The 111,977-nt window shown below is 63.1% G+C and carries 105 protein-coding genes, 4 tRNA genes and 3 pseudogenes (2 of these 112 cut by a window edge); 62 read left to right on the top strand and 50 right to left on the bottom strand.

Going from position 1 to position 111,977, the window contains the following annotated elements:
* The 3 genes from hrcA to V1283_RS37745 all read left to right on the top strand — a co-directional run.
* Positions 1–716: the 3' portion of a heat-inducible transcriptional repressor HrcA gene (gene hrcA / locus V1283_RS37755; protein WP_334391659.1), read on the top strand. The gene continues 373 nt to the left of window position 1, outside the view; only the last 716 of its 1,089 coding nucleotides appear in the window; its start codon lies beyond the left edge, outside the window; it ends in the stop codon at positions 714–716.
* Positions 717–957: 241 nt separating this feature from the next.
* A complete protein-coding gene (gene grpE, locus V1283_RS37750; RefSeq protein ID WP_334391658.1) occupies positions 958–1,557 on the top strand; it encodes a nucleotide exchange factor GrpE in 600 nt (199 codons plus the stop codon).
* Between the two features lie 271 nt (positions 1,558–1,828).
* Positions 1,829–2,944 (top strand): acyltransferase family protein, encoded by a 1,116-nt coding sequence (locus V1283_RS37745; RefSeq protein WP_334391656.1) that lies wholly within the window; start codon positions 1,829–1,831, stop codon positions 2,942–2,944.
* Positions 2,945–3,192: 248 nt separating this feature from the next.
* On the opposite strand, the gene V1283_RS37740 is transcribed toward V1283_RS37745, so the two are convergent.
* Positions 3,193–4,143, bottom strand: a complete 951-nt coding sequence (locus tag V1283_RS37740) for a hypothetical protein (protein ID WP_334391655.1) — start codon at positions 4,141–4,143, stop codon at positions 3,193–3,195.
* A gap of 589 nt (positions 4,144–4,732) precedes the next feature.
* Between V1283_RS37740 and dnaK the strand changes: the two genes are divergently transcribed.
* From dnaK to V1283_RS37700, 8 genes are all read left to right on the top strand, one after another.
* The gene (gene dnaK / locus V1283_RS37735; protein WP_247782275.1) at positions 4,733–6,634 is read left to right on the top strand and encodes a molecular chaperone DnaK; all 1,902 of its coding nucleotides are present in this window, start codon (positions 4,733–4,735) and stop codon (positions 6,632–6,634) included.
* Between the two features lie 142 nt (positions 6,635–6,776).
* Positions 6,777–7,907, top strand: coding sequence for a molecular chaperone DnaJ (gene dnaJ, locus V1283_RS37730; protein WP_334391654.1), 1,131 nt, complete (start codon positions 6,777–6,779; stop codon positions 7,905–7,907).
* Between the two features lie 211 nt (positions 7,908–8,118).
* Positions 8,119–8,718 carry a class I SAM-dependent methyltransferase gene (locus V1283_RS37725; protein WP_334391653.1) on the top strand — a complete coding sequence of 200 codons (600 nt, stop codon included), beginning with the start codon at positions 8,119–8,121 and terminating at the stop codon, positions 8,716–8,718.
* Positions 8,719–8,770: 52 nt separating this feature from the next.
* The gene (locus tag V1283_RS37720) at positions 8,771–9,349 is read left to right on the top strand and encodes an NADPH-dependent FMN reductase (protein ID WP_334391652.1); all 579 of its coding nucleotides are present in this window, start codon (positions 8,771–8,773) and stop codon (positions 9,347–9,349) included.
* Positions 9,350–9,355: 6 nt separating this feature from the next.
* Positions 9,356–10,069: an orotidine-5'-phosphate decarboxylase gene (gene pyrF / locus V1283_RS37715; RefSeq protein ID WP_334391651.1), complete on the top strand. Its 714-nt coding sequence runs from the start codon at positions 9,356–9,358 to the stop codon at positions 10,067–10,069.
* 24 nt (positions 10,070–10,093) lie between these two features.
* On the top strand, positions 10,094–10,396 hold the full coding sequence (locus V1283_RS37710) for a DUF1330 domain-containing protein (protein WP_334391650.1): 303 nt from the start codon (positions 10,094–10,096) through the stop codon (positions 10,394–10,396).
* Positions 10,397–10,484: 88 nt separating this feature from the next.
* Positions 10,485–11,300 carry a 4-hydroxy-tetrahydrodipicolinate reductase gene (gene dapB / locus V1283_RS37705; RefSeq protein ID WP_334391649.1) on the top strand — a complete coding sequence of 272 codons (816 nt, stop codon included), beginning with the start codon at positions 10,485–10,487 and terminating at the stop codon, positions 11,298–11,300.
* A gap of 33 nt (positions 11,301–11,333) precedes the next feature.
* Positions 11,334–11,957: a 2,3-bisphosphoglycerate-dependent phosphoglycerate mutase gene (locus tag V1283_RS37700; RefSeq protein WP_334391648.1), complete on the top strand. Its 624-nt coding sequence runs from the start codon at positions 11,334–11,336 to the stop codon at positions 11,955–11,957.
* A 145-nt stretch (positions 11,958–12,102) separates the two neighbouring features.
* Here V1283_RS37700 and V1283_RS37695 read toward each other — a convergent pair whose 3' ends face one another.
* Both V1283_RS37695 and V1283_RS37690 read right to left on the bottom strand, forming a co-directional pair.
* On the bottom strand, positions 12,103–13,002 hold the full coding sequence (locus tag V1283_RS37695) for a bifunctional helix-turn-helix domain-containing protein/methylated-DNA--[protein]-cysteine S-methyltransferase (RefSeq protein WP_334393323.1): 900 nt from the start codon (positions 13,000–13,002) through the stop codon (positions 12,103–12,105).
* A 55-nt stretch (positions 13,003–13,057) separates the two neighbouring features.
* Positions 13,058–13,579: a DUF2244 domain-containing protein gene (locus V1283_RS37690; RefSeq protein ID WP_334391647.1), complete on the bottom strand. Its 522-nt coding sequence runs from the start codon at positions 13,577–13,579 to the stop codon at positions 13,058–13,060.
* 22 nt (positions 13,580–13,601) lie between these two features.
* Between V1283_RS37690 and nth the strand changes: the two genes are divergently transcribed.
* The 6 genes from nth to V1283_RS37660 all read left to right on the top strand — a co-directional run bounded on the left by nth (position 13,602) and on the right by V1283_RS37660 (position 20,510).
* A complete protein-coding gene (gene nth / locus V1283_RS37685; protein ID WP_334393322.1) occupies positions 13,602–14,378 on the top strand; it encodes an endonuclease III in 777 nt (258 codons plus the stop codon).
* 65 nt (positions 14,379–14,443) lie between these two features.
* The gene (locus V1283_RS37680; RefSeq protein ID WP_334391646.1) at positions 14,444–15,595 is read left to right on the top strand and encodes an HlyD family secretion protein; all 1,152 of its coding nucleotides are present in this window, start codon (positions 14,444–14,446) and stop codon (positions 15,593–15,595) included.
* On the top strand, positions 15,582–17,207 hold the full coding sequence (locus V1283_RS37675; RefSeq protein ID WP_334391645.1) for an MFS transporter: 1,626 nt from the start codon (positions 15,582–15,584) through the stop codon (positions 17,205–17,207). The genes V1283_RS37680 and V1283_RS37675 overlap by 14 nt, the downstream gene beginning before the upstream one ends.
* 179 nt (positions 17,208–17,386) lie before the next feature.
* Complete coding sequence (locus tag V1283_RS37670; RefSeq protein ID WP_334391644.1) at positions 17,387–18,439, top strand: type III polyketide synthase; 1,053 nt, start codon at positions 17,387–17,389, stop codon at positions 18,437–18,439.
* Positions 18,436–18,951, top strand: coding sequence for an isoprenylcysteine carboxyl methyltransferase family protein (locus V1283_RS37665; RefSeq protein WP_334391643.1), 516 nt, complete (start codon positions 18,436–18,438; stop codon positions 18,949–18,951). The genes V1283_RS37670 and V1283_RS37665 overlap by 4 nt, the downstream gene beginning before the upstream one ends.
* Positions 18,948–20,510: a DHA2 family efflux MFS transporter permease subunit gene (locus V1283_RS37660; protein WP_334391642.1), complete on the top strand. Its 1,563-nt coding sequence runs from the start codon at positions 18,948–18,950 to the stop codon at positions 20,508–20,510. The genes V1283_RS37665 and V1283_RS37660 overlap by 4 nt, the downstream gene beginning before the upstream one ends.
* Here the strand turns inward: V1283_RS37660 and V1283_RS37655 are convergent.
* Complete coding sequence (locus tag V1283_RS37655; protein ID WP_334391641.1) at positions 20,507–21,259, bottom strand: sulfate transporter family protein; 753 nt, start codon at positions 21,257–21,259, stop codon at positions 20,507–20,509. The two genes, V1283_RS37660 and V1283_RS37655, sit on opposite strands and share 4 nt — an antisense overlap.
* A gap of 238 nt (positions 21,260–21,497) precedes the next feature.
* Between V1283_RS37655 and V1283_RS37650 the strand changes: the two genes are divergently transcribed.
* Positions 21,498–22,667: a CaiB/BaiF CoA transferase family protein gene (locus V1283_RS37650; RefSeq protein WP_334391640.1), complete on the top strand. Its 1,170-nt coding sequence runs from the start codon at positions 21,498–21,500 to the stop codon at positions 22,665–22,667.
* A 7-nt stretch (positions 22,668–22,674) separates the two neighbouring features.
* Positions 22,675–23,619 (top strand): hydroxymethylglutaryl-CoA lyase, encoded by a 945-nt coding sequence (locus V1283_RS37645; protein WP_334391639.1) that lies wholly within the window; start codon positions 22,675–22,677, stop codon positions 23,617–23,619.
* An 84-nt stretch (positions 23,620–23,703) separates the two neighbouring features.
* On the opposite strand, the gene V1283_RS37640 is transcribed toward V1283_RS37645, so the two are convergent.
* On the bottom strand, positions 23,704–26,076 hold the full coding sequence (locus tag V1283_RS37640; protein WP_334391638.1) for a heavy metal translocating P-type ATPase: 2,373 nt from the start codon (positions 26,074–26,076) through the stop codon (positions 23,704–23,706).
* Positions 26,077–26,126: 50 nt separating this feature from the next.
* On the opposite strand from V1283_RS37640, the gene V1283_RS37635 reads away from it, so the two are divergent.
* A complete protein-coding gene (locus V1283_RS37635) occupies positions 26,127–26,402 on the top strand; it encodes a metal-sensitive transcriptional regulator (RefSeq protein ID WP_334391637.1) in 276 nt (91 codons plus the stop codon).
* A gap of 14 nt (positions 26,403–26,416) precedes the next feature.
* Here the strand turns inward: V1283_RS37635 and nikR are convergent, their stop codons facing one another.
* Complete coding sequence (gene nikR / locus V1283_RS37630) at positions 26,417–26,863, bottom strand: nickel-responsive transcriptional regulator NikR (RefSeq protein WP_334391636.1); 447 nt, start codon at positions 26,861–26,863, stop codon at positions 26,417–26,419.
* Between the two features lie 178 nt (positions 26,864–27,041).
* Between nikR and V1283_RS37625 the strand changes: the two genes are divergently transcribed.
* Entirely contained in the window at positions 27,042–29,201 is a 2,160-nt protein-coding gene (locus V1283_RS37625; RefSeq protein ID WP_334391635.1) for a TonB-dependent receptor, read from the top strand.
* Positions 29,202–29,310: 109 nt separating this feature from the next.
* Here V1283_RS37625 and V1283_RS37620 read toward each other — a convergent pair whose 3' ends face one another.
* A complete protein-coding gene (locus tag V1283_RS37620; RefSeq protein ID WP_334391634.1) occupies positions 29,311–30,297 on the bottom strand; it encodes a YiiX/YebB-like N1pC/P60 family cysteine hydrolase in 987 nt (328 codons plus the stop codon).
* Between the two features lie 189 nt (positions 30,298–30,486).
* Here V1283_RS37620 and V1283_RS37615 point away from each other — a divergent pair, with 189 nt between their 5' ends.
* The 3 genes from V1283_RS37615 to V1283_RS37605 are packed head-to-tail and all read left to right on the top strand — an operon-like array spanning position 30,487 to position 32,548.
* The gene (locus V1283_RS37615; RefSeq protein WP_334391633.1) at positions 30,487–31,869 is read left to right on the top strand and encodes a flavin monoamine oxidase family protein; all 1,383 of its coding nucleotides are present in this window, start codon (positions 30,487–30,489) and stop codon (positions 31,867–31,869) included.
* Positions 31,870–31,880: 11 nt separating this feature from the next.
* Positions 31,881–32,300 carry a hypothetical protein gene (locus V1283_RS37610; protein ID WP_334391632.1) on the top strand — a complete coding sequence of 140 codons (420 nt, stop codon included), beginning with the start codon at positions 31,881–31,883 and terminating at the stop codon, positions 32,298–32,300.
* Positions 32,297–32,548, top strand: coding sequence for a hypothetical protein (locus V1283_RS37605; protein ID WP_334391631.1), 252 nt, complete (start codon positions 32,297–32,299; stop codon positions 32,546–32,548). The genes V1283_RS37610 and V1283_RS37605 overlap by 4 nt, the downstream gene beginning before the upstream one ends.
* 107 nt (positions 32,549–32,655) lie before the next feature.
* Here V1283_RS37605 and V1283_RS37600 read toward each other — a convergent pair whose 3' ends face one another.
* The 5 genes from V1283_RS37600 to rpmI form a co-directional block, all read right to left on the bottom strand.
* Entirely contained in the window at positions 32,656–33,426 is a 771-nt protein-coding gene (locus tag V1283_RS37600) for a sulfite exporter TauE/SafE family protein (protein WP_334391630.1), read from the bottom strand.
* A gap of 6 nt (positions 33,427–33,432) precedes the next feature.
* Positions 33,433–35,841 carry a phenylalanine--tRNA ligase subunit beta gene (gene pheT / locus V1283_RS37595; RefSeq protein WP_334391629.1) on the bottom strand — a complete coding sequence of 803 codons (2,409 nt, stop codon included), beginning with the start codon at positions 35,839–35,841 and terminating at the stop codon, positions 33,433–33,435.
* A 109-nt stretch (positions 35,842–35,950) separates the two neighbouring features.
* Positions 35,951–37,033, bottom strand: coding sequence for a phenylalanine--tRNA ligase subunit alpha (gene pheS / locus V1283_RS37590; RefSeq protein ID WP_334391628.1), 1,083 nt, complete (start codon positions 37,031–37,033; stop codon positions 35,951–35,953).
* A 174-nt stretch (positions 37,034–37,207) separates the two neighbouring features.
* Positions 37,208–37,567: a 50S ribosomal protein L20 gene (gene rplT, locus V1283_RS37585; RefSeq protein WP_108512729.1), complete on the bottom strand. Its 360-nt coding sequence runs from the start codon at positions 37,565–37,567 to the stop codon at positions 37,208–37,210.
* 79 nt (positions 37,568–37,646) lie between these two features.
* On the bottom strand, positions 37,647–37,847 hold the full coding sequence (rpmI, locus tag V1283_RS37580; RefSeq protein ID WP_008539890.1) for a 50S ribosomal protein L35: 201 nt from the start codon (positions 37,845–37,847) through the stop codon (positions 37,647–37,649).
* A 263-nt stretch (positions 37,848–38,110) separates the two neighbouring features.
* Here rpmI and V1283_RS37575 point away from each other — a divergent pair, with 263 nt between their 5' ends.
* Positions 38,111–38,536, top strand: a complete 426-nt coding sequence (locus tag V1283_RS37575; RefSeq protein ID WP_442895809.1) for a hypothetical protein — start codon at positions 38,111–38,113, stop codon at positions 38,534–38,536.
* 81 nt (positions 38,537–38,617) lie between these two features.
* Here the strand turns inward: V1283_RS37575 and V1283_RS37570 are convergent, their stop codons facing one another.
* Positions 38,618–38,815 (bottom strand): Trm112 family protein, encoded by a 198-nt coding sequence (locus tag V1283_RS37570; protein WP_334391627.1) that lies wholly within the window; start codon positions 38,813–38,815, stop codon positions 38,618–38,620.
* 49 nt (positions 38,816–38,864) lie between these two features.
* Positions 38,865–39,401, bottom strand: coding sequence for a TetR/AcrR family transcriptional regulator (locus V1283_RS37565; RefSeq protein ID WP_334391626.1), 537 nt, complete (start codon positions 39,399–39,401; stop codon positions 38,865–38,867).
* A gap of 92 nt (positions 39,402–39,493) precedes the next feature.
* On the opposite strand from V1283_RS37565, the gene V1283_RS37560 reads away from it, so the two are divergent.
* Positions 39,494–39,844: a hypothetical protein gene (locus V1283_RS37560; RefSeq protein WP_334391625.1), complete on the top strand. Its 351-nt coding sequence runs from the start codon at positions 39,494–39,496 to the stop codon at positions 39,842–39,844.
* Positions 39,845–39,848: 4 nt separating this feature from the next.
* Here V1283_RS37560 and V1283_RS37555 read toward each other — a convergent pair whose 3' ends face one another.
* Together V1283_RS37555 and trxA are read right to left on the bottom strand one after the other, a co-directional pair.
* Entirely contained in the window at positions 39,849–40,523 is a 675-nt protein-coding gene (locus V1283_RS37555) for an LON peptidase substrate-binding domain-containing protein (protein ID WP_334391624.1), read from the bottom strand.
* A 41-nt stretch (positions 40,524–40,564) separates the two neighbouring features.
* The gene (gene trxA / locus V1283_RS37550; protein ID WP_334391623.1) at positions 40,565–41,488 is read right to left on the bottom strand and encodes a thioredoxin; all 924 of its coding nucleotides are present in this window, start codon (positions 41,486–41,488) and stop codon (positions 40,565–40,567) included.
* 494 nt (positions 41,489–41,982) lie between these two features.
* Between trxA and V1283_RS37545 the strand changes: the two genes are divergently transcribed.
* Positions 41,983–42,057, top strand: a tRNA-Gly gene (locus V1283_RS37545).
* Between the two features lie 309 nt (positions 42,058–42,366).
* Positions 42,367–43,866: an AAA family ATPase gene (locus tag V1283_RS37540; RefSeq protein ID WP_334391622.1), complete on the top strand. Its 1,500-nt coding sequence runs from the start codon at positions 42,367–42,369 to the stop codon at positions 43,864–43,866.
* Here V1283_RS37540 and V1283_RS37535 read toward each other — a convergent pair.
* The 6 genes from V1283_RS37535 to V1283_RS37510 all read right to left on the bottom strand — a co-directional run bounded on the left by V1283_RS37535 (position 43,832) and on the right by V1283_RS37510 (position 47,576).
* Positions 43,832–44,269: a head maturation protease, ClpP-related gene (locus V1283_RS37535; RefSeq protein ID WP_334391621.1), complete on the bottom strand. Its 438-nt coding sequence runs from the start codon at positions 44,267–44,269 to the stop codon at positions 43,832–43,834. The two genes, V1283_RS37540 and V1283_RS37535, sit on opposite strands and share 35 nt — an antisense overlap.
* A gap of 118 nt (positions 44,270–44,387) precedes the next feature.
* On the bottom strand, positions 44,388–45,368 hold the full coding sequence (locus V1283_RS37530) for a hypothetical protein (RefSeq protein WP_334391620.1): 981 nt from the start codon (positions 45,366–45,368) through the stop codon (positions 44,388–44,390).
* Between the two features lie 65 nt (positions 45,369–45,433).
* Positions 45,434–45,799 (bottom strand): hypothetical protein, encoded by a 366-nt coding sequence (locus tag V1283_RS37525; RefSeq protein WP_334391619.1) that lies wholly within the window; start codon positions 45,797–45,799, stop codon positions 45,434–45,436.
* Between the two features lie 4 nt (positions 45,800–45,803).
* Complete coding sequence (locus V1283_RS37520) at positions 45,804–46,058, bottom strand: helix-turn-helix transcriptional regulator (RefSeq protein WP_334391618.1); 255 nt, start codon at positions 46,056–46,058, stop codon at positions 45,804–45,806.
* A 239-nt stretch (positions 46,059–46,297) separates the two neighbouring features.
* The gene (locus tag V1283_RS37515) at positions 46,298–46,771 is read right to left on the bottom strand and encodes a hypothetical protein (protein ID WP_334391617.1); all 474 of its coding nucleotides are present in this window, start codon (positions 46,769–46,771) and stop codon (positions 46,298–46,300) included.
* Positions 46,764–47,576 (bottom strand): Arm DNA-binding domain-containing protein, encoded by an 813-nt coding sequence (locus tag V1283_RS37510; RefSeq protein ID WP_334391616.1) that lies wholly within the window; start codon positions 47,574–47,576, stop codon positions 46,764–46,766. The genes V1283_RS37515 and V1283_RS37510 overlap by 8 nt, the downstream gene beginning before the upstream one ends.
* 116 nt (positions 47,577–47,692) lie before the next feature.
* Here V1283_RS37510 and V1283_RS37505 point away from each other — a divergent pair.
* The 4 genes from V1283_RS37505 to V1283_RS37490 all read left to right on the top strand — a co-directional run bounded on the left by V1283_RS37505 (position 47,693) and on the right by V1283_RS37490 (position 52,612).
* Positions 47,693–47,789 (top strand) — tRNA-Ser (locus V1283_RS37505).
* 169 nt (positions 47,790–47,958) lie between these two features.
* Positions 47,959–50,274, top strand: coding sequence for a DUF2235 domain-containing protein (locus V1283_RS37500; RefSeq protein ID WP_334391615.1), 2,316 nt, complete (start codon positions 47,959–47,961; stop codon positions 50,272–50,274).
* 409 nt (positions 50,275–50,683) lie between these two features.
* Positions 50,684–51,943 carry a PQQ-dependent sugar dehydrogenase gene (locus tag V1283_RS37495; protein WP_334391614.1) on the top strand — a complete coding sequence of 420 codons (1,260 nt, stop codon included), beginning with the start codon at positions 50,684–50,686 and terminating at the stop codon, positions 51,941–51,943.
* A gap of 84 nt (positions 51,944–52,027) precedes the next feature.
* On the top strand, positions 52,028–52,612 hold the full coding sequence (locus V1283_RS37490) for a c-type cytochrome (RefSeq protein WP_334391613.1): 585 nt from the start codon (positions 52,028–52,030) through the stop codon (positions 52,610–52,612).
* Positions 52,613–52,745: 133 nt separating this feature from the next.
* Here the strand turns inward: V1283_RS37490 and panE are convergent, their stop codons facing one another.
* The 4 genes and pseudogenes from panE to V1283_RS37470 all read right to left on the bottom strand — a co-directional run bounded on the left by panE (position 52,746) and on the right by V1283_RS37470 (position 56,649).
* The gene (panE, locus tag V1283_RS37485) at positions 52,746–53,669 is read right to left on the bottom strand and encodes a 2-dehydropantoate 2-reductase (protein ID WP_334391612.1); all 924 of its coding nucleotides are present in this window, start codon (positions 53,667–53,669) and stop codon (positions 52,746–52,748) included.
* 173 nt (positions 53,670–53,842) lie between these two features.
* Positions 53,843–54,448: pseudogene (locus tag V1283_RS37480) on the bottom strand (2-hydroxychromene-2-carboxylate isomerase).
* A gap of 109 nt (positions 54,449–54,557) precedes the next feature.
* Positions 54,558–55,856 carry an MATE family efflux transporter gene (locus V1283_RS37475; RefSeq protein WP_334393320.1) on the bottom strand — a complete coding sequence of 433 codons (1,299 nt, stop codon included), beginning with the start codon at positions 55,854–55,856 and terminating at the stop codon, positions 54,558–54,560.
* A gap of 187 nt (positions 55,857–56,043) precedes the next feature.
* Complete coding sequence (locus V1283_RS37470) at positions 56,044–56,649, bottom strand: DUF2239 family protein (protein ID WP_334391611.1); 606 nt, start codon at positions 56,647–56,649, stop codon at positions 56,044–56,046.
* Positions 56,650–56,801: 152 nt separating this feature from the next.
* Between V1283_RS37470 and V1283_RS37465 the strand changes: the two genes are divergently transcribed.
* Positions 56,802–57,467 (top strand): glutathione S-transferase family protein, encoded by a 666-nt coding sequence (locus V1283_RS37465; RefSeq protein ID WP_334391610.1) that lies wholly within the window; start codon positions 56,802–56,804, stop codon positions 57,465–57,467.
* Positions 57,468–57,623: 156 nt separating this feature from the next.
* Here the strand turns inward: V1283_RS37465 and V1283_RS37460 are convergent, their stop codons facing one another.
* The 3 genes from V1283_RS37460 to ggt all read right to left on the bottom strand — a co-directional run bounded on the left by V1283_RS37460 (position 57,624) and on the right by ggt (position 61,671).
* The gene (locus V1283_RS37460; protein ID WP_334391609.1) at positions 57,624–58,931 is read right to left on the bottom strand and encodes a serine hydrolase domain-containing protein; all 1,308 of its coding nucleotides are present in this window, start codon (positions 58,929–58,931) and stop codon (positions 57,624–57,626) included.
* 39 nt (positions 58,932–58,970) lie between these two features.
* Positions 58,971–59,867, bottom strand: a complete 897-nt coding sequence (locus V1283_RS37455; protein ID WP_334391608.1) for an SDR family oxidoreductase — start codon at positions 59,865–59,867, stop codon at positions 58,971–58,973.
* 61 nt (positions 59,868–59,928) lie between these two features.
* Positions 59,929–61,671: a gamma-glutamyltransferase gene (gene ggt / locus V1283_RS37450; RefSeq protein WP_334391607.1), complete on the bottom strand. Its 1,743-nt coding sequence runs from the start codon at positions 61,669–61,671 to the stop codon at positions 59,929–59,931.
* A gap of 127 nt (positions 61,672–61,798) precedes the next feature.
* Between ggt and V1283_RS37445 the strand changes: the two genes are divergently transcribed.
* A complete protein-coding gene (locus tag V1283_RS37445; RefSeq protein ID WP_334391606.1) occupies positions 61,799–63,190 on the top strand; it encodes an MFS transporter in 1,392 nt (463 codons plus the stop codon).
* A 232-nt stretch (positions 63,191–63,422) separates the two neighbouring features.
* On the opposite strand, the gene purH is transcribed toward V1283_RS37445, so the two are convergent.
* The 3 genes from purH to V1283_RS37430 all read right to left on the bottom strand — a co-directional run bounded on the left by purH (position 63,423) and on the right by V1283_RS37430 (position 68,349).
* Positions 63,423–65,015, bottom strand: coding sequence for a bifunctional phosphoribosylaminoimidazolecarboxamide formyltransferase/IMP cyclohydrolase (gene purH, locus V1283_RS37440; protein WP_334391605.1), 1,593 nt, complete (start codon positions 65,013–65,015; stop codon positions 63,423–63,425).
* Positions 65,016–65,123: 108 nt separating this feature from the next.
* Positions 65,124–66,839 (bottom strand): heparinase II/III family protein, encoded by a 1,716-nt coding sequence (locus V1283_RS37435; protein ID WP_334391604.1) that lies wholly within the window; start codon positions 66,837–66,839, stop codon positions 65,124–65,126.
* A 160-nt stretch (positions 66,840–66,999) separates the two neighbouring features.
* Complete coding sequence (locus V1283_RS37430; protein WP_334391603.1) at positions 67,000–68,349, bottom strand: RsmB/NOP family class I SAM-dependent RNA methyltransferase; 1,350 nt, start codon at positions 68,347–68,349, stop codon at positions 67,000–67,002.
* A 160-nt stretch (positions 68,350–68,509) separates the two neighbouring features.
* On the opposite strand from V1283_RS37430, the gene V1283_RS37425 reads away from it, so the two are divergent.
* Together V1283_RS37425 and V1283_RS37420 are read left to right on the top strand one after the other, a co-directional pair.
* Positions 68,510–68,719, top strand: coding sequence for a DUF1674 domain-containing protein (locus V1283_RS37425; protein WP_334391602.1), 210 nt, complete (start codon positions 68,510–68,512; stop codon positions 68,717–68,719).
* An 88-nt stretch (positions 68,720–68,807) separates the two neighbouring features.
* Positions 68,808–69,407 (top strand): thermonuclease family protein, encoded by a 600-nt coding sequence (locus tag V1283_RS37420; protein ID WP_334391601.1) that lies wholly within the window; start codon positions 68,808–68,810, stop codon positions 69,405–69,407.
* A gap of 45 nt (positions 69,408–69,452) precedes the next feature.
* On the opposite strand, the gene V1283_RS37415 is transcribed toward V1283_RS37420, so the two are convergent.
* On the bottom strand, positions 69,453–69,965 hold the full coding sequence (locus tag V1283_RS37415; protein WP_334391600.1) for a L,D-transpeptidase: 513 nt from the start codon (positions 69,963–69,965) through the stop codon (positions 69,453–69,455).
* Positions 69,966–70,303: 338 nt separating this feature from the next.
* A complete protein-coding gene (gene acs / locus V1283_RS37410; RefSeq protein WP_334391599.1) occupies positions 70,304–72,256 on the bottom strand; it encodes an acetate--CoA ligase in 1,953 nt (650 codons plus the stop codon).
* Positions 72,257–72,640: 384 nt separating this feature from the next.
* Here acs and V1283_RS37405 point away from each other — a divergent pair, with 384 nt between their 5' ends.
* Complete coding sequence (locus tag V1283_RS37405) at positions 72,641–73,789, top strand: DNA topoisomerase IB (protein WP_334391598.1); 1,149 nt, start codon at positions 72,641–72,643, stop codon at positions 73,787–73,789.
* Positions 73,790–73,998: 209 nt separating this feature from the next.
* On the opposite strand, the gene V1283_RS37400 is transcribed toward V1283_RS37405, so the two are convergent.
* The 3 genes from V1283_RS37400 to tsaD are packed head-to-tail and all read right to left on the bottom strand — an operon-like array spanning position 73,999 to position 76,470.
* On the bottom strand, positions 73,999–74,412 hold the full coding sequence (locus tag V1283_RS37400; protein ID WP_334391597.1) for an EVE domain-containing protein: 414 nt from the start codon (positions 74,410–74,412) through the stop codon (positions 73,999–74,001).
* A gap of 2 nt (positions 74,413–74,414) precedes the next feature.
* Positions 74,415–75,395 (bottom strand): NAD(P)H-dependent glycerol-3-phosphate dehydrogenase, encoded by a 981-nt coding sequence (locus V1283_RS37395; protein ID WP_334391596.1) that lies wholly within the window; start codon positions 75,393–75,395, stop codon positions 74,415–74,417.
* Position 75,396: 1 nt separating this feature from the next.
* On the bottom strand, positions 75,397–76,470 hold the full coding sequence (tsaD, locus tag V1283_RS37390) for a tRNA (adenosine(37)-N6)-threonylcarbamoyltransferase complex transferase subunit TsaD (protein WP_334393319.1): 1,074 nt from the start codon (positions 76,468–76,470) through the stop codon (positions 75,397–75,399).
* Between the two features lie 143 nt (positions 76,471–76,613).
* Between tsaD and V1283_RS37385 the strand changes: the two genes are divergently transcribed.
* From V1283_RS37385 to V1283_RS37365, 5 genes are all read left to right on the top strand, one after another.
* Positions 76,614–77,363 (top strand): uroporphyrinogen-III synthase, encoded by a 750-nt coding sequence (locus tag V1283_RS37385; protein ID WP_334391595.1) that lies wholly within the window; start codon positions 76,614–76,616, stop codon positions 77,361–77,363.
* 117 nt (positions 77,364–77,480) lie between these two features.
* Complete coding sequence (locus tag V1283_RS37380; protein ID WP_334391594.1) at positions 77,481–78,698, top strand: COG4223 family protein; 1,218 nt, start codon at positions 77,481–77,483, stop codon at positions 78,696–78,698.
* Positions 78,699–78,706: 8 nt separating this feature from the next.
* A complete protein-coding gene (locus tag V1283_RS37375) occupies positions 78,707–80,467 on the top strand; it encodes a heme biosynthesis protein HemY (RefSeq protein ID WP_334391593.1) in 1,761 nt (586 codons plus the stop codon).
* Positions 80,468–80,550: 83 nt separating this feature from the next.
* A tRNA-Thr gene (locus V1283_RS37370) sits at positions 80,551–80,626 on the top strand.
* A 350-nt stretch (positions 80,627–80,976) separates the two neighbouring features.
* On the top strand, positions 80,977–81,270 hold the full coding sequence (locus V1283_RS37365) for a hypothetical protein (RefSeq protein WP_334391592.1): 294 nt from the start codon (positions 80,977–80,979) through the stop codon (positions 81,268–81,270).
* Positions 81,271–81,321: 51 nt separating this feature from the next.
* Here V1283_RS37365 and V1283_RS37360 read toward each other — a convergent pair whose 3' ends face one another.
* Positions 81,322–81,501 (bottom strand): hypothetical protein, encoded by a 180-nt coding sequence (locus V1283_RS37360; RefSeq protein WP_334391591.1) that lies wholly within the window; start codon positions 81,499–81,501, stop codon positions 81,322–81,324.
* Between the two features lie 1,256 nt (positions 81,502–82,757).
* Here V1283_RS37360 and V1283_RS37355 point away from each other — a divergent pair.
* Positions 82,758–82,928, top strand: a complete 171-nt coding sequence (locus tag V1283_RS37355) for a hypothetical protein (protein WP_334391590.1) — start codon at positions 82,758–82,760, stop codon at positions 82,926–82,928.
* An 88-nt stretch (positions 82,929–83,016) separates the two neighbouring features.
* Here V1283_RS37355 and V1283_RS37350 read toward each other — a convergent pair.
* Positions 83,017–83,235, bottom strand: a pseudogene (locus tag V1283_RS37350) (PilZ domain-containing protein); the annotation flags it as partial.
* Positions 83,236–83,832: 597 nt separating this feature from the next.
* On the bottom strand, positions 83,833–84,441 hold the full coding sequence (locus V1283_RS37345; RefSeq protein ID WP_334391589.1) for a right-handed parallel beta-helix repeat-containing protein: 609 nt from the start codon (positions 84,439–84,441) through the stop codon (positions 83,833–83,835).
* Positions 84,442–85,173: 732 nt separating this feature from the next.
* On the opposite strand from V1283_RS37345, the gene V1283_RS37340 reads away from it, so the two are divergent.
* Complete coding sequence (locus V1283_RS37340; RefSeq protein ID WP_334391588.1) at positions 85,174–85,626, top strand: hypothetical protein; 453 nt, start codon at positions 85,174–85,176, stop codon at positions 85,624–85,626.
* Positions 85,627–85,776: 150 nt separating this feature from the next.
* Here the strand turns inward: V1283_RS37340 and V1283_RS37335 are convergent, their stop codons facing one another.
* Complete coding sequence (locus V1283_RS37335; RefSeq protein WP_334391587.1) at positions 85,777–86,811, bottom strand: polysaccharide deacetylase family protein; 1,035 nt, start codon at positions 86,809–86,811, stop codon at positions 85,777–85,779.
* A 210-nt stretch (positions 86,812–87,021) separates the two neighbouring features.
* Here V1283_RS37335 and V1283_RS37330 point away from each other — a divergent pair, with 210 nt between their 5' ends.
* Positions 87,022–87,303 (top strand): hypothetical protein, encoded by a 282-nt coding sequence (locus V1283_RS37330; protein WP_334391586.1) that lies wholly within the window; start codon positions 87,022–87,024, stop codon positions 87,301–87,303.
* A gap of 240 nt (positions 87,304–87,543) precedes the next feature.
* Positions 87,544–87,759: a hypothetical protein gene (locus V1283_RS37325; protein ID WP_334391585.1), complete on the top strand. Its 216-nt coding sequence runs from the start codon at positions 87,544–87,546 to the stop codon at positions 87,757–87,759.
* A gap of 16 nt (positions 87,760–87,775) precedes the next feature.
* Here the strand turns inward: V1283_RS37325 and V1283_RS37320 are convergent, their stop codons facing one another.
* The 4 genes from V1283_RS37320 to V1283_RS37305 form a co-directional block, all read right to left on the bottom strand.
* Positions 87,776–89,524, bottom strand: coding sequence for a TRAP transporter large permease (locus V1283_RS37320; RefSeq protein ID WP_334391584.1), 1,749 nt, complete (start codon positions 89,522–89,524; stop codon positions 87,776–87,778).
* On the bottom strand, positions 89,521–90,189 hold the full coding sequence (locus V1283_RS37315) for a TRAP transporter small permease subunit (RefSeq protein WP_334391583.1): 669 nt from the start codon (positions 90,187–90,189) through the stop codon (positions 89,521–89,523). The genes V1283_RS37320 and V1283_RS37315 overlap by 4 nt, the downstream gene beginning before the upstream one ends.
* A gap of 101 nt (positions 90,190–90,290) precedes the next feature.
* The gene (locus tag V1283_RS37310; RefSeq protein WP_334391582.1) at positions 90,291–91,430 is read right to left on the bottom strand and encodes a TRAP transporter substrate-binding protein; all 1,140 of its coding nucleotides are present in this window, start codon (positions 91,428–91,430) and stop codon (positions 90,291–90,293) included.
* A gap of 221 nt (positions 91,431–91,651) precedes the next feature.
* The gene (locus tag V1283_RS37305) at positions 91,652–93,343 is read right to left on the bottom strand and encodes an MFS transporter (RefSeq protein ID WP_334391581.1); all 1,692 of its coding nucleotides are present in this window, start codon (positions 93,341–93,343) and stop codon (positions 91,652–91,654) included.
* A gap of 149 nt (positions 93,344–93,492) precedes the next feature.
* On the opposite strand from V1283_RS37305, the gene V1283_RS37300 reads away from it, so the two are divergent.
* The 3 genes from V1283_RS37300 (at position 93,493) to V1283_RS37290 (ending at position 97,976) form a co-directional block, all read left to right on the top strand.
* A complete protein-coding gene (locus tag V1283_RS37300) occupies positions 93,493–94,917 on the top strand; it encodes a hydrolase (protein ID WP_334391580.1) in 1,425 nt (474 codons plus the stop codon).
* 150 nt (positions 94,918–95,067) lie between these two features.
* Positions 95,068–96,453 carry a cytochrome P450 gene (locus V1283_RS37295; protein WP_334391579.1) on the top strand — a complete coding sequence of 462 codons (1,386 nt, stop codon included), beginning with the start codon at positions 95,068–95,070 and terminating at the stop codon, positions 96,451–96,453.
* 113 nt (positions 96,454–96,566) lie between these two features.
* On the top strand, positions 96,567–97,976 hold the full coding sequence (locus V1283_RS37290) for an adenylate/guanylate cyclase domain-containing protein (RefSeq protein WP_334391578.1): 1,410 nt from the start codon (positions 96,567–96,569) through the stop codon (positions 97,974–97,976).
* 106 nt (positions 97,977–98,082) lie between these two features.
* On the opposite strand, the gene V1283_RS37285 is transcribed toward V1283_RS37290, so the two are convergent.
* Positions 98,083–98,559, bottom strand: a complete 477-nt coding sequence (locus V1283_RS37285; protein WP_334391577.1) for a hypothetical protein — start codon at positions 98,557–98,559, stop codon at positions 98,083–98,085.
* Between the two features lie 376 nt (positions 98,560–98,935).
* Between V1283_RS37285 and V1283_RS37280 the strand changes: the two genes are divergently transcribed.
* The 5 genes from V1283_RS37280 (at position 98,936) to V1283_RS37260 (ending at position 102,871) form a co-directional block, all read left to right on the top strand.
* Positions 98,936–99,442, top strand: a complete 507-nt coding sequence (locus V1283_RS37280; RefSeq protein WP_334391576.1) for a tellurite resistance TerB family protein — start codon at positions 98,936–98,938, stop codon at positions 99,440–99,442.
* Positions 99,443–99,675: 233 nt separating this feature from the next.
* Entirely contained in the window at positions 99,676–100,455 is a 780-nt protein-coding gene (locus V1283_RS37275; RefSeq protein WP_334391575.1) for an SDR family NAD(P)-dependent oxidoreductase, read from the top strand.
* A gap of 166 nt (positions 100,456–100,621) precedes the next feature.
* Positions 100,622–101,422, top strand: coding sequence for a glutamine amidotransferase (locus V1283_RS37270; RefSeq protein ID WP_334391574.1), 801 nt, complete (start codon positions 100,622–100,624; stop codon positions 101,420–101,422).
* A 107-nt stretch (positions 101,423–101,529) separates the two neighbouring features.
* Positions 101,530–102,036: a nuclear transport factor 2 family protein gene (locus V1283_RS37265; RefSeq protein ID WP_334391573.1), complete on the top strand. Its 507-nt coding sequence runs from the start codon at positions 101,530–101,532 to the stop codon at positions 102,034–102,036.
* 22 nt (positions 102,037–102,058) lie between these two features.
* Positions 102,059–102,871, top strand: coding sequence for an enoyl-CoA hydratase (locus V1283_RS37260; RefSeq protein WP_334391572.1), 813 nt, complete (start codon positions 102,059–102,061; stop codon positions 102,869–102,871).
* 116 nt (positions 102,872–102,987) lie between these two features.
* On the opposite strand, the gene V1283_RS37255 is transcribed toward V1283_RS37260, so the two are convergent.
* Positions 102,988–103,063: transfer RNA gene (locus V1283_RS37255), tRNA-Ala, on the bottom strand.
* Positions 103,064–103,257: 194 nt separating this feature from the next.
* Here V1283_RS37255 and V1283_RS37250 point away from each other — a divergent pair.
* The 3 genes and pseudogenes from V1283_RS37250 to folD all read left to right on the top strand — a co-directional run bounded on the left by V1283_RS37250 (position 103,258) and on the right by folD (position 104,831).
* Positions 103,258–103,548: a YggT family protein gene (locus tag V1283_RS37250; protein WP_334391571.1), complete on the top strand. Its 291-nt coding sequence runs from the start codon at positions 103,258–103,260 to the stop codon at positions 103,546–103,548.
* A 6-nt stretch (positions 103,549–103,554) separates the two neighbouring features.
* A pseudogene (locus V1283_RS37245) lies at positions 103,555–103,882 on the top strand (DUF167 domain-containing protein).
* A 64-nt stretch (positions 103,883–103,946) separates the two neighbouring features.
* Positions 103,947–104,831: a bifunctional methylenetetrahydrofolate dehydrogenase/methenyltetrahydrofolate cyclohydrolase FolD gene (folD, locus tag V1283_RS37240; protein WP_334391570.1), complete on the top strand. Its 885-nt coding sequence runs from the start codon at positions 103,947–103,949 to the stop codon at positions 104,829–104,831.
* Positions 104,832–104,976: 145 nt separating this feature from the next.
* On the opposite strand, the gene V1283_RS37235 is transcribed toward folD, so the two are convergent.
* From V1283_RS37235 to V1283_RS37225, 3 genes are all read right to left on the bottom strand, one after another.
* Positions 104,977–106,458, bottom strand: a complete 1,482-nt coding sequence (locus tag V1283_RS37235) for a M20 family peptidase (protein WP_334391569.1) — start codon at positions 106,456–106,458, stop codon at positions 104,977–104,979.
* 176 nt (positions 106,459–106,634) lie between these two features.
* Entirely contained in the window at positions 106,635–107,162 is a 528-nt protein-coding gene (ppa, locus tag V1283_RS37230) for an inorganic diphosphatase (RefSeq protein ID WP_334391568.1), read from the bottom strand.
* Positions 107,163–107,322: 160 nt separating this feature from the next.
* Complete coding sequence (locus V1283_RS37225) at positions 107,323–107,832, bottom strand: GNAT family N-acetyltransferase (RefSeq protein WP_108520852.1); 510 nt, start codon at positions 107,830–107,832, stop codon at positions 107,323–107,325.
* 254 nt (positions 107,833–108,086) lie between these two features.
* Between V1283_RS37225 and V1283_RS37220 the strand changes: the two genes are divergently transcribed.
* From V1283_RS37220 to V1283_RS37200, 5 genes are all read left to right on the top strand, one after another.
* Entirely contained in the window at positions 108,087–109,019 is a 933-nt protein-coding gene (locus V1283_RS37220) for an alpha/beta hydrolase family protein (RefSeq protein WP_442895808.1), read from the top strand.
* Positions 109,016–109,483: a DUF2269 family protein gene (locus V1283_RS37215; protein ID WP_334391567.1), complete on the top strand. Its 468-nt coding sequence runs from the start codon at positions 109,016–109,018 to the stop codon at positions 109,481–109,483. Before V1283_RS37220 ends, V1283_RS37215 begins: the two co-directional genes overlap by 4 nt.
* Positions 109,484–109,489: 6 nt before the next feature.
* Entirely contained in the window at positions 109,490–110,809 is a 1,320-nt protein-coding gene (locus V1283_RS37210) for an SDR family oxidoreductase (protein ID WP_334391566.1), read from the top strand.
* A 62-nt stretch (positions 110,810–110,871) separates the two neighbouring features.
* The gene (locus tag V1283_RS37205; RefSeq protein ID WP_334391565.1) at positions 110,872–111,279 is read left to right on the top strand and encodes a thiol-disulfide oxidoreductase DCC family protein; all 408 of its coding nucleotides are present in this window, start codon (positions 110,872–110,874) and stop codon (positions 111,277–111,279) included.
* 73 nt (positions 111,280–111,352) lie between these two features.
* A protein-coding gene (locus V1283_RS37200; protein WP_334391564.1) for an HNH endonuclease crosses the window boundary here: on the top strand, positions 111,353–111,977 show its 5' portion. 278 nt of this gene lie beyond the right edge of the window; only the first 625 of its 903 coding nucleotides appear in the window; its start codon is at positions 111,353–111,355; the stop codon falls past the right edge of the window.

Genomic DNA, 111,977 nt, shown 5'->3' with positions numbered 1-111,977 from the left:
CGCTCGGCGAAGCGCTGACGCGGCTCTCCGGCCTCACCCGGGCCGCCGCCGTGGTGCTGACCGCCAAATCGAATTCGCGGCTGAAGCATATCGAATTCGTGCGGCTGGAGCCGGAACGCGCGCTGGTGGTGCTGGTCGGCGAAGACGGCCAGGTCGAAAACCGCGTGCTTGCGCTGCCGCCCGGCGTTCCCTCGTCGGCGCTGACGGAAGCGACCAATTTCCTCAATGCGCGGATTCGCGGCCGCACGCTGGCCGAAGCGCGGTTGGAGCTCGAAACCGCGCTGACGCAGAGCCGCGTCGAACTCGATCTGTTGACGCAGAAGGTGATCGCGGCCGGTATCGCGAGCTGGTCCGGCGGCGACAACGACGACCGGCAATTGATCGTGCGCGGCCACGCCAATCTGCTCGAAGACCTGCATGCGCTGGAGGATCTCGAACGCGTCAAGTCGCTGTTCGACGATCTCGAGACCAAGCGCGGCGTGATCGACCTGTTGGGCCGGGCCGAGCGCGCCGAAGGGGTGCGGATTTTCATCGGATCGGAGAACAAGCTGTTTTCGCTGTCCGGCTCCTCCACCATCATCGCCCCCTATAGCGACGCCGCGGGTCGCATTGTCGGCGTTCTCGGCGTGATCGGGCCGACGCGGCTGAACTATGCAAGGGTGATTCCGACCGTGGATTACGCCGCCCGGATCGTCAGCCGGATGCTGGGCGGCTAATCAGCCCCAAATTGACCCCAATCCGGACTTTTCTGTTTTGACGCGTTTTCTACCGCAGATAAGTCTACGCAATCTGCGTAAACTTGATTGCTATGCGAACCGGTGCGCACCCCCGGATCGAGCCCGAGGGCATGCTTCGCTCGAAAACGCCATGGAACGCTTGATTTTCGGCCACTAAAGCACGATATCCCGCCCAGCAAATCCCCATCGAACCAGATACGTTTTTTGAGAAGGCAGCCTTATGACCGATCCCAACCGGCCGAGTGACGATACGGTGAAACCGGCCCAGACCGGCGAGCCCGTGGTCTCAAAACCCTACATCATGCCCGACGATCCCGAGGAAGGATCGGTGGAGCTGTTGGTCAAGGAAGCGACCGAGGCCCGCGACAAGATGCTGCGCACGCTGGCGGAGATGGAGAACCTGCGCAAGCGTACCGCCAAGGAAGTCGCCGATGCGCGTGCCTATGGCATCACTGGTTTTGCGCGTGACATTCTCGACATCGCCGACAATCTGCAGCGCGCGCTCGACGCGATTCCGGCCGAGGCCAAGGAGACCGCCGATCCCGGCATCAAGGCCTTCATCGAGGGCGTGGAGTTGACCGAGCGCTCGCTGCTCAACACGCTGGAGAAGAACGGCGTCAAGAAGTTCGATCCGTCCGGCGAGAAGTTCGATCCGAATTTCCAGCAGGCGATGTACGAAGTGCCCGACCCGTCCGTCCCGTCCGGGACCGTAGTTCAGGTCGTGCAGGCCGGCTTCATGATCGGCGAACGCATCCTGCGCCCGGCGCTGGTCGCCGTCTCCAAGGGCGGCGCGAAAACGGCGCCGGCCGAGCAAAGCTAGGTTCTGAATTCAACTCAGCTGAGTCAGAACCTGTCACATGTCTGACAGGGCCTTCCGTGCTGGGTGCGCGGAGGCCTTCGACGGGCGGCGAAGTGGCGGTGCGTTCGATCGCCTTCTCAACATTCGTATCCGAACGGCGATGACAGGCTCGAAGCGCGAGCACGTGGCGTCTTCCCACTGGTCGAAGTTTTGTCCGGAATTTGCTGATTGAGTTGCTTCGGGGTTTACGCGGTCTGGTTGGAGAACTAGGTTCCGCCAATCAGGGGCGGGGATGTTTACGTTAGCGAGCACCAGGAACGACACGTCGATCACGCTGGATGCTTGCCGCGCTCTGGCCGCGCAAATGGTCTGTTGCGGGCATGCCCTGGCATTTTTCGGGGTCGGCGCAGCGGCCAGGCCGCCGGATGTCCCGCACATGCAGGTCATCGGCGTTCTCTTGTTCTTCATCATGTCGGGATTCTTGATTGCCGCGACCCTGTTCCGGAAATCTGCCGCTCCCGAATACGGCTTTAAGCAATACTTCATCGACAGGTTCGCCCGAATCTATTCAGGGCTCTTGCCTGCACTCGCCTTCATCGTGGTGGTGGATGGCCTGGTCATCCTGCAAACCGGCGATCCGACGATTTCCCGCAACTACGATCTAAAGACCCTGATCGCAAACCTGCTGATGAACGAAGGGTACCGCGGGATATTTCCCCATTTCATGCCGCGAGAAGCGTTCGGATCGGCCAGCCCGCTTTGGACGCTTGCAATCGAATGGCACATCTACCTGTTCGTCGGCGCGGCGTTCTTCATTTTCGTCCGCCGTGGCAGCCTCTACCTCTTGATCCCGTTGCTGCTGTTTTTCGGTCAAACACCCTTTCGCTACATACTTGGATCGACGTACGGGAATGACGTGGGAACGGGACTGTTCGCGCTCTGGCTCGGCGGCGCTGCAATCTATTTCGTTCTATCGCGATGGATCCCGCCATTATGGGCCAGCGCCACGCTGTTGGCGGCGTCGACGGCGCTTTACGCGTTTGAGGTCGTGCCCGACCACGAATATGACCTCGCGACCTATCCGGCACTTGTTGTTGCCGTTGGCTCGCTCATCGCTATCACGCAACGTACGAAAATCATTGGCAGAGCAGCGGTCATCCGGACCGCGGCAGACTACTCCTTTACGCTGTATCTGATCCACCACACCATAATGATGGCTGTCATCGCGTTGGTGCCGGGGGCGCAGGGTTGGCTGTGGTTCTTTGCTGTCGTCGCCGCGTCGAATGCTGCCGCCTATGCGATCGCCTGCCTGTGCGAAATGAGGCACAAGAAGTTCGCGGCCTGGATCGCCAGTTTGTGGTCGCGGGAAAAGCCGGAAATGGCGATAGCGCCAAAGCAACCCCGATGAGGGTTTGAGAGAAGCGCGTGTCCCTGGCCCACGCTACGCTGCGATATCGTCCGACTTGATGCGCTTGACGCCGGTGCGGCCCAGAGCGCTCGATGGGGCGAGGGACGTTGCGGCGAGATCTGTCAGAACCAGCCTGCGTGTGAACATGGTGCGTCTCCCCGATCATGAACCCGATGGGAGAAAAGCTAAGTTCCATAGGTGTGCGAACGAAAGCCCGAAATTTTGGCGGGCTTTGCGAATTTTTAAGATCAGCCGCGCGGATGAATGCCGTCGCGCACCGCGCGGAAGCGCGGAAAGGCCTTGGTCCAGTCGTCGCGCGGCGAAGAGCCGATGATGCGCATCGAGGTCTGGGCGCCAAACCGCAACCACTGCACGATGGTGACAGGCGTATTGTCCTTGCCGCTGGTGGCGTCGATCCGCGTCTCGTAGCCGGGCTGGCCATCGATGCGGACCGGCTCCGACATCGTAATCCTGCCGTCGCGTACGCCGGGAATGGTGGTCGCAATCTGCTGGGCAAAGCGGCCGCGATCGTCGGGCGAAGCCGCCGTCGAGCCGATCAGGCCGATGATCATGAAGGGCGCGACTTCGAAGCCGGTCTTTTCGTCGCCGTCGGAGAGAATGAGGGCTGCGCCCGGCGCCAGCGTGCGGATGTTCTTGAAGCTCGAGAGCTCGCTGATCTTGAACGGCAGCAACCCGAGCTGCTCCTCGACCGGAACCTCGTTGCGGATCACGGCGGAAGCGAACATCTGGCGCACGGCGTCGTCGGTATAGATCCTGGCGGCGTTCTCCGGCACCTGCACGGCGACATAGCCGGAGAAGGTGGGGCCGGGCAGGATCATCGAATAGCGGCGCACATTGGCGGCGCCGTCCTTGGCGTTTTCGACGGTATAGTAGGCGAGACCCGCCGCGGTCTCGATGCTTTCCGGCTTGATGCCGCCGACGCCGCCCGGCGCGGCCTTGAAGGCATTGGCGACTTCGCCATAGGCCTCGGCGGGGAGGTCGGCGATCAGCACCTTGACGCCCTGGTCTTCGGTCTCGAAGCCGATGAACGTTCTGGCCTTGTTGAGGCCGACCAGGGGCGTCATTCCCACCCTGGCGCCCGGCGGAAAGACCGGGTCGGCGGCGAACGCGGAGGAGAATGCGCCGGAATTGGCGGCAACGATCAGGGCAACCGTAGCGCAGTATCGAAGTAGCTTCATGGAGGTCTACCGGGTTTGCATGGGGCCGTTCAGTGGTCCGACGATGCAGCTAGGAATTTCGCGTGTAATCTTTAAGCCTTGCGGGCATGACAACGGTCGTTCCAGTCGGCCCGCTTTTAGCGGTTTTGATGTCCCTGCAACAGGGCAGGGAGGGCGTCCGTTCCACCGCTACGGACCGATATGGCGGCCTTTTTGCAGGATTTTGCTCGGTATCCGAGCTCTTTTTGAGGCACTTCCAGCGGCCAAATACCGCTCCCCCTTTCACGGCGGCCGGGCCAGTCGATCGGGAGGATGCCGCATGGCTGCGCAGCGCGCCGGCGGCGCGAGCGAGGAGCGGCCTCGATGAGCGGCCTTGCCGATTTCTTAACGTCGCTCGAGGCACTGATGCGTCCGCGCCCCGGGTTGACACAATCTTTCAAACGTCAGCCTTTTCAGGCCCTAAGCTTGCGTTCGGTCCTTGCAGGGCGGACCCCCCCTCCTATATGAGGCTCACCGTCGCAATATCGCGAGTAATTGATCGTTGGGGGTTCGGTTAGGTGCGCCGTCCAGGGCCCAGCCAACCTGCCGCAAAAAGAAGGATATGAGGACCATGGGAAAGGTCATTGGGATCGATCTTGGCACCACGAATTCGTGTGTCGCCGTAATGGATGGCAAGACTGCAAAAGTCATCGAGAACGCGGAAGGCATGCGCACGACGCCTTCGATCGTTGCCGTCACCGATGATGGCGAGCGCCTCGTCGGCCAGCCCGCCAAGCGTCAGGCGGTGACCAATCCCGAGCGGACGTTCTTTGCGGTGAAGCGCCTGATCGGCCGCCGCTACGACGACCCGATGGTCGAGAAGGACAAGAAGCTCGTCCCCTACAAGATCGTCAAGGCATCGAACGGCGACGCCTGGGTCGAAGCCGACGGCAAAACCTATTCGCCCTCGCAGGTCTCCGCCTTCATCCTGCAGAAGATGAAGGAGACCGCGGAAGCCCATCTCGGCCAGAAGGTCGAGCAGGCCGTCATCACCGTCCCCGCCTATTTCAACGACGCCCAGCGCCAGGCCACCAAGGACGCCGGCAAGATCGCCGGCCTCGAAGTGCTGCGCATCATCAACGAGCCGACGGCGGCTGCTCTCGCCTACGGCCTCGACAAATCGAAATCCGGCACCATCGCGGTGTACGACCTCGGCGGCGGCACCTTCGACGTCTCCATTCTTGAAATCGGCGACGGCGTGTTCGAAGTGAAGTCCACCAACGGCGATACCTTCCTCGGCGGTGAAGATTTCGACATGCGTCTCGTCAGCTATCTGGCCGACGAGTTCCAGAAGGAGCAGGGCATCAACCTGCGCAACGACAAGCTGGCCCTGCAGCGCCTGAAGGAGGCCGCCGAAAAGGCCAAGATCGAGCTGTCCTCGACCACGCAGACCGAAATCAACCTGCCCTTCATCACGGCCGACCAGACCGGGCCGAAGCATCTGACGATGAAGCTGACGCGCGCCAAGTTCGAGGCCCTCGTCGACGATCTCGTCCAGAAGACCATCGAGCCGTGCCGCAAGGCGCTGAAGGACGCAGGGCTGACCGCCGCCGAAATCGGCGAAGTGGTGCTGGTCGGCGGCATGACGCGCATGCCGAAGGTTCAGGAAGTGGTGAAGCAGTTGTTCGGCAAGGAGCCGCACAAGGGCGTCAACCCGGACGAAGTCGTGGCCATCGGTGCGGCAATTCAGGCTGGCGTGCTGCAGGGCGACGTCAAGGACGTCCTGCTGCTCGACGTGACGCCGCTTTCGCTCGGCATCGAGACGCTGGGCGGCGTGTTCACCCGCATCATCGACCGCAACACCACGATCCCGACCAAGAAGAGCCAGGTGTTCTCGACCGCCGAGGATAATCAGAACGCGGTCACCATCCGCGTCTTCCAGGGCGAGCGCGAAATGGCGGCCGACAACAAGGTGCTCGGCCAGTTCGACCTGATGGGCATTCCGCCGTCGCCGCGCGGCATGCCGCAGATCGAGGTCACCTTCGACATCGACGCCAACGGCATCGTCAACGTCTCGGCCAAGGACAAGGCGACCGGCAAGGAGCAGCAGATCCGGATTCAGGCCTCCGGCGGTCTCTCGGAAGCCGACATCCAGAAGATGGTCAAGGACGCCGAGGCCAATGCGGCCGAGGACAAGAAGCGCCGCGAGGCGGTCGACGCCAAGAACCATGCCGACGCGCTGGTGCATTCCACCGAGAAGGCGCTGGCCGAGCACGGTTCGAAGGTCGAGGAAAGCGAACGCCGCGCCATCGAGGACGCCGTCAGCGACCTGAAGGAAGCGCTGAAGGGCGACGATGCCGAGGCCATCAAGGCCAAGACCAACACCGTGGCGCAGGCTTCGATGAAGCTCGGCGAGGCCATGTACAAGCAGCAGGCCGAGGCGGACGCCAAGCGCGACGCTGCCAAGGATGACGTCGTCGACGCGGAGTTTACCGAGGTCGACGACGACAAGAACAACAAGAAGTCGGCGTAAGCGGGCTTTCGATCATGACCCTCATCCAAAAGAGCGCGCAGGCAGCGTTCGAAGGGTGGGGGTCATTTTTCGTTAAGCCGATGGCTGCATCTTTTGAGAAGCACCCTTCGGCATGAAGACGAACTTCGGGCGGGTTTGACTGATGTCCACCAAGCGCTGCTATTACGAAACCCTGGAAGTCGAGCGGAACGCGGACGACGGCAAGCTCAAGGCGGCGTTCCGCAAGCTGGCGATGAAGTGGCATCCGGACAAGAATCCGGGCGATGCCACCAGCGAAGTCCGCTTCAAGGAAATCAACGAAGCCTACGAGGTCCTGAAGGACGGCGACAAGCGCGCCGCCTATGACCGCTACGGCCATGCCGCGTTCGAGCAGGGCATGGGCGGCGGCGGTCCCGGCTTCGGCGCCGGCTTCGCCTCGTCATTCTCCGATATTTTCGAGGACCTGTTCGGCATGGCCGGGCAGCGGCGCGGCGGTGGACGCGAGCGCGGCGCCGACCTGCGCTACAACATGGAAATCACGCTGGAGGAAGCCTTTCAGGGCAAGACCGCGCAGATCGAGATTCCGGTCTCGGTGACCTGCGAGCCCTGTTCGGGCACCGGTGCCAAGGCCGGCACCAAGCCGAAGACCTGTTCGACGTGTGGCGGCGCGGGCCGGGTGCGGCAAGCCCAGGGCTTCTTCACGCTGGAGCGGACCTGCCCCGGCTGTCAGGGCCGCGGCCAGATGATCGAGGATGCCTGCCCGAACTGTGCAGGGTCAGGACGGGTGACGCGCGACCGCACGCTGTCGGTGAACATCCCGCAAGGCGTTGAGGACGGCACGCGTATCCGCCTTGCCGGCGAAGGCGAGGCCGGCGTCCGCGGCGGGCCGCCCGGCGACCTCTATATTTTCCTGTCGCTGGCGACCCACGAATTCTTCCAGCGCGATGGCGCCGATCTGCATTGCCGGGTTCCGATCTCGATGGTCGCCGCAGCCCTCGGCGGCGAATTCGAGGTCCCAACCATCGACAAGGGCAAGACCAAGGTGAAAGTGACGGCCGGTACGCAGTCCGGCCGCCGTTTCCGCATTGCATCAAAAGGCATGCCGGTACTCCGCTCGCGCCAGACCGGTGATATGTATGTCCAGGTCATGGTCGAAACGCCGCAAAATCTGACCAGGAAGCAGCAGGAACTGCTGTCCGAGTTCGAAAAGCTGTCGTCCGGCGCCACTCAGCCGGAAGCTGCGGGCTTCTTCACCAAGGTCAAGGATTTCTTCGGCAACCGCGCGGGCTCCTGATCCGCGCAGCATGCGAGCTGCGCGAAGCGCAGTTCTCGCACCGCAGTCATGATTCATTCAGCCTGCACAGGGTCTTATCGCGGGATCGCGGGCACTTTGGCGCGGCCGACACGTTACCGTTTGGCTTGACCATATCGCCGTCGACCTATACGTGTTTATGACCGTTTTCTGACATCCCCTGCTTTGTTGCGGGGCCCCGCCTGGTAGCGACATGCCTTTGCAATCGTCCGTGCGTGCGTTGAAGAAGCCCCGTCTCGATGATGAGGTCCGCTTCCTTCGTTCATGGATCGAAAAGCCGCTGCACATGGGTGCGGTGATGCCGTCGAGCAAGCTGCTCGCCCGGACCATGGCGGAATATGTCGACGTCGATGCAGAAGGACCGGTCATCGAACTTGGGCCCGGGACCGGTGCGATTACCAACGCACTGATCGAACATGGCGTCGATCAAAAGCGGCTCGTACTGGTCGAATATAATCCGGGCTTCTGCGCCTTGCTGCGCGACCGCTATCCGCACGCCAAGGTGGTGCAGGGTGACGCCTATGCGCTGCGCACCTCGCTGCAGGATGTACTGGACGCGCCGGCCTCCGCCGTGGTCTCCGGCCTGCCGCTCGTAACCAAACCGATGTTGACGCGCCTGAAACTGATCCGCGACGCCTTCACGGCGCTCGCGCCCGGCGCCCCCTTCGTGCAGTTCACCTATTCGGTCGCGCCGCCGATCCCGAAATCGCTGCCGGGCGTGTCCACAGAAGCCTCTGAGCGGATCTGGATGAACCTTCCGCCCGCGCGGGTCTGGGTGTATCGCAAGGGCTGATACCTGCTACGTATTCGCGTTGGCAGGTTTGCCCCGAATACGAATTCAAAAGATGTCCGCGCTCAAAATCCTCGTGATCCCGGGATCGCTCCGCTCCGGCTCGCTCAATGCGAAGCTGGCCGCCGTTGCCGCGCATGCGCTGGCGATGGAAGGCGCCGAAATCACGCGGATCTCGCTGTCAGATTTTCCGCTGCCGATCTATGACGGCGACCTGCAGGCCAAATCCGGCGTGCCGAAGCACGCGGTCAATCTGAAGCGGATGATGGCGGCCCATCATGGCGTGCTGATCGTGACACCAGAGTACAATTCCTCGGTGCCGGCGCTGGTGAAAAACACCATCGACTGGGTGAGCCGGGTGCAGGACGTGCACGAGACCCGCGGCCAGGTTTTTCGCGAGCGGGTGTTTGCGATCGCATCCGCTTCCGGCGGGCGGCTCGGCGGCTCGCGCGCGCTGGCGGCGCTGCGGCTGATCCTGTCGGCCTGCCATGCGACGGTGATCCCGAACCAGCTCGCGCTGCCGTTCGCCGACGATGCCTATGACGAGATGGACCGGCTGAAGCATGCCGCCGACAAAGACGCGCTGAAAGCGCTGGCGCGGCAGTTGATCGACGTTTCCCAACGCATGATGTGAGGTGACATGCAGCCAGCCGATATCGCGCCGAAAGACCGCTTGATCGTGCCGCTCGATCTGCCCGGGGTGGCAGAAGCGGAAGCGATGATTGCGCGGCTCGGCGACAGCGTGAGCTTCTACAAGATTGGCTATCAGCTCGCCTATGCCGGCGGATTGCCGCTGGCGCAGCAATTGGCGAAGTCAGGCAAGAAGGTCTTTCTCGATCTCAAGCTGCACGACATCGGCAACACCGTCGCGCGCGGCGTCGAGAGCGTTGCCAAACTGGGCGCGACCTTCCTCACCGTGCACGCCTATCCCCAGACCATGAAGGCCGCGGTCGAAGCGCGCGCGGGCTCCAGCCTGAAAATTCTCGCCGTCACCGTGCTGACCTCCTATGACGACGGCGACCTCCATGCCGCCGGCTATCGCCTCAACGTCTCGGATATGGTCGAGGCGCGTGCGCAGCAGGCGCAGGTGCTCGGCGTCGACGGGCTGGTAAGCTCGCCGCTGGAAGCGGCGGCGCTGCGCAAGCTCGTCGGGCACCAGATGAACCTGGTGACTCCAGGCATCCGCCCGGCGGGGTCCGCGACCGGCGACCAGAAGCGCATCATGACGCCGGCACGTGCCATCGCCGCCGGCGCTGATTATCTGGTGGTCGGACGGCCGATTACCGAAGCCGCCGATCCGAAGGCGGCGGCGGATGCCGTCCAGGCGGAAATCGCGCAGGCGTTGGCAAAGTAGCGAAGCAAGAAACGGGAGAGTGAGATGGCGAAGGGATACTGGATCGCGCGCGTCGACGTGCACAATGATGACGGCTACAAGTCCTATGCGGCGGCCAACCCCGCCATCTTCAAGAAATTCGGCGGGCGCTTCGTCGTGCGTGCCGGCAAATTCACCGCCATCGAGGGCGAAAGCCGCTCACGCAATGTGGTGATCGAATTTCCCGACTATGAGACCGCGCTGGCCTGCTACCACTCGCCGGAATACCAGGAAAACATCAAGGTGCGGCAGCCGCATTCGGTCGCCGATCTCATCATCATCGAGGGCTATGACGGTCCGCAGCCCTGAGGGGCTATCCGGAGGCGCGGACCCCGCTACCTGACGGGAAGTTGCCGTAATCGCCTGCCCCGGCTATACCCCGTTGAGAGGTAAAGCCATGGCCGATATGCGATTGATCGTTGCGGGGGCCGGCGGCCGGATGGGCCGCGCGCTGGTGCGCGTCATTTCGGAAACGCCGGGCGCGGTGTTGACCGGCGCGCTGGAAGCGCCGGGCTCGGAACTGCTGGGCAAGGATGCCGGCGTGCTCGCTGGCCTGCCGGAGAATGGCGTCAAACTTTCGGCCGACCTGTGGACGCTGTCGGCCAATGCCGACGGCATTCTCGATTTCACCGTGCCGGCCGCGACCATCGCCAATGTCGCGATCGCCGCCGAGCGCGGCCTCGTGCACATCGTCGGAACCACCGGCCTGTCGGTGTCCGACATGGCCGTGATCAAGAGCGTCACTTCGCGCGCCGTGGTGGTGCAATCAGGCAATATGAGCCTCGGCGTCAACCTGCTGGCCGCGCTGGTCAAGCGCGTCGCGCAGTCGCTGGACGAAAGCTTCGACATCGAGATCGTCGAGATGCACCACAAGGCCAAGATCGACGCGCCGTCGGGTACCGCGTTCCTGCTCGGTGAGGCCGCCGCCGCCGGCCGCGGCGTCGACCTGCATGCGCGTTCCGCGCGTGGCCGCGACGGGCATACCGGCGCGCGCCGGCCGGGCGACATCGGCTTTGCCGCGCTGCGCGGCGGCACCGTCACCGGCGATCACAGCGTGATCTTCGCCGGTGCCATGGAGCGCATCGAACTGACCCACCGTGCGGAAGACCGGACCATGTTCGCGCAGGGCGCGGTCAAGGCCGCGCTATGGGCGCACGGCCGGAAGCCCGGCTTCTATACGATGACCGATGTGCTCGGGCTTGCCGACTTCTAATCCAATTCGAAACGAACAACGGAAATCCTTTCAATGAGCGACCGTCTTCTCGTGCTTGTGCGGCACGGCCAGAGCGAATGGAATTTGAAGAACCTGTTCACCGGCTGGAAAGATCCTGACCTCACCGAACAGGGTATCGCGGAAGCCAAGGAGGCCGGCCGCAAGCTGAAGGCGCAAGGGCTGACGTTCGACGTTGCCTTCACCTCGGACCTGACGCGCGCCCAGCATACGCTGAAGCTGATGCTCGCCGAGATCGGGCAGACCGGACTGCCGACGACGGAGGATCTCGCGCTCAACGAACGCGATTACGGCGATCTCTCCGGACTCAACAAGGATGACGCCCGCAAGAAGTGGGGCGAGGACCAGGTGCTGGTCTGGCGCCGCTCCTACGACGTACCGCCACCCGGCGGCGAGAGTCTGAAGGATACGCTGGCGCGCGCGCTGCCCTATTACGTGAAGGAGATTCTGCCCGGCGTGCTGCGCGGCCAGCGCACGCTGGTCGCCGCCCACGGCAATTCGCTGCGCGCGCTGATCATGGTGCTGGAGAAGCTGACGCCCGAGCAGATTTTGAAGCGCGAACTCGCAACCGGCGTGCCTGTCATCTATCGGCTCAACGCGGATTCGACTGTCGCGACGAAGGTCGATCTGGCGGCGTGAGTGCTGTTCTCAGCACTTGGACCCGTCATCCCGAGGTGCGAGCGCTAGCGAGCCTCGAAGGATAGACGGCCGGGCCGTCGCCCTTCGAGACGCGCTTCGCGCTCCTCAGGATGACGGAGATAAATTCAAGTCCGCCGCTTGGGAGTCAATGTAGCCCGACCTGTCCGGCTTCCCAGCCCAGCATCGCCTGCTTGCGCGTGATGCCCCAGTGATAGCCGGTCAGCGCGCCGCCTTTGCCGAGTGCGCGATGGCAGGGCACCACGAATGATACCGGATTGCGGCCGACCGCGGCGCCGACGGCGCGTGACGCCTTCGGGTTTTTGATCTTGTTGGCGATATCCGAATAGCAGACCGCGCGGCCCATCGGGATCTTCAGCAGCGTCTCCCACACCCGCACCTCGAAATCGGTGCCGATCAGGACCACGCGGAGCGGCTGGTCCGGCCGCCACAGCCGCGTATCGAAGACGCGTTGCGCGAGGCCAACGGTGCCGTCGTGGTCCTCGACATAGGTCGCGTTCGGCCAGCGCCGCTTCATGTCGGCAAACGCCGTCGGCTCCTCGCCGGGATCGGCGAAGGCAAGCCCGGCAAGGCCGCGTTCGCTGGCGATCACGATGGCGGTGCCGAACGGGCAAACATGGAAACCGTAGCGCAGCGTCATGCCGGCGCCGCCGTTCTTCCATTCGCCCGGCGACATCGCTTCATGGGTGACGAACAGATCATGCAGCCGGCCCGGGCCTGACAGCCCCGAGTCGAGTGCTGCGTCGAGCACGCTGGCGGAATCGCGCAACAGGCCCTTGGCGTGATCCAGTGTCAGCGCCTGCATGAAAGCCTTCGGCGTCAGACCGGCCCAGCGGCGGAACAGATGGTGCAATTCGTCCGGCGTCACGGCGGCGGCGTCCGCCATCGCCTCGATGGTCGGTTGCGCGCGCCAGTGCTCCGAGATGAAGGCGATGGCGCGGCGCACCGAGTCATAGTCGCGCAACGCGGCGGCGTGCTGAAGGCCCGGCTTGGCCAGGCGCTGGTCATGTATGGCTGATATCATCATGGGGTCTGATTTAGGGCTCATGCGCGGTCCAAACCACCCGATTTCTGACAACTACCTACGCGACCGGATTGTATGTGATGCCGCGCTTGGCGGTCTGCAACGCAGCCAGTAAGGCTTTGGCAAAGCTTGCTTTTTCGTCCGGCCCGAGGAAATGACCGACGGAAACCCGGCGGCCGCGGGAGACCAGATAAAGGTGCTCGATGCCGAATTCGGGGTCGCCGGTCTGTTCGAGCTGCACCCAGAGCGGATTGAACGACCATTCGACCAGACGGCCGCGATGGCTGACCCGCCGCACGCGCAATTCCGACGGCGTCACCACGATATCCTCGGTAGCGTCGGCGCTGCGGAAATTGATCCGGAACGCCCAATAGATGACAAGCACATCGAGGCCGAAAAAGCCGAGCACCGGCCAGGCGCCCATCAGCAGAAATGCGATGCCGGCGACAAAGCTCACCGCGCCGATGAAGGTCATCAGCACCAAAAAGCCGATGCGGTTGAGCGAGCGATGCGGCGTCACCCGCGCCGAAAACAGCGTCGGCTGGTCAAGCGCCGGATCAAAGTCGTTGCCTGCGGTCATCGCGTATCAGTATATCCCGATCATGGCCAAAATCACCCGCTCTATCAGCGCAAAAAAATCCGGCGTCCCATCCGTGCCGAAGAAAGTGGCAAAGAAGGGCGCCAAGGTGGCACCGAACGGCGTAGCGAAGAAATCAGCCAAGCCAAAATCGTTAAAGCCAAAACCCTGGACGTCGGCCGAGGTCTACGAGGCCTTCAGCCGGTTTCGCAAAGCCAATCCAGAGCCGAAGGGCGAGCTCGAACATCTCAATCCATATACGCTGCTGGTGGCGGTCGTGCTGTCGGCGCAGGCAACGGATGCCGGCGTCAACAAGGCGACGCGCGCGCTGTTTGCGGTCGCCGATACGCCGGAGAAGATGCTTGAGCTGGGCGAAGAGAAAGTGCGCGAGTACATCAAGACGATCGGGCTCTATCGCAACAAGGCCAAGAACGTCATCGCGCTGTCGGAAAAACTGATCGCCGAATTCGGCGGCGAGGTGCCGCGCACCCGGGCGGAGATCGAGACGCTGCCCGGCGCCGGGCGCAAGACTGCCAATGTCGTGCTCAACATGGCCTATGGCGAACACACCATGGCTGTCGATACCCATGTGTTCCGCGTTGGCAACCGCACGGGGCTGGCGCCGGGCAACACGCCGCTCGAGGTCGAACTGGGCCTGGAAAAGATAATCCCGCCCGAGTTCATGCTGCACGCCCATCACTGGCTGATCCTGCACGGGCGCTACACGTGTCTCGCCCGCAAGCCGCGCTGCGAGGTATGTCTGATCAACGATCTTTGCCGGTGGCCGGAAAAGACGGTCTGAGGCATCATCGTTGTCATCCTGAGGGTCTTATCCGGCTCTCGGGAAACGTGATCGAGGGGGTCTTTGTGAGTCAGCAGGATCAAGCGAGCCCGCCACCCGCAAGTCAGGCCCCGTCTCCGCCGGTCGCGCCGGCTCCAAAGCCGCCGCCGGCGACAGGCGGCTTCTGGGGCCGCTTCACGATTCCATTGTTCGCGGTACTGATGGCGTTTGCCTTTATCACGGTGGCGACGCTGCACTGGGATGCCTGGGTCGGCAGCGCCAAGATCCAGACCACCAACGACGCCTATGTCCGTGCCGAGCTCACGCGGTTGAGCAGCCGGGTCGCCGGCGAGGTGATTACGGTCGCTGTGAATGATTTCCAGCGCGTCAAGGCCGGCGATTTGCTGGTGCAGATCGACCCCGCCGACTACGCGGCTCAGGTCGCACAGGCCGAGGCCAGCGTCGCCGCCGCGCAGGCAGCCCTCGACAATCTGAGCAATCAGGTCGAACTGCAATATGCGACGATCGCACAGGCCGAAGCCCAGCTCGTATCCGCGACGGCCCAGGAGGTCGAAGCGCGTCAGGAACAGGAGCGTCAGCAGTCGTTGTCGCAAACCGAATCCGGTACGCGCCAAAGGCTCGAACAGGCGACCGCGGGGTTTGCCAAGGCGCAGGCCGACGTGCGTGCGAGCCGCGCCGTCATCGCCGCGCAACGTCATCAGCTCGAAGTGCTGTCGGGCACCAAGAAGCAGCGGGCGGCCGACCTCGAGGGCGCCAAGGCTACGCTGGCCGCGGCCAAGCTCAAGCTCGGCTACACCAAGATCGTGGCGCCGTTCGACGGCGTCACCGGCGAGCGGCAGGTGCAGCCGGGCGATTACGTCAATATCGGCACCAATCTGATCAACGTGGTACCGCTGCCGAACGTCTATGTGATCGCCAATTACAAGGAGACACAGTTGACGCGGGTCAAACCCGGTCAACCTGTCGAGATCACCATCGATAGTTTCCCCAACGAAAGACTACATGGCCGTGTCGAGCGGATTGCGCCGGCGAGCGGCTCGCAATTCGCGCTGCTGCCGCCGGACAATGCCACCGGCAATTTCACCAAAGTGGTTCAGCGGGTCCCGGTTCGCATCCAGTTCGACAAGAACCAGCCGCTGCTGGAACGCCTGCTGCCCGGAATGTCCGTCTTCACCCATATCAATACCGGCGAGGCGGGCACGGATGGCGGAAAATGACCGAGATCGCGGACCGGTTTCGCGCGGCGGGATCGCGCCGCAGCCGCTGTTTGCGGTAGGCGCGGTGCTGCTCGGCGCGTTTCTGGCGAACTTCGACAGCCGGCTGACGACGGTAGGCCTGCCTGATCTGCGCGGCGCATTTTCGCTCGGCTTCGACGAGGGCGCCTGGCTCTCCACCGCGGGCATCGGCTCGCAGATATTCGTCGCGCCGGCAGTGGCGTGGCTTGCGACCGTATTCGGGATGCGCCGCGTGCTCGGCATTCCGGCTCTGGTCTATTCCCTGATCTCGCTGCTGATCCCGTTCGTGCACAATTACCCCACGCTGATCACGCTCAGCATCGTGCATGGCATGCTGCTCGGCACCTTCGTGCCGGCGACACTGATGATCATCTTGCGTAATTTGCCGATCAAATGGTGGCTGCCGGCGATCTCGATCTATTCGATCAGGGTAGGATTCGCGCTCGACAGCTCCACCTCGCTGGTCGGCTTCTATGTCGATCATCTGGGATGGCAGTGGCTGTATTGGCAGGGCGTGGTGATAGCGCCGCTGATGGGCCTGATGGTCTATCTCGGTACGCCCAATGAGCCGATCAATCGCGACCTGCTGAGGCACGCCGACTGGGGCGGGATGCTGCTGCTCGGGGCCTCCGTCTCGATGATCTATGCCGGTCTCGATCAGGGCAATCGTCTGGACTGGCTGGAGTCGGGCACGGTGATGGCGCTGTTGCTCGCCGGCGGCGCGCTGTTCATCGCCTTTCTGATCAACGAGACGCTGGTTCACCAGCCCTGGGCCCACGTCAATGTGCTGTTCTCGCGCAATGTCGGGCTCTCGCTGGTCGCCATCCTGCTGTACACCCTGACCAGCCTCTCCAACTCGTCGCTGGTACCGAATTTCCTCAGCGTTGTTGGCCTGATGCGGCCCGAACAAAGCGGCGTGCTGCTCCTGACCTTTGGCGCCTTGCCCATGGTGGTGCTGGTGCCGTTCTCGATCTTCCTGCTTCGGCATTTCGATGCACGCGCCGTTGTGGTCCTCGGCTTTTCGGCGTTCGCTGCCGCCAATCTGTGGGGAACGCAACTGACCCATGACTGGGCGCGCGGCGATTTCGCCGGCATCGTGATGCTGCAGTCGATCGGGCAGGCGCTCACGCTGTTACCGATCATCATCCTCGCGCTGTCCAATGTGGATCCAACCCGCGCGACGTCATTCGCCGCCTATATCCAGATCATGCGGCTCGGCGGCGCCGAGATCGGCGTGGCGCTGATGGGCACATGGCTGCGCGTGCGCGAGCAGATCCATTCCAATTATCTCGGACTGCACATCGAAAATGGCGGCTTCGACGTGACGCGCATGCTCAAGCAGCTCGGGGATTATTTCGCCAGCCATGGCGCCGGCGCGGCCCCGGCGCGGGCGCTGGGGACGTTGGCAGCGCGGGTCCAGCGCGAAGCCAACGTGCTCGCCTATATCGACGGATTTTGGCTGTGCTTCTGGCTGGCGATAACTGGGCTGTTCTTCGTCGCCCTGATCACCCGCGCGCCGCCGGGCCCTTTCACGCCGGCACCGTTCGGTTTCGCGAAAAACGTGCTGCGGAAGTGCGGGGCGACCGTGTCGTAACGGGTGGCGCGGATCAGAACGCCGACAACGCCTGCCGCCGCGCTGGCTCGATTGCGACATCAAAGGGCTGCATTCAAATTATAGTGAATGCAGCAAGCCGTTCGACAACGGCAGTCGCCGAAATATTCGCATGATCGCGCGGTCTCATATGTTGGAGTACCGAAGGCGGGGACCGCGATATGAACCACACGGCCGCGCTGGTTTCGCTGGCGACCTCGATTCCGCCATATCAATTCCATCAGAAGCAGATCCTCCAGGCCGCGCACGATCTCCTCGCTGATCGCTATCCGCAGTTCGAGACGCTTTCGAGCCTGTTTGCCAATACCGGCATCCGGCATCGCTATGGGGTCAAACCCATCGAATGGTATCTCGAGCGGCGCGGCTGGCCGGAGCGGACACAGGCTTTTCTGGAAGGGGCGGAATCGCTGTTTGTCGACGTCGCGCGCAAGGCCATCGCGCGTGCCGATCTCTCGGCCGGCGATATCGACACTGTTGTCACGGTATGTTCGACCGGTATCGCGACGCCGACGCTGGAGGCGCGGGTCGCCGGCAAACTCGGCTTGCGTAGCGACGTGTCGCGCGTGCCCGTGTTCGGCCTGGGGTGCGCGGGCGGCGTGTCGGGTCTGTCGATCGCATCGCGCCTAGCGCAGGCGCGGCCCGGGACCAACGTGCTGCTGGTCGCGCTCGAACTCTGCACGCTTGCGGTGCGTCACGACGAATTGACCAAGGCCAATATCGTCGCTGCCAGCCTGTTCGGCGACGGTGCGGCGGCCATTATTCTGCGCGCCGGCGACGGAGGCGCGACCCGGATCGAGGCAACAGGCGAAAAACTGTGGCCCGACACGCTCGACATCATGGGATGGAGCGTCGATCCCGAGGGATTTGGCGTCATCTTCCAGCGCACGATTCCCGATTTCGTTGCCGAACATTTCGGTCCGGCGGTGATCGAAATGCTCTCGCGGATGAAACTTTCTGCCGGAGATATCGATCGCTTCATCTGTCATCCCGGCGGTACGAAAGTGATTGCCGCACTCGAGCGCGCGCTATCGCTGGATCAGGGCACGCTCGATCACGAGCGCGAAGTCATTGCCGATTACGGCAACATGTCGGCGCCGACGGTTCTGTTCGTGCTGGAACGCGCCATTGTGCGGGGGTTGCCGGCGCGGTCGCTGTTAACCGCGCTCGGGCCCGGTTTCACCGCAAGCTGCGTCGCATTGCGGCACGCCGCGTGAGTTTTGCGTCAACCATTCTCCTGCTGGTCACGCTGCAGCGTCTGGGTGAGCTCGCTCTCGCCCGCCGCAACACAAGCCGGCTGCTGGCGCGCGGGGCGATCGAGGTGAGCGCCAGTCACTATCCGCTGGTCGTGTCGGTTCATGCGGCGTGGCTGATCGCGTTGTGGATCTGGGGCCGCGATCAGGACGTCGGTCTCCCGGCACTTGCGGGCTTCATCGTGCTGCAAGGCTTGCGACTGTGGATCCTTGCCACACTGGGGCCGCGATGGACCACGCGCATCATCGTGCTGCCAGGCGAACCGCTGGTCGCGTCGGGGCCCTACAGATATCTTGCGCATCCCAACTATGCGGTGGTTGCCGCAGAGATCGCGCTGCTTCCACTCGCGCTGCATCTGCCCCTGTTGGCGCTGATCTTTACCGCGCTCAACGCCGCGGTGCTTGTGATCCGGATTCGTGCCGAAACATCCGCGCTCTCCGCGGCCGGCGGCCGGTTTGCGCGTCCAGCCGAATGAGCGACCGGCAAGAGCCCCCGTCCGGCGCTGCGATAGCCACGCCTTCCATCGGAACCTGGGCTGCCTTCCTGCTGATGTGCCTTGGCATGTTCATGGCCATCCTTGATATCCAGGTGGTGGCGACGTCGTTGCCGGCGATCCAGCGGGCGCTTGCGATTTCCCAGGATGCCATGAGCTGGGTCCAGACCGCCTACCTGATAGCGGAGGTGGTCGCGATTCCCCTGACCGGCCTGTTCACGCGCGTCCTGACCTTGCGATGGCTGGTCGCCGCAGCGGTGGCGCTCTTTACCCTTGCATCGATCGGCTGCGCCTACAGCGGCGGCTTTGCCGTGCTGCTAGTATTCCGCGTGGTGCAGGGATTTGCCGGCGGCGTGCTGATCCCTGCGGTCTTCACCGCGGTTTTCCTGCTGTTTCCGCACAGGCTTCACGCCGTCGCCACCACGATCGGCGGGGTCGTCGCCGTGCTGGCGCCGACGGTTGGCCCCGTCGTCGGCGGCTGGATCACGGAAACCTGGTCGTGGCCGTGGCTGTTCCTGATCAACGTCATCCCCGGGTTGATCGTGACCTCGGTGACGCCGTTCCTGCTACCGCGCCAGGAAACGGATTTCGCCGAGCTTGCGAAACTGGACAGCGGCTCTCTCGTGCTGTTGGCCGCAGCCCTGGCGGGCCTTGAGATCGGGTTGAAGGAAGCACCTCATCATGGCTGGCTGTCACCCACCTGCATCGTCTTGCTGGCGGGAAGCGCGGTCGGCCTGGGCATTTTTGTTCATCGTAGCCTGGGCGCCGGGCATCCGGTGGTGCGGCTTGTTACACTGCGTCGACGTTCGTTTGCGGTCGGCTGCGCCTTGAGCTTTTGCCTTGGCGTCGGTCTGTTCGGCTCGGTCTATCTGATGCCGGTGTTTCTCGCCTTCGTGCGTCGTCACGATGCCTTCGAGATTGGCACGATCATGCTGGTAACCGGGGTCGCGCAACTCATCGCCGCCCCCATCGCCGCGATCCTGGAAAGCCGGATCGGCGCGCGCGCGCTTACCGGCGGCGGTTTCGCCCTGTTCGCGCTGGGGCTCGGCTTGAGTGCCATTCAGCCGCGCACGGCCGATTTCGATGAGATGTTCTGGCCGCAAATCGTCCGCGGTGTCGCAATCATGTTTTGCCTGCTGCCGCCGACGCGCATCGCCCTGGGCGCACTGCCTGAAATTGAGGTCGCCGACGCCAGCGGGTTGTTCAACCTGATGCGGAATCTCGGTGGCGCCATCGGCATCGCGCTGATCGACACCATCCTGTATGGCCGCAGCGGAATCCATGCCGAGGATTTTCGCGTTCGCCTGCTGGCGGGAGATGTCAGCGCAGCGAAGGCGATCGGCCTCGATCCGACGCTGCTCGCCAACCGGCCGCCGGGTCCGCCCGACGAGGCCGCCGTCGCGTTCGTACGGCCGATGGTCGAGAAGGCGTCGTTGGCGCTCTGTGTCAACGAAGCCTGGGCGATGCTGGCCTGCGTAGCGATTGCCGGATTGCTCCTGGTGCCGTTTGCGCGCGATCGGACGGAGCCGGGAGGGAATTAGCCGGTGGGAACGCTGGTTCGTCGTCCTGGCTCGATCAATTCGGGCCGCGGCCCAGACAGGCGCTTGTGCATATGGACCATGAAGGCCATGCCGAACACGGGCGTTGCCAGATTGACGATCGGGATCGACACGAAGGCCGCGATGAACAGGCCGGCGGTGAACACGGTCGCCGCGTTGTCCTTGCGCATCGCCTTGGCTTCCGCCGGTGAGCGGAAGCGCATCGCCGCGAGTTCGAAATATTCGCGGCCGAGCAGCCAGGCGGTGGCAATGAAGAAGATCAGGAAGCCGGCGCCGGCGAACAGCACGAAGGGCAGCGCGATCAAATAGACCAAAATGGTCAGCAGCGCCGTCTTGATGCCCTCGGGAATCGCGACGCCGAGCGGCAGCGCGTCGCCCGGGCGTTCCGCCGGATAATGTTCGCGCTCGACATGCTCGGCGACGTCGTCGACGAACACGCTAGCCACCAGCGAGGTGACCGCCGGCATCAGGAAAATGCCGCCGAGCACGACACCTAGGCCAGCCGCGATCGAGATGATCCATGACAGGACGTGCAGCGTGGTGTGGAACCCAGGCCCGAGCATCGCCTCCGCCCAGCCCTCGCCGTAGTCGGCAAACCAGCTCAGCGCGCGCTGCAAGCCAATGGCCAGCACCGTGATCAGCACCAGCGCCAGCCCGATCGAGCGCCACAGGATGGTGCGCATCGGTGGCGACAGGATCTGCGAAAGCGCCTTGACGGCGGCGTCCAACATGGCGGTTCAACCTCTCGTGAAAACCCTCGCGAGAGGTAGATATAAGCGGGCGCTTCGGCAAGAGGGCGGGGCGAGGACCCGGGCGCCGGACGGCTTGTCGCGGACCGCAATACAGGCACTCGCCCATGGCGGTTGTATTCCAAAACGGCGAATGCACATTTCGGGTATTGGAATGTTCGGATGATGGCCGAATGCCTGACCAGGGCGGCGCACGGCCCATCAGCACGGAGGTGTCGCGATGACCGGAACGGGACTGCCGCTTGACGGCGTGAGGGTCGTCGAGATGACCCATATGGTGATGGGCCCCACCTGCGGCATGATCCTCGCGCAACTGGGCGCCGAGGTCATCAAGGTCGAGCCGCCCGTCGGCGACAAAACCCGCTCGCTCGGCGGCATGGGAACCTCGTTCTTCCCGCTGTTCAACCGGGGAAAACGCAGCGTCGTGCTCGATTTTGCCAAAGCAGAGGATCGCGAGACCATGCACCGGCTGCTCGAAAGCGCCGACGTGTTCGTTGAAAATTTCCGCGACGGCCTGCTCGAAAAACAGGGGCTTGGCTCCGAGGAGTTGCGCCGAAAGCATCCGCATCTGATCGTCGCCGGTCACAAGGGCTTTCTCTCCGGTCCTTACGCGCATCGCCCGGCGCTCGACGAAGTCGTGCAGATGATGTCGGGGCTCGCCGCCATGACCGGCACGCGCGAAAAGCCGCAACGCGTCGGCTCCTCCGCCAACGACATCATGGGCGGCATGTTCGGCGCGATTGCGATCCTCGCCGCGCTCTACGAGAAGCGCGGCGGCAAGCGGGACGGCGCAGACATCCGCATCGGACTTTTCGAGAACTGCCTGTTCCTGGTTGCCCAGCACATGGTCGAATATGAGATGACCGGCCGGAAGCCGCGCTCGATGCCGGAGCGCGAGCATGCCTGGCCGATCTACGACATCTTCGACACCGCGGACGGCGAGCGCATCTTTATCGGCGTTGTCACGGAGGGGCACTGGTGGAGTTTCTGCCGGGAGTTCGGACTGCAGGAATTTGCCGACGATCCGAGCTTGCGCAACACCACGGATCGGATCCTGGCGCGTGGGAGAATCATTCCGCGTGTCGCTGAAGTGGTCAAAGGCTGGAAGATCGCCGATCTCTCGAAAAAGCTCGATGCGCTGAACATTGCCTATGCACCGATCAACCGCCCCGAGGATCTGCTGCAGGACCCGCATGTGCTGCGCCCCGGCGGGCTGGTGCAGAATTTCAACGCCGACGGCGCGCCGTTCCACGTTCCGGCGTTGCCGGTGGAGTGGAACGGCGGCAATATCGGTGAAGGGCTGAAGGTGCCGGCGCTGGGCGCCGATACCGAGGCTATCAGCGCCGAACTCGACAAGCAAAACCCGTCTTGCAAGAACAACGCCGCATGAGGCTGCCATGACCCGCGTCCAGGAAGTCTATCCCGACAACAAGATCGTGCTGCGCGAGGTGGGCCTGCGCGACGGCCTGCAGCTCGTGAAGACATTTCCGTCGACGGAAGCGAAGCAGCGCTGGATGCGCGATGAATATGCCGCAGGCGTGCGGCACTTCGAGGTCGGCTCGTTCCTGCCGGCAAAAACCTTTCCGCAATTTGCCGACGTGCGCGACATCATTGGGACCGTGGCCTCGCTGCCCGGCGCCTACGGCATTGCGCTGACGCTGAACGAACGCGGGGTCAACGAGGCGCTGGCCTCAGGCGTTGCCGAAGTGGCGACGGTGGTCTCGGCGACGGAAGAGCACAACCGGGCCAATGCCAACCGCTCGCGCGAGTCGGCCGTTGCCAACGTCAAGCGGCTCTGCGAGTTGCGCGATGCCAGCGCGCACAAGCCGGTGGTGAATTCCGCGATCTCGATGGCGCTGGGCTGTTCGATCGTGGGAGCAGTCGATCCCAAGGAAGTGCTGCGGCTGACGGAAAAGCTGTTCGAGGCCGGCGTCGACATGGTCGCGATTGCCGATACGGTTGGTTACGCCGGGCCGAAGCAGGTCGGCGAATTGACCGCGGGTGCGGTGAAGATCGCAGGCAAGAAGCCGATCTGCATTCACTTGCACGATACGAGAGGCATGGGCATCGCCAACGCCTCGGCCGCGCTCGATGCCGGCGCACGCGTGCTGGATGGATCGCTGGGCGGCCTCGGCGGCTGCCCGTTCGCGCCGGGCGCGACCGGGAACGTCGTGTTCGAGGATCTGGTGTTCCTGTGCGAGAGCAAGGGATTTGCCACCGGGATTGATATCGAGAAGCTGGTGGCGGTGCGCTCGATATTGAAATCGGAGATGCCGGGCGAGGCGCTCTATGGCGGACTGGCGCGGGCAGGCTTGCCGGGCGGGACGGCGAGGGCAGCTTGACGGCGTTTACTGAGTCAACACGGGAGCTCACCGTCCGTGCGGTGAGAGTGTCGCCCTTTACCCTTCCGCCTCCGATGCCGGGCACTACAGCCGCGTCATCCGCAGCCGCAGCGCGTTGCCGACGACGCTCACTGAAGACAGCGCCATCGCAGCCGCCGCAATGATCGGCGACAGCAGCAATCCAAAAGCCGGATAAAGAATCCCTGCGGCGATCGGGATGCCGGCGGCGTTGTAGATGAAGGCGAAGAACAGGTTCTGGCGGATATTGTGCATGGTCGCCTGCGACAGGCGGCGGGCGCGGACGATGCCGCCGAGATCGCCCTTCAGCAGCGTGATCCCTGCGCTTTCCATCGCAACGTCGGTGCCGGTTCCCATGGCAATGCCGACTTCGGCGGCAGCGAGCGCCGGCGCGTCGTTGACGCCGTCGCCGGCCATCGCGACGATCCGCCCGCTCTGCTGCAGCTTTGCGACCACCGCACTCTTCTGGTCGGGCAGCACTTCCGCCTCGACATCAGCGATGCCAAGGCTGCGCGCGACGGCGTTCGCCGTGGTCCTGTTGTCGCCGGTCAGCATGATGACCTTGATGCCTTCGGCCGCCAGCGCCTTCAGCGCATCCGGCGTCGAGGCTTTCACCGGGTCTGCGATGGCGAACAATCCCGCGAGCTTGCCGTCAACCGCCATGTTGATCACGGTCGCGCCGTCGCCGCGCAGACGCTCGCCCTGATCGTTCAATGACTGAGCGTCGATGCCGAGCGATTGCAGGAAGTTTGCATTGCCGAGCACGATCGCCTTGCCGTCGACCTTACCAGTCGCGCCCTTGCCCGTCGGGGAGTTGAATTCTTCCACCTTGCCGAGATCGAGATTACGCTCTTTGGCCGCCCGCACGATGGCATCCGCCAGCGGATGCTCGCTGGCGCGCTCGACGCCCGCGGCCAGCCGCAGAATGTCGATTTCCTCAAATCCCTCTGCCGGCACGATGGCGACAACCTTCGGCTTGCCCTCGGTCAGCGTTCCCGTCTTGTCGACGACCAGCGTATCGATCTTCTCCATACGCTCCAGCGCTTCGGCGTTCTTGATCAGCACGCCGGCCTGCGCGCCGTGCCCGACGCCGACCATGATCGACATCGGCGTGGCCAGGCCGAGCGCGCAGGGGCAGGCGATGATGAGCACGCTGACCGCGGCGACAAGGCCGAACGCCATGCGTGGCTCCGGCCCAAACCAGGCCCAGGCGCCGAACGCGATCAGCGCCACGAGGATGACGATCGGCACGAACCAGCCGGAAACCTGATCGGCCAGCCGCTGGATCGGCGCGCGGGAACGCTGCGCGTCGGCCACCATCTTCACGATCTGGGAAAGCAGCGTGTCGCGTCCGACCTTGTCGGCGCGCATCACGAACCCACCAGACTGGTTGAGCGTGCCCGCGATGACCTTGCTGCCGGCTTCCCTGGTCACGGGCATGGATTCGCCGGTCACCAGCGATTCGTCGAGCGAGGAACGGCCTTCGAGGATGACGCCGTCTACCGGCACCTTTTCGCCCGGACGCACCCGCAATTTGTCGCCGACTGCCAGCGAATCGATTTCCACCTCATGGTCCACGCCATCGTCGCCGATCCGGCGCGCGGTTTTCGGCGCGAGCTGCAGCAGCGCCTTGATCGCGCTTGAAGTGGCTTCGCGTGCACGGAGTTCGAGCACCTGGCCGAGCAGCACCAGCACGGTGATGACAGCCGCGGATTCGAAATAAACGGCGACCGCGCCGCCATGGCCGCGGAAGGTCACCGGAAAAGTTCCGGGCGCTATGGTGCCGACGACGCTGTAGACATAGGCCACGCCGGTGCCGACAGCGATCAGCGTGAACATGTTGAGATTGCGTGTGACCAGCGATTGCCAGCCGCGCACGAAGAACGGCAAGCCGGCCCACAGCACGACGGGTGTGGCGAACGCGAACTGGATCCAGTTCGACAGCGTCTGATCAAGGAAGCCATGGCCGCCGACGAGATGCCCGCCCATTTCCAGCACGACCGCGGGCAGCGCAAGCACGAGGCCGATCCAGAACCGGCGCGTCATGTCAGCGAGTTCCGGATTGGGCGGCGCATCGAGGTTCGCGACCTCCGGCTCGAGCGCCATGCCGCAGATCGGGCAGCTTCCGGGGCCGACCTGGCGGATCTCGGGATGCATCGGGCAGGTGTAGATCGTGCCTTCCGGCACCGCGGCTTTCGGCCTGCTGTCCTTTTCCAAATAGGAGACGGGATCGGCGGCGAATTTGGTGCGGCAGCCGGCCGAGCAGAAATGGAAGGTCTCGCCCTTGTACTCGAAGCGATGCTTGCTGGTCGCGGGGTTCACAGTCATGCCGCAAACCGGATCGTGCACGGTCGCAACGGTGTGGGCGTGATGATCGTGGTGGCCGTGGTCAGCGTGACTGTGGCCGCCACAGCAGGCGCCCTTCTTGTCTTCGTTCACTGCCTTCTCCGGCGCTTGAAACATATACCCTCAGGGGGTATATAGGCCCCATGCGAAAAGACATCAAGGCATCCTGTCAAAAGCGCCTCAGCCGGATCGAGGGTCAGGTCCGCGGCCTCTCAAAGATGGTCGACGAGGATCGCTACTGCATCGACATCGTCACGCAGATATCGGCCGTGCGGGCCGCGCTGCGGCGCGTCGAGGAAGAGGTCTTGCGGGATCACGTGTCGCATTGCGTCGAACACGCGATTACCAGCGGCAGCAAGGCCGACCAGCGCGAAAAGATCGCCGAACTGATGGCCGTGATCGGCCGTTCCGACAGGTAAGGTAGCGAAGCGCCTCAGTCGTGGCGATGGTCGTGCTTGCGCGCCTTCGGCTTCTTGTCTGATACCGTCGGGATCATCACCACGCGGCCGTAGCGCACGCCGCGCTCGGCGATGATGTGGTCAGCCAGATGCCGGACCTCGCCGCTGGCGCCCTTCAGCGCCGTGACCTCCATGCAACTGTCGTCGTCGAGATGCACGTGGAGCGTCGCCAGCGACAGATCGTGGTGGCCATGAAAATTCTGCACCAGCCGTTTCGACAGGTCACGCGCGGCGTGATCGTAGACATAGACCAGGGCTGCGACGCATTGGCCTGACTGGGGTGCGTCCTCGGCGCTCTGCTGCAGGCCGGCGCGGGCGAGATCGCGAATGATCTCGGAGCGGTTCTGATAGCCGCGCGCTTCCGCCGCCGCGTCGATTTCGGAGAGCAGTTCGTCTTCGATGGTGATGGTGATCCGTTGCATCCCAAATTTCCGTCCTGGCGCGGTATGACATTTATATTGTATCGTCATACCGCGCTTGCTAGCATGAGGCGCCGGGTCAAGTCGAACTGATGCGGCCGCGCGCCGATTGTAACAGTTATCATGCGGGGCATGAGCGTTGCGTAGGACTGTTTGGGGGACATTTTCCGCCGCAGCTTCATTGTTGGTCACGGTCCCGGCGGCAGACGCGCAGAACGCCGTTGCGGGAGGGGCCGGCCAGCTTCCCGCCGTCACAGTAAATGCCCCCGAAGCGCGGCCACGCAACCGGCCCAAGCCGCCGCGCCGTCAGCAGACCGCGCGAAATCCATCCGCGGTTCAGCCCATCGCGCCTGTCCCACCGCAGGTCGGCGGCGGCGTCACTTCCGGGTCTGCGACCGCGGGGCCGGCCTACATGCAACCAACCGCGGCCAGCGCCATAACCATCAGCGGCGCCGAGGTGAACGCCCGGCCTTTCCTGCGCCCCGGCGAGGCGTTGGAGGCGGTGCCGGGGCTGATCGTCACCCAGCATTCCGGCGAGGGCAAAGCCAACCAGTATTTTCTGCGCGGCTTTAACCTGGACCACGGCACTGATCTCGCCATCAGCGTCGACGGCATGCCCGTCAACATGCCGACCCATGGTCATGGCCAAGGCTATGCCGATATCAATTTCATGATCCCGGAGCTGATCCAATCGGTGAATGTCCGAAAGGGGCCGTACTTTGCCGACGTCGGCGACTTCGGCTCCGCCGGATCGGTCGCGATCGATTACGTCAACAAGTTGCCGAAGAACATCGCCGAGCTGACGTTCGGCAGCTTTGGCTACCGTCGCGCGCTGGTGGCGGGTTCGACGGCCGTGGGCGCGGGCACATTGCTCGCCGCGTTGGAGGGCGTCGCGTCTGATGGTCCGTGGAACGTGCCTGATAATGTGCGCAAGCTCAACGGCGTGCTGCGCTACAGCCAGGGCACTGCCACCGACGGGTTCTCGTTGTCGGCGATGGCCTATTCCAATGGCTGGAATTCGACCGATCAGGTGGCGCAGCGTGCGATCGACCAGGGCCTGATCGGCCGGTTAGGTTCGCTCGACCCGACCGATGGCGGCACGTCGAGCCGGTTTTCGCTGTCGGGCAACTGGGCGCAATCGAGCGAATACGGGCAGAGCAAGATCAACGCCTATGTGATCAACTCGTCGCTGCGGCTCTACAACAATTTTACCTATTTTCTCGACGATCCCGTCAATGGCGATCAGTTCAGTCAGATGGACCGGCGCACGGTCTATGGCCTCAACGCCAGCCACGCTTTCGATGTGCGCGTCGGCGGCGTCGAAACCCAGACCCGCGTCGGGCTGCAGACACGCGGCGATGACATCGGTGTCGGCTTGTTCAAGACGTTGCAGCGCGAGTCGCTCTCGACCGTCCGTGAAGACAGCGTGCGGGAAGGCAATGTCGGCTTGTGGGCCGATACGACGGCGCGCTGGACCGACTGGTTGCGCACCACGATCGGCATTCGCGAGGACTATTTTGCGGGGAGGGTGCTGAGCGACACGCCGGAAAATTCCGGCAACGCACAGGCGTCGATGACGAGTCCCAAGGCCGGCATCGTGCTGGGGCCCTGGTACAAGACCGAGTTCTACGGCAATGCCGGCTACGGCCTGCACTCCAACGACATCAGAGGTGCGACGATCACCGTCGATCCGATCGACAAGGTGACGCCGCAGGATCGCGTGCCGCTACTCGTCCGGTCGAAGGGCGCCGAAATCGGCGTTCGCACCAAAGCGGTCGAAGGTCTCACCAGTTCGCTCGCGGTATTTGTGCTGGATTTCGATTCGGAGTTGCTGTTTGTCGGCGATGCCGGCACCACGGAGCCGAGCAGGCCGAGCCGGCGCGTCGGCGTCGAGTGGACCAACCAGTATCGAGTGCTGCCGTGGATGCGGCTCGATCTCGACGTCGCCTACACCCGCGCCCGCTTCACCGATTTCGATCCGGCAGGCGATTTTATTCCGGGTGCGCCGGCCTGGGTGGCGGCCGGTGGTGTGACATTCGGCGGCGAGAGCGGCTGGTTCGGCGCGTTGCGTGGGCGCTATTTCGGGCCACGTCCGCTGATCGAGGACGACAGTGTTCGTTCGCAGGCGTCGCTGATCTTCAATGCGCGGGCAGGCTACAAATTCGACAATGGTTTGCGGCTGCAGCTCGACGTGCTCAACCTCTTCAACGCGAAAACCAACCAGATCGAATATTACTATCTGTCGCGGCTGCCGGGCGAACCGATCGGCGGCGTCGCCGATCGCCATGTGCATCCGGCGGAGCCGCTTGCGGTACGGCTGACGCTGGCGGGGCGGTTTTGAAGTAGCTTGTAGGGTGGGTAAGGGCGCGCAGCGTCGTGCCCACCATGTATCCGGGTTGTTGGCTTGAAATGGTGGGCACGCCTCGCTTTGCCCACCCTGCGATCCGTGCTTACGCCACCATCTCCGGCGTCGTGCCTCGCGGGCGGGCGCGGCGCTCCGGGACGTATTCGACGGCGAGATAATGTTCCGACACGGTGACGCGTTCGATCATCGTCGTTTCAACGGTCATTTCTTCAAACGTCACTTCTTCAGCCGGAAGCGGCGCTTCTTGGTCAATCTCTTCAGGAACAAGCGGCGGCGACTTGAGCTCCGGAAACACACCGAATTCGCCCGCTACCTCCGGGAGCGGCTTCTGCTTGTCAGCCCAGTGCAGAGCCGTGTAGTCGAAGCCGTGCACGATGGTGGGTTTGACGATTTCGAAATAGGGCGAGATGTCGAAATCGCGCGGCATGTAGAGCGAGGAATCGCGGATATGCAGGATCTCGCGCCGGGCCTTTCGCGAGGCAGCGCGGGTGATCTTGGGCAGGATCGGATAGCGCACGGCGTCGAACGCCTGCGCGATCAGCGCCGAGCAAATGATCTTGGTGGGATCGCCGGAACCGAACGCGATCATGCGGCGCCGCCAGCGCTGCGGCACCGGCAGCGGGATCAGAAAGCGCATCAGGTCGACGATGTTCTTGGTGTCGTAGCCGAAGCCGATGCGGTTGATGGCGTAGCGGCACACCGTGGTGCGGTCCTCGTAGGACAGGCCGATCGGTCGGCAGACGCGGGTGTGATAGGGATAATATTTCGACAGCGGCGCCGAGGTCACGCCTTCGCCGATATTGGCCTCGATCAGCACATGCGGCTCGCCGTCGGGCTCGTACGCGCCGTCAACCGGGCCGACGTAAAGCGCGCCATGCGACCAGGTGGATTGCGTCAGGTATTTGATGATGCCGGAGATGCGGTTGTTGCCTTCGACCAGCAGCACGTCGCCGGGCTCGATGACGCCGCGCAGATGCTCGGGATCGCTGGGAGTAAACGGCTCATACCCCGGGACTTCCTTCTGCAGGTAGCCCGCGATCAACTGGCCGATGGTATCGAGCATTACGCCCATCAAACTCCCCTAGAGCGGCTTTTCTCCCGCCTTTTTTGTTCCCTTATCATGGTCGCAAGCCGTTTCAATTTAGTTCATGCCCAAGACGGATCAATCATGATTGATTTACCATGAGTGTTGCTGCGTCACGTGAGATACGGCACAGTTCGCGAGCTGTTCTCGCTTCCTTCAGGCCCCGGAAACCATGACATGACAATGACCCGCCGCACCTTCCTGTCGGCGTCCGCAGGTCTGGCAGCGGTTCCGGTTTTTCGCGGGGGGCGTGCGGGCGCAGCACCCTTGCCGCGCGAGGCTGACATCATCGTGATCGGCGCGGGTGCGGCCGGCATTGCTGCGGCGCGGCGGATCATGGCGGCGAACCGCAAGGTGATCGTGGTGGAGGCGGCAAGCCAGATCGGCGGCCGCTGCCAGACCGACATTTCGTCCTTTGATGTGCCGTTCGATCGCGGCGCGCGCTGGATGCACAATCCCGAGACCAATCCGATGATCAAGCTGGCGCGCGCCGCGGGCCTCGAGATCACGACCGCGCCCTCGGGCCAGAAAATCCGCATCGGCCGCCGTAACGCCCGCGCCGGCGAGACCGAGGAATTTCTCGCCGCACTCGTGCGCGCAAACCGCGCCATCGACGACGCCGCGCGGCGGTTCGATGTCTCCTGCGCGTCGGTGCTGCCGAAGGACCTCGGCGTTTGGACAGATACGTCGGAGTTTGTGCTCGGCGCCAGTTTCTCGGGCAAGGATCTGAAAGATGTCTCCGTCGGCGACAAGGCCCGCGCGCAGGATCGCAATATCGCGATCGGCTGTCGTCAGGGATTGGGCACACTGATCGCAAAGCTCGGTGAGCCGGTGCCGCTGTCGCTCTCGACACCGGCCAATCGCATTGTCTGGAGCAACCGCGATGTCAGCGTGGAAACGCCGGCGGGCAGGATCGCCGCGCGTGCCGCCGTGATCACCGTGTCGAGCAACGTGCTGGCCGCCGGCAACATCAAGTTCGCACCCGATATTCCGAAACGCGCGCTCGACGCCGCCTCAAAACTCAGCCTCGGCAGCTATGACCGGATCGCGCTGCAGATGCCGGGCAATCCGCTGGGGCTGGCGCGCGACGACGTCATCATCGAGCAGAGCAATTCGACGAAGACGGCGATGATATTCGCCAATATGGGCGGCTCGTCGCTCTGCACGATCGACGTTGGCGGCTCGTTCGGCCGCGATCTCTCGGCGCAAGGCGAGAAGGCTATGGTGGCGTTTGCGGTGGAATGGTTGACGAAACTGTACGGCAGCGAGGCGGCGGCCGCGGTGAAGAAATCGAGCGCGACGCGCTGGAACGCCGCGCCGTTCGCGCTCGGCGCGATGTCGGCGGCCGGTCCCGGCGGACAGTCATCGCGAAAGGCTTTGGCCGAGCCGTTCGGCTGCATCTATCTCGCCGGCGAGGCCACCCATGAAACGCTGTGGGGAACGATCGACGGCGCCTGGGAAAGCGGCGAGCGCGCCGCAGAGGGGGCGTTGCGGCGGATCGGTGCGCTGAAAGATCCGGAGCCGGAGGCACGGCCAGCGAAGCAGCGGCGGCGCCGGTAACCGATCAACTGATGGCACGCCCGAAAGCATTGATCTCCTGGTCGAGCGGCAAGGACTCGGCGTTCGCGCTGCATGAAGTGCAGCGCGCGGGGGAATTCGATGTCGTCGGGGCGCTGACCACGGTGACCGAGACGTTCGGCCGGGTCTCGATTCACGGCGTGCGGCGGGAAATATTGCAGGCGCAATGCGAGGCTGCCGGCCTGCCGCAACGGATCGTGGCTATACCCTATCCCTGCCCGAACGAGATCTACGAGGCACGGATGCGGGAGGCGGTCGCACAGGCTGTCGCTGACGGCGTTAGGCACATGATCTTCGGCGATCTTTTTCTCCAGGACATTCGCGCCTATCGCGAACAGAAGTTGACAGGTACCGGCATCACGCCGGTGTTCCGCTGTAGGAGCGACCGACATTGGGCCTGGCGCGGGCGATGATCGCGAGCGGGCTGGAAGCGCATATCGCCACCGTCGATCTGAAAAAGCTGCCGGCGGAGTTTGCAGGTCGAAAGTTCGATGCGGCGTTGTTGGCCGATTTGCCCGAAGGCGTCGATCCCTGCGGCGAGAACGGCGAGTTTCACAACTGCGTAGTGGCGGGGCCGATGTTTTCGCGGCGGCTGGCGGTGACGTCAGGCGAGCGCGTCGAACGAGATGGGTATGCGTATTGCGATCTGGTGATGGGTTAGCGCAGGAATCGTAGGGTGGGCAAAGCGAAGCGTGCCCACCATTCCACGAACGGTGTGCGTAAGATGGTGGGCACGCTTCGCTTTGCCCACCCTACGCAGCTCGCTCGTCATCGCAGCACGCCATCCAGCGCCGGCAGGCCGAAGATAACGGCCGCCGCGATCAGAGCGTAGCAGATCGATCGAAACACGGCTTCGCTGGCTTTGCCGAACAGCGAAGCGCCGAACCAGACGCCGATGCCGTAGATCGGGCCGACCACCACTGCGAACAGAATCGCGTCCATCGTGATCAGTCCGGTCACGGCGTAGCTCACGGCGGAGAAGAAATCCGATGCGCCGAAGAACAGCAGGATATTGGCGCGGGCGATCACGGACGGCAGTGGGCGGCCGAGCCAGTAGCCGACGATCGGGGGGCCGCCGGTCTGGGCGAGCCCGCTGCAAAAGCCAGATAGCCCGCCAATGCCGATCGAGACCGCCGTGTGATCCTTGCCGCGGTAGCGCCAGCCCGACAGCAGCAGCAACAGCAGCGCAAACACGAAGACCGAAATGATCCAGCGCGTCGTCACGGGCTCGAGACGGCTCAGGAAAAAGGTGCCGATCGGCACGCCGATCAGGGCGCCTGCGACCATGACCGCTGTCGCCTTGCGGTCGGCCTTCTGCCACGCATTCGGCAGCAGCGGCGCGGCGGCGATGAAATCGATGATGAGTAGCAGCGCGGCCACCAGCCGCGGGTCGGCAATCGAGCTTGCCAGCGGCATGAAGATCAGCGCCGAGCCAAACCCGGAAAAACCCCGCGCCGTTCCGGAGACGAAGGCAACCGCGCAGATCGCGATCGCCGCGTTGAGGCTGACGTCAGAAGGAATGAGCGCCGCAGGGTTCATGCGGCATCATGCTCGCAAGATGCCGCCGGTCTTCTTCGTCACCTCGGCCACGATCTTCGCCGCTACCGCGTCGATCTCCTGGTCCGTCAGGGTTTTTTCGCGTGGCTGGATCGTCACGGCAATCGCGACCGACTTCTTGTCCGGATCGATGCCCTTGCCTTCGTAGACGTCGAATACGGTCACATCCGTGATCAGCTTCTTGTCGACGCTCTGCGCCGATCGCACGATGTCGCCGGCCTTGACGCTGCGATCGACAATGAAGGCGAAGTCGCGCGACACCGGCTGGAACGCGGAGAGTTCGAGCAGCGGCTTGGCCCGGGTCGGCTTCTTCTTGGCGTCGGGAATGCGGTCGAGGATGACTTCGAACGCCATCAAGGGGCCGTCGGCGCCGAGCGCTTCCAGCGTGCGCGGATGCAGTTCGCCGAAATAGCCGAGCACGTTCTGCGGGCCGATCTGGATGGTGCCGGAGCGCCCGGGATGCAGCCAGCTGGCTCCGCCCGGCACGATCTGCAGCGCCTGCATCGGCGCCCCTGCCGCCGCCAGCACCGCGAACGCATCGGCCTTGGCATCGAGCGCGTCGGTCATGGCCGAGCCCGACCAGTGCCGGCCCATGCCCTTCGAGGAGGCAAAGCCATGGCGCACGCCCGAGGCCGCGACGAACTGATTCTCTGGTCGATCGCCCCTGAAGATCTGGCCGACTTCGAACAGCGCCACGTCGGAGTAACCGCGATTGGCGTTGGCCTGCGCGGCAGCCACGAGGCCCGGCAGCAGGCTCGGCCGCATGTCCGAGAGGTCGGAGGCGATCGGGTTGGCGAGCGCGAGTTCGGCCTGGCCGCCGCCGAACAATTCGGCGTGCGGTTTGGAAATGAATGACCATGTCACGGCTTCCACCATGCCGCGCGCGGCCAGCGCGCGCTTGGCCCGGCGGGTGCGGAGCTGGATCGTGGTCAGCACCGGCTTGCGGGCATCGTCGCCGCGCTCGAACGGCGTCATCGGCACCTTGTCGACACCGACGATGCGCACGACTTCTTCGACGATGTCGGCTTTGCCGTGCACATCAGTGCGCCACGAGGGGACCGCGACCTTCACCACCGGGCCCGAGCCGGCGACCATGAAGCCGAGATGGGTGAGGATGCGCCGCATCTCCGCCAGCGGCACTTCGATGCCAGCGAGGCGCTTCACCTCGCTCAGTGGGAAATCGACGATGCGGTCTTCGCCGAAGGCGTTGCCGACGACGACGTTCTCCGACGGCGTGCCGCCGCAGAGCTCCGTGACGAGTTTGGTCGCGAGTTCGAGCCCCGGCACCATGAAGGCCGGATCGACACCGCGCTCGAAACGATATCGCGCATCCGAATTGATTCCGAGCTTGCGGCCGGTCTGCGCGATGTTGATCTCGTTCCACAGCGCCGATTCGATCAGCACGTCCGTGGTGTTTTCGTCGCAGCCCGACGTCTCGCCGCCCATGATGCCGGCGAGCGATTCGACGCCGTGCTCATCCGCGATCACGCAGATCGAGGGATCGAGCGTGTAGGTGCGGCCGTCCAGCGCCAGCAGGCTCTCGCCGTCCGTGGCGCGGCGTACGGTGAGATTGCCGTTCACCTTCTTGGCGTCGAACACATGCAGCGGCCGGGCGCGGTCGTAGGTCATGAAGTTGGTGATGTCGACCAGCGCGTTGATCGGCCGCAATCCGATCGACGTCAGCAGCTTCTGCAGCCACTCAGGGGAGGGGCCGTTCTTGACGCCGCGCACCAGCCGCAGCGCAAAACCTGGGCACAGCGTGGCGTCTTCCACCGTCACCTTCACCGGGCAGGGGAATTCACCCTTGATCGGCTTGATGGCGGGATCTTTGAACTTGCCCATGTCGGCGGCGGAAAGGTCGCGCGCGATGCCGTGCACGCCGGTGCAGTCCTGGCGGTTCGGCGTCAGGTTGATTTCGAGCACGGGATCGCCGAGGCCTGCCCATTCGGCATAGCCCTTGCCGATGGGCGCATCGGCCGGCAGCTCCATGATGCCGTCATGGTCTTCGGAGATCTCGAGCTCCGCCGCAGAGCATAGCATGCCGCGGCTCTCGACGCCCCTGATGGTGCCGACGCCAAGCGTGATGTTCTTGCCCGGGATGAATGTGCCGGGCGGTGAGAACACGCTGACGAGGCCGGCGCGCGCATTCGGCGCGCCGCAGACCACCTGCACCGGCGCGCCGCCGTCACCGGTGTCGACCATGCACACGCGCAAGCGGTCGGCATTCGGATGCTGCTCGGCCGAGATCACCCGCGCGATCGAAAACGGCGCCAGCGCCTTCGCCTTGTCCTCGATGTTCTCGACCTCGAGCCCGATCATGGTGAGCTTGTCGGCGAGCTTTTCCAGCGGCTCGTCGGTGTCGAGATGGTCCTTCAACCAGGAGAGCGTGAATTTCATGCTGATGGCTTCTCTTGTCCCCTCTCCCGCTTGCGGGTCGCGACGAGCTTCGCTCGCGCTGAGAGGGTTAGGGTGGGGGGGCTCTCCGCGACGGCAGTCTCGACGAGGCTCACGTGCTCAATCCTCCCGCGAGCGTCGGGACGTCGAGCGGCTTGAAGCCGTAATGGTTGAGCCAGCGGACGTCGCTCTCGAACAACTGGCGCAGATCCGCGATGCCGTATTTCAGCATCGCGATGCGGTCGATGCCCATGCCCCAGGCAAAGCCCTGGTAGACGTCGGGATCGATGCCGCAGGCGCGCAGCACGTTCGGATGCACCATGCCGCAGCCCAAAATCTCCAGCCAGTCCTCGCCTTCGCCGAAATGGATCTCGCCCTTGTCGCGCCGGCACTGAATGTCGACCTCGAGCGAGGGCTCGGTGAACGGGAAGAACGACGGCCGGAACCGCATGTTGATGTGGTCGACCTCGAAGAACGCCTTGCAGAACTCGTGCAAAATCCATTTGAGGTGGCCGAGATGCGACCCCTTGTCGATGACGAGGCCTTCGACCTGGTGGAACTGCGGCGTATGCGTCGCATCCGAATCGATGCGATAGGTGCGGCCCGGACAGACCACGCGGATCGGCGGCTTCTGCGACAGCATCGTGCGCACCTGCACCGGCGAAGTATGCGTGCGCAGCAGCATGCGCGAGCCATCCTCCTTCGGGTTGAAGAAGAAAGTGTCGTGCATCTCCCGCGCCGGATGGCCCTCGGGGAAATTCAGTTTTGTGAAGTTGTAGTCGTCGGTCTCGATATCGGGACCTTCGGCGATCGCAAATCCCATGTCGGCGAAGATCGTATTGACCTCCTCGAACACCTGGCTCAGCGGATGGATGCGGCCGGCTTCCGCGGGCGCCTCGCGCAGCGGCAGCGTGACGTCGATGGTCTCGGAGGCAAGCCGGGCATCGAGCGCGGCCGACTTGAGAATGTCGCGACGGGCGGTGAGCGCCTGCGTGACCTTGTCCTTGGCGAGATTGATGGCGGCGCCTTGTGTCTTGCGCTCGTCCGGCGACATCTTGCCGAGCGTGGCGAGCAAGGCGGAGATTGAGCCTTTCTTGCCGAGTGCGGCGACGCGCACGGCTTCGAGCGCGGCTTCGTCGCCGGCGGCTGCGATCTGGCTGAGGATTTCGGATTCGAGTTGAGCGAGGTCGGTCATGGCGAGGGGTGCCTCTTGGGAAGCGCGCGCTCGCAGTCCAAACGGCACCGTTATCATCCGCGAAGGCGGATGATCCAGTAACCCCCGGGGTCAATTTGTCGATCGGTGGTTACTGGATGCCCCGCCTGCGCGGGGCATGACACCGGAATTGCAAGACGCCGCAGCGATTGCGAATCAGGCCGCCAGTGCGGCCTTGGCCTTCTCGGCAATCGCCTGGAACGCCGCCGGCTCGGTGATGGCGAGATCCGACAGCACCTTGCGGTCCACCGTGATGCCCGACTTCGACAGGCCGTTGATAAAGACGCTGTAGGTCATGCCGAACGGGCGTACCGCGGCATTGATGCGCTGGATCCAGAGCGCGCGGAAGGTGCGCTTTTTGCGCTTGCGGTCGCGGAAGGCATATTGGCCGGCCTTCTCGACCGCGGCTTTCGCAGCGCGGATGGTGTTCTTGCGGCGGCCGCGGAAACCCTTGGCGGCCTTGTAGACTTTCTTGTGCCTGGCGTGAGAGGTCACACCGCGTTTGACGCGAGACATGACTGCTATCCTTGAATTTTAAATCGGTGATGGATCGCCGCGCAGGGCGCGGCCGGCTTTTAGCGGAATGCGAGCGCAATCAGGCGTTCGGCAAGAAGTACTTCTTGACGTTGTCGCCGTCGGTCTTGAACAGCACGCGGGTGCCGCGGAGCTGACGAATTTGCTTCTTGGTCCGCTTGATCATGCCGTGGCGCTTGCCGCGCTGGGCGTGCATCACTTTACCGGTAGCAGTCACCTTGAAGCGCTTTTTAGCGCCTGACTTGGTCTTCAGCTTGGGCATTTGGCTCTCCTAATGGCCACAGAAAAATGCGCCCGAGGGGCGCTTTTGCGGCTTAAAATGCTCGTTAGAGCGTTGAAAGTGCTCAGATTTTCTCAGAATTCGAGATAACCCGCACGGACATCGACACGGCAGCCCTTGATCAGCCGGGCGATGAAGGTCGGGCTTATGGCAGATGAAGCGCCAGATAGCAACGATGAACCGCGGTAGGCGGTGCTGATACCTACCGGTGATGTCGCTAACACCTCGGTGCGGAGCAGGACGAAATGACCCGTTTTCGGCGATTGATTGCCCGTTTTGACGATTTTTCTGGCCTGCGCAGCCTGCGCTGGCTCCCGATCCTTGTCGTATTCGCCGCGATGGCGGTGCCGCCTTCCGCCGACGCCGCGACCCGCCGCAGGGCGGGGGTCTATGACGGCACATGGAACGTGGTCTTCGCCACCACGCGGGGCAATTGCAGTTCGGGCTACAGCGTCCCCTTCACCGTCATCGGCAGCCGCGTTTCATCGGCCGGCGGCGGCCGGGTTTCGGGATCGGTCAGTCGTGCCGGTGCGGTTGCGGTTAATGTGTCGGTCGGCGCATCCCGCGCGAGCGGCGGCGGCCGGCTCGTTGGCAGCTACGGCGCGGGCGCCTGGCGCGGCATCATCACCGGCGACCGCTGCAGCGGCACTTGGCAGGCCACACGGAGCTGATCGCATTGTAGAAGGCGAACGGCGAATAGGGAGTGGCGAATGGACCATTCGCTATTCGCCACTCCCTATTCGCCGTTTTTATCACTCGATCTTCCGCGCCTCTTCCGGCAGCATGATCGGGATGCCGTCGCGGATCGGGTAGGCGAGCTTGGCCGAGCGCGAAATCAGTTCCTGCCGGGTCGCATCGAATTCGAGCGGGCCCTTGGTCACCGGACAGACCAGGATCTCCAGCAGCTTTGGATCGACGGTGCCGTCGAGGCGTTCGGGCGAGGCGCTCATTTACTGTCTCCGGATAGCCGTGGTGCTTACCATATGGGATCGCGAGGTGTCATGACGCTGACATCCGCACCAGCTCGTCGACTACGGCCTGTTGTCGCGTCTTCGGCAACGGCTGATCCGATAGCGCAAAGCCGAGAAACGCCCAATAGAAAATTTGGGCGCGGGCGCGAGCCAGTTCCGCTGACAATCCCGACTGCACCAGCAGGCCATCCACATAGCTCAGCCGTCGTCGATCGATCGCCTGCACGGCGGCGCGGGCAGCGGGATCGACACTTGCCCAGGTGCGGACGGCCCGTTCCAGCGTCAAGCGTTCGCCGAAGACGCGGCGCAACAGCAACGCGAGCGGGTTCTGGTCTTTCGAAGCCGCCTCGACATTGGCGATGATCTGTTCGGCCGCCACCTCGTGCCAGCGCGCAAGGATCGCGGCGTGGAACGCGCCGATATCGGTGAAATGCCAGTAAAAGCTGCCGCGCGACACCCCCATCGCCTTGGCCAAAGGTTCCGCCTTCAGCGCGGTGAAGCCGCGGCTCGCCAATGCCTTCAGGCCCTGATCGAGCCAGTCCTTTGCCGATAGTTGATCGCTCATGATCGGTCCCGCGCTATCCCACCATACACTACTGTATTGACAGGCGCCAGAATAGGGCGCATAACCATACAGTGCTGTATGGAGGCGTTTCGATGCGCGATCTCATTCTGCAATGCGCTGGTGTCGCCGGGATAGCGGTAGCCCTGATTCACGGCGTGCTGGGCGAAACCAAGGTGTTTGCCAAGGCGACCATCCAGCCGGAGAGCCTGCGGACCCTGATTCGCCTGGTATGGCAGGCCGGCACCGTGGCGTGGATCGGCGGCGGCGTGCTGCTGATTGCCGCGCCCTCGTTTGGATCGGAGAGCGCCCGGCACTGGATCGTCGTGACCATCGTCGCGGTCTACGCCTTTGCCGCCGCCGCCAATGCCTGGTGGTCGCGCGGCCGCGGCTTTGGCTGGAAAGCGCTCGGCGCCGTCGTCGTGCTCGCCGTGGCAGGGTACTGAAGCGCTACTGCAGCCCGGTGTCGCCGCTGGTGCGCTTCTTGGCGAGGTCCATTTCGGTCACCGCGATCAGGATCTCGGCGCGGGTTTTCAGGTCGGGCGCCTCCAGCATCGCCTGCTTCTCCGCCGGGCCGTAGGGCGACATCATCGCAAGTGCGTTGACCAGCGCCTCGTTCGGCGCGCTCTCGATCCCTTCCCAATCGACTTTCAGATTGTTGGCTTCGAGAAAATCGGTCAGCACGTCGAGCAAGGCCGCGCGGTCGACGGCTTCTTCGCCGATGCGCGCAACGAAATCGTCGACATAGGGAAAGAAATTCACCTTGCATTGCCGGTACGCGGTCAGACCCGAGATTTCCTCGACCACCTTGAAGCGCGCGACGCCGGTCAGTTCCAGGATGTAGCGGCCGTCGCCGGATTCGGCGAGCTGCGTGATGCGGCCGACGCAGCCGACCCGGAATAGCTCCGGTTTCGCCTCGTCCCTGCTGTGGGAAAGATCCGGCTGGATCATCCCGATCAGCCGGTGACCGTCACGCAACGCGTCGTCCACCATCGCCAAATAGCGCGGCTCGAAAATATTGAGCGGCATCTGGCCGCGCGGCAGCAACAGCGCGCCCGGCAACGGAAACACCGGAATGATTTCGGGAAGCTCGCCGGGTCCGCGGTATTCGGCATTGATCGGCATTTGCAGTCCCGGTCAGTTCGTTGGTTCGTGGAATACGCGCCCTACGAGAACAGAATCGTCGACAGCCGCTTTCGTCCCTCGACGGTCGCTTCGTCGGCGCCGCCCCACGCCTCGAAGAACTGCACCAGCTGCTTGCGCGCGCCGTCATCGTTCCACTTGCGATCACGCCTGACGATCTCCAGCAACTGGTTGGTCGCCTCGGTACGCTTGCCGGTCGCGTTGAGCGCGGTCGCGAGGTCGAATCGCGCCTGATGGTCGAGCGGGTTTGCGGCGACCTTCTGTTCCAGCTCGGTCACCGGACCGACCGTTTGGGCCTGCTCGGCGAGGTCGATCGAGGCCTGCACCGCCTTGACGGCCGCGTCATTGCGTTTCGATTCCGGCACCATTGCAAGCGTCTGCTTGGCCTGTTCGACGGCGCCCGTCATCACATAGCATTTCGCCAGTCCCGCCAGGGCTGCGATATTGGTGGCATCGAAACCCAGTATCTCGGCATAGATCTGGGCGGCCGCGGCAGGATCGCCCTCGGCCAGCACGGCCTCAGCCTCTTGCAGGATCTCTGCGATATTCGGCTCGCCCGGCGCCGTCATGCCCTTGGTAAGCTTGTCGATGAAGGCGTTGATTTGGCTCTCCGGCACCGCGCCCATGAAGCCATCGGCGGGCTGGCCGCCCACGAACGCGATCACGGCCGGGATCGACTGAATGCCCATCTGGCCGGGGATGGCCGGATGCTCGTCGATGTTCATCTTGACCAGCTTGACCTTGCCCTTGGCGGCGCGGACCGCCTTTTCGAGAACGGGCGTGAGCTGGCGGCAAGGGCCGCACCACGGCGCCCAGAAGTCGATCAGCACCGGCTGACGCTTCGATTCCTCGATGACATCCTTCACGAAGGTCTGGGTGGTGGTCTCTTTGATCAGATCGGGTGCTGCCTGCGGCGCCGGGCCGCCGCCCTGCTCAACTATCGTCACGGTAATCCTCGCCTGATGTCTTTGAGAAGATGTCTCGGAATTTCGGGGCCCGTTCTAGCACGGCTAGGGGCGAAGTTCCTCATCCGCTAGATGGCGGCTTGGCCACAAAATTCAATCGGCAGGCGCCGGCCGCGTCCTCGGGGACCGGGTGGGCTGGAACCTCCCGGGAACATTGACGCCCTTCGAGGCAAGGACCTTCGATGGGACCTTCAATTGTGATTGCGGCGCGGGACGGACGTCGGGAGGTTGGTTCGGCAAGGAAAAATGGTTCGAATCGCCCTGTGGTCGCCCGGGCGGCCTGGACCTGGGTTCCCGACGTGGGGCTCAAGGGGCCGACAAACCTGCTTAGGCGTTGTTTCGGACCGATTCGTTCCCATTTGTTAATGAAATCGAACGACCCACGTAACACTGGACCACACGCTGACTGTTGCATTCACGGTCCGCATTTGGCATAGGTCTGCCGTTGACGGCGAGCGTTCGCCGCCATCTCGGATGCGGGTGTAGCTCAGTGGTAGAGCACGACCTTGCCAAGGTCGGGGTCGAGGGTTCGAGCCCCTTCGCCCGCTCCAACTTCTCTCAACATTGGTAATGACTTAGCTGACCCCTTCGGGGGTCGGCAGTCGTGCGTTTTTAGCGCCGGGGTAACCTAGGGGTATCTTCCGGGGCGTGTCGCTGTTGGGGTCGAAGTGCGAGCCATAATGAAGGCTGTACAGCGCAGCGTCATATCTAGCCAGCGCCGTGCGGGACGTACGCCCGGCCGCTGCGATCATCCCACAGATTCCTGTCAGACTCTCATCCGCCCCACTTGTTGAATGCCAAGAATCGGTTCACCCATCGGTTGCAAGCGCAAGAGCGCGATTCCCGAGGTGGATTTGCAAATGAAGCTAATTAAAGCTCACGTTAAGAATTTTCGTTCGGTAGAAGATTCCGGCCCATTCAAGGTAGATCAAGTCACATGTTTGGTCGGAAAAAACGAGGCCGGTAAAAGTGCCATCCTGCTGGCGCTGGCCGCACTGAACCCGCACCCCAGCACACCAGCCGTACTTGACAAAGAGCGGGACTATCCTCGCCGATATCTCACCGCGTATAGCGAGCGACACACGGACGGCGACGCCATCGCCATCGACACCGAATGGCAATTATCGACGCAGGAGCTAGAGAGAATTGTCGCTGAGCTTGGTAGCGGTGTTGTCACAAATCCAGTTGTTAAGGTAAAGCGCCGTTACGGCGCAAAGACCGCCGATATTGAAGTCGAGGTGAACCTTCAGGCCGCTATCGACAACGCTCTTGCAAATTGCGGCTTCAATGATGCGCAAATTGCCGCGCTCAGGACCTCGCAAACTACGGAAGAGCTAATCGCGAAGTTGTCGGGGCTTCCCGAGCCGACACCCGAACAGCAAAAACTTTTGGAACGCCTGAAAGGATACAAGACGCTCACAGGGCGAGTCGAGCAGTGGGTTCGTCACTACCTGCCCCAATTCATGTATTTTTCAAACTACGACCGCATGGATGGTGCCGTCCAGTTTGATCAACTCCAACAGTTGACGACAAATGGTCAGCTTCAGCTGGACCAGTACAGCGGCGCGCGCCTTTTTCTAGAGTTCATGGAGTATGCAGGCGTGCCGCTCGAAGAAATTCTGAGCGTTACGACATACGAGACGTTCAACGCCAAACTCCAAGGCGCGTCTAACAATATCACCGATCAAATCCTGGAGTATTGGACGCAGAACCCGGACCTTGAAGTTCGCGTCGATGTCAGTGCTGGCAAGCCCGGTGACGTCGCACCCTTCAACAGCGGAACCGTAGGACGTGCTCGCATCTACAACCACTTGCACCGCGTTGACACGCCGTTTTCAGAACGAAGCGCAGGTTTCGTTTGGTTCTTCTCTTTCCTTGTGAAATTTGCCCAAGTGAAGGCGAGCGGAAAACCTGTTCTCCTACTGCTGGACGAACCGGGGCTGACACTTCATGGGAAAGCGCAGGCTGATCTTCTAAAATATTTTGATGAGAAGCTCGCGCCGCACCATCAGATTATCTATTCAACCCACTCGCCGTTCATGGTTGCGCCTGACAAGTTGCTTTCAGCAAGGGTCGTTGAAGACCAAGTCGCGCTCTCGGGAACGCGACGCGTTTCACAGGGGACAAAGGTTCGCGAAGACGTCTTATCGAACGATCCTGATACCTTGTTCCCCCTTCAGGGAGCACTAGGATACGAGATCATGCAGTCGCTGTTTGTCGGCAAGCATACCTTGCTAGTGGAAGGTGCGTCCGACATTCTCTACCTACAAGCATTGTCCGACGCTCTGAAATCCAGAAAGCGTGTCGGACTTGACTCCCGTTGGATCATTTGTCCCACAGGAGGGATTGGTAAGCCATGACGATGTTCGCCTGCATCACCTCCAACGCGGTCGCAAAGGACTTCAGTTGCTCCGCACCGCCAACAACGCCTCCCCACGGATTGTGGATCATCATCATTGCATTGCTTGGCATCACGATTTCATCCCCGACCATCGCGATAACGGAGGCCATCGACGCAGCTAGACCGTCGATGCGCACCACCTTTCGGGCCGGGAAGCGTTGCAGCATGTTTGCGATGGCCATACCGGTGCTTACGTCTCCTCCGTCGCTGTTGATGCTGATAAGCAAGGTGGAAACACCGCGCATGCGGCTTAGGTCGGCATGGAAGGCTTCGGCAGTCACGCCGCTTCCGCCGATTTCAGAATAGATGGCAATTTCACCAACCGTACCCGCGTTGCGCGCGGTGAACCAAGATTTTGACATTATAGACCCCACCAAAAGGATTGATTCAGAAAATGTCGAAGCCGGAAGCGACGAAGGAGTAGCGCCGCTTCCGGCTGACGGGCCGCGCGTCATGGATACCGCGCGGGCCGATCCGGAGTTACGCTGGTGTGATACCTAGAACAGCGGAGATGGATGCCTGAGGCCGCCGCCAAATTGACTCACCTCGATCTTCGGCAACACGGATCAGTGCTTCCTCGCGCCGTTCAATTTCAAGGTATTCCGCGTCAAGACCGGCGATGACGCGAGCGCGCTCTTCAACCGAGAGGCCGGTGCCGGACTTTTTGTAAAGCGCGTCAAGCTCAGCCATGCCTTTTGCGATAATTGCGTCGGGCATGATCCAGCAGAGGAAGCGGAACGCTTCATCGAGTTCGCCAGTGCGCCCGCCTTCGAAGATTTCCCGACGCGTGGGAAATGCAACATGGCCTTGAATAGCGGGGAGTTCCCGCGTGGCCATAACGTGCTCGCGCGCTTGCTGCCGCAAACACATTACCGGGGTCACATCCAGTTTGAGCGCAATTCGGTTGACGTCATCCCTAAGTCGCGCTTCCGCTTCCACTTTTGGGAGCGGTCGCTTGTTGACTTCAATGATCTTGCGCTTGGTTTCGTCGAGCTTCGCGCGTTCGTTGCTGACCGCTTCGACAAAGCCTTGCGTCAGGTCCACCTTGACGGGCGGCGCATCCACAAACCTTGCGGTCTGCTCGGGCATCCATCCGATGGCCGTTTCAATGGGTAGGTTTGACGACTGCGGCGCGTTACGCAACCCTGCAATCGCATCACCAAACTCAGCGGCCTCGCTTGTCAACTCCGCGAGTTGATTCAACAACTCCGGAGTTTCACCATAATGGCGAATGTTCCGCTCAACGTCGCGCGCGTCATTCAGCCTATCCCGCCGCTTTTCGGAGAGATGCCGAATCTGCTGCGAGCGCGAGAGATACAAGCCGGAATGCTTCTCCCCTGCGGCCTTCAGACGGTGAAGCGCCGCGTGAGCGCTGGTTCCGGAGAGAGGACCGTTCAACGCCTTCTTGGCAATTGCGTTGAGGTGGTCGTCATCACAGAAAAGAAATGAGAGCTTGGACATGGTGAGCGCACTCCGGTTTGTGTTCGATCTCAAACCTAGAGTGCGCCATCGTCCTTTTCGCCCTGCTAAACAGGGGGAAAGTCCCCCTGAATAGGGGGAGGCATTAGTTCGGCTTTGGCGCGCGCTTTCACCATCTCGGCATGTATCGCCCTAGCTGTGTCGTAGCCACTGCCCCCGCCCCTGAGCAGGCTTCGTGTGTTAAGGCCAAACACGCGCGTGGTCACTTCGATGATTTCTTCCATTGGCATGCCGGAATCACGAAGTCGCTCTTTATGCGCGAGCGCTTCGACTTGCTGCAAAAGGTTGAAGTTCACCAATTCGAACTTGGCGACGATTCGCGGATCAGCAACGGCCTTCAAGTAAGCCAAGATCGCGGGGCGTGAACCGATGAGAGCATTCTGCAATAGTTGATCAATGTCGGGGTCTGCCATGACATCACCGCTGGTTGCGCGGTGACGGAACCGGCGTTGATTGGCGACCTCGCTGAATCATAAGCGCGTCCCATGCGTCCAAGTCCTCGACTTGCCAGAAGCGGTCACGGCCACCGAAAAAGACGGGCGCGGGAAAACCTTCCTCCCGCATCTTTCGCGTCAGCCACATGTCGCTGCAATCGCCGTAGCGGTTGCGGACCTGCGCGACGCGCGCATATTTTTTAGGTTTGGAAGTAGTATCTAAATCGGAAAGCGACATAGCGCGACTCCATCGCGACGCCGAAGGCGTCACAGTGAAGTGCAAACCACGGGTTTATTTGGCTAAGGTCGCCAACACCGTTCGGTCTCGTCCCGTAGCGAGCATTGGAAGGCGTCCCGTTGCACTATCCGCCTTCAGTCAAAGTCACTCGCAGTCGCGTCGTACACGGGCGACCACTAGGGAAGCCCCGACTTGGGCAACATATGCTCACGCGCGTGCTCTTATCCACTAACGTTTGGTTAGGCCGCTGGCTTAGTTAACGGGACCACGTTCGACAGTTCGCGGCAGGAAACTATGCGGTCTATCTCGGCGGCGAGCGCTTCGAACGCATGGCGCTTTTCGGCAGCATAGGCGTACCGGTTATAGGTCCCGGCCACGCCCTTGATTGTGTGATTGCAGCACGCTTCGCGCACCTCGAACGCGATCCCTAGACGCTGCATCAGGCTTGTGCCCGTCCGGCGGAGGTCGTGCAGCGTCCACGGTGCCACGCTCTTCCCGGTGATGGCATCAAGCTTGTCTTTCCAGTCGCTGAAGCCGCCAATGGGCCGATTGTAGTGGCGGCCTTCGAACACGAAGGTGCAGCCATCGGACCGTTTCACAGAAGCCAACACGGCGTTCAGCGCTGCCGTACGGTGAATGTCCATCGGACGGCCGTTCTTCGTGCGCTGGCCTTCCAATTCCCAAAGCGATTCCGTCAATTCGGCGTCAGTCATTTCCGCAACTTCGGTTCGGCGGGCGAGCGTTAGAATCATTTGTGCGCACCATCGCGCCGAAGTTCCCTACCTGATCGCAGGCAAGCCACACGGCGCGTAGCTCGTCGTCGGTCAAGGCGCGTTCGCGCGATGCTGACCCTTCCGCCGCAATGCCCACCGCTGGATTGACCGTAACCAACGCGTTGCGGTCCATCGTCCAGCCGAAGAAATGGGACAGGCGAGTCCTGCCTTTGCGCCGGGCGTCCTTGAAGGCTTTCAACGTGTCCAGTAATGCAACCGCGTCCTGCCGCGTGATCGAACCGGCCTGACGCACGCCCCAAACAGGCAGAACGCGACGCAGGAAGAACGACCGGGTCGCCGCCGCCGTATCCGCGCCGATGGCCGGTTCCACGGTGTTGCCGTCCTTGTCCTTCGCGGCCGGGATCACGTCGCCGGTTTCGTGGTCAATGTAGTCGCGGCCCCACGACAGATGACTCCGGTCATAATCTTTGAAGGCAGCCAAGACGCTGTTCGCCGGGGCGCGAGCGATGGCCTTGTCGGCGGCGGGGTCACGGCCCTGAAGGACTTCACCCCGCGCCGTGACGGCGGCCGTCCGGGCGGCGTCCAGCGACATAGCAGGATAGTCGCCGAGCGTCAGCTTCCGAGCCTTGCCGCCGAGCTTGTAGCGGAACGCCCAAGAACGATGCCCGGACGGCTGCACAACGAGCCGCAAGCCGGGCGCGAGCGCATCCCTGACCTCCCGCCGGGCGGTGGCGGGCTTCGTGGCTTCGACCCTGTCGCGGGTCAACTTGACGGCGGCTTGCATGGCGGAAACTCGTTCGGGGTACCTAGGGGTATCTTTTCCGGGCATTTTGGCCCGTTGCCGAACGTTAGACACGAAGGGCCACAAACGCGCAATTCGTCAATGATTTCAAGGTTAAGGCGGGTTAATGGAGTTAGGATATGTTGGCGTATGAGGGGCTATCCGACGACCTTGCCAAGGTCGGGGTCGAGGGTTCGAGCCCCTTCGCCCGCTCCAGATTTTCTTTCCATGGCAGACTACCGGATCGATGACAGGCCGCCTTTTGGCGGCCTTGTCGTTTTTGGTCCCGCGATGTGATCCAGCTCTCCCCTGATTCGAGCGGCGCGTGTAATTCTCCCGGGCCAGAGATTGTGGGGTCTCTTCATCACTCGGCGGGGGCAATTTCGTGGGCCGAAAAATCATTCTGCTATCCGACGGCACCGGTAACTCGTCGGCGAAAGTCTGGCGAACCAATGTCTGGCGCACCTTCGAGGCGCTGGATCTTTCCGGCAACGACCAGATCGCGTTTTACGACGACGGCGTCGGGACCTCGTCGTTCAAACCGATGGCGATCCTCGGTGGCGCGTTCGGTCTCGGCCTGCGGCGCAACGTCATCGCTCTCTACAAATTCGCCTGCCGCAACTATCGCGATGCCGACGACGAGCTGTTCGGTTTCGGATTCAGCCGCGGCGCCTTCACGATCCGGATCGTGATGGGGCTCATCGACAGCCAGGGGCTCGTCAAAGCCGACAATGAGGCCGAACTCCACAGCCTGGCGAGTGCGGCCTACCGCGCCTATCGCAGGGACCGCTACCATCATCTGAAGTTTGAAGCGCCCTATCAGTGGATCCGCAACAAGTTCGGGCCGCATTATCCTCCGAAAGAGGTTCGCAGGAACGTCAAGATCAGGTTCGTCGGCGTCTGGGACACGGTTGCCGCCTATGGCATGCCGGTCGACGAGATGACCCGCGGCATCCATCAGTACATCTGGCCGATTGAACTGCCGAACAATCGTCTCTCGCCTCGTGTCATGCGCGCCTGTCAGGCGCTGGCGCTCGACGAGGAGCGGACTACATTCCACCCGCAGCTTTGGGACGAAACCGCCGGCACCAACGGCAACACCGCTGCGCCCGATGCCGAAGGGCGGCGCTTCATCAAGGACGAACGTATCAGCCAGGTCTGGTTCGCCGGCGTCCACACCAATGTCGGCGGCGGCTATCCCGACGATGCCCTCGCCTACATCCCCTTCGTCTGGATGATTACCGAGGCCAAACGATGCGGGCTCAAGTTCAAATCGGATTATGCCAACGAGCCGCCCAATCCTGATCTGATGATTTCAGATCCCGACACGTTCAAGAACGCGATTTCCAGGCGGGACAAGGACGGACGGCTGTACGATCCGCGCAAGGGTCTCGGCGGCTATTACCGCTACGGGCCGCGCAAACTGGTCCCATTCCTGTATCCGGAGACCAGGAAACAGGAAGACGACGAGGTCGGCGTCGGAATTGCAAAAATTCACGAAAGCGCCTTCAGGCGCATCGAAAACCACGCGCATGCCTACGCGCCGGTTGGCCTTCCGCCATATTACCGCGTCGTCAAGGAAGACGGCGAGATCGTATCGCCCGACAAGTTCAGGATCGGGCCAGCCGCAGAACCGTTTGAAACCAGCACGGCTGCGGCGCAGCGGGCGCTGGCGCAGGAACATGTTTGGAACGAGGTCTGGAAGCGCCGCATCACCTATTTCGCCACCGTCGGCGCGACATTGTGGCTGGCGCTGTTTCCGCTGGTGAGCGGCGCGCAACGTTATGATGAATATACAAGTCCGATTCGCTGGGTATCCGACTTCGTGCGCTTTGCTGGCGGATTTCTTCCAGGCTTCGCATCGACGTGGATCGATGGTTATGCCCGCGCGCCCGGTTGGTTCCTCGTTCTGGCTGGTCTGGTTTCCGGTTTGCTGTACGTGTCCTCGCAAATAGCAGGTCGCACCGCAAACCTGATGGCCTCGATCTGGCGAAAGACGCCGGAAGGACCGTCAGGCCTGCCCGACAACTGGATCTATCGTCTCCGCAGCAGCCCGCTTTACATCGGCTTCCACGACCGTCTGAAACGCACGATCGCGCCGGCGTTCTTCGCGGTGGTGTTCTTCTATCTCGGATTTGCAGTGGTGAATCACCTCGCCTACGATGCCCTGGACGTGGCCGGATACACCTGCGTTCACGGCGATGCCGATCCAAAGCCCGCAGTGCTTGAAATCAACCAGAGCAAGCGTATCGAATTCAAAACGTCGGAGCTGTGCAAGGCAACAGGCATCCTGCTCGAACATCGCGCGCGCTACTATGTGACCATCCAGCCGGGTGAGCCATGGTTCAACGGCGTCACCCGCATCGGCACTCCGGTCGGAGGCTTCTCCGTCAAAGACCAGCCGGCCTGGTACGAGCGTATATATCTCTCCTTGTTTGTGCCTTTGCGGCGGGAGCTATCCAAGGATTGGTTCCGCGTCGTGCTGCGTTTTGGGCATGTCGGCGGCGAAGAGAGCTCCTACGAGCCTGATCCTTACGACGACATCATCCAGTTCAATATCGCGCCCACGATTGCGCCCGATCGCAAACAGGAACTGTTCGTCTTCGTCAACGACGCCGTGATCGGTGTGCCGGATTTCTATGACTGGCTTTACCGCAACAATCGCGGCACTGCATACCTCACCGTCAAGCGAACGAGGTAGCGCCGAGGGCTTCGGCAACTTGCGTCATCTCGTCTTCTGGATATCTCGGCGCCCAGCCGCTGATCGGTGCGTGACAGGCGCCGATCGGGCCTGTCCCATCGAATAGAACAGACTCGGACGGATCCACTTTCTGTGGAAGCTCGCCCACGCGGTGGGACGCCTCCCGTTCGCGACGCGCATTCGCTCTGCGCAAATATTGCGGTGCAGCGTCTCCGTCGCGAAAAAGTCTCAGACCAAATCGGGCGAAGAGTTTTCCCTTCAGTCTGTTTTTGTCTGAAGGAGCCGCGTATCCCCCGCAACGGATATGCTACCATTTCCAGGTCTGTTTCTCATCATCAGACCAAGTTCGCCTCTCGACGCTTTAAAATAATAACAGGCGCAGCCGCCATGCTGCATAGGGAGTGACGCGATGAAATCGGCTTTCAATCGATCTATTCTTGCGCTCGCAGCCGTCCTCGTTGTCGCGGGGGTCAGCCAGGCCAGCGCGCAACAAAAGCCTTTGAAAAAATACGAGTCCGGTACCAAGGACTTCTGGACCCATCCGCCCGACGACTGGTTCCTCGGCGACGAGACCGAGGGCCAGAAAGGCCAGGCCCCGCCATCCGGTCCGCCGACAGGCGCCTCGGACGCCGAACTGGCGGCGTTGACGAAGAAGATCAAGCTGCCGGCGGGCTTCAGTATCGAAGTCTATGCCTCCAACGTGCTGGCCGCGCGGCAGATGGCGTGGGGCGACAAGGGCACGCTGTTCGTCGGCTCCTTCGGCCTCGGCAATGTCTATGCGATCAAGGACAATGCCGGGAAGAAGGAGGTCAAGACCATCCTCAAGGGCCTCAATATGCCCACCGGTCTCGCCTTCCTCGACGGCTCGCTCTATGTGATCGCGACCGACAAGCTGATCAAATACGAAAACGCCGAAGCCAATCTCGACAATCTCGGCGCCGGCAAGGTGGTGTATGACGACATGCCGTCCTACGCCGCGCATGGCTGGAAATACATCGCCGTCGACAAGGATGGCTGGTTCTATATGCCGTTCGGACCGCCCTTCAACATCGGCATCCCCCCAACCAGCGTCTCGCAGATCCGCCGCGTCGATCCCAAGACCGGCAACGCCGAGATCTGGGCGCTCGGCGTCCGCAACAGCGTCGGCGGCGACGTCGATCCGCGCTCGGGGCGATACTGGTTCACGGAGAACGCGCGCGACTGGATCAGCGACGACATGCCGAGCGACAAGCTCAACATGATCTCCAAGATCGGCGAGCATTTCGGCTATCCCTACTGCCACCAGGGCGATATGCCGGACCCGAAATTCGCGATGGGTCACAAGTGCTCTGAATTCACGCCGCCCGTCGTCAATCTTGGGGCACATGTCGCGCCGCTCGGCATGAAGTTTTATACCGGCGATCAATTTCCGGCCGAGTACAAGAACAACATCCTGATCGCCGAACACGGCTCCTGGAACCGCTACAAGTACCAGGGCGCCCGGATCAAGCGCGTGATCGTCGATGCAGACGGCAAGAACGCCAAGTCGGAAATCTTTGCGTCCGGCTGGCTCGAGGGAGACACGGGCTATCAAGGCCGTCCGGCGGATATCGTACTGGCCAAGGACGGTTCGATCCTGGTGGCCGACGACTGGGCCGGTGCGATCTATCGCATCAGCTACAAGAAGTAGACCTTGAACCATCAAGGGCTGCGGTTGCTCGGGAACGGGTGGCCGCAGCCCTTGTTGTTTGAGGTGTGGTGCAGAGGAGTTCACATGCGAAATGCACTGGTTGGGATCGTGCTGGCGTCGACAATCGCCTGCGGCTCGCCTGTTCGTGCCGCCGATATCGCGGCCGGCAAGGAGAAGGCCGAGCTGTGCGTCGGTTGCCACGGCGAGGGCGGCATTTCGCGGATGGAAAACATCCCCTCGCTCGTGGCCCAGCCCGATCTCTTCATTCAATGGCAGCTCGTGTTCTTTCGCGCCGGCACCCGCAAGAACGAGCAGATGCAGCCGATCGTCGAGCAGCTCAACAATGAGGATATCCGCAACCTCGGCGCCTATTTTGCTTCGCTCGCGCCGCCGAAGGAATCAAAGCCCGACGACAACCCCGATTTGTCGAAGAAGGGCGCGCAGGCGGCCGTCGGCCGGCGTTGCGCCTCATGCCACACCGATACCTATGCCGGCACCAAGGGGGTCGCGCGCGTCGCCGGCCAGCGTGAGGAATATCTCGTCAAGGCGCTACGCGAGTACAAATCGGGGGTGCGATCCGGCGGCGCCATGGCCGCGATGGCCGATGTCGCCTATCCCCTCAGCGAGGAGGAGATCGAGGCGCTGGCACATTACCTCGCGCATCTCTAACGTCGTCGCTGCGAACGCAGGGACCCATACTCCGCGGCTTCTCGGTGGGGCGATGGAGTGGACGCCTTCTTAAATAATGGACATTTGTGGCTATGGGTCCCTGCTTTCGCAGGGACGACCGAGAGCCGGATGACTACAAGGAGCGCTGCTTCTCATACGCCTTGAGATGGGTGTAGGCGATCCGCAGCTTCGGTACCGGAATCTTCGCCGCATCGGCGCGCGCGACGAGATCGCCGATCACGTGGTCGGCCTCGACCGGCAACCCCGCTTTGATGTCGCGGAACATCGAGGCGGTCATCGGCGAGCCCTCGGTCGTCAACAGGCCGCTGGTGCGCTGGAAGAACGGGCCGGTGGGCGCGTGGCCCGACGCCTTGGCAATTGCGCTGCATTCATCGAGCATGCCGAGCAGAAAATCCTTGCCGCCGGCGGCCGCCAGGATGTTGCCGACCGAAGTGCGCATCAGGCAGGTCGACGCCGCGAGCGAAGCGAGGAAAACCCACTTCTCCCACATGTCCTGCATGATGTGTTCGCTGGCCACTGCGCCGAACTTGCCGCTCTCAAACACTTTCGCGATCGCGCGCACCCGCTCCGACAGGGCGCTATCGCGTTCGCCGAAATTGAGCGACTGCATCGGCGCGAGCTGGACCACCTCGCGGGTCTCGTTGAGCGTCACCGCGATCGCGCAGAGGCCGCCGAGCACGCGGGCGGCGCCGAATTTCTCGTCCAGCACGTTGAGGTGCAGCATGCCGTTGAGCAGCGGGATGATCGCCGTTTGCGGCCCGACGGCGGGGGCAAACGACTTGATCGCGTCTTCCAGGTCGAACGCCTTGCAGCTCAGCAGCACAACGTCGAATTTCTCGGCAAGCTTGTCGGCCTGCACCGTCGGCGGGCTCTTGAGCGTCACGTCGCCGGCGGGACTCTTGATGACGAGGCCTGCGCTTGCCAGTTCGGAAGCGCGCTTCGGCCGGACCAGGAATGTCACGTCGTTGCCGGCCTGAAGCAGCCTGCCGCCGAAATAGCCGCCGATGGCGCCGGCGCCGACCACGAGAATACGCATGGATGAACTTCCTTTATTGTTGGTTTTGTTGCTGGTCTTGGCGGGAGCCGGATAGCGGGTTGGCGGATTCCGAGCCGGAAAATTCCGGGCCACCATTACCACCGACCATCAGCTATTTGCCACTCACTATTCGCCTGCCTACCATGTCTGGCCGAACGGCTTGAGCCGGGCGGCTATTTCCCCGAGACCATCTCTTCGACTTCGCGAAGTTGCTCCTTGCCGAAAAACATTTCCTTGCCGACGAAAAAGGTCGGCGAGCCGAACGCGCCGCGCTCGACGGCGGATTGGGTGTTCTCGATCAGTCTGGCCTTGACATCGGCGTCCTGCGAGCGCGTCAGCAGCCTGACGGCATCGAGGCCGGACGACGCCAGCGCCTTGGCCGCCACCTCGGGGTCATCCATTTTCTTCGGCTCGACCCACATGTGATGGAAGGCGGCCTCGACATACTTCTCGAACACGCCTTCGAGCTGGGCCGCCACCGCCGCGCGCATCAGGTTCAGCGTGTTGACCGGGAAAAATGGATTCTAGACATAGGGCCTGACCCCGAAGCGCTTCAGGAAGCGCTCGGTTTCCAGCGCGTGGAATTCGCGCTTGTTCTTGATGCCGGCGAGCGTTTCGGCTGGCGACTTGTTGTTGGTGGCCTTGAAGATGCCGCCGAGCAGGATCGGCACATATTCAAACTTGGCGCCGGTGCGCTTTTCGATCGCCGGAATCGCTTCGTGGCTGAGGAAGGCGTTGGGACTGCCGAAATCGAACAGGAATTGCGGATTTGAGCTCACGGCGGCGGCCTCCCTCGGCTTTTGGTATTCCGCTCTGTTTGCTGCGCATTGTGGCGCAAGCCGGTGCGGTACAATATGATTGTCATCATGTGAGGCGCTGGACACGATGTCAAATCAAGCGTTCGACCGCGCGCTTGCGCCATACCAGTCCGTAATAGGCCATCTGCAGCACAAACATGGTTGCGAAGGTGACGGGATAGGCGATCCAGACGCCCTTGATGCCAATGGTGCGGCTGAGCACGATCGCCGCTGGTACCTCGACCAGGGTGATCGCCACGATCGAGATCAACAGCGGCATCCAAACCGTGCCGCCGGCGCGCATCGCCCCGGAAAACACCGTCGCCATGCCGAACAGGACCATGCTCCACAGCGTGATGTGGAGCAGCTCTTGCGCGAGCTCAAGCACTGCAGGGTCGACGATGAAGAGCCCCATCAGGGGGCGGGAGAACAGATAACCGAGCGCTACCAGTCCGCCGGTCAGGACGAGGTTCATCTCAAGACCGGTCCTGACGATCACGCCGACCTGGCCCGAGTTGCCGCGACCAATCGCCTGCGCGCCGAAGATCGAGACGGATATCGCAATCGATATCGCCGGAAACTGCACATAGCTGATGACTTGGTTGACCGCGCCATAGGCCGCGGTGGCGTGAGAGCCGAAGCCGTTGACGAGGCCGAGCAGCACCAGCTCGGCCAGCGATATCACGACCATGCCGATAGCCGTTGGAATGCCGAGCCGCAGCACGGTTCGCAACAGGGTGAGATCGAGCCGCATCGCGCGCAGAAAAGCAGCGTCGAAAGCCAGCGCATGTCGATGCCGTCGAAGATGGAAATAGAGCCACACCAATGTGAACAGGCTCGAGACCGTCGAGGCGACGGCCGCGCTGGCCACGCCGAGCGGGGGCAGGCCGAACCAGCCACGAATCAGGGCCGGGGTTACCGCGAGGCCAACGACCGTTGAAGCCGTCAATGCCAGCAGCGGCGTCACGGTATCGCCCACACCGCGCATCATCGCCGTGATCAGGATGAACACGAATGTCACCGGCATGGTGATCATCATGATCCGCGCATAGGAGTTGGCGGCGTCGAGGATGTTCGGCGGGGTGGCGAGCGCGGTCAGGAGTTGCCGACTGAACAAGCCACCGATCATCGCGATCGCTGTCGCCAGCAGCAGGGCGACCGTCAACGTCGTGCCGGCAACCGCCTTGACCTTGTCGGGCTGTCCGGCACCCCACGCCTGGCCGATCATGACGGAAGCGCCCGAGCTCAACCCGACGACAAACGCGACGAAGAAGAACATCGCAGGGAAGAACACCGAAGCGGCCGCGAGCGCATCGACCCCGATCATTTGTCCGATATAGATGCCGTTTATGGTGCCGAACATCGACTGCAGGATGTTGCTCAGCATCATCGGCGCAAGGAAGCGCAGAAATGTTTTCCGAAGAGATAGTGCTTTTGACACGTTCAGATTCCGGGGAGAGATGAGTTCGTGATGGCCATGGCGTTTTCGAGCGAAGTGGGTACCGGTTCGCGTCAGGAAAACGCGTCAAAACAACAAACCAGGGCCGGGTTCTAATACTATCAGAACCGATGGGGTCCTATTCCGCGCGATCGCTGAAGGCGAGTTTGACGACGTGGTCGCGGATATCGTCGGGCCAGCCGGCGACCAGACCGACGAATCGCCGCCGGTCACCGGCGAACAACGCCCGCGACGCTTCCTCGAAGCCGGCGAGATTGCCGGCCATCACGGACATGAAGCGATAGGCAGCGTCCCTTGCCGCGCGGGCGCGATCCGCATCGCCATTGGCGTGGCGCGCTTCTTCCACCAGCTTGCGGAGCGCCACCGATGCGCCGCCGGGCTGCGCCCCCAGCCACTCCCAATGGCGCGGCAACAGCGTCACCTCGCGCGCGACGACGCCGAGCTTGGGTCGTCCGCGCCCACGCGGCTCCGCTGCCGCCGTCTCATCGGTTTCGACATCCGGGGGCGAAGCGGGTTGCGGCAGGCGGGCAATGATTTCGCGTTCGGTGCCGCGAAGATCGAGATCCATCGGTTGGCCGGTCGCGTCGCTGAAGATGATGATCGGCGGCACGGCGGGCCGGCGGGAAGCCTGCATGACCGCGATTGCGACCTCCGCGAGCGGGCCCGCCGCCAGGCGTTGCGGGCCGATAAAGGCCGTGAAATGAGCGCGAGTCTTGCCAGCCATTGGAGAAACTCTGGATTTTCAGTGGCTTATATTTACCCGGATAAATTGGATTGTCAATATCATCCGGGTAAATATATTTCTACCCTTTAGGCCGTCTCGACTTTCCTTCGCCCCGCTGGCACCAACGGCGCGCCAATTGGAAGGGGACGGCCATGCTGACGGTGCATCATCTCAACAATTCCCGCTCGCAGCGCGTGCTGTGGCTGCTCGAAGAGCTCGGTGTGCCCTACGAGATCGTCCGCTATCAGCGCCAGCCGGACATGCGGGCGCCCAAGGAACTGCGCGCCATTCACCCGCTCGGCAAATCGCCTGTCATTACCGACAACGGCAACACCATCGCCGAGTCCGGCGCGATCTGCGAATACCTCATCGGCACCTATGGCAATGGCCGCCTGATCCCGCCGCCAAACACGCCGGAGCGTCTGCGCTACACCTATTGGCTGCACTATGCCGAGGGCTCGGCGATGTCGCCGCTGCTGCTGAAGCTGCTGTTCACGCTGATGCCGAAACGCGCGCCGGCCTTGCTGCGGCCGCTGGTGCGCAAGGTGTCCAACACGGCGCTGACCACGCTGGTCAATCCGCAGCTCAAGCAGCATATGGATTACTGGGAGGGCGAACTGGCAAAAAGCGAATGGTTCGCAGGCAGCGAGTTCACCGGCGCCGACATCCAGATGAGCTTTCCGCTGGAAGCCGCCGCGGCACGTGGCGGGCTGGAGATGGGTCATCCCAAAGCGATGGCGTTTCTCGAACGCATTCACGCCCGGCCGGCCTATGCGCGCGCGCTGGAAAAGGGCGGGCCATATGCTGTTGGAAGGTGAGGACATGGTCATTCCGGGGCGCGAAGCGAACCCGGAATCTCGAGATTCCGGGTCTGGTCCTTCGGACCATCCCGGAATGACGTCCCTTGGGTAGCCGCGATCACCTCTTTCACCAGCCGGGCAAGCCCTCTTATGTCGCCCGTTGGATCCACGCTGTCACCGAGCCGCACCACGACGAGGCGCTGTGACGGCATGATCACGATACGCTGGCCGAGGTCGCCCGAAGCAAAGAACGCGTCGCGGGGCATGCCGAGCCGCGACGCGGCCCCTGGCGTTGGGGTGCTCACTGCGATTGGTCCAGAATCCGGCGGCGTAATCGGTGTCGAGCGTCGCGGCGGCGCAGAAATCGACCCAGTCCTCATGCAGGATGCGCTTTCCTCCGACCGCGCCGTCATTGAGGTAGAGCAGGCCGAACTTCGCCCAGTCGCGCGCGCTTGCGAGCATGTAGGTCGAGCCCTGCAGCGTGCCTGAGGCGTCGAACTCCAGTGTGACGTTGCGCATGCCGAGCGGGTTGAACAACTCGCGCCACGCAAATGCCAATGTCTGCTCCGGGCCGCCGACGGCATCGCGGACGATGCGCGCGAGGATCTGCGTGGTCGCGCTCGAATAATGCCATCGCGTACCCAGCGGCGCGATCATCTTCGCATTCACGGCATAGGCAGCCGTATCGCCCTCGAGGAACATCCGGCTGGATGCATCGAAGCCGGAATTGGTTTCGTCCAGATCGAGGCCGCTGGTCATGCGCATGAGATGCTCGACCTCGATCTCGCGCCGCGGATCGGCGGCGCCGCGCCATTCCGGAATCGGCGCGGGCATCGAGGGCGTGACAAGGCCCTGCTGGGTGAGGATGCCGATCAGCGCGTTGACCACCGACTTGGTCATGGAGAAGCCGAGCAGCGGGGTGTCGATGCCGATGCTGGGTGCGTAGCGTTCGGCAATCACCTTGCCGTCGTGCACCACGACCACCGCCTTGGTCCGCCGGAACGGCGGCGTTGGCGGCTCCTCGAAGGCATGATCGAGCGCTGCCTTCAGCGCCGGATCGGATGGTTCGACCACGGCCGGGCCGGCAATCTCGGGGAGCAACGGCGGCGTCTTCGCCTTCAGCGCTTCGACGTCGCTCTTCAGGATATAAGGTTCTTTCCGTCCCTGCTGCTCGACGCAGCCGAGCCCGTCGTGAAAGGCCGCCCGGCTGCGAAATAGTCCGAGTGTCGAGACATCGACGGTGCGAGCCGTGCGGTCGAGGCTGAATCGGAGCATATGGCGCAGCCGTCGAATCCCGGCACGGTCGGAAACCTCCGCGAACACGGCCTGCGGATCTAATCCCGAGACGAAGGTCTTCGAGCAGATGTTATGGGCAGCGTAACCGGTAGCGATCCGGATAGCGCGATCGGGACGGAACAGGACGCTCGCTCCCGCCAGTACGGCGATGCAGGTCGCGATGGCGATGACGGCCCATTTTCGCAAGTTCACATGCTCCGTGACGGACCGAACACCGCTAAGTCTCTAGCGCGAAGCCTGCGCGGCGCCCACAGAGGGCAGCGCCCGCACGATGACGCCCGGTGGCGGCACGTCGTCCTCGGGGACGAAGAAGTCCGACATCAACGGCACGGTGCGATCGACACGGTAGTGCTCAAAGTCCCTGACGCCGGAGGCGTACAGCACCTTGTCGTCGATGCAGAACTGCCCGGTGAACTCGCGTGACGGTCGTGTCAAAATGGCGTGTGCGGCATCGCCCATGATCTCGGGCGTGCGGCTGGCGCGCATCATGGCCTCGCCGCCGAGCAGGTTGCCGACCGCGGCGGTCGCGATGGTGGTGCGCGGCCACAGCGCGTTGACCGCGACGCCCGCGGATTTCAATTCGCCTGACAGCCCTAGGACGCACATGCTCATGCCGAACTTCGCCATCGTGTAGGCGGTGGAATGCTCGAACCATTTTTGTTTCATGTCGAGCGGCGGCGACAGCATCAATATATGCGGGTTGGCTGCCTTCTTCAGATGCGGGATGCAATATTTCGACACCATGAAGGTGCCACGGGTGTTGATGCCCATCATCAGGTCGAACCGTTTCATGTCGGTCGCTTGCGAATTCGTCAGGCTGATGGCGCTGGCGTTGTTGATGCAGATGTCGATGCCGCCGAATTCGGCGACGGTCTGCTCGATCGCCGCGATCACCTGCGCCTCGTCGCGGATGTCGCACAGCACCGGCAGCGCCTTGCCGCCGGCGGCTCGGATATCATCGGCGGCGGTATAAATGGTGCCCTTCAGTTTCGGATGCGGCTCCGCGGTCTTGGCCGCAATCGCGACATTGGCGCCGTCACGCGCGGCCCGCAGTGCGATGGCCAGACCGATACCGCGGCTGGCGCCCGAGATGAACAGCGTTTTGCCTTTGAGGGATGTCATCTGAAACTCTCCTGTGAGAGGGACCGCATACTACGGTGCATCCCTCACGCGTGCACGTCCTTTACTCTCCCACCGCCGCCGCACCCCTTGTGCGTGGATCGGGTGCGCCGAGCAGGCCGTCCGGTATGATGGCGATCGAATTCGCCGAGGTCTGGCCGAGCGGCTCGATCACCTTGTGGCCTTTCGCCCTCAGCTCGGCCAACACCTCGTCGGAAAAGCCGCGTTCCACGCGCACTTCATCGGGCATCCATTGATGATGGACCCGCGGGGCCGCCACGGCGGCGGCGACATCCATCTTATAGTCGATCACGTCGACCACGACCTGCAGCACCGCCGAAATGATCCGGCTGCCGCCGGGTGTGCCCGTCACCAGCACGGGCTTGCCGTCCTTCAGCACGATGGTCGGCGACATCGACGATAATGGCCGCTTTCCCGGGCCGGGCAGGTTGGCTTCGAAACCGACCAGGCCAAAGGCGTTCGATGCGCCGGGTGCCGCGGTGAAATCGTCGAGCTCATTGTTGAGCAGCACGCCGGTACCTTCGGCGACCAGGCCGACGCCATACGGAAAATTCAGCGTGTAGGTGTTGCTGACCGCGTTGCCGCTGGAATCGACGACCGAATAATGCGTGGTGTTGCTGCCCTCGCGCGGGCTCACTGACAGCGCATCGGCCGCCGGCGTTGCGCGCGCAAGGTCGATGCTGGCGCGCTGCCTGGCCGCGTAATTCTTGGTGGTCAGGATATCCGTCGGTGCGTTGACGAAGGCGGGATCGCCGAGATAGCGCGCGCGATCGGCGTAGGCGCGCTTCATGGCTTCGATCATGACATGCAGCGAGGGCGCGGAGCCCTGCTTCATGTCCGGCATCGGAAACCCTTCGAGAATGTTCAGCGTCTCCAGCAACACCGTGCCGCCGGAGGAGGGCAGCGGCATCGACACGATGTCGTAGCCGCGGTAATTGCCGCGCACCGGGCTGCGGATGACAGCCTGATAGGAATTCAGATCGTCCGCCGTCATGATCCCGCCGGCGTTGCCGACGGCTTTTGCCAGCTTTTCGGCGACCGGGCCTCGATAGAATCCAACAGGTCCCTGTTCGGCAATCGCCGACAGTGTTGCCGCGAGCTCGGCCTGCACCAACCGGTCGCCCTCTTTCAGAGGCGTGCCGTCGTCGCGGGAGAACGCCTTCGCCGAATTCGGCCAGCGCGCCATCCGCCGATACATATCCGGCAGCGTGTCGGCCATGTCGTCGGCGACCACAAAACCGTCACGCGCCAGTTCGATGGAGGGTTTGACGATTTGCGCGAGCGTGAAACGGCCCGAGCCGTATTTCTCCAGCGCCAGCGCCAGCCCGGCGACCGTGCCGGGCACGCCGATGCCGAGTGCGGAATTGCGCGACTTGTCGGTATCGGGTTTGCCGTCCGGCCCCAGAAAAACATCGTGCGTCATCGCAGCCGGTGCGGTCTCGCGATAATCGATCGCGACATCTTCGTTGCGCCCGGCCGAATGGATCACCATGAAGCCGCCGCCGCCGATGTTTCCGGCGCGCGGATAGGTGACAGCAAGTGCAAAGCCGGTGGCGACCGCGGCGTCGACCGCATTGCCGCCCTGCCGGAGGATGTCGGCGCCGACTTGCGCGGCAAGCCTCTCCTGCGCCACCACCATGCCATGCTCGGCGGCAATGGCGCGAACCGTGGAAAGATCGGGGGGCGCGTAAGCGCGGCGTTCCTGCGCAAAGGAAGTCGTTCCGCAGGCAAACGCAAGTAGGAATGTGGCGGCTACCCGGCGCCACCGGATTGAAAAGACTGTCATCGAAAATCCGCCGCAGTTGAAGCCTGTGTGACGCGTGGCACCAGCGCATGCGCCGGTGACGCATGCTATATGGGTTCGGATTCAACGGGCAAAATGCCTCGCGAGACTTTTGAAGGAAATTCGTCACATGACGGTGATCGCTTCCGAGGCAGCCGGCGCCGGGCTATCGCGGGAATATCCGCCTCGCGCCGCCGTCATCAGCTGGATCTTCTTCGATTGGGCCGCGCAGCCTTATTTCACGCTGATCACCACCTTTGTATTCGCGCCTTATTTCGCGGGCTTCGTCGCGCCGGATCCGGCGCAAGGGCAGGCGCTGTGGGGATTTGCCACCGCGGCCGCCGGCCTGATGATCGCGCTGCTGTCGCCGGTGCTGGGCGCGATCGCGGATGCCAGCGGCCGCCGCAAGCCGTGGATCGCCGGCTTCGGCGCGCTGCTGGTGATCGGCGCCTCGCTGATGTGGCTCGGAAAGCCGGGCGATCCCAGCGTCATCCCGTCGTTGCTGCTCGCCTATGCGATCGCGAGCGTCGGCGTCGAATTCGCCACTGTCTTCAACAACGCGATGATGCCGACGCTGGTGCCGCCGGATCGAATCGGGCGGTTGTCCGGCACGGGATGGGCCACCGGCTATATTGGCGGCATCCTCAGCCTCATCCTGGTGCTTGGCTTTCTCGCCGCTAACCCCGACACCGGGCGCACGCTTTTCGGCGTGGCGCCGCTGTTCGGCCTCGACCCGGTCACGCATCAGGGCGACCGCATCACCGGTCCGTTGACCGGCATCTGGTTCATCATCTTCGTGACGCCGATGTTCCTGCTCACGCCGGATTACCCGGCAAAGCGTCCGATCCGCGCGGCCTTGCGCGAAGGATTGAGCGGGCTGAAGCGAACGCTCGCCGAATTGCCGAAGCAGAAATCGCTGGCGACATTCCTGCTCGCCAACATGATCTATACCGACGGGCTGGTGTCGCTGTTTGCCTTTGGCGGCATCTACGCCGCCGGCACCTTCGGCTGGCATACGATCCAGATCGGAAGTTTTGGAATTCTGCTGGCGATCGCCGGCACCTTCGGGGCGTGGCTCGGCGGCAGGCTCGACGACAAATTCGGACCCAAGCGCGTGATTGCGGGCAGCCTCGTGATCCTGCTGTTTGCGTTGGCTGCGATCTTGCTAGTCGACAAGGATTCGATCCTGTTCGTGAAGGTCGCGCCGCCGGTGCCGGGTGGTGCGTTGTTCTCCGGCGCCGCCGAGCGCGCCTATCTCGTGCTGGGTTGCCTGATCGGCGCGGCCGGCGGCCCGCTGCAAGCGGCGTCGCGCACGCTCCTGATACGCCTCGCGCCGAAAGATCGCATCGCGCAGTATTTTGGCCTTTTCGCGCTGACCGGGAAGGTGACGTCGTTCATCGGTCCGCTCTTGATCGGCGCGATTACCGCGGTCACCGCGAGCCAGAAGGCCGGCATGGCGCTGCTCGTGGTGTTTTTCCTTGCAGGCCTGGCGCTGCTGACGCGCGTGAGGGAGAATTCGTAGCCCGGATGGAGCGTAGCGAAATCCGGAAAAATTCTCCGCGGAAACGAAGCCCCCGGATTGCGCTCCGCTCCATCCGGGCTACGAGAGCTGTCTCCAGGACGTCATTGCGAGCGAAGCGAAGCAATCCATAGCGCAGCTTGTGGAGACATGGATTGCTTCGTCGCTTTGCTCCCTTGCGCAAACGCTTCGCGTTTGTCGCAGGCAATGACGTAGCGCCAAATTGTCTCGTCGCTCAATGCCTGAAATGCCGCACGCCCGTGAACACCATGGCGATGCCGTGGTCGTCGGCGGCCTTGATGACTTCTTCGTCGCGGATCGAGCCGCCGGGCTGGATCACGGCGGTGGCGCCGGCTTCGATGCAGACCAGCATGCCATCGGCGAACGGGAAGAACGCGTCGGAAGCGACGACCGAGCCCTTGGTCAGCGGCTCGGCGAGCTTCGCGTCGGCGGCGGCATCCAGCGCCTTGCGGGCGGCGATGCGCGCGGAATCGACCCGGCTCATCTGGCCGGCGCCGATGCCGACGGTGGCGAGATCCTTGGCATAGATGATGGTGTTCGACTTGACGTGCTTGGCGACGCGGAACGCGAATTTGAGGTCCCGCAGTTCGGCGTCGGTCGGCGCACGCTTGGTCACCGTCTTCAGCGTGATGTCATCGACTACCGCGTTGTCACGGCTCTGCACGAGGAGACCGCCCGCGACGGTCTTTGCCGTGAGGCCCGACGCGCGCGGATCGGGCAGGCTGCCGGCAAGGAGAAGCCGCAAGTTCCTCCGTTTCGCGATGATCGCGATGGCCTCTTCCGTCGCGTCGGGCGCGATGATCACCTCGGTCAGGATTTCCGTGATGACGCGGGCGGATTCGGCGTCGAGCGTCCGATTGACGGCGATGATGCCGCCATAGGGCGACTGCGTATCGCAGGCGAACGCCTTGCGATAGGCGCTGACCAGATCGGGACCCTCGGCGACGCCGCAAGGGTTGGCATGCTTGACGATGACGCAAGCCGCGGTGCGCGCCGGATCGAACTCGCCGATGCATTCGTAAGCTGCATCAGTATCGTTGATGTTGTTGTAAGACAGCTCCTTGCCCTGCAACTGCCGCGCGGTGGCGACACCGGGACGCTTGTCGGGCGTGCGATAGAACGCGGCCGTCTGGTGCGGGTTCTCGCCGTAGCGCAGCGACTGGATCAGCCGGCCGCCGAAGGCGCGGAAATCCGGCGCGTCGTTCTTGAGCTGAAGGGCGAACCAGTTCGAGATCGCAGCGTCATAGGCGGCGGTGCGTGCATAGGCTTTTGCGGCGAGGCGGCGGCGCAGCGCCAGCGTCGTGGCGCCCTTGTTGGCGGCAAGCTCGTCGAGCACGGCCTGATAGTCGTGCGCCTCGACGACCACGGCGACATCATCGTGGTTCTTCGCCGCCGCCCGGATCATTGCGGGACCGCCGATGTCGATGTTCTCGATGCAATCCTCGAAACCAGCGCCCTTGTCGACGGTTTCCTCGAACGGATAGAGGTTGACGACGAGCAGGTCGATCGGCGCGATGCCATGCGCGTTCATGGCATCGGCATGTTCCTTGTTGTCGCGGATCGCGAGCAGGCCGCCATGCACCTTGGGGTGCAGCGTCTTGACCCGGCCGTCCATCATTTCGGGAAAGCCCGTCAGCTCCGAGACGTCCTTGACCTGCAGCCCGGCTGCGGCGATCGCCTTCGCGGTGCCGCCGGTCGAGACCAGCTCGACGCCATGTCCTGCGAGCGCCTTGGCAAATTCAATCAGGCCGGTCTTGTCGGAAACGGACAACAGGGCGCGGGTTACACGGCGCGGATGGTCGGTCATGGGAAGGTTCCTAGGCTGGTAAGCCAGCCCGGTAGCACGGTTTTGCCGGTCATGAAACCGGCCAGAAAACCGCTAAATCCACGTGTGGAAATCTCGCGGCCGGCGACCCTACAATGGCAGTTCCGGCTCGCGCCGTGCATTGCGCGTGGCGGTGGTGCCGGCAGCCGTCGTCGCCGAGCGGACAAAACTCCAGCGGACTGAGGAGGCGTGGCGGGAATCCTGGCGGATCACGATCTGGGCGGTGCGGCGCGGGCCGTCATTGCCGGCCAGAAACACGCTGTCCTCGAGATCGACCTTGTCGTCGAGCGTCTCGAAAGTCCAGACGTCGCGGTTGGGCAATACCAGCATGACGCCGCGCGCATCGCTGAGGCGGCTTGCCTTCACTGCGGGATGCAGATGAAACCGCAGGGCAAAATCGGTATCGGCGCCCTTGATGCGCGCGCCCGGCGCCGGCGAGACGGTGTCCTCGCCGTCGAGCCTGCGGCCGTCTTGCGAGATCATCAGCACCCGGCGGTGCACAACGCCGAACCGCGCGAGATAGCCGTCATGCGACGTGGTCAGAAGATCGCCGTCCGCCACCGCCTCGCGGTAGCTTTCCACGTTGGCCGGGCCGTCGACGACGGGCGCGCCCTGCAGCAGGCGCTTCACCGCCGACAGTTCGATGAACCGGCACGAGGAGGTGTCGTGATAGGTCAGGGTCGAATGCGCCGCGGTGCTGCGCGCAAAGGTTCGCCAATTGTCGCGGCCGGTCGAAGGCATGCCGCAATTGATGACGATCCGGCTCGGCCCGGACGACAATTCAAACGAGAGGCAGCCGGCGTGCGCTTCCTGGCTGACATTCGGCGGCGGCGGCGGGCCGGTGTCCATGATGACGGTCGTCGCGCCTGCATCGAGGCGCTGGAAGCCGGTATGCGGCATGTTCGCCATCGGTACGCCGTGCGTGTCGTCATAGGCGAGCAGGGTGGCCACCAGATCCGAGGGCGCATTGCTCATGCCGTTGAACAGCGCAAAGCTGCCGTCGCCGTGACGGAAGAAGCGCAGCATCGGCATCATGCGGTCGATCGCATTCAGAAGTGCCGGCGGCGGCGCGATGTTGCGGGCGGCAAAGGTCTGCCGCAGCGGCAGCAGGTCACTGAGCAGTTCGACCAGCGCGCCGGGATTGCGCGAGATGTGCCCGCCGTCGGGCAGGATCTGCCGCTGCAATTCGTCGGAAAGCCGTCGCGTGGCGGAACGGATGTGACGCGCCTGATTGGCCAGGCACAGCGAGGCGTAGCAAAGCGCGATCAGGACCTGCAGCCGCGGCACGCCGTCGGCGATGTCGAGCATCGCGTAGCGCAAATAGCGAATCTCGCGGGTCAGGCCGCGGAGATATTTGCGGTAGAATTTACCGTCGGTGTCGCCGAGCACCAGCGGCGCCTGCGACAACAGCGAGATCACGCGGCGCGCCAGCACGTCGGGGCGGCGTTCGAGCGGGCGCTTGCGCCCGGGATTCGAGATCCAGTCGTCGACCAGCGAGCGGGCATTGGCGCGGGTCAGCGCGGTGTCGGCGGCGCGCAAATGGCGCAGCCAGCCGAAGCCGAGCAGGGCGACTTCCCAATCTTCCGACGGCGGCTCGAGATCGAAGATCGAGCGGCCATGGCAGGTCACGATCTTGCCGGCGAACACGAAGCGGCCGGCATAGATCTCGGCGGCGCGGGTGGCGTCGGCGGTGCGCAGGTCGTGCGGGGCGATGATCAGCCGGTCGGCGCGGCCGGGCCACAGCCGCGACACCGCCACCGTAGCGCCGGTCGCGCGCGCGATCACGGTCCGCGCCGAGCGGCTCATGATAAGCGTCGAGATGCGTCTGCGTTGAGCGACCGACACGCCGTGCCTTGTTTAGGGAGGGAGGGGTATTCTGGCGAATCCTTTTAATCCGGAAACGCCGCCGTGACACCATCTTGAAACCGGGCGAATCACCCCAGGGTCGGCGAATTCCACTTTAAAATCAGGATTTAACCAGCCGCGCGGCGTAAAATCCATCCAGCCCGCCGAGCCGGGGATCGGTATGGGGCAAATGGCAGGGCAGGGTCCGCAAATCGCCGTTTGCGGTCACGATGTCGATGAGGCCCGCGACCTCGCCCGCCTCGACCGGGGCACGGCGCATGCCGGATTCGGCGGCCAGCAGGGCCGCGATCGCCTGTTCACCTTCTTCCGGCTCCAGCGAACAGGTGCAATAGACCAGCGTTCCGCCCGGCTTGAGCAACGCGATCGCCCGTTGCAGCAATCGCTTCTGCAAAGCCGTCAATGCGGCAATGTCGGCTTCCTGACGCAACCAGGCCACGTCGGGGTGACGGCGGATGGTGCCGGTGGAGGTGCAGGGTGCATCCACCAGCACGCCGTCAAAGCCGCCATTGCCGTGACCGGGCCACTCGGCGGCATCGGTCACCACGTCATCGGCCTGCAGCGAAAGCCGCGCCAGATTGTCGCGCAGCCGCGCCATGCGAGCCGGCGAGCGGTCGACCGCAGTCACGCGCGCGCCGGCTTGCGCCAGCTGCGCGGTCTTGCCGCCGGGCGCGGCGCAGAGGTCGACGATGGTCTTGCCGGCGACGTCGCCGAACAACCGCGCCGGCAGCGCGGCGGCGGCGTCCTGCACCCACCACTGCCCCTCGGTGAAACCGGGCAGCATGGTCACGGAACCCTGCAGCAAGGTGCGCACGGTGCCGGTCGGCAGTGTTTCGCCATGCAGGCGGCTCGCCCATTGCGGCGCGTCTGCCTTCACCGTGATGTCGAGCGACGGCTCGTAGCCGATGGCGAGCGCCATCTGCCGCGCGGTGGTCTCGCCATACGCGCCGATCCAGCGCGCCAGCAGCCACGGCGGAATGTCCAGGTTCTGCGCTTTGACTTCGTCGATCAGCGGTTGCCCCTCGCGGGCGCAACGGCGCAGCACCGCGTTGACGAGTCCGGCATATTTGGCGGCGCGTCGGTCCGATTGCACCAGCCGCACCGAGAGATCGACGGCGGCATGATCGGGCACGTCCATCCAGAGAATCTGTGCAGCACCGATCAGCAGCGCGCTCTGCGCGCGCGGCGCGTCGGTCGGGATGCCGCGATCGAGCAGACGCGACAGCAAATGGCCGAGCGTGCCGAGCCGCCGCAGGATCGTCGCCACCAGCCGCCGCATCAATGCACGATCGCGATCGGCCAGCGTCTTCAGGCCGGGATGCGCGCCGGCGCCGTCGAGCTGGTCGTCGAGGGTGCGGTGCTTGTGTAGCACGCCATCGAGAATGTCAGCCGCGATCCGGCGCGCCGCGAGACCGGGCACTTCGGAAGGTACTGCGAATCTGGAAGGTGGCATGAAGCAGCAATGTCTCGGAAAGCGGAAAGGTTCTGGCTCATGCCATTGGAATCAATGCCTGTTTGGCATGCGAATATGCCAAATGTAAGAATCGCCACAGACAATTTCGCGAATGTGATGTCATCTGTCCGCCATTCCCTGTGCTAAGAGGAGAACTGCGATGACCGACAGTCCCTCATCTCCCGCGCCAACCGCGGAACGCAAGAAGCTGACACCCGCCGCCGAGCGCGCGCTCGCCGAGGCCGAAGCCCGCCGCAAGGCCGCTGAGGCCAGCGCCACGCCGCATCAGAAAGAGTTTCAAGGCCCGAAGGGTCTGGAACCGACCCGATATGGCGATTGGGAGCACAACGGGATCGCGTCGGATTTTTGAGGCTCAAGCGAGCGCATCCAAGGGAGCGCACCCAAGCGATTGCAATGGGCCCTTGCCGGATTCCCCGACTCAGCTCTTAGTCGGGCAAATGTCCCCATACGAGAGAATAAGTGCATATCGGACCCCGCGCCGGGGTTCCTGGCGCCGCTGGTTTTCGGCGGCGTTGCCCTGGGTATTCGTGTTTTGCGTGGCAGCGGCGACGATGCTGCCGGTGCGGGACTGGGTGCGGCGGTCGTTGCCGAGTTCAGCCGACAGCAAGGCGGCGCGCGATGCCGAGATGGTGTGGAAGCGGGCCGGAACTCCGGACACGCGTCACGCCGTCGATGTCATCCGCACGATCGATGGGGACACGTTCGAGGCGCGGGTTCATTTGGAGCCGGGTCTCGATCTCAATACTCGGGTGCGTCTGCGCGGCATCGACGCGCCCGAACTGAAGGCGTCCTGTGCGCAGGAGTTGCAGATGGCGGAGGCTGCGACCGGCGCCTTGCGCGCGCTGCTCGGCGAAGGCGACGTCAGGATCTTCAATATCGGGCCGGACAAATACAGCGGGCGGGTCGTGGCCGACGCCGCAACCCGTCGCACGGCAAATGTTTCGACGGCCATGCTCGCGGCAGGTCATGCGCGCAGCTATGGCGGCGGGCACCGCAACGGTTGGTGCGCGAACGCGAGTCAACCGTTTGCGAAATAAAAAAGCCGCGCGAACCGCGCGGCTCTTTGCATTCAGATCCGTCAATCAGCGCGTGACAGTCACGGTCGTTCCGACCGATACGCGTTGATAGAGATCCGAGATATCGTCGTTGAGCATGCGGATGCAGCCATAAGACACGAAGCCGCCGACCGAGCCCGGCACGTTGGTGCCGTGAATGGCGTATTCGCCGCCGGCCAGCGTCATCGCCGCGACACCCATCGGATTGCGCGGCGAGCCGCCGGGAATGACATCCGGCATGTTTGGCTTGTCGCGCTTGACTTCGCTCGGCGGCGACCACGCCGGGTGGAGGTACTTGCCGTCGATCGTGGTGGTGCCGGCCCACTGCTTGCCGGCCTTGCCGACGCCGACCGGGTAGCGCATGGCGCGGCCGGAATCGAGAATCAGATAAAGCCGCCGCTCATGGGTCTTCACCACGATCGTGCCCGGCGAGTAGTCGCCGCTAATGCCCACCATTTCAGGCCGTGCTTCGGCCTGCGACGACATCATAATTCCCATACCAATGGTGGCGGCCAGCGCCACCGCAATCTTTACCGACATTTTCAGCCCCAATTTGCCTGCCCCTTTCGGGGGCGGATCCGTTGCCCGCTGCCAACGCAGCCTTGCCGTCTCACCCACGCATCTTTAACCGCGCGGATTAACCGGGTGTTTTCCACCTCTGGCCCGACGCTGATTTGACGAGGGGAACAAAGAAAATGTTCAAATCAAAGTAAATGACCTGAAAACAACACACGGCAGCGAAAGGCCCGCCGAAGCGGGCTCACTACTGACAAGTGCGTGAGCGCGGCCGGAATTGCCGCCAAGTTCTGGATTTGAGATCTGGATTTCGAAGCCCCTCACCCCGGCGGTCGGGGCGAGAAGTCTGCTTCGGCGGCGGCCTACGCCGGCGCGCCCTTCTTGTTCTGCCGGTTCTGCACGAGATCGTCGACCACGGCGGGGTCGGCCAGTGTCGAGGTATCGCCGAGACTACTCGGTTCGTCCTCGGCGATCTTGCGCAGGATACGGCGCATGATCTTGCCGGAACGGGTCTTCGGCAGGCCCGGCGCGAACTGGATCTGGTCGGGCGACGCGATCGGACCGATGTCCTTGCGCACCCAGGCCACCAGCTCTTTCCGCAACTCCTCGGTGGGCTCGGTGCCCGCCATCAAGGTGACGTAAGCGTAGATGCCCTGACCCTTGATGTCATGGGGATAGCCGACCACGGCCGCTTCCGACACCGCTTCATGCGCCACCAGCGAGCTCTCGACCTCTGCGGTGCCCATACGATGGCCGGAGACGTTGATGACGTCGTCGACGCGGCCGGTGATCCAGTAATAGCCGTCGGCATCCCTGCGGCAGCCATCACCGGTAAAATACTTGCCCTTGTAGGTCGAGAAATAGGTCTGCTCAAAACGGGCGTGATCGCCATAGACCGTGCGCATCATCCCCGGCCAGGATTTCGCGATGCAGAGATTGCCGGATGTTTCGCCTTCCAGCACCTTGCCGTCGGCGTCGACGATTTCGGGCACCACGCCGAAGAACGGCCGCGTCGCCGAGCCCGGCTTGAGTTTTGTCGCGCCCGGCAGCGGCGTGATCAGAATGCCGCCGGTCTCGGTCTGCCACCACGTGTCGACGATTGGGCAGCGCTCCTCGCCGACCATGCGGTAGTACCATTCCCACGCTTCCGGATTGATGGGTTCGCCGACCGTGCCGAGCAGACGCAGGCTTTTGCGCGAGGTCTTCTGCACCGGGGCGTCGCCCGACTGCATCAGCGCGCGGATCGCGGTCGGCGCAGTGTAGAAGATGTTGACCTTGTGCTTGTCGATGACGTTCCAGAACCTGGAATTGTCAGGGTAGTTCGGCACGCCTTCGAACATCAGCGTGGTCGCGCCATTCGCCAGCGGTCCATAGAGAATGTAGCTGTGGCCGGTGACCCAGCCGACGTCGGCGGTGCACCAGTAGATATCGCCGTCGTGATAATCGAACACGTACTGATGCGTCATCGCCGCGAACACGAGATAGCCGCCCGTGGTGTGCAGCACGCCCTTGGGCTGGCCGGTCGAGCCTGACGTGTAGAGAATGAACAGCGGTTCTTCCGCATGCATATGCTCGCACGGGCATTCCGTGGTCACCATCTTGGCCGCGTCGTGATACCAAAGGTCGCGCGAAGGATTCATGTCGACGGCGCCACCGGTGCGCTTGACGACGACGACCCAGTCGACGCCGCCGGCTTTGGCAATCGCGGCATCGACATTGGCCTTCAGCGGCACCTTCTTGCCGCCGCGCAGTCCCTCGTCGGCGGTGATGATGACCTTGGACTGGCAGTCGGTGATGCGCTGGGCGAGGCTGTCGGGCGAGAAGCCGGCGAACACCACCGAATGAATGGCGCCGATCCGCGCGCAGGCCAGCATCGCATAGGCGGCCTCCGGAATCATCGGCAGATAGATCGTGACGCGGTCGCCCTTTTTGACGTTCCGGGTCCGCAGGATGTTGGCCATCTTGCAGACTTCGTCGTGCAGCTGGCGGTAGGTGATGTGCTTCGATTGCGAGGGGTCGTCGCCTTCCCAGATAATCGCGGTCTGGTCGCCGCGCTTGTCGAGATGGCGGTCGATGCAGTTCCAGGCGGCGTTCAGGACGCCGTCCTCGAACCATTTGATCGAGATGTTGCCGGGCGCGAAGGAGACGTTCTCGACCTTGTGGAAGGGCTTCATCCAGTCGATGCGCTTGGCCTGCTCGGCCCAGAAGCCATTGGGATCATTGACCGAGCGGGCGTACATCTCGCGGTACTTGGCGTCGTCGATAAAGGCGCGCTTGGCCCAATCGGCGGATACGTCGTAGATTTTCTCGGACATTTTTACCCTCCCACTCGTTGCGGCGCCGCACGCGCTGGTGGCCGCAAGCCGTCCTGATTGTTGTAACGATTATGCGTCGCGGGATGATGCCCGGACAAGGCGCAAACGTCTGCGACCTTGGTCGCGCCGCCGGCTCGCGGCCTTGTCGCCGATCAAACCGGCGTCATTTTTCGGATCTTTTTAACGATCCGGCCGAGGCAAAAATCAACGCTATCGCCGAATGGCTCCCATGAAGGGTAATTTATTACCGGCAATGACGGAATCGGGACTCGCAAAGAACACGGTTACCCCCTAAATGGCGTCCCCGGGGCCGGACGGTCCTCCGGAACCAAGCCACAACGACAGGCATTGCCGGCAGACAGGTGGAGCAAGGCGATAACGGGCATGATGGATCAGCAGAGTTTCGAGGCTACGCGGCCCGTTTCCGCCGATCCCGCCGTTGCATTGGCCGAAGCGCTCGGGCAATTGCCCAAGGAAACCGTCAAGGCAAAGCCGCACATCGTCGGCAAGACCTCGGTTGAAGACCTGGCTGAGGAACTCGGCCTCAAGCTCGGCGACCAGAACGGGCTGACCATCCGCCGCGTCAAGCGCGGCAAGGGCTATTCATTCCATCGCGCCAACGGCACGCAGATCCGTCACGCCGGCACCATCCGCCGCCTGCATTCGATGGCGGTGCCGCCGGCCTATCGTGACGTGCGCTATTCGGCCGATCCGAGTTCGCATCTGCAGGCCGTCGGCATCGATGCGGCCGGGCGGCTGCAGTACCGCTATCATGCCGATTGGGAAAAGGTCCGCGAGCAGCGCAAGGCGCATCGCCTGGCGCGGCTGGTGGGCGCGCTGCCGAAGATCCGCCGCAAGGTCTCGGCGTTTCTGTCCGGCGACGAGCCGACGCGCGAATTCGCGCTCTCGGCGGTGATCGAGCTGATCGCTCGCACCGCCATCCGCCCGGGCAACGAATCCTACGCCCGCCTCAACGGCACCCGCGGCGCGACCACGATGTTGAAATCCAACGTTACGCTGGAAGACGACTGCTTCGTCCTGACCTTCAAGGCCAAGGGCGGCAAGGCCGTGCGCAAGGAATGCGACGCCGCCAAACTGGTGCGCGCCATCGGCATCCTGAAGACCGTGCCGGGCAAGCGCATGTTCCAGTATCGCGACAATTCCGGCACCGTCCGCACCGTCTCCACCACCACCGTGAACGGGTTCCTGCGCGAGATCGCCGGCATCAAGATTTCGCTGAAGGACTTCCGCACCCTGATGGCATCCGCCGTGGTGCTGGAATCGCTGTCGCGGATTACGCCGGCGGCAAGTGAGCGCGGCCGCAAGAAGCAGGTGCTGGAAGCCGTGCGCGCGGCCGCCGACGAGCTGTCGAACACGCCCGCGATCTGTCGCAAGAGCTACGTCCACGACACCATCGTCACCGCGTTCGAGGACGGTATCCTCGAACGTTTTGCCGCGACGATGAAGGGCTACCGCACACAAGCCAAGCGCGAGGCGCTGCTGGCGCAGGTGGTAACGGCGGCTGCGGCTTGATCCTTCTTCCTTCTCCCCTTGTGGGAGAAGGTGGCGTAAGCGGCCTATGGCCGTCGTCTCTTAGACCGCCGATGCTTTGCATCGGCTATGGCGCCGGATGAGGGGTTTGGCTCCGATAAGGGGCTTTGTCTCCGCGGAGAGAACCCCTCACCCGTCTCGAATGAGCTTCGCTCATTCGATCCACCCTCTCCCACAAGGGGAGAGGGAAGCTACATCCCGCCCATCTTGCAGACCATCTTCCACTCTTCCGCGGTCACCGGCTGCACCGACAGCCGCGAATATTTCACCAGCGCCATGTCGGCGAGCTTCTTGTCGGCCTTGATCGCGGCCATCGTCACCGGCGTTTTCAACGGCTTGTCCGCCTTGATGTCGACGCAGACGAACTTTCCGGTTTTGTCGGAGGGATCGGGATAGGCTTCCTTGATGATCTCGGCGATGCCGACGATCTCCTTGCCCTCGTTGGAATGATAGAAGAAGGCCTTGTCGCCCTTCTTCATGGCCACGAGGTTTTGGCGCGCGGTGAAATTGCGCACGCCGGTCCAGGCTTCGCCTTTTGCGCCCTTTGCAACCTGCTGGTCCCACGACCAGGCCGAGGGTTCGGATTTCACCAGCCAGTACGCCATCGTCATTCCTCCGCCTTGAACGGCCGCGTCAGCAGGCCTTCGATCGCCGCGTCGATCGTGACCTTGCCGCCCAGGATCGCCGCGACTGCATTTGATACCGGCATATCGACGTTCTGCGAAGCGGCCAGTTCGATCAAAACCGGCGCGGTGAACTCGCCTTCGGCGAGCTTGTCGCGGTTCGGCGCTTCGCCGCGGCCGAGCGCGATGCCGAACGCAAAGTTGCGCGATTGCAGGCTCGAGCAGCTCAGGATCAGGTCGCCGAGACCGGAAAGACCCGCCAGCGTTTCGCTGCGCGCGCCGCAGGCGCGGCCGAGCCGGGCGAGTTCGCTAAAGCCTCGCGTGGTGAGCGCCGCCAGCGCCGAGGCGCCGAGTTGCCGGCCGACGACGATCCCGGCGGCGATCGCCAGCACGTTCTTGGCCGCGCCGCCGATCTCGACGCCGCGAACGTCCGTGCTGTGATAGGGCCGGAAGGTGGCCGAGCCCAGCGCGTGCACCAGGTCGCTCGCCAGTATTTCGTCCCTGGTTGCCAGCGTCACAGCGGTGGGAAGGCCGCGCGCGACATCATCAGCGAAATTCGGTCCCGACAGGATCGCAGGGATGGCCTGCGGTATGGTCTCGGCGATGATCTCGGTCATGAAGCGATGGGTGCCGCGCTCGATGCCCTTGGCGCAGGCGACGACGGGCGTCGCAGGCCTCAGGTGCGGCGCCAGCGACGTCGCGGCTTCGCGCAGATTTTGTGCAGGCGTCGCCAGCAGGATGAACTCCGCGCGCCCCGCCATAGCCAAGTCGGAGGTAACATCGATACCCGCGTCGAGGCTCACGCCGGGCAGCTTTGGATTCTCTCGCGTCGTCTGCATCTGCGCGACGGCCTCAGTGCTTCGCGCATACAGTACAACATCGCGGCCGGCCCGTAGCGCAGCACAGGCGAGCGCGGTGCCGTAGGCGCCACCGCCGATCACCGCGACCGAATAATAGGGCGTCATGTCAGAATCCCGCGCGGGTGTTGGCGTAGCCGGCCGGCGCAGTCGCGTTGGTGTCGAGCAGCCAGCGCGCGCGCGGCGGCGCATCCATCGTATCGGTCAGCCCGAGCGCCATCCGCTCCGCGCCGGCCCAGGCGATCATCGCGCCGTTGTCGGTGCACAGCGCGGGCGGTGGAATGATCAGCGTGGTCTGCGCTTTGGCGGCGACGTCCTGCAACGCGCCGCGGATGGCGTGATTGGCGGCGACGCCGCCGGCGGCCACCAGCGCGCGCGGCGGGCCGAACCGTTCGTGAAATAATCTCAGGCCGACGCTCAGCCGGTCCGCCGTCGACTCCAGCACCGCGGCCTGAAAACTGGCGCAGAGATCGCTGACGTCCTGCGGTTCCAGCGGCATCATGCGGCTGGCCTCGTTGCGAACCGCCGTCTTCAGTCCCGACAGCGAGAAATTCGCATCCGGCCGCCCGAGCATCGGCCGTGGAAAGGCGAACCGCTTGGGGTCGCCGCTTGCCGCTGATCGCTCGACCTCCGGTCCGCCGGGGTAGGGCAGCGACAGCATTTTTGCGACCTTGTCAAAAGCTTCGCCCATCGCGTCGTCCACGGTGGTGCCGAGCCGGACATACCGGCCGACGCCGACCACGGCGACGATCTGGGTGTGCCCGCCGGACGCAAGGAACAGGCAATAGGGAAAAGCGAGCGCGCAGGTGAGCCGCGGCGTCAGCGCGTGGGCTTCGAGGTGATTGACCGCAATCAGCGGCGTATCGTGCACCATCGCAATCGCTTTTGCAGTCGTGAGGCCAACGATCACGCCGCCGATCAGGCCGGGCCCGGCGGCGGCGGCCACCGCCGACAATTGCGCAAAGCCCGTGTTCGCGTCCTTCATCGCCTGTGCGACAATGCCGTCGAGCAGGTCGACATGGGCGCGCGCCGCGATCTCCGGCACCACGCCGCCGAAACGGGCGTGCTCTGTGGTCTGTGAGCGCACGATATTGGACAGAATCCTGCCGCTGCCGTCGCTCTGGCGTTCCACCACGGCGGCCGCGGTTTCATCGCAGGTGGTCTCGATACCCAGCACCAGCATCGGCGTGTCGTTGTCCAATTTGAACCCTTATTTGAACCTTGCGCTATCGCCAAAAACAACGCTTCCGTAACCGGGTAGCATTACGAGGTGACGGCGCGCAATCGCGCAGGGGTGCCGAAATCGTGTTGGTGGAGATCTGAAATATGGCCGTTCTCGTCACGCGACCAAGCCCCGATGATGAGACGACGGCCAAGGCGCTGCGCGCGCGGGGGTTCGATGTCCTGCGTGCGCCGATGCTGCGGTTCGAGCCGGTGCCGTTCCAGGACGATGCGGATGCAAATTATGGCGCCGTCATCGTCACGAGTGCCAACGCCCTGCGTGCCATCGCGCCGCATCTGGCCGGCAGCCGGCTCCTGAAACTGTCCCTGTTTGCGGTCGGCGAAAATACGGCAGCCGCGGCGCGCGACGCCGGGTTCGGCGATGTGATCGTGTCAAAGGGCGACGCCGGCGCGTTGCGCGATCTGGTGCTGGCGCGTGCGAAGTCGAAGCAACTGAAGAAAGCCAGCCCGATCCTGTACCTTGCCGGCGCCGATCTCGCGCGCGACCTGGCGAGTGAACTTGGCGAGAACGGCTTTACGGTGGTGACGCAGACCACCTACCGGATGGTGCCCGCGCCCAGCCTGCCGCGGGAGGTATGTGACGCCTTTGTGGCGCATGAGATTGAGGCCGTGCTGCACTACTCCCGGCGCAGCGCGCGGGCATTTCTAGAGGCGGCACGCGCAGGCGGCGTCGAAATCTCGGCATTGGCGCTGCCGCAATGCTGCATTTCGCCGGCCGTCGCCGCAGTCCTGCGGGATGCTGGCGCGACCCAGGTGACGGCGGCGGTTTCGCCGGATGAAACTGCCCTGTTCGAGGCGCTGGGCCGGGCGCTGCAACCGCGGCCGAGCCCCTAATCTTTAAGTCTGAGCATGGTCTTATCGGAAAACCGGTGCCGCCACTGCCGGATCATGCTCTAAGACGTCCCGGTTCTGCTAAGTTCCGGCACCTAACCATTCAAGGGAACCGCTGCGATGGTCGATGACAGGCCCGAAAACACTGGATCGCTGCCCGATTCGGGCCGGCCGAAGCGCGAGCCGCCGACCATCGAGCTCGAGGCGACCGAAGTATCCAGCGAGACGAAGAGCGCTGCTGGCGCATCGTCCGAAGCGCCGGCCGAGCCCGTGGCTGAGCCCACGCCGGAGGTCGCCAAAGCTCCAGTTGAGGAATCTCCGGTTGCAGGGCCGCCGTCCCGGCCGGTCTCGCCCTGGATCGTCGCGCCGGTGTCCGGTGCGGCGGCGGCTGCGCTGGTGATCGGCGTCGGCTGGATGCTGGGCTGGCCCGCGATTCAACCCGCCTCCGCGCCGCCTGCCCCGCAGCTCAGCGCCGCCATCGATGGTCTCGCCGCCCGTGTCGCCGGTATCGAGCCAAAGGTCGGCAAGCCCGTAGCCGATCCCGCGGCTGCCGCACGCACCGAGGCGCTGGAAAAAACAGTCGCGGCGCTGCGCACTGAACTCACAGCTACGCGCGCGCAAGGTGAGAAGCTGGCGTCCGCCATCAATGATGTGAAATCAGCCCCGCGCGGCGATGGCACCGCGTCGCCCGATCTCTCCGGGATTGATGAGCGCATCGCGAAGATCGAGAGCCAGATGCGGACGCAGGGCGCCGAGATCGCGCAGCAAGGCAGCAAGCTTGCCGATACCAAGGCCGACGCAAAACCTGCCGACGACATGCCGCTGCGCCGCCTGGTGTCGGCTGCGCTGCTCGATGTTCAGGTCCGCATCGGCGAACCCTATCCGGCGACGCTTGCTACCACCAAGGCGCTGGCGCCCAATCCGGATGCCCTGAAGCCGCTCGACCAGTTCGCGGAGAAGGGCGTGCCGAATGCCAACAGGCTGAGCACGGAACTGCTGGCGCTGGTGCCGAAACTGCAGCCGGCCGCGCAACAGAACAATGCCACGACCGGCACCGGCATCGTCGAGCGCCTGCAGGCGGGCGCCGCCAAGTTGGTCAAGATCGAACGCACCGATACCGCCGGCAATGATCGCGGCGCCGTAGTGGCGCGGATCACGGCGGCTGCGCTGCGAAATGATTTCAGCGAGGCGCGGCGGGAATTGAAGACGCTGGAGCCGGCCGATCGCGCCGCGGCGCAGTCCTGGCTTGAACGGGCCGACGCGCGCGATGCCGCGCTGGCCGCCTCCCGTCAATTTGCGACCGACGCCATGGCTGCGCTCGCCAAACCGGCGCAATAAGGATTTCGATGATCCGGATCATTCTGTTTCTGTTGTTGATCGCGCTGGGTGCGGCCGGCGCGGCCTGGATTGCCGAGCAACCGGGCGATGTCATGCTGTCATGGGGCAGCGTGAAGCTCACGACCAAGCTGCCGGTTTTCGTGCTGGGGCTTGGCATCGTCGTCGTCGCGGCCATGATGCTGTGGTCGATCCTGCGTGGCCTGTGGCGCACGCCGGAACGTATGCGGGGCAGCCGGCGCGAACGGCGTCAGGCCCGCGGCCGGCATGCGATCACGCAAGGATTGCTGGCGATCGGCCACGGCGATTCCTCCGCCGCGCGCATGCACGCCGAGGCGGCGCGCAGGCACGCGGCGCACGATCCGCTGGCGCTGCTGCTGCACGCGCAATCGGCGCAGCTCGACGGCGACCGCGAAGGCGCGCAGCGCGCCTTCCGCGCCATGGCCGAACGCGAGGACACGCGGCTGCTGGGCCTGCGCGGCCTGTTCATCGAGGCGCAGCGCGCCGACGATCCGGTCGCCGCCGTGATGGTCGCTGAGGAAGCGCTAAAACTGTCGCCATCCTCGTCATGGGCGTCGCATGCGGTGCTCGGCTTCTGCTGCGCCAAGGGCGACTGGGCCGGTGCTTTGAAGATTCTCGACAACAATCAATCGGCCGGGCTGATCGACAAGGCGACCTATCGCCGGCAGCGCGGCGTGCTGCTGACGGCGCGCGCGTTGGAGTTCGAAAAGGTCGATCGCGATCTGGCGCGCGAGAGCGTGATGGAAGCGGTCAAGCTGGCGCCGACTTTGGTGCCGGCCGCGGTGCTGGCGAGCAAGTTCGAAAGCGAAGCGCATCAGATCCGGCGCTCGATGCGCCTGGTCGAGACGGCGTGGCTGGCGCAGCCGCATCCCGATCTTGCCGACGCCTACGCGCATGTGAAGCTCGGCGATTCCGCACGCCAGCGGCTGGTGCGGGTCGAGACGCTCGCAGCCAAGATGCCCGGCCACATCGAGGGCGCGCTGGCGATCGCCCGCGCCGCGATCGACGCATCCGAATTTACCAAAGCGCGCGAGGCGCTGGCGCCCTTCATCGCAGCGCCAACGCAGCGCGTCGCGCTGTTGATGGCGGAGATCGAGCGCACCGAACATGGCGATAGCGGCCGGGCGCGGGCCTGGACCCTGCGTGCCGTGCGCGCGCTGCACGATCCGGCCTGGACCGCGGACGGCTATGTCAGCGATCGCTGGCGGCCGGTCTCGCCGGTCACCGGCAGGCTCGACGCCTTCCAGTGGCAAACGCCGGTCGCGGCGCTGCCGTCCGACAAGGCCGGCGCGATCGAATCCTCAGCCTTCGAAGAAGCCATGCTGGCGACCCCGCGCCGCGCCGTAGTGCTCGAGCCGCCAAAGGATGTAACCGAACCGGCCGCCGAGCCGATCGTTCCCGTCGCGCCGGCGCCGCCCGCCGAGCAGGACAATGCGCCGCCGCCGGCCGCCACCGCGGAGGTGGTCCCCGCCGAGGCAAGCCAGCCCGAGGCTGCGGCCGCTCCAGCGCCAGCCCCGCCGAAGCCAGCCGAACCGGTACCAAGCCGGCCGGCTCCCCTGTTCCGCTCGCGGCAAGATATTCCGAAGGCCATTCCCACCCCGATTCCGGCCGTCATCCCCCTGGTTCGGGCACCTGATGACCCCGGGGTCGACGAGGATGGCACACCGGACGAATTTGCGGAACAAATCGGCCCGCCCAAGGCGCAGGCCGGCGGCTGGCGCGGATTTTTGTCACGCTGGGGCGGGAGCTAATCCCGTTTTTCTTGCCAATCGGGGCGCTGCCCGATATCAGGTGCGGGGCGTTTTGGGGTCAGCCTCGGCGCTTTGTTTGGTCCGCCGCAATAGCTCAGTTGGTAGAGCACGTCATTCGTAATGACGGGGTCACAGGTTCGAGTCCTGTTTGCGGCACCAGCCTTTTCAATCGCTTAAGCCACTTCGCAGCATCTCCGAAAAAACCTCGTGTCGGCGTTGTGTCTGCAAGCCGGTTGCGGCGGGGTGTCGCCATGGATGATTGGTCTGGGGATCATTGTCGTCCTCTACATCGCGGTGCGCCTGGCGTTGCGGTTCTATTTCCCGCCCGATAGCTGACACGCCATGACTCTGAGAAGCCCGCTGGTGAGTCTGGCCGCTGCGGGCTGTCATGTGCTGGCCGATCGTTCTGGTCGTCGCGAGAGGCGCTCGGCAAGGAACTGGAGGCCCCTTAAGCAAGTTGGTTTGGCGCCCGAACTGCAGGAGTCCGCCGGCTTGAAGGGCGAACGGAAATGGCGAACGCCTTCTCATCGATGGGATACCCGCATTGGCTGATTGTAGCCGGCGTCCTTCTGTTGGTGCTGGGCTTTGTCGGGCTTGCGCTGTTCCAACGAGGCGTTGAAGCCGAGCTCCGCGACACGGCGAGTGACCAAGGGCCGTCCGAGCCCGAGCTCGCTGAGACCCAGGGTGTTGATCGCAAGGCGAGGCTTGAGGAGCAAAAAAGGGATCGGTGGGCCGATAAAGACCGCGGCGCCGAGGAACCGTTAAACGATAGGCCGAAGGTTATTTACAAGGAAACGAAATGACGGTTCTTGTCTACGTCGACACCAGCAAGCAGGCTGGAGATCGCGATCACCTCAGAGGCGCGCCGCCTCGTCGATGGCGAGTATTTCAAGCTGGCTTGCCAGGGCGCTGAAGCTTCGCGCGATGTTCGTCAATATGCGCGAGCGCTTCGGCGAAATACCCGGTTCTCTGGCCTTAGCCTTATAGTCGTCAGCGAATCGACGGCACTGTTCAGCAGCGAGGTTGTTCTTCATGGGAACTGTTCCCCAAAAAGGCGATCATAGCGGGTCTAAGCACCTCTGTGATGTACGGATTGTGCCAAAATTACTTCGTCCCGTTCTTTCGCCCGGTAATCGTCAGCTCAACCTGGTTCGCGAGGAACGATCCCGAAGGCGTAGCCTTTGAGTGCGAGGTTACTTGGATGAGAGACCGCCAACAGAGGCGGCCTCTCGCGGCTTGCAAGAGGAGACACCCATCATGTCGAGACTAGCAATCGCGTTTGTGTTGGCACTGGCCTCGGTAGCGGCCAACGCGCAAGATACCAAGCCCGAGCAATCGCAAACGCCGGCCGCTCCCGGCGCGAATGGAGCACGGCCGTTCCTATTTGATGGACGAATGATAGGTGATGGCGCCCGGCAGGGAATGCGCCCGGGCGATCGCCACCCCAACGCTGGGGCGATCGTCATGTCACCGAAAGCGAGCCAGCCTGAGCGCGATCGATAATGCGCTCCTATAATTAGGACACTCCAGGATTTAACTTAGGACACGTGGGGTTAAATACGGACAGTACCCGGCTTAACCGTGAAAGCCAGAGGCCCGGCAGTCCAGCGAAGGTCAGCAGCTGAGCGCGCGCGAAATGGCAAGCGAAGCGATCGACGGTATGACCGATAGTTCCGCCCACCAAAGTGATCAGGATAGTCGTAAGCGCCGTCTCCTCAAAGGTCCCGAAGAATTTCGCGAAGTGAGGATGGACAGGCCTAAGGCGAAGCGAAAGTGAAAACCCGAATTGTTTTCTCGCTATTCGGGCCGGAAGGGCCTACAGAGACTAATCGCCGCCCGCCCCTAGGCTGTTATCGGTGACTGAGAGCGTTTGTGCTCCCGCCTCAACTAAAGGCGGTCAAATGTCGAAATCCTCTTTATTCAATTTTCGTGAGTGGCTGGTACCCCCTGTGTTGCTGCCGATCTTTCTTGTGCTGCTTATCGCTGCGGCGATGCTGTACAATACAAGCCCGGCGTAACGGGGCCGCGCGCGCCTTCCTCTAACTCAATGGTGCGGCTCCATGGACCAAGCTTCTCTCAATCAAGTATATCGCTTTGATCAGGCGCCATCCGCTCGCGTAGAACGTCTGCGCAAGGAAGCTCGCGGCACGCCGCCTGGAGTCCGGCGGGACGAATTGCTCCGCAGAGCGCAACAAATCGAAAGCGCCTCCTCTGTTCGGGAGCCGCCGGCATCTCGCAATCTTCAGCCACCTGGTTGAGCAGTTCTCGGCCCATATCTCGGGGAACCGGAATGGAAATCACCGTCGCGTATCTCATCTCTGTGGGAATAATTGCTTGCGGCATCTGGGTCGTCGCCGGAACGATCGCTGCAGGCTCGCCCTTGGCCTGGACGCTTGCTGGTCTCGTCACCGTTACGGTTGGATCTCTTAGCCTTTTTGAGCAAGTCAAACCTAAAAGTTAGGCCCGCATTCTGAGGGCTAAACAGATGCCCGGCTTTTCTTTTCTCCCGCTCTTTTAAAATAGACGCCGAGATTATCACCGTTCACCTAGGAAAGCTCACAGCGTCGAAATGCCAGACCGGTAGACGACAATACTAGAAAAAACTCCTTCAACGGCAGACCGTCGATCGAACTCTCTACGCTGAGTTTCGCCCCGGTATCCGAGATATCCTTGATCGTGCAAGCCCGGCGCCAGGTGCCGTCAATAGCCATCATATGAGCGTCGTACCCACGCTCGAATACTACCCGCCGTGATTTACGTAGCTCCATTTGGGTTACCCCGTCATCGAATTGAACGGCCCAGCGCCGAGGTCGGTCAGCACTGGGCCGCTCTGGACGCAAGCAGAACGGGGTCTGCTTATGGCGACCGTAATTTCTATTGTTGAAAGGTGGCCCAATCAGCCTATCGAAATTCAGCACTGCCCTGGGTTTGGTGGGCGGCGGACCGCTAATCAACGCCGTTGATTGCTTTGCCGCGCAGTTCCATTTGCGCAGGAACCTTGCGTCTTGCTCAAAACTTCGTCTTGTCGCGCGCTAGCCGGTCCGTTTCAATTTCGCCTGCAGGCCATTGCGAGCGACATCGGCCTTCGTCACGGGCTACCCTCGCTCCATACCCTGTTGATTTGCCCCCGCCGTATTCTCCAAGTTGCGGCGGGGGTTTCACTGCCGGCCGAAGCAAACCACCATGACGCTTTGCGGGTCGGCGCCGATGAAAGTCGAATTGAGCACCTGCACCGCGATGGTGATGTGCGATTTGTGCGGCACCGTATGATTCACCGGGAATGGAAGCACCGCGTAGCCCCGCGCGGGTAGGTGCGAGCGGCTCGCCCCGAATGATCGCGAACGATGGGCCGCCAAGCCGTCAGGCTATTGCAATCCGGTCGGATTGGTCACGCCGCCGATGGTCGTGATTGTCCCGCCTGCGCCGTTGTTGGTGAAGCGGTTGTTCGTATTGGAGCTGACGGTGCCGGATACGCCGGTAGTGTTGAACGAGAGATCGTTGTTGGACAGGTTGACCGATCCTCCCGTCCGGTTGATGCCGATCCCATTGAAGGTAACCGTGGTGGCGTCAACGTTGATTCCGCCGCCCGAGATCGCAATGCCCGCTGTGGAATTGCTTGACACGAGGGAATTGCTGAGATGAACGGCCGCGCCGGCGCCGACCGCGACACCGTTGTGGGCATTGATGACCATGAGATTGCTGAGCGTCGCCTTGATCGGGCCCGCGCCCGCGCTCGCTATCGTAATGCCGGCGCCTCCCATGTCCCGGAGAGTGGTGTTCACGACGTTCAGCACCCCGGTGGTGCGCCGATCGTCGATGCCGGTCGCTGTGGCGCTGAAATTGCCATTGACCAGACAGTCCTCGATATTGACGAAGCTCCCGGCGCCCCCGCCGAGAATCCGGATGCCGACGATGCCGGTGGCCTCTGCACCGAAACACCGGCTGTTTCCGTCGAGCGCAAAACTGCTTTCCACCTGGGCCCTATTCGCCTCCGATCAGCGGCATTGGCTCGACTGCGAACTGGCATCGCCGAATGGGGCGACAGTTAGTGGAGAAATTCATGACGCAAAGAAAATTGATCAAAGTCACAGCGGCGGTTTCGACCTTTGCTTGTGCGGCGCTGCTCTCCGTCGGCTGGTCCGAGCAACACGCTGTCTCGTTATCAGTCGAGAGCGCGCAGGCGCGGGTCGGTCGCCCGCTGACCCCCCGTGAGCGTTGCGGGTGTCGCGCGGCGACAGAACCGGCGGGCCGCGTACGGATACGGGTATGGCGCCGGCGCCGCGGCGACTGCACCTGCCTACTGGGGAGGACAAAGCACCACCTCGGGCAACACTTACGCAGCCCAGAATGATCCTCGCTTTGGTCAACCACACTACGCAGTGAGGGCTTATGCCGGAGGTAGCCCTTACTACGGCTATTCCGGATGGGAGGATTACTCGGGGCGCAACTTCATCAAGTGCCAGCCCGGGACCCTCACAAAACTCGACGACGGCCAGATGTATCGCTGCCAGTAGCAGCAAGCGCTCGATATGACCTGAAGAGGCGGCTCATTGAGCCGCCTCTTTCAAGTTGCGGCACCAGCCTTTCAAAAAACTCCTTGGAACAGTCGGCGCGCGCGTTCACGGATGCGTCTGCGTGACCTGTCTCACATCGAGAACCGTCAGCCCCGCATAGTCTCCGCCTCGACCTCAAGGGGAGACACAAACATGCGTAAATTCATTTTCATTGCAGGATTTGTTTTGGCCTCCGCCGCAGCTCAAGCTGGCGATCGAAGCTTGTCGCTCGGAGGCGGCGAGACCACAAAGGTAACCGCTCCGGCCAAGGCTACCGAGGGATCGAGAACTGCTGAAGTCCCGCAGGCTGCGGAAGCCCCGAAATATGTCGAGCGGCCGGCGGTCGTCGAGCCCAAGACTGAGACGATCAAGCCTGAGACAAGCAGGACTGAGACGAGCAGGGCCGCGGCGAGCCACACCGAGAGGGCCAGGCCCAGGGCGGCCGGCATGCAGCGGTACGCCAATCGCCCGGCGAGCGCCGGACCTGGAAGACCGTCGGCCCGGAGAGCTGCGATGATGTCGAGGGGCGCGGGATCGCACCGCATGCGCTACGGGATCCGGGCGCGCATCATCAGCGCGCTACACCGGCACGGCATCTACTGGTAGTTTCTCGGCGCGAACGAAATCAACAACGTCAAGGCCGGGCTTGACCCGGCCAGCCACGTCTTGCCGCATCCCAAAGACGTGGATGCCCGGAACAAGCCCGGGCATGACGACCAGGCTGGAGGTGCGGACACCGACAGGCGCCGCCAATCCTTACTGCGAAACCGTCTGCACCACGCTGCTGATCGGGCGGCTGGCAACCGCCGGCACCTTCTGGTCCTTCACCAGCATCGCATCGTATTCCGGCAGGGTTTCGAGCTGCTCCTTGGCCTTCATCTGCACGACCTTGTAGCCGCCGGCCTTCAGGCGACGCAGCAGCGTCGGCAAGGCGATCGCCGTATGCTTCTGCAGATCGTGCATCAGGATGACGCCCTTGCCCTGCTTGTCGAGCTTGGTCATGACGTTCTGAATCACCTGGTCCGGACCTGAGGACTTGAAATCGTTGGAATCGACGTCCACGGAGAACATCGAGATGTTTCGGGTGGCGAGATAGGCCAGCGCGGGTTGGGTGTGCGCGAGCGCAGGAAAGCGAAAGAACGGCGCGGGTGCGGCGCCGATCGCCATCTTCACGGCGCTAAAACCCTTCTCGATCTCCTCGCGGACCTGCGGCTCCGTCATCTTCTTGCCGTCGAGATGCGCGTGCGACCAGGTGTGCGAGCCGACGGTGTGGCCGGCATTGAAAACCTGACGGAGGATTTCCGGGTGATAGGTCGTGTGTTTGCCGACGGGGAAGAAGATCGCCTTGGTGCATTCGTCCGAAAGCGCCTTGAGCACCGCGGGCGTGGTCGGCCACGGACCGTCGTCAAACGTGAGCACGATTTCCTTGTCGGTGAGGAAATCGAACTGCTTGTATTGCAGGAAGCCGAAGCCGGGGCCGCCCGTGGTGTCGATCACGACGGTGCGGCTGACGCCAAGCGCATCGGGATTGGCGCAGGCCGATCGCGCCGGCTGGACTGCGGGAACGGGGGCAAGGGCTGGGGCCGGCTTCGTGAGAGAGGCCGTGATCTCGACGTCGTCCTTCAGCGCGGGCTTTGCCGCGGCGGGCGCCGGTAACGGCTCGGCCTTGCGGGCGGCGACGGTTTGGGGTGCCGCCGCGTCGGCGCGCGGTGCGGAGGTCCAGAACCAAACGCCGGTGATTAAGACCGCCGTCACTAAACTCGCCAGCATCAGGCCCAACGCATTACGCATCGCTACTCTTTCCACATACTCGGGGTACACATACGCAACAGAGTATTAGTGCCAACAAAGTCTTAACGTCTCCCGAACACGCGCCGGTTAGACGAAGAAGATGAGGGGTTTAAGGTTGAGTGACGTCAGTCACAGTCGCGCCCGCGGTTCCCTGCGCATGCTGCAACCATCAACAGCCGGTCCACGTAGCTGGGCCAACAGGAGCCGAAAATGACCGCAGCTTTCTCCAATACCGTTCGCAAGGTGAGTTTAGTGCTGGCCTTGACCGCCTCTTTCGCCGCGGTCTCCTCCACCGCGAGCTTCGCCTTCAGCGCCGAAGCGCAGCAGCAGTGCACCGGCGATGCGTTCCGCCTCTGCAGCTCGGAAATTCCGAACATTCCGAAGATCACGGCCTGCATGATCAAGCATCGCTCCGATCTGAGCGCGGGCTGCCGCACCGTGATGGACCGCGATCTCGCGGCGCAGAAGTCCGGCAAGCTCGCCGCGCAATAATCGGCTCTCTTTTCGGCTCCCGGGAACGCTTGCGGCGATGCGACGCAGGCGTTTCTAGCTTCAGGAGCGTTCCTGAATCGCACCGATTGGGCGATTTCCTCGTTCACAAATGCGTTGCCGCCCGGATTTCGGCGCCAGATTCCCGCTTTGACGCGTTTTCCCGACGCGAACCGGTATCCACCCCGCTCGAAAACGCTATAGAACGCGCTGATCGCGTCTTTCCGGTGTGAGGCATAGCAAATGACCAAATTACTTTTCGCCATTCCCCTGATTCTGATGGCCTCAAGCGCCTCGGCGCAGCAGAAGCAGGGGCACGATGCTTGCGCCCGCGACGTCTCTCGGTTTTGCCGGGCGCAGATGCAGGACGGCGATCAGATCGTGCTGGCCTGCCTGAAGCAGAACCGCGCCAGGATCAGCAAGCCCTGCCAGCAGATGCTGGCGAGCCACGGGCAGTAAAAGCCTCTCGAGGGGCTCAGCCGCCGTAGAGATAGTTCGGCAGCCACAGCGTCATGCCCGGCCAGAGATACATGATCACCATACAGAGGATGACAATCAGCATGTAGGGCATCATGCCCGCAAAAATCTGGTTGAGGGTGACGTGTTTTGGCGCGACGCCCTTGAGGTAGAACGCCGACATCGCGACCGGCGGCGACAGGAACGCCGCCTGCAAGTTCACGAATACCAGCGTGCCCCACAGGATCGGATCGATGCCGAAATGCTTGAGCATCGGCAGGAAGATCGGCACGAAGATGATGATGATCTCGGTCCATTCCAGCGGCCAGCCCAGCACGAAGATGATCGCCTGCGACAGGATCATGAACTGCACCGGCGTCATGTTGAGCGACAGCACCCAGCTCTCCAGCAGCGCCTGACCGCCGAGAATGGCGAACACGGCGGAGAACAGCGCCGAGCCGACGAACAGCCAGCACACCATGGCCGTGGTCTTCGCGGTTAGGAACACCGCTTCCTTGGTGCGCTTCCAGTCGAGCGTGCGGGCATGGAACGCCAGGATGAAGGCGCCGGCCGCGCCGACGGCCGCCGACTCCGTCGCGGTCGTGATGCCGAACAGGATCACCGCAAGCACGATGACGGTCAGGATGCCGAGCGGCATCACCGATGACGTCAGGAGTTTGAGCACCTCGAAGCGCTCGCCATTCATGCGCCAATAGGAGCGCGCGGTCCACAGCAACAACACGGCGGCGCTGATTCCGAACCAGAGATAGAACTGGAAGTCCGGACCTTTTTCGGCGGGCGTCGCCTCCGGCGTCGCCACCGCGCTGCCGAGTTGCTGCAGCCCCTCAACCGGTCCGGAGGCTGCGCCGGCCTGCTGATGGATCACGACGTACCACCACACGGTCCCCAGCGTGATGGCCGTAATCAGGAACGGCACCAGGGCGATGATGAAATTCTTCACCACCGCCCCATAGGTTATCGGCTTGCCGTCAGCTTCCAGGGTCTTCGCCTGCGCCGGCGAGACCAGCGCCTTGAGCAAGGCGACGAACATGTTGGGCGAATACAGCGTCTCGAACTTCGTGATCCAGGCCGGCACCTTGACGCGGGTCTGCTCCTCCGGCAGCGGCGGCGCGATCTTCGGATTGATCAGCGCCCAGCCGATGACATAGACCAGATAGAGGAACGCCAGGAAGAAGCCGGGGAACATCGCCGCTGCATATAGCTTGACGACGGATTGCCCCGCGACGGCCGCGTAGACGATGATCATCACCGATGGCGGGATCAGGATGCCGAGCGTGCCGCCGGCCGTGATGACGCCGGAGGCGAGCTTGACGTCATAGCCGGCGCGCAGCATCGGGTTGAAGGCGATGACGCCCATCAGCACCACGACGGCGCCGACCAGGCCGCTTGCGATTCCCCAGAACGTGCAGACGATCAGGGTCGCCACGGCAAGTGAAGCCGGCATGCGGCGGAATGCGAGCTGGATCGAATAGAACATCTTGTCGACCAGCGCGCCGCGTTCCATCACGTATCCCATCAGGACGAACAGCGGGATCGAGATCAGGACGTCGTTGGTCATCGCGCCATAAGTGCGCTGGACCATCAGGTCGAACACACGGTTCTGCGCCCAGGGTTGCGAGGGGTCGTAGAACGCGATGAAACCGAAGAACATGCCGAGGCCCATCAGTGTGAAGGCCGTGGCAAAACCCATCATGATAACGACGACGATGAGCGCCAGCATCAGCAGGCCAAGTGCGGGGTCGCTCATGTTTGCACGTCTCCGCCCATTCCGCGCTGACGCGCCATTTCGTCGATGCGCGCCGCGCCCTCGATCGCGACCTTGCGTGATTCGTCGTCGACATATTCGCTGTGCGCGAGCTGCTCCTCGATGACGTCTATCTCGGCGACGTCCTTCAGCCGGCTCGGCCACTCGCCGGTCTTCAGGCAAACCACGCAGCGCACGATCTCGGCAACGCCCTGCAGCATGATCAGCGCGCCGGCCAACGGTATCACCGACTTGAAATGGTAGACCGGCGGACCATCCGCCGTGACGTTGGAATGCTCGGCGATATGCCAGGAGTCCGCGGCATAGAAGTAGCCGGCATAGACCAGCGCGGCGATGCCGGGCAGAAAGAACACGATGTACAGCACGAGGTCGAGCGTCGCCTGGGTGCGCGGCCGCATCGAGGAATAAAGGAAGTCGCCCCTGACATGGGCGTTCTGCGCCAGCGTGTAGGCGCCGCACAGCATGAACAGCGTCCCGTACAGCATGTTATCCAGGTCGAAGATCCAGGACGTCGGCATATTCATGATGTAGCGCTTGAAGACTTCGATGCAGACGGCGCTCATCAGCACGATCATCAGCCACGCGGTGGCTTTGCCGACCCAGGTGCTGATGCCGTCGATAGTGTGCAGGAAGCTCTGGACGCTCATGGGGTGCGGCCGTTCATCGCGGAACTCCGATAGCACAGAGCACTATCCGGATCGCGCTGCCGGATGGTGCTCTGCTTGTTCAGGACATTTTCAGCGCGGCCTCAGAGCTTCTTGGCCGCTCCATTGGCGCCGAAGTAATGGTCGTATGCCATCTTGCGGCTCACCACCGTGTCCTGCTCCCATTGCGTCGTGCGCTTGGCGAACGCGAGCTGGGATTGCAGGATTTCCTTGAACAGCGGATTTTCTGCGGACTTCTTCTTGACGACTTCGTCATAGACCTCGAGCTGCTGCTTCAGGATGGCGTCGGGCGTCTTGTAGAACTTGACGTTGTCCTTGCTCTGCATCTCCGCGTAGTCCTTGGAGTAGCGGTCGATCGCCTTCCAGGACATGTCCGCCGAAGCTGCATCCACCGCGTTGGCGATGATCGCCTTCATCTTCTCCGGCAGCGCGTTGTATTTGTCCTTGTTGAAGGTGATCTCGAACTGCTCTGCGTTCTGGTGATAGCTCTGCAGCATGCAGACCTTGGAGACGTCGGGGAAACCGAGCACGCGGTCCGAGGTGGCATTGTTGAACTCGGCCGCGTCGAGCAGGCCGCGGTCCATGGCGGAGACGATTTCGCCGCCGGGCAGCGCGTTCACGGCCGCGCCCATCGCGGTGAACACGTCAATGGAGATGCCGACGGTGCGGTACTTCAGGCCCTTGATATCGTCGGCCTTGGCGATCGGTTTCTTGAACCAGCCGAACGGCTGCGTCGGCATCGGCCCGTAGGGGAACGACACGACGTTGGCGCCGATCGAATCATAGAGCTTGGCGAGCAGTTCCTTGCCGCCGCCATAGCGGTGCCAGGACAGCAGCATGTTGGCGTCCATGGCAAAACCGGGGCCCGAGCCCCACAGCGCCAGTGCGGTTTGCTTGCCATAATGATAAACGAGCACGCCGTGGCCGCCGTCCAGCACGCCCTTGGACACCGCATCGAGCAGCCCGAATGCGGGTACCACGGCGCCGGCCGGCAGCACCTCGATCTTGAGGTCGCCGCCGGTCATGTCGTTGACCTTCTTGGCGTAGTCGAGGGCGTATTCGTGGAAAATGTCCTTTGACGGCCAGGTGCTCTGCCAGCGCATGCTGATCGGCCCCTGCGCATTGACGACGGTCGGAGCGGCCACTGCCGTGGCGGCACTCGCGGCGGCCACTTTCAGGAAGCGGCGGCGCGTCGAAGTCTTGTCCTTGGTTGGTTTGGTCATGGGCGTCCTCCCGGTTGGACCGGTCCTTGGACGGCCGGCCTTGTTGATTGGGGCGAACTCTAGAGGCCGGGCCCGAGCTTTGGCAAGGATACGTTATACCAGTGCGGCGTTGCGGCGCGGGCGTGGGCGGCAACCCATGAGCACCGCCATGGCACTGGCGGGCTGCCCGACTGGTTAACGGCCAGCCGGGAGCACCACGCGACCGTACAGCGTCGGTAGAATCAGGTGCTGCTGCCGGCGGCTGTCGCCACCACCGGCAGGACCTCGTTGGCGGCGCGGTCGGGGGTATCTTCCTTCCATCGGACCGAACCGAACGGCCGCTCCAGCATGCGGCGGACGCGGATCGGTTCAGGCCCGAGATGAAAGTCGATCGCGAGCTGGTGCAGCGCACGCTCGGATTGCGTCGCACGGTTACGCTGGCGCAGATAATCCAGCCAGGTCGGGCAATGATAGCGTTCGGTCCATAATTCAGGGTCGCCGATGTCGCGCGCGATCGACCAGCCATAGGCGCCGTTGCGCTGGCGGCTGAGCTGCACCTCCTGCATCACATTGTGGAACGCGCGGGCGTTGTCCTGCGCGACGCGATATTCGATTTCGACCACCAGCGGCCCGCTGCGTCCCGTCAGCGACAGCCGCACTTCGGGATCTGCGAGCACTTCGCTGGCAGCCTCGTTGCGCGCACCGACCGGCGGCATTCGCAGCCAGATCCCGAGCAGTGGCGACAGCAGCATCAGACCGGCGGAAACCAGCAGCGCGATCTCCACGCCGGCGGCGTCGGTGAGATGTCCCCAGCCCCAGCTCCCCATTGCGATGCCGCCGGCGATCGAAGCCTGGAACGCCGCCAGCGAGCGGCCGGCGACCCAGCGCGGCGCCGAGAGCTGCACGCCGATGTTGAACAAGGCGACCGCCAGCATCCACACCGCACCGGCGAGCACCAGGGCAATCGCCGTCAGGATCGCGCTCGTGCTCAGGGCGACCGCAGCGATGGCGCCGGCCATCGATATCGCGCAGGCGCGTACCGCGGCCTCGCCGCTCAAGCGGCGGCGCACTTCGGCGATATTGAGCGCACCAAACACCGCACCCATGCCGAAGGCACCCAGCATGACGCCGTAGGTTTGCGCGCCGCCATGCAAGAGGTCGCGCGCGACCAGCGGCATCAGCGCCGAGACCGAGCCGCCGATCAGGCCGGTCACCAGTGTTCGTATCAGCACGATACGGATCGACGGCGAGTTGGCGATGTAGCGTACGCCCGAGACGATGGCGCGGTTGAGCCGTTCGCGCGGCAGGCGCGAAGGTTCGTGGGCTCGGTTCCACAGAAACAGCACCACCATCAGCGGCAGATAGAGCAGCGCATTTACGGCAAACGCCGCCACCGCGCCTGCGGTCGCCACCACGATGCCGCCGATCGCAGGGCCAAAACTTCGCGCGATATTGTAGCTGATGCCGTTGAGCGCGACCGCCGACGGCAGCGTTTCCGCCGGCACCTGCTCGCTGACCGAGGCCTGCCAGGCCGGTCCGAACAGCGCCATGCCGCTGCCGACCACGAAACACAGCGCCAGCAGGATATTCGGCGTGACAAGGTTGAACCACGCCAGCACCGTCAACACGGTCGCGCCGACAAGCGCGATTGCGAGCGAGACCAGCGCCACGATACGCCGGTCGTGCATGTCGGCGATCGCGCCGGCCGGCATCGCGATCAGCATGATCGGCAGCATCAGCGCGGTCTGCACCAGCGCGACCTTGTCGGCCGACGACGTCATCTGCGTCATTGCCCAGGCCGCGCCAACGCCCTGGATCAATATGCCGAGGTTAGAGACGAGGCTGGCGAGCCAGATGCGCCGGAATACCGCATGCCGCAACGGCGCCGCGATGCTGTCGGTAGCAAAACGCGAGCGTTTCGGCTGGTCGGTCATGGCCCGTTCCGTTGGCCGGCTGTCACCGGCTTGATTCCGTTCGAATTTAAAGTGATGCCTGCGAAAGCCCTGCTCTGTCCAGTAGTTCGGCCGCTATTGACGGTGCTACAGCACAGCTAAAGTATTGAAAAGTAACGGGAGGTAATGAAATGAGGCTATCGCGGCGGTTGGTCCTGAAAGGTGCCGGGGCGTTACCCTTGCTGGCCGGTCCATTCGGCCTTTCGGCCTTCAATTCTCAAGTCTTCAATTCTCAAGCCTTCAGTTCTCAAGCCTTCAGTTCTCAAGCCCTGGCGCAGACTGCGCCGGGCGTTGCGGAAATACCGCCGATTCTGTTCGTGCATGGCAATGGCGATCATGCGGCGCTCTGGGTCACGACGCTCTGGCGGATGGAATCGAACGGCATGCCGCGCGATCGGATGTTCGCGATCAATTTCACCGATCCCTTGGCGCGCAGCGACGACAAAGTGGAGCAGCCAAGCCGTTCCTCGACCGAAGACCAGCGCCGCGAACTCGGCGAGGCCGTCAAGGAATTGCGGCGCCGCACCGGCGCGGCACGCATCGCCCTCGTCGGTAGTTCGCGCGGCGGCTATTCGATTCGCAACTACATCAGGAACGGCGGCGGCGCCGATATCAGCCACGCGGTGCTGTGCGGTGTTCCCAACCATGGCATCTATGAATGGGACGAGGGTCTTGGCGGCGAGTTCAACGGCCGCGGCCCGTTCCTGCGCGGCCTGAACGAGGGCGAGACCGAAGTGACGCCGGGCACCGCGTTCCTCACCTTGCGCAGCGATGGCATCGACAAATATGCGCAAGCCGATGGCCGTTTCGTCGGCAAGCCCGGCACGCCGACCGGCGTGACATCGGACGGCCCTGCGCTGAAGGGCGCGACCAATCTTGTGCTCGGCGCACTCGATCATCGTGAGGTGGCATTTCATCCGCGCGCATTTCGCGAGATCTATAAATTCATCGCAGGGAGGGAGCCGTCACGCATCGAGATACTGCCGGAAGCGGAAGTCAAACTGAGTGGGCTTGTGACGGGCACGCCGGGCGGCGTTGTCACCAACCGTCCGGTCTCCGGCGCGACGGTTGAAATCTATCGCGTCTCTCCCGAGACCGGCGAACGCACCGGCGGGCCGATCCATTCGTCGCAGACCGGCGCCGATGGCCGTTGGGGGCCGGCGCTGGTCGAGCCGAGCTGGTATCTCGAAATCGTACTGGCATCGGCCGGCGCTCCCACCACGCATTTCTATCGCTCGCCGTTTCCGCGCTCATCCGAGATCGTGCATCTGCGCGCCGCGCGCCCGCTCGGGACGGCCGATGCTGGCGCGGGTGCCGTGGTCCTGATGTCGCGTCCACGCGGTTATTTCGGCTTGCCGCGGGATGTGGTGCTGATCGACGGCAAGGAGCCGAAGGACGTGAAATCCGGCGTGCCGACCGATTCGGTCACGACCTTGCGGCTTCCGGCGGAGGAGGTCGGCCGCCCCGTGGCAACAATATTCAATACAGAGCGAATCGTGGCGCGGGCCTGGCCGACCTCGGAAAACCGGATTGCGGTTGCCGAACTGACTTATTAGCTGTTCGGGGTGGCCGTTCCGGATGCGCCTTTATGGCGCCCGGATCGGCGACAAAGGTTGAGCAGCAGCCCGCAGGAGCGCAGCGATATGCGGGGCTTTGGCAGGATCCCGGATATCGCTGCGCTCTTCCGGGCTACGGAAGTGGCGCCCATGAGCATCGCCGAAGCCTACGACATGCCGGCTGCACGCGCGCCGCTGGTGCCGCCAAGCCCGCCACGGGCCGCCAGCGACATGAATATGTTCGGGCGGCTGAAGGCGATCCGCATCAGCCCGATCGGCATGTGGGGCCAGCGGGCCTATGAGGAAGATATCGTCCAGGGCCGCTTTTTCGGGCACAGCAGCTTCATTCTGAACGCGCCCGATGCGATCCGGCATGTGCTGGTCGACAATTACGAAAACTATACGCGCACGCCGGTCAGCTTGCGGGTGTTACGTCCGATATTGGGCCAAGGCCTGCTGATTGCCGAAGGACGCGCGTGGAAACACCAGCGCCGGACGCTCGCGCCGGCCTTCACGCCGCGCGCGGTGACGCCGCTCGTTCCACACATGCTGGCGGCGACCGACGAGACGGTCGCCAAGCTCAGGGCCGGCAGCAACGCGCCCGTCGACCTGCGCGAAGCCATGCAGCGGATGACGCTGGAGATCGCCGGCCGCACGATGTTTTCGTTCGGGATGGATCGCCATGGCGCTGCGTTGCGCGATTTCGTCATGGAATATGGCGAGCGGCTGGCGCATCCGCGTTTTCTCGATTTATTGCTGCCGCTGAGCTGGCCGAGCCCGCAGGATCTTTCCCGCGCCCGCTTTCGCAAGCGCTGGACGGCCTTCGTCGGCATGCTGATGGCCGAACGCCGCGCCGCCGGCAAGAACGAGGGCGCGCCGGCGCGCGACCTGTTCGACCTGATGGGTGACGCGCGCGATCCGGAAACCGGCGAGGCCTTCACCGATGCGCAGCTCGGCGATCAGATCGCGACCATGATTCTGGCCGGCCACGAGACCACGGCCACCGCGCTGTTCTGGGCGCTCTACCTGCTGGCGCTCGATCCTGCGATCCAGCAGGACGTCGCCAATGAGGTGCAGGGCGCAACCGCCAATGGGGCGCTCGATATCGAGCGGCTGAAATTCACCCGTGCGGTGATCGACGAAACCATGCGGCTCTATCCGCCGGCGTTCCTGATTGCGCGTGCAGCCAGCGTGCCGGATACGATCATGGGGCTTCCGGTCAAGAAGCAGGATGTCATCCTGATCGCGCCATGGCTGTTGCATCGGCACGAAAAACTCTGGCGCGATCCGAACGCCTTCATCCCGTCCCGCTTCATGATCGGCACGCCGCCCGATCGCTTCGCCTATCTGCCGTTCGGCGTCGGCGCACGCGTCTGCATCGGCGCGCATTTCGCGCTGGTCGAAGCCACGCTGGCGCTGGCGAAGATGATCGGCGCGTTTCGGGTCACGCTGGTCGACAAGCAGCCGGTGATGCCGATCGGTGTGGTGACGACGCAGCCGGACCGTTCGCCGATGTTTGCCATCACGCCCCGGTAGTCGTCGAGCCGAAAGCCCCGGATGATCCGGATGGATTGCCGGCGAAGAAAACGCGTCAAACAACAACCGGCACCTTGCGGAGCCGCTTTGTGAACGTCATCTAGGTTGTCAGCATGAGCAATACCGAGGCCCAGTTCTCAGTTCTGCGGCAGACCGCCGACCCCGCGGTCGTCGACGCCATTTCGCAGTTGATCGCGAAGGGCAACGATCGCGATCTCAACCGGATCAATCTGCTGGATTTTTCCGCACGGAACGGGTTGGACGAGGAAAAGGTTATTTCGGCCTTCCTGCATTCAGCGCGGCTCGGGCTGTTCGATCTCAGCTGGAATGTCTTGTGTCCCGGCTGTGGTGGCGTGCTCGGTGCGCACGACACCCTGAAATCCCTTCGGCACGACGACTACAATTGCGCGTTATGCGCTCAGGGTTATGAGGCATCCGTCGACGACCGCGTGGAGGTTTCTTTCACCGTCAGTCCCCGCGTCAAGCGCATCGCCGCTCACGATCCCAATACGCTGCCGATCTGGGAATATAACCGCCAGATATTCTGGAGCTCGGGGATGGACCTGAGCGAGGAATCGATCACGCGGCTGATCGACGAGGTCTCGCTCGAGGCCATGGAACTGCCGGCAGGCGAGAAGGCGGTGCTGTCGCTGCAACTGCCAAATCAGTTCGTGATCGTATTCGAGCCGGTGACGCATTCGGCGCATTTTCTGGATATCCAGGGCGAGCCGACCCGCGAGCGCCAGCAGTTTTCCATCGTCTTCAACAAGCTGCACGCGCCGACCGGCACGACCGTGATGCGTCCGGGGCCGCTGCGTTTGTCACTCGAAAACCAGACCGACCACCGGGTGCTACCCGCCGTCTGGATCGCCAACGATACGCTCCATGAGCTGCTCGGCAAGCGCAAGCCGATCCTGACCGCCAAGCGGATGCTGTCGAACCAGACTTTTCGCGACGTCTTCAAGGCTGACAACCTCAACGTCGATCAGCGCCTCAAGATCACCTCGCTGACGTTCCTGTTCACGGACCTCAAGGGCTCCACTGCGCTCTATGAGCGGGTCGGCGATCTCGCTGCCTTCGATCTGGTGCGGGCGCATTTCCATGCGCTGCTCGAAATCATCGCCTCCGAGAAGGGCGCGGTGGTGAAGACGATCGGTGACGCCGTGATGGCGACCTTCATCCGGCCGGAACATGCGATCGTGGCGGGGTTGCGCATGCGCGCGGCGATGGCCGCACTCAATGCCGAGCGCGGCCGGGAGGACCTGGTCGTCAAGATCGGCATCCACGAGGGCCCATGCCTGGCGGTGATGCTGAACGAGCGGCAGGACTATTTCGGCCAGACTGTCAACATCGCTTCAAGGGTGCAGAGCCTGTCGACTTCGCAGGAGATCCACATCACCAGCCCGGTGATCGAATCGCCCGCGGTCGCCACCATTCTGGAAAAAGAGTCGATCAGGCCGATCCAGAAGGAAGCCGCGCTGCGCGGCATCGCCGACAAGATGGTGGTGTACGAGATACCCTAGAGCTTCGGTTCTGATTGAATCAGAACCGAAGCTCTAGATTCTTTTTCTGACGCGTTTTCTTCACGCGAACCGGTATCCACTTCGCTCGAAAACGCTATGGAGCGCGCTATTCGATCACGATCTCGCCGGTCATGCCGAGCTCGGCGTGGGTCTTGCCGTCGCTGGTCTTGATGTCGCAGTGCAGGTCGCCGGCGCGGCCGGCCGCGATCGGCACCAGCCACCATTCGGCGGATTGTCCCGGATAGACCTCGATCTCGCGGATCGCGCCCTTGAATTCGGCGAGCGTCACGGTCTTGCCGTTCTGTTGCTGCGTCACCTGCGCCTTGCGTGTGAACACCATCTGCGAGAACGCGTGCGAGGTGAAGTAATGCGGATCGCTGCTCGTGTTGCGCAGGATCAGCTTGTAGAGCTTGCCGGTTTCAAACTTGAGCTGCTTCGGCGCGAATTCATGTTTGCCCGGTGAACCCAGATCGACCGTCACCTCGATCGGCGTCTGCCGCGACAGGTCGCCCGCCGCCAGCGCAGCTCCTGAGGCCACTCCCAGCACAACGGCAGCACCCAGTGCGAAGCGGAAGGAGAACATGTTCGTTTCCTTTTGAAAAATCGCTTGTTGAAACAACGAGTTCACCGTTAATGCAAATGCGAACGACTTGCAATTGGATATCGGCCCGCTGCCTGCGGCGAATCGCGCAGCCGGCCTCAGGGCCGGCAAGCCGCGTGTTCCGAAGGCGGCAGGTTTTGCGCGTTGAACCCACGCCCGCGGGCTTCGACTCAACAAGAAGCGAAGGCTCGGCAGATCGCTGCGGCCGCTGTGGGGGTTTCGCGCAGATGTTTTCCGTCCATTCAACGTGACGTCGATTTAATCTGCCTGCACCGTCAGGCATTCATCGCGCGGATTGCGGCGGTCAAATTTTCAACCATATTCACTGAACGGCTTTCACGACTTTGCAGGTAGATTGATGCTCGACGGACTGCGCCAATTCATTGCCGACATCGTTGCGCCCAGTGCGGATCCGGATCTCGCGTTCGACGATACCGGGTATCTGCTGGCGGCGACCGCGCTGCTGGTTCACGTCGTCTCGCTCGATGGCGAGCCGAGCGCGATCGAGAAACGCAAATTGCACGGTCTGATCGAAAACCGCTTCAAGCTCGATCCCGGTACGGCGGATCATCTGATCGCGTCGGCGACGCGGGCTGAAGGCGAGGCGGTCGATCTCTATCATTTCACCAGCGTCATCATGCGTTCGGTCAATGAGGAGGGCCGGCTCCGCATCATCGAGATGATGTGGGAGCTGGTATATGCGGACGGCCAGGTCAGCGAGTTCGAGGACAACGTTGTCTGGCGTGCGGCTGATCTGCTCGGCATTTCCTCGCGCGACCGGATCGATCTCAAGCACAAAGTGGCGGAGCAGCGGCAACCGGCCTCGTCCGGGGGCCTTTCGAAAGCGGCCGACGTGACGACGTAGCGGCGGCGCGATCACGCCGATGGATTGCGCGTCACGGCAGATGACGAAACTTTAATGTGCCGTGCCATCGGCCGCGAACAAACGCGATAGGCCTGAAAATATTGAACTTCGATTGCCGGGAAACGCAGCGATGCATGGGCATATGCCATGCACGTGGCTTGCGTCACACCACGCGCCTATGCTCTCGTTCCGGCGCTGGCGGCTATCTGCAATTGATTTAAGAGCATTCAATCGTGACCGATCGTGTGACGCTGATTACCGGTGCATCGGCGGGAATAGGCACCGAACTGGCGCGCGTTTTTGCATCCCGCGGTCATCGTTTGGCGCTGGTGGCGCGGCGCGCCGACCGCCTGGAAGCGCTGGCGGCTGAAATCACGGCTGCGGGCGGCGCCGCGCCGATCGTCATTCCCTGCGACCTTGCACAGCCCGACTCCGGCGACCGGATCGCCGAAGCCCTGGCGGCCTGCGGCGTTGAGGTCGAATACGTCGTCAACAATGCCGGGTTCGGCCTGTTCGGCAGAGCGGTCCAGCGTGACAGGGCGGTCCAGCTCGAGATGATCGCGGTCAACATCCGCGCGCTCACGGATCTGTCATTGCGGTTTTCCGATCACCTGATTCGCAATCGCGGCGGGCTGCTGAATGTTGGCTCGATCGCCGGCTTTCTGCCGGGCCCGGGAATGGCGGTCTATTACGCCACCAAGGCCTATGTGCTGTCCTTCACGGAGGCGATGCGGGCCGAACTGGCGCCGCATGGCGTGCGCGTGACCGTGCTCTGTCCCGGTCCGGTGCCGTCGGAATTCCAGGCGCGCGCCGGGTTCAGGCCTGGTTTCGATTCGGCCGTTCTCAAGGTTTTGCCCGCCGCCGTCGCGCAGCAGGCCTATCGCGGATTGATGGCGAACAAGCGGGCAGTGATGCCCGGCTTCGGCATCAAGATCGTGCCGTTCCTGCTCCGGCTGTTTCCGCGCTCCTTCATCCTGGGCGCCGTCGGCCGCCTCCAGCTCCGTCAGCGCTGAGAAAACCACGGGTTTTTACGGGGAAAGCGTGCGCGTGCCAAAAACGCGCGGCGGAGACGTCATCTGGCCCGCGACTTGCTTGGAATCTTTAGAGTGTGCGTGAACTCACGCGAAATTAAGACTCACTTAGTTATGGTCTCGGTTTGAGTGCCCCAGGGCAATTTCAATGTCGTTCCGGTCGAGCAAAATTGGCGACAACATCCTGCCCTTTCCGGGCCAAAGGACGCTGGTTGCGCCTCACTCGACGCCCCTCTCGCCCGTTCTGATCGTTCTCCATCAGGAGACCTCGACGCCCGGACGGGTCGGCAATGCGCTGCGGGCGCTCGGCTACTCCCTCGACATCAGGCGTCCGCGGTTCGGCGATCCCCTGCCGGACACGCTGGAGCAGCACGCCGGCGCGGTCATCTTCGGCGGCCCGATGAGCGCCAACGATTCCGACGATTATGTCCGCCGCGAGATCGACTGGATCGAAGTTGGCCTGCGTGAGCAGCGGCCGTTTCTCGGTATCTGCCTGGGCGCGCAGATGCTTGCCAAACAATTGGGCGCGCAGGTCGCGCCGCATCCCGAGGGCCGGGTCGAGGTCGGCTACTATCCGATCCGTCCGACGGAGGCCGGTCACGCGCTCTGCCTAGACTGGCCGGAGCGTGTCTACCACTGGCACGGCGAAGGATTTCAACTGCCGCGCGGCGCAAAACTGCTTGCCGAAGGCGACGACTTTCCGGTGCAGGCGTATCAGCACGGTCATGCGTTCGGCTTCCAGTTTCATCCCGATGTGACATACGCCATGATGCATCGCTGGACCACGCGCGGCTGCGTCCGCATGGATTCGCCGGGCGCCCAGCCGCGTCACCTTCACTTCGAAGGCCGCGCGGTGCACGACGTGATCGAACGGGCGTGGTTGAAGAATTTCATTGCGGGCTGGATCGCGTGCGCGCCGCGCGCGGTCATGCTGGATGCCGCCGAATAGCCGTCACGCGGAATTTGCCCGCGCGTCCGAGCGCCTTTCAAAATCCCCGGATGTGATAGTGTCGCTGCCTGAAGCCTGCGGATACCAGCAGGCGAATGGGAGACGACATGACCGGCGACGAATTCGCATCGCTGCTCGGTGATTTCACGCTATCGGCGGAGTCAGGCGACGGCGCGCGCTTCGCCAGCCATTTCACCGAAGACGCCGTCTATCACGACTACATCTACGGCCCGCATCGAGGCCGCGCCGACATCGCGCATATGATGCAGAACCTGTTTCACCGCGACGCGGCCGATTATCGCTGGGAAATGTTCGATCCCGTATTCGACGGGCGTCAGGGTTATGCGTGGTCGTTGTCGAGCTTCACGTCGACCATTCCGCAGTTCAAGGGCCGGCGCGTGGTGATCGACGGCATGAGCCGCTTCATCGTGCGCGATGGGCTGATCGCGGAGTATCGCGAGTCCGTCAATGGTGGCGTCGCCATGGCGCAGCTCGGCGTCGAACCGGCGCGGATGGAGAAAGTGTTCCGGCGCTGGACGGGATGGCTCAGCGAGCGCCCGGAAACGTTAGATTATCTGGCGCGGCCCAAGGGCTCGCGCGCGAAACGTCAATGACAAGAACAACAGGGAGATCGCCGTGACCTATCAACATATTCTCTACGAGGTGAGCGACAAGATCGCGACCATCACGCTCAACCGGCCTGACCGCATGAATGCGTGGACCGCGACCATGGAGCGCGATGTGCGCCACGCGATCGAGGCGGCGGCCGCCGATGACAACGTCCGCGTCATCGTGCTCACTGGTGCCGGCCGCGCGTTCTGCGCGGGCGCCGATATGGAAGCCCTGCAGGCCATCGATCCCGGCGAAATCAGGCGCGGCGAGAGCACGCCGCCGTTCGACATGAACCGCCGGGCGGATTGGCAGACGCGCTATGCCTATTATCCGGCGATCCCAAAACCCGTGATCGGCATGCTGAACGGCGCCACCGCCGGCATCGGCCTCGTCCATGCGCTCTATTGCGACCTGCGTTTTGCCGCCGACAATACCGTCTTCACCACCTCGTTCGCGCGCCGCGGGCTGATTGCCGAGCACGGCATCAGCTGGATGCTGCCGCGCATCGTCGGCCACGCCAACGCGCTCGATCTTCTGATGTCCGCGCGGCGGGTGAGCAGCGAGGAGGCGCTGCGGATCGGGCTGGTCAACCGCCTCTACCCGCCAGAGCAGTTGCGCGAGCAGACCTATGCCTATGCGCGCGATCTCGCCGATTTCGTCTCGCCCAGCGCGATTTCGGTGATCAAGCGCCAGCTCTACGATGTGCCGTTCCAGACGCTCGCCGAGGCCACCATCGACGCCAACCGGGAAATGCAGATCGCGCTGAAGGGGAGCGATTTCCGGGAGGGGGTGGCGAGTTTTGTGGAGAAGCGGCCGCCAAGATTTACGGGGAAGTGAGGGGGCCTGCCGGTCAGAGGCTTGCCCAGGCCCGTCTTCGCCCTTCGGGCTACGCCGAGGCAGCGTTCGCTACGATGGAGGCTTGCCTAGCCGAAGCAGGCGCAGCCTGCGAAGGCTGGTGGAGCCAGGCGGGATCGAACCGCCGACCTCGTCATTGCGAACGACGCGCTCTCCCAGCTGAGCTATGGCCCCGTCGCGACCGCCTCAAGATGACCCGAAGCGATCGACAATCGGCGCCATTTACAGTCCGGCCCAAGGCCAAGTCAAGAACGGTGCAAGAAATCTGAAACGGCTGATTTTGGCGTCATTTTGCCGGGAACTTCCCTTGTTTGCGGGGGGATGAACCGATATCTAGCTGGATATCCCTCCTCGCGAGCCCCCGCCACATGCGCGCTATCCTGGAAGTCATTCTGATCGTCTTGGACCTTTATGTCTGGTTGCTGATCGCCTCCGCGATTCTGTCCTGGCTAATCGCCTTCAATGTCGTCAACACCCGCAACCAGTTCGTGGCTGCGGTGGCGGAATTCCTGTACCGGATCACCGAACCGGCGCTGGCGCCGATCCGCAGGTTCATGCCCAATCTGGGCGGCCTCGACATCTCGCCGATCATCCTGATCCTGATCATTATCCTGATTCAAAAGCTCATCGCGTATAATGTGGCGCCCTATTTCACGTAAGCCGCGATGGATCCTTGGCGCTATTCCACCGAGGGCATCAGTGTCGCGCTGCGGGTGACGCCGCGCGGCGGTCGTGACGACATCGACGGTGTTGAAACGCTCGCCAACGGCCGTTCCGTGCTCAAGGTGCGTGTTCGCGCCGTTGCCGATGGCGGCGAGGCCAACCGCGCGGTGACCGAATTGCTCGCGAAGGCGCTTGGCGTCCCGAAGGCGAAAGTGAAGATCCTGTCAGGCGTCACGTCGCGGCTGAAACAAGTTGCCGTCGACGGCGATCCCAAAAATTCTCGGCGAAACGCTGCGAAAGGCGGCCGCCGCCAAGCCGGACAAAGCATGATCCGGAAAAGTGGGAACCGGTTTTCCGAAATGATCATGCGTAAAACGGAAGACGAAGGATTGAGATGACGGCACGGATTATCGACGGAAAAGTCATTGCGGCGGAGCTTCGCGCCCGCGTCGCCGACGAGGTCGCCCGGGTCAAGCGCGAGCATCAGCTCACGCCGGGCCTTGCGGTCGTGCTGGTCGGCAACGACCCCGCCAGCGAGGTCTATGTCCGCAGCAAGCACACGCAGACGCAGGCCGCCGGCATGGCCTCGTTCGAGCACAAACTGCCCGCCGGCGTGGCGCAGGCCGATCTGCTGGCGCTGATCTCAAAGCTCAACGGCGATCCCGCCGTGCACGGCATTCTCGTGCAATTGCCGCTGCCGAAATCGATCCACACTGAAACCATCATCAACGCGATTGATCCCGCCAAGGATGTCGACGGCTTGCACCCCAATAATGCCGGCCGGCTCGCCGGCGGCTTTGCCGCGCTGTCGCCCTGCACGCCGCTCGGTTGCATCATCCTAACCAAGAGCGTGCATGCTTCGCTGGAGGGCATGAATGCGATCGTGATCGGCCGTTCCAACCTGGTCGGCCGTCCCCTGGTGCAATTGCTGCTCAACGAGAATGCCACGGTGACGATCGCGCATTCGCGCTCAAAGGATCTGCCGCAACTCTGCGCCCGCGCCGATCTGGTCTATGCCGCTGTAGGCAAGCCCGAAATGGTGCGCGCCGACTGGATCAAGCCGGGCGCCACCGTGATCGACGTCGGCATCAATCGCTTGCCCCTGGCCGATGGCAAGACCGGCCTGGTCGGCGACGTCGCCTTCAAGGAAGTGGTCGAGGTGGCTGGCGCGATCACCCCTGTGCCCGGCGGCGTCGGACAGATGACGGTGGCGTGTTTGCTGGTGAACACGCTGCGGGCGGCTTGTGCGATTCACGGGCTGCCGAAGCCGGGGGTTTGATTTCTTCTCCCTCGCCCCGTTCTTGCGGGGGGAGGGTCGGGGTGAGGGGCTCTCACCGCGCATTCATCTCGTCGACTGGAATCGCGGATGGACCCCTCACCCCAACCCTCTCCCCGCAAGAGCGGGGCGAGGGAGCGCTAACATCTCACCCAGCCGCATTCTCGATCAGTCGTCTATAAAACCGGATCATGTCGGCATAGCCCTCGACGGGTAGGCGCTCGTTGGTGCCATGGAAGCGCTTCAAATCTTCCGAATTGGCGCGCACCGGCGAGAAGCGGAAAATCTTGTCGGTGATCCCTGTGTAGTGGCGCGAGTCGGTGGCGGCGACCATCAGGCCGGGCGCGACAATCACATCCGGATAGATTTCCCGGATGGTCCGGTTGAGCATCTGGAACGACGGGCTTGTGGTCGCCGTCACCGGCGGCGGGTCGGTATTGCCGGGAAACGGTTTGATGGAAATGCGATCGTTGGCGATCGTGCTGCGCACATGATTGATCACGCTCCCCTGCGTATCGCCGGGGATCAGGCGGAAGTTGACGGTTGCCTCGGCATTGCCGGGCAGCACATTGTCCTTGTCGCCGGCATTGAAGATCGTCAGCGCCGTGGTGGTGCGCACCATGGCTTCCGTCGGTCCGCTCTTTTCGAACTCCCGCAGCAATAGCGGCTTGAACAGCCAGAGGTTCGACAGCACCACGCGGTTGAAGCCGGACATCTCGGGCGCCAGTGAGTCGAACATTTCCGAAACCGTGCTGCGGATCTGCATCGGCAGGCGATGATCTTCCAGCTGCGCCAGCGCGGCGCTCATCATGCCGATCGCGGTATCGCGCGGCGGCATCGACGAATGGCCGGGCGTTGCCTGCGCGTTCAAGACCAGCGTGGCATAGCCCTTTTCGGCGACGCCGATCAGCGCGGCCGGCTTGTCGAGGCCCTTCATGATGCCTTCGGTGATCAACAGGCCCTCGTCGATCACGAAGTCGAGGCGGATGCCGCGCGAGGCGAGCAGTGCCGCGATCGATTTGGCGCCGGCGGTACCCGCGGTCTCTTCGTCATGGCCGAACGCAAAATAGATCGTTCGCTTGGGGCGGAAGCCGGCCTTGGTCATCGCCTCGGCGGCCTCCAGCATGGAATAGAGGTTGCCCTTGTCATCCCAGGAGCCGCGGCCCCAGATGAAGCCATCTGATATCACGCCGTCAAAGGGCGGCTGTTGCCAATCCTTCTCGGTGCCGGGCGCCACCGGCACGACATCCTGATGCGCGAGGAATGCGATCGGCTGCGCCCTCGGGTCGGTGCCTGTCCATGTGTAGAGCAGGCTGTAGCGACCGACGATTTCGCGTTTGGCCGCGGCATGAAATGCCGGAAAGCTCTTTTCGAGATGCGCACGCATGCCGCGCAGCGCCTCGGCATGCTGGTCGGGCTTCTCGTAACTTGAAATGGTCCGGAAGCGGATCGCTTCGGCCAGGCGCGCAGCGGATGCCTGTGCGTCGACGTCGGCGCGCGGCACGGCCGCCACCTGAAGCTGTCGCGAACCGCGGGTGAAGGTGTTGAACGCCAAAACGCCGGCGAGGATGACGATAACGGCGATCGCAAGCAGCAGGATGTTGCGGATGATGCGAATCAGCCGGCGCATGGTGTTTTCCCCCGTCATTGCGAGCCAACGGGCCGGCGCAAAGCGCCGCCCGATGACAGGCTCCGCGAAGCAATCCATGGCGCAACAAGCGGTAAAATGGATTGCTTCGTCGCTTTATTCCCTTGCGAAAACGCTTCGCGTTTCTCGCAGGCAATGACGGTATCCGTGAGCGCCTGCTACTTCTTCGCCCGTTCGATGCCTTCCAGGATCAGCCGGTGGGCGTCCTCGGCGCCGCCCCAGCGCAGCACCTTCACCCATTTGCCCTTTTCGAGGTCCTTGTAGTGCTCGAAGAAGTGCTGGATCTGCTGCAGCGTGATGTCGGGAAGGTCGCTGTAAGTCCTGACCTTGTCGTAGCGCTGGGTCAGCTTCGAGGACGGTACCGCGATGATCTTCTCGTCGCCGCCGGCCTCGTCTTCCATCAGCAGCACGCCGACGGGGCGCACGCTGATCACGGCGCCCGGCACGATCGCGCGGGTGTTGGCGACCAGCACGTCGCAGGGGTCCCCGTCGCCGGACAGCGTGTGCGGGATGAAGCCGTAATTGCCGGGGTAGCGCATCGCCGTATAGAGGAAGCGGTCGACCACCAGCGTGCCGGCTTCCTTGTCCATCTCGTACTTGATCGGCTCGCCGCCAACGGGCACCTCGACGATGACGTTGACGTCGTTTGGCGGATTTACTCCGATCGGGATGGCGTCAATGCGCATAAGGGGCTCCGCTTGGCGTTAAGGGGGCGCCTGGAATCAGGCACGCGTCAGGGTCCGTTTAGACCCGCAGCGGAGCAGGGAAAAGGCTGAATTGAGCATGATCCGGAAAAGTGGGTACCGGTTTTCCGAAAAGATCATGCTCAAAACAAAGAGGTCAGCTTCAGTTGGTCCAGGCGAAAGCAACCTTATCGAGCGATTTGGGCCCGAACTTCTCCGAGGACCGGGCCACCATGCGGCCGCCGAGCGCACGGTAGAATTCCGTCGCGGGGTCGTTATCGGACAGCGCCCAGATCACCATGCTCTTCAGCCCGCTCTGCATCAGATCGCGCCGGGCGGCGGTGAACAGGCGGCGGCCGAAGCCGAGGCCCTGGAATTCCGGCCGCAGATAGAGCTCGTAGATCTCGCCTTCGAAATGCAGGCTGCGGGCGCGGTTGCGGCCGTAATTGGCGTAGCCTGCGACCTTGTCGCCGAACACCAGAACGCTGACGCGGCTACCCTTGCGGATAGCGCTGTCCCACCATTGCGGGCCGCGACGGTTAATCAGTTTTTCGAGCTCGGCCCCGGGAATGATGCCCTGATAGGCGGAGCGCCAGGCTTCATCATGGGTAGACGCCACCGCGGCTGCGTCTGCAGCCTTGGCCGGTCGGACCTCGATCAGGGTTGTGCTCATGTCCTGATCAAAGCAAGTCAGCGGCCCGGCTTCAAGGTCCATCGTTAATTATCGGTTAACCTGTGGATTTTCTGCATCAGTTTTTTGCTCTTGTGTATCGAAAGAGGACAACGGTGCTGTCCTTAACGGTATTTGCCGATCAATGCGGACGAAATGATTGTCAGAATTACCTGCGGAACGCCTCCGCGAATTCCGTTCACGGAAAAATGCGCTGGATTTGATTCGCCGGCGGTATTCTGTTGGTGACTTCGCAAATGCGCCCGCCCTCGGCTGTGTCAGGCCCGTTCATGCATCCGCCAAACCTGCTTTTTGCGCTGATTCTCGTGGCCGCGCTGGGCATGAAGGCCGCATCGGCGCAGCCCGCCCTAGGCGCGCAAGGTGCGGAGGGCGAGCCTTATCGTTTGCAGCAATGGCTGGTGCCGTCGCCCGATGTCGCAACCGCGGCGCATGCGGTGCTGTTTCGGCCGCCAGGCGAGGGACCGTTTCCACTTGCCGTGATCGCGCACGCTTCCACCCAGAACGTCATGCGACGGGCGCAAATGCCGCAGCCCGAATACCGCGCGCTCGCCACCTGGCTGGTGGCGCGCGGCTTTGCCGTGCTGGTCCCCGAGCGGCTGGGCCATGGCGCGACCGGCGGAAAATATCTCGAAGATCAGGGTGGCTGCGACGAGGCCGATTACGCCAAATCTGGTCGCGTCACGGCGAATGAGATTGCCGCCGCGGTCGGCCTTCTGCGCATGCAATCCTTCATCCGGCCCGAGGGCATGGTCGTGATCGGCCATTCGGCCGGGGCCTGGGGCGTACTGGCGCTGGCCAGCGAAGAGCCGAAGAACGTTGCCGCCATCATCGCGTTCGCTCCGGGGCGCGGCGGGCATGCCAATGATTTTCCCAATCGGGTCTGCGCGCCGCATACGCTGATGGCCGCGGTGGGCGAGTTCGGCAAGGCCGCGCGCGTAAAAGTGACCTGGCTGGTGGCGGCCAATGACAGCTATTTTTCGCCGGCTTTCTCGCGCCAACTGGTCGATGCGTTTCGTGCCGCCGGCGGCAGGGCCGATTTTCAGGTGCTGCCGGCCCACGGCAGCGAGGGGCATTGGCTGGTGGAGACCGAGGGCGGTGTAAAACTCGCTGGAGGCGAACTCGATCGCGCCTTGAAGGCGCGATTCCCAACCCAAGCGAAGAAGCGATGACGTTGTATTTCCTCGTCAAATATCTGCACGTGCTCGGTGCGATCGTCATTCTGGGCACCGGCGCCGGCATCGCGTTCTTCATGCTGATGGCCCATCGCAGCCGGGACGCAGCCTTCATCGCGCGTACGGCCGAGACCGTCGTGATCGCCGACATGCTGTTCACGTTGACGGCGGTGCTGCTGCAGCCGGTGAGTGGCGGCGTGCTGATGTGGCTGTCCTCTACCATGTGGAGCGAGCGTTGGCTGATGACCTCGCTCGGGCTCTATGCGGTCGCGGGGCTGTTCTGGGTGCCGGTCATCTTCATGCAGATCGAAATGCGCGATCTCGCGCGCAAGGCGGTTGAGCAAAACCAGGAGTTGCCACCACGCTATTTCGCACTTTTCCACCGCTGGGTTCTGTTCGGGATTCCCGGTTTCGGCGCGGTCATGGCTATTCTCTGGCTGATGATCGCCAAACCGATCTAGGCAAGTATGAACGCCGACATCCGAAAAATTCTCGTGCTCGGGGCCTCCGGCCTGATCGGCCGCTTCGTCACCGATGATCTGCGCGAGCGGGGATTTGCCGTGGTGGGTGTCGCCCGCAAACCGTCCGCGTCGCAGAAAGGCGGCGCGCTCGACCTCGAACTGCCTGTCATGTCGATGAAAGCGGAGAGGCTGGCGCGGCTGCTGCGCGATCACCACATCGATGTCGTCGTCAATTGCCTCGGTGTGCTGCAGGACGGCCCCGGCAGCGACACGGCCGCCGTGCATTGCGATTTCGTCGCGCGGCTGTTGCAGGCGATCCGCGACAGCGACCGCGCGATCCGGCTGGTGCATATCTCGATTCCCGGCACGACCGAGACCGACCGCACCGCTTTCAGCATCACCAAACGGGAGGCCGAGCGGCTGATCGCGGAATCCGGCGTCGCGTTCACGATCCTGCGGCCGGGCTTCGTGGTGGCGCTTGCGGCTTATGGTGGCAGCGCCATGGTGCGCTCGCTCGCGGCGTATCCGTTCGATCTTCCGGCCGCCGAGCGGGACGCGCCATTCCAGCCGGTCGCCATGGAGGACATTGCGGCGACCATCGCCTGGCTTGCGGCGCGCGATCCTTCTGAGGCGAACGCCGTGACATGGGACCTGATGCAGCAGCAGCCGGTCACGCTCGGTGGCGTGATCGATCAATTCCGCGAGGTGTTCGGCACCGGCAGATGGTGGCGCATCGTGATGCCGGCGTGCCTGCTCGATCTCGGCGCTGGATTCGGCGATCTCGCAAACCGGCTTGGCTGGATGCCGCCGATGCGAACCACCGCGATCGCGGAGCTGCGGCGCGGCGTCAGCGGCGACCCCGCCGGCTGGATGGCCGCCACCGGCATCGTGCCGAAGCGTATCGAACAGACGGCCGGAAAACGCCCGGCGACCATCCAGGACAAATGGTTTGCCCGGCTGTTCCTGATCAAGGCGCTCATGATCGCAAGCCTCGTGCTGTTCTGGGTCGTCTCGGGCTTCATTGCGCTGGTGATCTCCTATGACACGGCAGCGGAAATCCTACGGAGCCACGGCTTTCCGCCGTGGCTCGTCGCGCCTCTCACAATCGGAACAAGCTTGATGGATATGAGCATCGGCGTGCTGATCTCGTTCCGTCGTACCGCGGCAGTTGGCTTGGTCGCGGGTATCGTCGCGTCGCTGGGTTATATGGTTGGCGCGGCGATCCTGACGCCGGACCTCTGGATCGAGCCGCTCGGCGCGCTGGTGAAGACCGGTCCCGCCGTCGTGCTGATGCTGGTGGCGCTGCTGACCCTGGATAATAGATAGCGTTTTCAAGCGAAGTGGGAACCGGTTCGCGTGACGAGAACGCGTCAAAACAAAGAGTGCCCATGACCCATTGGCCCGACGATGACGTGATCCTCTATGACGGCGTCTGCATCTTCTGCTCGCGCTGGATCCGCTTCGTCGCGACGCGCGATGCGGCGGCGCGATTTCGTTTCACCGCGATCCAATCGCCTTACGGCACGCGGCTGGCGCAGGCTTTTGGCATCGATCCAAACGATCCCGATACCAATGCGGTCATTCATGGCGGCGTCGCTCACTTCAAATCCGACGGCGCTCTGACGGTACTGTCGCATCTGCCGCGATGGCGCTGGACGCGCGCGTTATTTCTGGTGCCAAAACCGCTGCGTGACGTGGTCTATAATCTCGTGGCGCGCAACCGCTACCGGATTTTCGGAAAGTACGACGAATGCTTCGTGCCGGATGCGGATGTGCGGGCGAGGGTGTTGGAGTAAATGGGCTATCCAAACCCACATGGGCTGTTCTACCCTAGGGGGTATCTAGGCGCTTGAGCGAGTTCACGGACCAATGGCCAACGCCGTTTTTACCACCAAGGTAACTCCGAGTTATAAGGATTTGCCTGAATTCCGTTACCATTTTCCTCGTCGATATCTTGATCGAGCTAAGCAAACAGTGGGTGACTACATAGTCTACTACGAGCCCCGTCGATCGACGTCAGAGTTGTCCAGCTCAGGTGGAAGACAAGCTTACTTTGGTTTCGCTCGTGTCAAGGAGATTGTGGAGGATAAGGACCTTCCCGATCACTATTTCGCTTTTGTAGCCGACTACCAAGATTTTGCGAGCACGGTCCCGTTCGCTGAAGGTTCTATGTACTACGAAAACGCACTTCAAAAGGAGGACGGTAGTACGAACAAAGGAGCTTTCGGTAGCGCGGTACGACTATTGTCCGAGAGCGAGTTCAATAAAATATTGAAGGCGGGATACTCGCCGATCATAGGACAAGAGCTCGAAACGGCACTTGGCGGACTTCAGAACGAAATTTCGGAGCCGGATATTCCCTTCGAGCGGCCAATGGTCGAGGTGACGGTTACTCGTCTGTTCCGCGAAAAGTCTTTCATGTACAATGTGCGCACCGCATACACGAACCGGTGCGCAATGACTGGGTTACGTCTGATCAATGGGGGTGGACGTC

This window comes from Bradyrhizobium sp. AZCC 2262, assembly GCF_036924535.1.
Lineage (GTDB): Bacteria > Pseudomonadota > Alphaproteobacteria > Rhizobiales > Xanthobacteraceae > Bradyrhizobium.
The sequence above is the reverse complement of the archived record's forward strand: the minus strand, read 5'-3'. Positions and strand labels throughout refer to the sequence as shown.

What these genes read in the sequence shown, in the direction of transcription:
- V1283_RS37725 (WP_334391653.1), top strand. Translation starts at nt 8,119, where the DNA reads ATGCCTTTGCAATCGTCCGTGCGTGCGTTGAAGAAGCCCCGTCTCGAT.
- V1283_RS37435 (WP_334391604.1), bottom strand. Translation starts at nt 66,839, where the DNA reads ATGAGCCGCTCGGCGCGGACCGTGATCGCGCGCGCGACCGGCGCTACG.
- V1283_RS37620 (WP_334391634.1), bottom strand. Translation starts at nt 30,297, where the DNA reads ATGGGCGTAATGCTCGATACCATCGGCCAGTTGATCGCGGGCTACCTG.
- grpE (WP_334391658.1), top strand. Translation starts at nt 958, where the DNA reads ATGACCGATCCCAACCGGCCGAGTGACGATACGGTGAAACCGGCCCAG.
- V1283_RS37205 (WP_334391565.1), top strand. Translation starts at nt 110,872, where the DNA reads ATGACCCATTGGCCCGACGATGACGTGATCCTCTATGACGGCGTCTGC.
- V1283_RS37445 (WP_334391606.1), top strand. Translation starts at nt 61,799, where the DNA reads ATGACGGTGATCGCTTCCGAGGCAGCCGGCGCCGGGCTATCGCGGGAA.
- pheS (WP_334391628.1), bottom strand. Translation starts at nt 37,033, where the DNA reads ATGACCGACCTCGCTCAACTCGAATCCGAAATCCTCAGCCAGATCGCA.
- V1283_RS37210 (WP_334391566.1), top strand. Translation starts at nt 109,490, where the DNA reads ATGAACGCCGACATCCGAAAAATTCTCGTGCTCGGGGCCTCCGGCCTG.
- V1283_RS37555 (WP_334391624.1), bottom strand. Translation starts at nt 40,523, where the DNA reads ATGCCGATCAATGCCGAATACCGCGGACCCGGCGAGCTTCCCGAAATC.
- V1283_RS37740 (WP_334391655.1), bottom strand. Translation starts at nt 4,143, where the DNA reads ATGAAGCTACTTCGATACTGCGCTACGGTTGCCCTGATCGTTGCCGCC.
- V1283_RS37340 (WP_334391588.1), top strand. Translation starts at nt 85,174, where the DNA reads ATGCGTAAATTCATTTTCATTGCAGGATTTGTTTTGGCCTCCGCCGCA.
- V1283_RS37695 (WP_334393323.1), bottom strand. Translation starts at nt 13,002, where the DNA reads ATGATGATATCAGCCATACATGACCAGCGCCTGGCCAAGCCGGGCCTT.
- V1283_RS37325 (WP_334391585.1), top strand. Translation starts at nt 87,544, where the DNA reads ATGACCAAATTACTTTTCGCCATTCCCCTGATTCTGATGGCCTCAAGC.
- V1283_RS37615 (WP_334391633.1), top strand. Translation starts at nt 30,487, where the DNA reads ATGACAATGACCCGCCGCACCTTCCTGTCGGCGTCCGCAGGTCTGGCA.
- V1283_RS37285 (WP_334391577.1), bottom strand. Translation starts at nt 98,559, where the DNA reads ATGTTCTCCTTCCGCTTCGCACTGGGTGCTGCCGTTGTGCTGGGAGTG.
- V1283_RS37570 (WP_334391627.1), bottom strand. Translation starts at nt 38,815, where the DNA reads ATGAGCGCCTCGCCCGAACGCCTCGACGGCACCGTCGATCCAAAGCTG.
- V1283_RS37455 (WP_334391608.1), bottom strand. Translation starts at nt 59,867, where the DNA reads ATGACATCCCTCAAAGGCAAAACGCTGTTCATCTCGGGCGCCAGCCGC.
- V1283_RS37655 (WP_334391641.1), bottom strand. Translation starts at nt 21,259, where the DNA reads ATGTTGGACGCCGCCGTCAAGGCGCTTTCGCAGATCCTGTCGCCACCG.
- V1283_RS37565 (WP_334391626.1), bottom strand. Translation starts at nt 39,401, where the DNA reads ATGAGCGATCAACTATCGGCAAAGGACTGGCTCGATCAGGGCCTGAAG.
- V1283_RS37295 (WP_334391579.1), top strand. Translation starts at nt 95,068, where the DNA reads ATGAGCATCGCCGAAGCCTACGACATGCCGGCTGCACGCGCGCCGCTG.
- V1283_RS37490 (WP_334391613.1), top strand. Translation starts at nt 52,028, where the DNA reads ATGCGAAATGCACTGGTTGGGATCGTGCTGGCGTCGACAATCGCCTGC.
- V1283_RS37520 (WP_334391618.1), bottom strand. Translation starts at nt 46,058, where the DNA reads ATGTCGCTTTCCGATTTAGATACTACTTCCAAACCTAAAAAATATGCG.
- panE (WP_334391612.1), bottom strand. Translation starts at nt 53,669, where the DNA reads ATGCGTATTCTCGTGGTCGGCGCCGGCGCCATCGGCGGCTATTTCGGC.
- nth (WP_334393322.1), top strand. Translation starts at nt 13,602, where the DNA reads ATGGCCAAAATCACCCGCTCTATCAGCGCAAAAAAATCCGGCGTCCCA.
- V1283_RS37315 (WP_334391583.1), bottom strand. Translation starts at nt 90,189, where the DNA reads ATGAGCGTCCAGAGCTTCCTGCACACTATCGACGGCATCAGCACCTGG.
- V1283_RS37575 (WP_442895809.1), top strand. Translation starts at nt 38,111, where the DNA reads ATGACCCGTTTTCGGCGATTGATTGCCCGTTTTGACGATTTTTCTGGC.
- V1283_RS37320 (WP_334391584.1), bottom strand. Translation starts at nt 89,524, where the DNA reads ATGAGCGACCCCGCACTTGGCCTGCTGATGCTGGCGCTCATCGTCGTC.
- ppa (WP_334391568.1), bottom strand. Translation starts at nt 107,162, where the DNA reads ATGCGCATTGACGCCATCCCGATCGGAGTAAATCCGCCAAACGACGTC.
- V1283_RS37305 (WP_334391581.1), bottom strand. Translation starts at nt 93,343, where the DNA reads ATGACCGACCAGCCGAAACGCTCGCGTTTTGCTACCGACAGCATCGCG.
- V1283_RS37675 (WP_334391645.1), top strand. Translation starts at nt 15,582, where the DNA reads ATGGCGGAAAATGACCGAGATCGCGGACCGGTTTCGCGCGGCGGGATC.
- V1283_RS37290 (WP_334391578.1), top strand. Translation starts at nt 96,567, where the DNA reads ATGAGCAATACCGAGGCCCAGTTCTCAGTTCTGCGGCAGACCGCCGAC.
- V1283_RS37250 (WP_334391571.1), top strand. Translation starts at nt 103,258, where the DNA reads ATGCGCGCTATCCTGGAAGTCATTCTGATCGTCTTGGACCTTTATGTC.
- pyrF (WP_334391651.1), top strand. Translation starts at nt 9,356, where the DNA reads ATGCAGCCAGCCGATATCGCGCCGAAAGACCGCTTGATCGTGCCGCTC.
- V1283_RS37710 (WP_334391650.1), top strand. Translation starts at nt 10,094, where the DNA reads ATGGCGAAGGGATACTGGATCGCGCGCGTCGACGTGCACAATGATGAC.
- V1283_RS37355 (WP_334391590.1), top strand. Translation starts at nt 82,758, where the DNA reads ATGGAAATCACCGTCGCGTATCTCATCTCTGTGGGAATAATTGCTTGC.
- V1283_RS37540 (WP_334391622.1), top strand. Translation starts at nt 42,367, where the DNA reads ATGAAGCTAATTAAAGCTCACGTTAAGAATTTTCGTTCGGTAGAAGAT.
- V1283_RS37610 (WP_334391632.1), top strand. Translation starts at nt 31,881, where the DNA reads ATGGCACGCCCGAAAGCATTGATCTCCTGGTCGAGCGGCAAGGACTCG.
- V1283_RS37645 (WP_334391639.1), top strand. Translation starts at nt 22,675, where the DNA reads ATGACCCGCGTCCAGGAAGTCTATCCCGACAACAAGATCGTGCTGCGC.
- V1283_RS37605 (WP_334391631.1), top strand. Translation starts at nt 32,297, where the DNA reads ATGATCGCGAGCGGGCTGGAAGCGCATATCGCCACCGTCGATCTGAAA.
- purH (WP_334391605.1), bottom strand. Translation starts at nt 65,015, where the DNA reads ATGACCGACCATCCGCGCCGTGTAACCCGCGCCCTGTTGTCCGTTTCC.
- V1283_RS37430 (WP_334391603.1), bottom strand. Translation starts at nt 68,349, where the DNA reads ATGCCACCTTCCAGATTCGCAGTACCTTCCGAAGTGCCCGGTCTCGCG.
- ggt (WP_334391607.1), bottom strand. Translation starts at nt 61,671, where the DNA reads ATGACAGTCTTTTCAATCCGGTGGCGCCGGGTAGCCGCCACATTCCTA.
- V1283_RS37465 (WP_334391610.1), top strand. Translation starts at nt 56,802, where the DNA reads ATGCTGACGGTGCATCATCTCAACAATTCCCGCTCGCAGCGCGTGCTG.
- V1283_RS37400 (WP_334391597.1), bottom strand. Translation starts at nt 74,412, where the DNA reads ATGGCGTACTGGCTGGTGAAATCCGAACCCTCGGCCTGGTCGTGGGAC.
- folD (WP_334391570.1), top strand. Translation starts at nt 103,947, where the DNA reads ATGACGGCACGGATTATCGACGGAAAAGTCATTGCGGCGGAGCTTCGC.
- V1283_RS37235 (WP_334391569.1), bottom strand. Translation starts at nt 106,458, where the DNA reads ATGCGCCGGCTGATTCGCATCATCCGCAACATCCTGCTGCTTGCGATC.
- V1283_RS37720 (WP_334391652.1), top strand. Translation starts at nt 8,771, where the DNA reads ATGTCCGCGCTCAAAATCCTCGTGATCCCGGGATCGCTCCGCTCCGGC.
- pheT (WP_334391629.1), bottom strand. Translation starts at nt 35,841, where the DNA reads ATGAAATTCACGCTCTCCTGGTTGAAGGACCATCTCGACACCGACGAG.
- dapB (WP_334391649.1), top strand. Translation starts at nt 10,485, where the DNA reads ATGGCCGATATGCGATTGATCGTTGCGGGGGCCGGCGGCCGGATGGGC.
- V1283_RS37745 (WP_334391656.1), top strand. Translation starts at nt 1,829, where the DNA reads ATGTTTACGTTAGCGAGCACCAGGAACGACACGTCGATCACGCTGGAT.
- V1283_RS37360 (WP_334391591.1), bottom strand. Translation starts at nt 81,501, where the DNA reads ATGAAGAACAACCTCGCTGCTGAACAGTGCCGTCGATTCGCTGACGAC.
- V1283_RS37425 (WP_334391602.1), top strand. Translation starts at nt 68,510, where the DNA reads ATGACCGACAGTCCCTCATCTCCCGCGCCAACCGCGGAACGCAAGAAG.
- V1283_RS37475 (WP_334393320.1), bottom strand. Translation starts at nt 55,856, where the DNA reads ATGATGCTGAGCAACATCCTGCAGTCGATGTTCGGCACCATAAACGGC.
- rpmI (WP_008539890.1), bottom strand. Translation starts at nt 37,847, where the DNA reads ATGCCCAAGCTGAAGACCAAGTCAGGCGCTAAAAAGCGCTTCAAGGTG.
- V1283_RS37650 (WP_334391640.1), top strand. Translation starts at nt 21,498, where the DNA reads ATGACCGGAACGGGACTGCCGCTTGACGGCGTGAGGGTCGTCGAGATG.
- V1283_RS37600 (WP_334391630.1), bottom strand. Translation starts at nt 33,426, where the DNA reads ATGAACCCTGCGGCGCTCATTCCTTCTGACGTCAGCCTCAACGCGGCG.
- V1283_RS37330 (WP_334391586.1), top strand. Translation starts at nt 87,022, where the DNA reads ATGACCGCAGCTTTCTCCAATACCGTTCGCAAGGTGAGTTTAGTGCTG.
- V1283_RS37300 (WP_334391580.1), top strand. Translation starts at nt 93,493, where the DNA reads ATGAGGCTATCGCGGCGGTTGGTCCTGAAAGGTGCCGGGGCGTTACCC.
- V1283_RS37335 (WP_334391587.1), bottom strand. Translation starts at nt 86,811, where the DNA reads ATGCGTAATGCGTTGGGCCTGATGCTGGCGAGTTTAGTGACGGCGGTC.
- V1283_RS37215 (WP_334391567.1), top strand. Translation starts at nt 109,016, where the DNA reads ATGACGTTGTATTTCCTCGTCAAATATCTGCACGTGCTCGGTGCGATC.
- tsaD (WP_334393319.1), bottom strand. Translation starts at nt 76,470, where the DNA reads ATGCTGGTGCTGGGTATCGAGACCACCTGCGATGAAACCGCGGCCGCC.
- V1283_RS37660 (WP_334391642.1), top strand. Translation starts at nt 18,948, where the DNA reads ATGAGCGACCGGCAAGAGCCCCCGTCCGGCGCTGCGATAGCCACGCCT.
- V1283_RS37420 (WP_334391601.1), top strand. Translation starts at nt 68,808, where the DNA reads ATGTCCCCATACGAGAGAATAAGTGCATATCGGACCCCGCGCCGGGGT.
- V1283_RS37415 (WP_334391600.1), bottom strand. Translation starts at nt 69,965, where the DNA reads ATGTCGGTAAAGATTGCGGTGGCGCTGGCCGCCACCATTGGTATGGGA.
- V1283_RS37670 (WP_334391644.1), top strand. Translation starts at nt 17,387, where the DNA reads ATGAACCACACGGCCGCGCTGGTTTCGCTGGCGACCTCGATTCCGCCA.
- V1283_RS37405 (WP_334391598.1), top strand. Translation starts at nt 72,641, where the DNA reads ATGATGGATCAGCAGAGTTTCGAGGCTACGCGGCCCGTTTCCGCCGAT.
- V1283_RS37560 (WP_334391625.1), top strand. Translation starts at nt 39,494, where the DNA reads ATGCGCGATCTCATTCTGCAATGCGCTGGTGTCGCCGGGATAGCGGTA.
- dnaJ (WP_334391654.1), top strand. Translation starts at nt 6,777, where the DNA reads ATGTCCACCAAGCGCTGCTATTACGAAACCCTGGAAGTCGAGCGGAAC.
- dnaK (WP_247782275.1), top strand. Translation starts at nt 4,733, where the DNA reads ATGGGAAAGGTCATTGGGATCGATCTTGGCACCACGAATTCGTGTGTC.
- V1283_RS37700 (WP_334391648.1), top strand. Translation starts at nt 11,334, where the DNA reads ATGAGCGACCGTCTTCTCGTGCTTGTGCGGCACGGCCAGAGCGAATGG.
- V1283_RS37265 (WP_334391573.1), top strand. Translation starts at nt 101,530, where the DNA reads ATGACCGGCGACGAATTCGCATCGCTGCTCGGTGATTTCACGCTATCG.
- V1283_RS37510 (WP_334391616.1), bottom strand. Translation starts at nt 47,576, where the DNA reads ATGCAAGCCGCCGTCAAGTTGACCCGCGACAGGGTCGAAGCCACGAAG.
- rplT (WP_108512729.1), bottom strand. Translation starts at nt 37,567, where the DNA reads ATGTCTCGCGTCAAACGCGGTGTGACCTCTCACGCCAGGCACAAGAAA.
- V1283_RS37530 (WP_334391620.1), bottom strand. Translation starts at nt 45,368, where the DNA reads ATGTCCAAGCTCTCATTTCTTTTCTGTGATGACGACCACCTCAACGCA.
- V1283_RS37635 (WP_334391637.1), top strand. Translation starts at nt 26,127, where the DNA reads ATGCGAAAAGACATCAAGGCATCCTGTCAAAAGCGCCTCAGCCGGATC.
- V1283_RS37515 (WP_334391617.1), bottom strand. Translation starts at nt 46,771, where the DNA reads ATGACTGACGCCGAATTGACGGAATCGCTTTGGGAATTGGAAGGCCAG.
- acs (WP_334391599.1), bottom strand. Translation starts at nt 72,256, where the DNA reads ATGTCCGAGAAAATCTACGACGTATCCGCCGATTGGGCCAAGCGCGCC.
- V1283_RS37225 (WP_108520852.1), bottom strand. Translation starts at nt 107,832, where the DNA reads ATGAGCACAACCCTGATCGAGGTCCGACCGGCCAAGGCTGCAGACGCA.
- V1283_RS37385 (WP_334391595.1), top strand. Translation starts at nt 76,614, where the DNA reads ATGGCCGTTCTCGTCACGCGACCAAGCCCCGATGATGAGACGACGGCC.
- V1283_RS37470 (WP_334391611.1), bottom strand. Translation starts at nt 56,649, where the DNA reads ATGGCTGGCAAGACTCGCGCTCATTTCACGGCCTTTATCGGCCCGCAA.
- V1283_RS37270 (WP_334391574.1), top strand. Translation starts at nt 100,622, where the DNA reads ATGTCGTTCCGGTCGAGCAAAATTGGCGACAACATCCTGCCCTTTCCG.
- V1283_RS37690 (WP_334391647.1), bottom strand. Translation starts at nt 13,579, where the DNA reads ATGACCGCAGGCAACGACTTTGATCCGGCGCTTGACCAGCCGACGCTG.
- V1283_RS37380 (WP_334391594.1), top strand. Translation starts at nt 77,481, where the DNA reads ATGGTCGATGACAGGCCCGAAAACACTGGATCGCTGCCCGATTCGGGC.
- V1283_RS37220 (WP_442895808.1), top strand. Translation starts at nt 108,087, where the DNA reads ATGCGCCCGCCCTCGGCTGTGTCAGGCCCGTTCATGCATCCGCCAAAC.
- V1283_RS37310 (WP_334391582.1), bottom strand. Translation starts at nt 91,430, where the DNA reads ATGACCAAACCAACCAAGGACAAGACTTCGACGCGCCGCCGCTTCCTG.
- V1283_RS37395 (WP_334391596.1), bottom strand. Translation starts at nt 75,395, where the DNA reads ATGACGCCCTATTATTCGGTCGCGGTGATCGGCGGTGGCGCCTACGGC.
- V1283_RS37495 (WP_334391614.1), top strand. Translation starts at nt 50,684, where the DNA reads ATGAAATCGGCTTTCAATCGATCTATTCTTGCGCTCGCAGCCGTCCTC.
- V1283_RS37280 (WP_334391576.1), top strand. Translation starts at nt 98,936, where the DNA reads ATGCTCGACGGACTGCGCCAATTCATTGCCGACATCGTTGCGCCCAGT.
- V1283_RS37365 (WP_334391592.1), top strand. Translation starts at nt 80,977, where the DNA reads ATGGCGAACGCCTTCTCATCGATGGGATACCCGCATTGGCTGATTGTA.
- nikR (WP_334391636.1), bottom strand. Translation starts at nt 26,863, where the DNA reads ATGCAACGGATCACCATCACCATCGAAGACGAACTGCTCTCCGAAATC.
- V1283_RS37525 (WP_334391619.1), bottom strand. Translation starts at nt 45,799, where the DNA reads ATGGCAGACCCCGACATTGATCAACTATTGCAGAATGCTCTCATCGGT.
- V1283_RS37375 (WP_334391593.1), top strand. Translation starts at nt 78,707, where the DNA reads ATGATCCGGATCATTCTGTTTCTGTTGTTGATCGCGCTGGGTGCGGCC.
- V1283_RS37535 (WP_334391621.1), bottom strand. Translation starts at nt 44,269, where the DNA reads ATGTCAAAATCTTGGTTCACCGCGCGCAACGCGGGTACGGTTGGTGAA.